Origin of the sequence: Blautia faecicola (genome assembly GCF_004123145.1) — a bacterium.
GTDB lineage: Bacteria > Bacillota > Clostridia > Lachnospirales > Lachnospiraceae > Oliverpabstia > Oliverpabstia faecicola.
This window is the reverse complement of the sequence record NZ_SDKC01000001.1, coordinates 3019558-3134900: the sequence shown is the minus strand read 5'-3', so window position 1 is coordinate 3134900 and position 115343 is coordinate 3019558. Positions and strand designations below refer to the sequence as shown.

Annotated in this window: 92 protein-coding genes, 5 pseudogenes, 2 riboswitches and 1 other annotated feature (1 of these 100 running past the window's edge); of the genes and pseudogenes, 77 read left to right on the top strand and 20 right to left on the bottom strand. The window is 45.0% G+C overall.

The window, feature by feature from the left end:
* Positions 1 to 776 carry the 5' portion of a hypothetical protein gene (locus ETP43_RS14090; RefSeq protein WP_129258787.1) on the bottom strand. 379 nt of this gene lie to the left of the window's left edge, so 776 of the gene's 1155 nt are visible here — the first part of the coding sequence; it begins with the start codon at positions 774 to 776; its stop codon lies off the left edge, out of view.
* Positions 777 to 1017: 241 nt separating this feature from the next.
* Between ETP43_RS14090 and ETP43_RS14085 the strand changes: the two genes are divergently transcribed.
* From ETP43_RS14085 to ETP43_RS14045, 9 genes are all read left to right on the top strand, one after another.
* Complete coding sequence (locus tag ETP43_RS14085; RefSeq protein WP_164979730.1) at positions 1018 to 1941, top strand: PHP domain-containing protein; 924 nt, start codon at positions 1018 to 1020, stop codon at positions 1939 to 1941.
* A gap of 53 nt (positions 1942 to 1994) precedes the next feature.
* Positions 1995 to 2282: a hypothetical protein gene (locus ETP43_RS14080; protein ID WP_129258782.1), complete on the top strand. Its 288-nt coding sequence runs from the start codon at positions 1995 to 1997 to the stop codon at positions 2280 to 2282.
* Positions 2283 to 2337: 55 nt separating this feature from the next.
* The gene (locus ETP43_RS14075; protein WP_164979729.1) at positions 2338 to 4080 is read left to right on the top strand and encodes a C-type lectin domain-containing protein; all 1743 of its coding nucleotides are present in this window, start codon (positions 2338 to 2340) and stop codon (positions 4078 to 4080) included.
* A 111-nt stretch (positions 4081 to 4191) separates the two neighbouring features.
* Entirely contained in the window at positions 4192 to 4296 is a 105-nt protein-coding gene (locus ETP43_RS14070; RefSeq protein WP_129258778.1) for a zinc-ribbon domain-containing protein, read from the top strand.
* The gene (locus ETP43_RS14065) at positions 4293 to 4739 is read left to right on the top strand and encodes a hypothetical protein (RefSeq protein WP_129258776.1); all 447 of its coding nucleotides are present in this window, start codon (positions 4293 to 4295) and stop codon (positions 4737 to 4739) included. Before ETP43_RS14070 ends, ETP43_RS14065 begins: the two co-directional genes overlap by 4 nt.
* 17 nt (positions 4740 to 4756) lie before the next feature.
* The gene (locus tag ETP43_RS14060; RefSeq protein WP_129258774.1) at positions 4757 to 6319 is read left to right on the top strand and encodes a hypothetical protein; all 1563 of its coding nucleotides are present in this window, start codon (positions 4757 to 4759) and stop codon (positions 6317 to 6319) included.
* A gap of 301 nt (positions 6320 to 6620) precedes the next feature.
* Positions 6621 to 7580, top strand: a complete 960-nt coding sequence (locus ETP43_RS14055) for an N-acetylmuramoyl-L-alanine amidase family protein (protein ID WP_129258772.1) — start codon at positions 6621 to 6623, stop codon at positions 7578 to 7580.
* 21 nt (positions 7581 to 7601) lie between these two features.
* Positions 7602 to 8825, top strand: a complete 1224-nt coding sequence (locus tag ETP43_RS14050; protein WP_129258770.1) for an N-acetylmuramoyl-L-alanine amidase family protein — start codon at positions 7602 to 7604, stop codon at positions 8823 to 8825.
* A gap of 227 nt (positions 8826 to 9052) precedes the next feature.
* Entirely contained in the window at positions 9053 to 9454 is a 402-nt protein-coding gene (locus ETP43_RS14045) for a hypothetical protein (RefSeq protein WP_129258768.1), read from the top strand.
* Between the two features lie 146 nt (positions 9455 to 9600).
* On the opposite strand, the gene ETP43_RS14040 is transcribed toward ETP43_RS14045, so the two are convergent.
* Together ETP43_RS14040 and ETP43_RS14035 are read right to left on the bottom strand one after the other, a co-directional pair.
* A complete protein-coding gene (locus ETP43_RS14040; RefSeq protein WP_279222225.1) occupies positions 9601 to 9969 on the bottom strand; it encodes a GyrI-like domain-containing protein in 369 nt (122 codons plus the stop codon).
* 48 nt (positions 9970 to 10017) lie between these two features.
* Complete coding sequence (locus ETP43_RS14035; RefSeq protein WP_279222224.1) at positions 10018 to 10335, bottom strand: MerR family DNA-binding protein; 318 nt, start codon at positions 10333 to 10335, stop codon at positions 10018 to 10020.
* On the opposite strand from ETP43_RS14035, the pseudogene ETP43_RS18810 reads away from it, so the two are divergent.
* Positions 10334 to 10411 (top strand): annotated as a pseudogene (locus ETP43_RS18810) (DUF6783 domain-containing protein); the annotation flags it as partial. The gene ETP43_RS14035 and the pseudogene ETP43_RS18810 overlap by 2 nt on opposite strands.
* Here the strand turns inward: ETP43_RS18810 and ETP43_RS18805 are convergent.
* Positions 10397 to 10474 (bottom strand): annotated as a pseudogene (locus tag ETP43_RS18805) (DUF6783 domain-containing protein); the annotation flags it as partial. The pseudogenes ETP43_RS18810 and ETP43_RS18805 overlap by 15 nt on opposite strands.
* Before the next feature lie 509 nt (positions 10475 to 10983).
* Here ETP43_RS18805 and ETP43_RS14030 point away from each other — a divergent pair.
* The 7 genes from ETP43_RS14030 (at position 10984) to ETP43_RS14000 (ending at position 20348) form a co-directional block, all read left to right on the top strand.
* A complete protein-coding gene (locus tag ETP43_RS14030) occupies positions 10984 to 12033 on the top strand; it encodes an NAD(P)-dependent alcohol dehydrogenase (protein ID WP_129258763.1) in 1050 nt (349 codons plus the stop codon).
* A gap of 250 nt (positions 12034 to 12283) precedes the next feature.
* Complete coding sequence (locus tag ETP43_RS14025; protein ID WP_129258761.1) at positions 12284 to 14701, top strand: glycoside hydrolase family 3 C-terminal domain-containing protein; 2418 nt, start codon at positions 12284 to 12286, stop codon at positions 14699 to 14701.
* Positions 14702 to 14862: 161 nt separating this feature from the next.
* Positions 14863 to 15744 (top strand): aldose 1-epimerase family protein, encoded by an 882-nt coding sequence (locus ETP43_RS14020; RefSeq protein ID WP_129258759.1) that lies wholly within the window; start codon positions 14863 to 14865, stop codon positions 15742 to 15744.
* 162 nt (positions 15745 to 15906) lie between these two features.
* Positions 15907 to 17451 (top strand): polyhydroxyalkanoate depolymerase, encoded by a 1545-nt coding sequence (locus tag ETP43_RS14015; protein ID WP_181951949.1) that lies wholly within the window; start codon positions 15907 to 15909, stop codon positions 17449 to 17451.
* 453 nt (positions 17452 to 17904) lie between these two features.
* Positions 17905 to 18330, top strand: coding sequence for an Hsp20/alpha crystallin family protein (locus ETP43_RS14010; protein WP_129258757.1), 426 nt, complete (start codon positions 17905 to 17907; stop codon positions 18328 to 18330).
* A 256-nt stretch (positions 18331 to 18586) separates the two neighbouring features.
* Complete coding sequence (locus ETP43_RS14005) at positions 18587 to 19618, top strand: DnaJ C-terminal domain-containing protein (protein WP_129258755.1); 1032 nt, start codon at positions 18587 to 18589, stop codon at positions 19616 to 19618.
* A 247-nt stretch (positions 19619 to 19865) separates the two neighbouring features.
* Complete coding sequence (locus tag ETP43_RS14000; protein WP_129258753.1) at positions 19866 to 20348, top strand: deoxycytidylate deaminase; 483 nt, start codon at positions 19866 to 19868, stop codon at positions 20346 to 20348.
* Positions 20349 to 20764: 416 nt separating this feature from the next.
* On the opposite strand, the gene ETP43_RS13995 is transcribed toward ETP43_RS14000, so the two are convergent.
* Positions 20765 to 21637, bottom strand: coding sequence for an AraC family transcriptional regulator (locus tag ETP43_RS13995; protein ID WP_129258750.1), 873 nt, complete (start codon positions 21635 to 21637; stop codon positions 20765 to 20767).
* Between the two features lie 230 nt (positions 21638 to 21867).
* On the opposite strand from ETP43_RS13995, the gene ETP43_RS13990 reads away from it, so the two are divergent.
* From ETP43_RS13990 to tuf, 16 genes are all read left to right on the top strand, one after another.
* Positions 21868 to 23244: an MATE family efflux transporter gene (locus ETP43_RS13990; protein ID WP_243114302.1), complete on the top strand. Its 1377-nt coding sequence runs from the start codon at positions 21868 to 21870 to the stop codon at positions 23242 to 23244.
* Between the two features lie 149 nt (positions 23245 to 23393).
* Positions 23394 to 24332 (top strand): type I phosphomannose isomerase catalytic subunit, encoded by a 939-nt coding sequence (locus ETP43_RS13985; RefSeq protein WP_129258748.1) that lies wholly within the window; start codon positions 23394 to 23396, stop codon positions 24330 to 24332.
* A gap of 128 nt (positions 24333 to 24460) precedes the next feature.
* Positions 24461 to 25339, top strand: coding sequence for an ROK family protein (locus tag ETP43_RS13980; RefSeq protein WP_022398590.1), 879 nt, complete (start codon positions 24461 to 24463; stop codon positions 25337 to 25339).
* A gap of 213 nt (positions 25340 to 25552) precedes the next feature.
* Positions 25553 to 25702: a 50S ribosomal protein L33 gene (gene rpmG, locus ETP43_RS13975; RefSeq protein WP_106493166.1), complete on the top strand. Its 150-nt coding sequence runs from the start codon at positions 25553 to 25555 to the stop codon at positions 25700 to 25702.
* 25 nt (positions 25703 to 25727) lie between these two features.
* Positions 25728 to 25952 (top strand): preprotein translocase subunit SecE, encoded by a 225-nt coding sequence (gene secE, locus ETP43_RS13970; protein WP_129258746.1) that lies wholly within the window; start codon positions 25728 to 25730, stop codon positions 25950 to 25952.
* A 16-nt stretch (positions 25953 to 25968) separates the two neighbouring features.
* Positions 25969 to 26484 (top strand): transcription termination/antitermination protein NusG, encoded by a 516-nt coding sequence (nusG, locus tag ETP43_RS13965; RefSeq protein ID WP_129258744.1) that lies wholly within the window; start codon positions 25969 to 25971, stop codon positions 26482 to 26484.
* 88 nt (positions 26485 to 26572) lie between these two features.
* A complete protein-coding gene (gene rplK / locus ETP43_RS13960) occupies positions 26573 to 26998 on the top strand; it encodes a 50S ribosomal protein L11 (RefSeq protein WP_022172800.1) in 426 nt (141 codons plus the stop codon).
* Between the two features lie 93 nt (positions 26999 to 27091).
* The gene (gene rplA, locus ETP43_RS13955; RefSeq protein ID WP_022398587.1) at positions 27092 to 27784 is read left to right on the top strand and encodes a 50S ribosomal protein L1; all 693 of its coding nucleotides are present in this window, start codon (positions 27092 to 27094) and stop codon (positions 27782 to 27784) included.
* Between the two features lie 138 nt (positions 27785 to 27922).
* Positions 27923 to 28057: a sequence feature (ribosomal protein L10 leader region), on the top strand.
* A gap of 34 nt (positions 28058 to 28091) precedes the next feature.
* Complete coding sequence (rplJ, locus tag ETP43_RS13950; protein ID WP_022398586.1) at positions 28092 to 28580, top strand: 50S ribosomal protein L10; 489 nt, start codon at positions 28092 to 28094, stop codon at positions 28578 to 28580.
* A gap of 149 nt (positions 28581 to 28729) precedes the next feature.
* Positions 28730 to 29101: a 50S ribosomal protein L7/L12 gene (gene rplL, locus ETP43_RS13945; protein ID WP_022398585.1), complete on the top strand. Its 372-nt coding sequence runs from the start codon at positions 28730 to 28732 to the stop codon at positions 29099 to 29101.
* Between the two features lie 294 nt (positions 29102 to 29395).
* Positions 29396 to 33223 (top strand): DNA-directed RNA polymerase subunit beta, encoded by a 3828-nt coding sequence (rpoB, locus tag ETP43_RS13940; RefSeq protein ID WP_129258742.1) that lies wholly within the window; start codon positions 29396 to 29398, stop codon positions 33221 to 33223.
* 88 nt (positions 33224 to 33311) lie between these two features.
* Complete coding sequence (rpoC, locus tag ETP43_RS13935) at positions 33312 to 37028, top strand: DNA-directed RNA polymerase subunit beta' (RefSeq protein ID WP_022398583.1); 3717 nt, start codon at positions 33312 to 33314, stop codon at positions 37026 to 37028.
* A 236-nt stretch (positions 37029 to 37264) separates the two neighbouring features.
* On the top strand, positions 37265 to 37678 hold the full coding sequence (gene rpsL / locus ETP43_RS13930) for a 30S ribosomal protein S12 (RefSeq protein ID WP_022008863.1): 414 nt from the start codon (positions 37265 to 37267) through the stop codon (positions 37676 to 37678).
* A 215-nt stretch (positions 37679 to 37893) separates the two neighbouring features.
* Positions 37894 to 38364 (top strand): 30S ribosomal protein S7, encoded by a 471-nt coding sequence (gene rpsG / locus ETP43_RS13925; RefSeq protein ID WP_022398582.1) that lies wholly within the window; start codon positions 37894 to 37896, stop codon positions 38362 to 38364.
* Positions 38365 to 38378: 14 nt separating this feature from the next.
* Entirely contained in the window at positions 38379 to 40496 is a 2118-nt protein-coding gene (gene fusA / locus ETP43_RS13920; protein WP_022398581.1) for an elongation factor G, read from the top strand.
* Positions 40497 to 40652: 156 nt separating this feature from the next.
* Entirely contained in the window at positions 40653 to 41846 is a 1194-nt protein-coding gene (gene tuf / locus ETP43_RS13915) for an elongation factor Tu (protein ID WP_117525039.1), read from the top strand.
* 207 nt (positions 41847 to 42053) lie between these two features.
* On the opposite strand, the gene tnpC is transcribed toward tuf, so the two are convergent.
* The 4 genes and pseudogenes from tnpC to ETP43_RS18615 all read right to left on the bottom strand — a co-directional run.
* Positions 42054 to 43682, bottom strand: coding sequence for an IS66 family transposase (gene tnpC, locus ETP43_RS13910; RefSeq protein WP_129258740.1), 1629 nt, complete (start codon positions 43680 to 43682; stop codon positions 42054 to 42056).
* Positions 43683 to 43954: 272 nt separating this feature from the next.
* Positions 43955 to 44311 (bottom strand): IS66 family insertion sequence element accessory protein TnpB, encoded by a 357-nt coding sequence (gene tnpB, locus ETP43_RS13905; RefSeq protein WP_117526118.1) that lies wholly within the window; start codon positions 44309 to 44311, stop codon positions 43955 to 43957.
* Complete coding sequence (locus tag ETP43_RS13900) at positions 44304 to 44681, bottom strand: hypothetical protein (RefSeq protein ID WP_118635358.1); 378 nt, start codon at positions 44679 to 44681, stop codon at positions 44304 to 44306. Before ETP43_RS13900 ends, tnpB begins: the two co-directional genes overlap by 8 nt.
* Before the next feature lie 294 nt (positions 44682 to 44975).
* A pseudogene (locus tag ETP43_RS18615) lies at positions 44976 to 45119 on the bottom strand (DUF6783 domain-containing protein); the annotation flags it as partial.
* On the opposite strand from ETP43_RS18615, the gene ETP43_RS18610 reads away from it, so the two are divergent.
* The 8 genes from ETP43_RS18610 to ETP43_RS13865 all read left to right on the top strand — a co-directional run bounded on the left by ETP43_RS18610 (position 45057) and on the right by ETP43_RS13865 (position 53975).
* Positions 45057 to 45197 carry a DUF6783 domain-containing protein gene (locus ETP43_RS18610; RefSeq protein ID WP_334294653.1) on the top strand — a complete coding sequence of 47 codons (141 nt, stop codon included), beginning with the start codon at positions 45057 to 45059 and terminating at the stop codon, positions 45195 to 45197. The pseudogene ETP43_RS18615 and the gene ETP43_RS18610 overlap by 63 nt on opposite strands.
* A gap of 40 nt (positions 45198 to 45237) precedes the next feature.
* Entirely contained in the window at positions 45238 to 45927 is a 690-nt protein-coding gene (locus tag ETP43_RS13895) for a response regulator transcription factor (protein WP_129258738.1), read from the top strand.
* Positions 45903 to 47168, top strand: coding sequence for a sensor histidine kinase (locus tag ETP43_RS13890; RefSeq protein WP_129258735.1), 1266 nt, complete (start codon positions 45903 to 45905; stop codon positions 47166 to 47168). Before ETP43_RS13895 ends, ETP43_RS13890 begins: the two co-directional genes overlap by 25 nt.
* Positions 47169 to 47345: 177 nt before the next feature.
* Positions 47346 to 48020 (top strand): ABC transporter ATP-binding protein, encoded by a 675-nt coding sequence (locus tag ETP43_RS13885; RefSeq protein WP_006426335.1) that lies wholly within the window; start codon positions 47346 to 47348, stop codon positions 48018 to 48020.
* Positions 48017 to 50461, top strand: a complete 2445-nt coding sequence (locus tag ETP43_RS13880; RefSeq protein WP_129258733.1) for an ABC transporter permease — start codon at positions 48017 to 48019, stop codon at positions 50459 to 50461. The genes ETP43_RS13885 and ETP43_RS13880 overlap by 4 nt, the downstream gene beginning before the upstream one ends.
* Before the next feature lie 151 nt (positions 50462 to 50612).
* Entirely contained in the window at positions 50613 to 51470 is an 858-nt protein-coding gene (locus tag ETP43_RS13875) for a YitT family protein (RefSeq protein WP_118567825.1), read from the top strand.
* 225 nt (positions 51471 to 51695) lie between these two features.
* A complete protein-coding gene (locus ETP43_RS13870) occupies positions 51696 to 52439 on the top strand; it encodes a DNA alkylation repair protein (RefSeq protein WP_243114301.1) in 744 nt (247 codons plus the stop codon).
* Positions 52440 to 52622: 183 nt separating this feature from the next.
* Positions 52623 to 53975, top strand: a complete 1353-nt coding sequence (locus ETP43_RS13865; protein ID WP_129258729.1) for an MATE family efflux transporter — start codon at positions 52623 to 52625, stop codon at positions 53973 to 53975.
* Between the two features lie 79 nt (positions 53976 to 54054).
* On the opposite strand, the gene ETP43_RS18605 is transcribed toward ETP43_RS13865, so the two are convergent.
* Positions 54055 to 54330: a DUF6783 domain-containing protein gene (locus ETP43_RS18605; RefSeq protein ID WP_334295492.1), complete on the bottom strand. Its 276-nt coding sequence runs from the start codon at positions 54328 to 54330 to the stop codon at positions 54055 to 54057.
* Between ETP43_RS18605 and ETP43_RS18600 the strand changes: the two genes are divergently transcribed.
* The gene (locus ETP43_RS18600; protein ID WP_334295537.1) at positions 54229 to 54522 is read left to right on the top strand and encodes a DUF6783 domain-containing protein; all 294 of its coding nucleotides are present in this window, start codon (positions 54229 to 54231) and stop codon (positions 54520 to 54522) included. The genes ETP43_RS18605 and ETP43_RS18600 overlap by 102 nt on opposite strands.
* Here the strand turns inward: ETP43_RS18600 and ETP43_RS13855 are convergent.
* Positions 54444 to 55067: a TetR/AcrR family transcriptional regulator gene (locus ETP43_RS13855; protein WP_129258725.1), complete on the bottom strand. Its 624-nt coding sequence runs from the start codon at positions 55065 to 55067 to the stop codon at positions 54444 to 54446. The two genes, ETP43_RS18600 and ETP43_RS13855, sit on opposite strands and share 79 nt — an antisense overlap.
* A 511-nt stretch (positions 55068 to 55578) precedes the next feature.
* Here ETP43_RS13855 and ETP43_RS13850 point away from each other — a divergent pair.
* Positions 55579 to 58812 (top strand): YhgE/Pip domain-containing protein, encoded by a 3234-nt coding sequence (locus ETP43_RS13850; protein ID WP_129258723.1) that lies wholly within the window; start codon positions 55579 to 55581, stop codon positions 58810 to 58812.
* A 111-nt stretch (positions 58813 to 58923) separates the two neighbouring features.
* Here the strand turns inward: ETP43_RS13850 and ETP43_RS17765 are convergent, their stop codons facing one another.
* From ETP43_RS17765 to ETP43_RS13840, 3 genes and pseudogenes are all read right to left on the bottom strand, one after another.
* Positions 58924 to 59400: a hypothetical protein gene (locus tag ETP43_RS17765; protein ID WP_243114300.1), complete on the bottom strand. Its 477-nt coding sequence runs from the start codon at positions 59398 to 59400 to the stop codon at positions 58924 to 58926.
* A 12-nt stretch (positions 59401 to 59412) separates the two neighbouring features.
* Positions 59413 to 60180 (bottom strand): annotated as a pseudogene (locus ETP43_RS18800) (M56 family metallopeptidase); the annotation flags it as partial.
* Positions 60181 to 60199: 19 nt separating this feature from the next.
* Entirely contained in the window at positions 60200 to 60562 is a 363-nt protein-coding gene (locus tag ETP43_RS13840; RefSeq protein WP_164979725.1) for a BlaI/MecI/CopY family transcriptional regulator, read from the bottom strand.
* A 201-nt stretch (positions 60563 to 60763) separates the two neighbouring features.
* Here ETP43_RS13840 and ETP43_RS13835 point away from each other — a divergent pair, with 201 nt between their 5' ends.
* Positions 60764 to 61498 carry a hypothetical protein gene (locus ETP43_RS13835; protein WP_129258717.1) on the top strand — a complete coding sequence of 245 codons (735 nt, stop codon included), beginning with the start codon at positions 60764 to 60766 and terminating at the stop codon, positions 61496 to 61498.
* Positions 61499 to 61663: 165 nt separating this feature from the next.
* Here the strand turns inward: ETP43_RS13835 and ETP43_RS13830 are convergent, their stop codons facing one another.
* The 3 genes from ETP43_RS13830 to ETP43_RS13820 form a co-directional block, all read right to left on the bottom strand.
* Positions 61664 to 62395 carry a histidine phosphatase family protein gene (locus ETP43_RS13830; protein ID WP_129258714.1) on the bottom strand — a complete coding sequence of 244 codons (732 nt, stop codon included), beginning with the start codon at positions 62393 to 62395 and terminating at the stop codon, positions 61664 to 61666.
* 107 nt (positions 62396 to 62502) lie between these two features.
* The gene (locus ETP43_RS13825; protein WP_129258712.1) at positions 62503 to 63240 is read right to left on the bottom strand and encodes a hypothetical protein; all 738 of its coding nucleotides are present in this window, start codon (positions 63238 to 63240) and stop codon (positions 62503 to 62505) included.
* A gap of 183 nt (positions 63241 to 63423) precedes the next feature.
* Entirely contained in the window at positions 63424 to 64797 is a 1374-nt protein-coding gene (locus ETP43_RS13820) for an NAD(P)/FAD-dependent oxidoreductase (protein WP_129258710.1), read from the bottom strand.
* A 466-nt stretch (positions 64798 to 65263) separates the two neighbouring features.
* On the opposite strand from ETP43_RS13820, the gene ETP43_RS13815 reads away from it, so the two are divergent.
* From ETP43_RS13815 to ETP43_RS13785, 7 genes are all read left to right on the top strand, one after another.
* On the top strand, positions 65264 to 66550 hold the full coding sequence (locus ETP43_RS13815; RefSeq protein WP_129258708.1) for an O-acetylhomoserine aminocarboxypropyltransferase/cysteine synthase family protein: 1287 nt from the start codon (positions 65264 to 65266) through the stop codon (positions 66548 to 66550).
* A gap of 255 nt (positions 66551 to 66805) precedes the next feature.
* On the top strand, positions 66806 to 67732 hold the full coding sequence (locus ETP43_RS13810; RefSeq protein ID WP_243114299.1) for a calcium/sodium antiporter: 927 nt from the start codon (positions 66806 to 66808) through the stop codon (positions 67730 to 67732).
* Positions 67733 to 67857: 125 nt separating this feature from the next.
* Entirely contained in the window at positions 67858 to 69588 is a 1731-nt protein-coding gene (locus ETP43_RS13805) for an ABC transporter ATP-binding protein (protein WP_129258706.1), read from the top strand.
* A gap of 180 nt (positions 69589 to 69768) precedes the next feature.
* Positions 69769 to 70824 (top strand): histidinol-phosphate transaminase, encoded by a 1056-nt coding sequence (gene hisC, locus ETP43_RS13800; protein WP_129258704.1) that lies wholly within the window; start codon positions 69769 to 69771, stop codon positions 70822 to 70824.
* 9 nt (positions 70825 to 70833) lie between these two features.
* Complete coding sequence (locus tag ETP43_RS13795) at positions 70834 to 71334, top strand: COG2426 family protein (protein WP_129258702.1); 501 nt, start codon at positions 70834 to 70836, stop codon at positions 71332 to 71334.
* A 180-nt stretch (positions 71335 to 71514) separates the two neighbouring features.
* On the top strand, positions 71515 to 72312 hold the full coding sequence (locus ETP43_RS13790) for a polysaccharide deacetylase family protein (RefSeq protein WP_164979723.1): 798 nt from the start codon (positions 71515 to 71517) through the stop codon (positions 72310 to 72312).
* 123 nt (positions 72313 to 72435) lie between these two features.
* On the top strand, positions 72436 to 74442 hold the full coding sequence (locus ETP43_RS13785) for a glycoside hydrolase family 31 protein (RefSeq protein WP_129258698.1): 2007 nt from the start codon (positions 72436 to 72438) through the stop codon (positions 74440 to 74442).
* A 238-nt stretch (positions 74443 to 74680) separates the two neighbouring features.
* On the opposite strand, the gene ETP43_RS13780 is transcribed toward ETP43_RS13785, so the two are convergent.
* Complete coding sequence (locus tag ETP43_RS13780) at positions 74681 to 76042, bottom strand: NCS2 family permease (RefSeq protein WP_129258696.1); 1362 nt, start codon at positions 76040 to 76042, stop codon at positions 74681 to 74683.
* 266 nt (positions 76043 to 76308) lie between these two features.
* Between ETP43_RS13780 and dapF the strand changes: the two genes are divergently transcribed.
* Positions 76309 to 77145, top strand: a complete 837-nt coding sequence (gene dapF / locus ETP43_RS13775) for a diaminopimelate epimerase (protein ID WP_129258694.1) — start codon at positions 76309 to 76311, stop codon at positions 77143 to 77145.
* A gap of 253 nt (positions 77146 to 77398) precedes the next feature.
* Here the strand turns inward: dapF and asnA are convergent, their stop codons facing one another.
* The gene (asnA, locus tag ETP43_RS13770; RefSeq protein WP_129258692.1) at positions 77399 to 78409 is read right to left on the bottom strand and encodes an aspartate--ammonia ligase; all 1011 of its coding nucleotides are present in this window, start codon (positions 78407 to 78409) and stop codon (positions 77399 to 77401) included.
* A gap of 253 nt (positions 78410 to 78662) precedes the next feature.
* Between asnA and ETP43_RS13765 the strand changes: the two genes are divergently transcribed.
* The 15 genes from ETP43_RS13765 (at position 78663) to ETP43_RS13695 (ending at position 101966) form a co-directional block, all read left to right on the top strand.
* Positions 78663 to 79628 (top strand): D-2-hydroxyacid dehydrogenase, encoded by a 966-nt coding sequence (locus ETP43_RS13765; protein ID WP_129258690.1) that lies wholly within the window; start codon positions 78663 to 78665, stop codon positions 79626 to 79628.
* Positions 79629 to 79791: 163 nt separating this feature from the next.
* Positions 79792 to 81939: an anaerobic ribonucleoside-triphosphate reductase gene (gene nrdD / locus ETP43_RS13760; RefSeq protein WP_129259625.1), complete on the top strand. Its 2148-nt coding sequence runs from the start codon at positions 79792 to 79794 to the stop codon at positions 81937 to 81939.
* Between the two features lie 333 nt (positions 81940 to 82272).
* A complete protein-coding gene (locus tag ETP43_RS13755) occupies positions 82273 to 83205 on the top strand; it encodes a helix-turn-helix domain-containing protein (RefSeq protein ID WP_118619298.1) in 933 nt (310 codons plus the stop codon).
* A 204-nt stretch (positions 83206 to 83409) separates the two neighbouring features.
* Complete coding sequence (locus ETP43_RS13750) at positions 83410 to 84783, top strand: ABC transporter substrate-binding protein (protein WP_129258688.1); 1374 nt, start codon at positions 83410 to 83412, stop codon at positions 84781 to 84783.
* 121 nt (positions 84784 to 84904) lie between these two features.
* Entirely contained in the window at positions 84905 to 85792 is an 888-nt protein-coding gene (locus ETP43_RS13745; protein ID WP_022398438.1) for a carbohydrate ABC transporter permease, read from the top strand.
* Entirely contained in the window at positions 85792 to 86598 is an 807-nt protein-coding gene (locus tag ETP43_RS13740) for a carbohydrate ABC transporter permease (protein WP_243114298.1), read from the top strand. The genes ETP43_RS13745 and ETP43_RS13740 overlap by 1 nt, the downstream gene beginning before the upstream one ends.
* Before the next feature lie 121 nt (positions 86599 to 86719).
* Positions 86720 to 89758, top strand: a complete 3039-nt coding sequence (locus ETP43_RS13735; protein ID WP_129258685.1) for a glycoside hydrolase family 2 TIM barrel-domain containing protein — start codon at positions 86720 to 86722, stop codon at positions 89756 to 89758.
* A 335-nt stretch (positions 89759 to 90093) separates the two neighbouring features.
* Positions 90094 to 92133 carry a beta-galactosidase gene (locus ETP43_RS13730; protein ID WP_129258683.1) on the top strand — a complete coding sequence of 680 codons (2040 nt, stop codon included), beginning with the start codon at positions 90094 to 90096 and terminating at the stop codon, positions 92131 to 92133.
* Positions 92130 to 93650 (top strand): UDP-glucose--hexose-1-phosphate uridylyltransferase, encoded by a 1521-nt coding sequence (galT, locus tag ETP43_RS13725; protein WP_117525015.1) that lies wholly within the window; start codon positions 92130 to 92132, stop codon positions 93648 to 93650. Before ETP43_RS13730 ends, galT begins: the two co-directional genes overlap by 4 nt.
* Positions 93651 to 93855: 205 nt before the next feature.
* Positions 93856 to 93950: riboswitch (glycine riboswitch) on the top strand.
* Between the two features lie 250 nt (positions 93951 to 94200).
* Entirely contained in the window at positions 94201 to 95553 is a 1353-nt protein-coding gene (locus ETP43_RS13720; RefSeq protein ID WP_129258681.1) for an alanine/glycine:cation symporter family protein, read from the top strand.
* A 447-nt stretch (positions 95554 to 96000) separates the two neighbouring features.
* Entirely contained in the window at positions 96001 to 97998 is a 1998-nt protein-coding gene (locus tag ETP43_RS13715) for an ABC transporter substrate-binding protein (RefSeq protein ID WP_129258679.1), read from the top strand.
* Positions 97999 to 98147: 149 nt separating this feature from the next.
* Complete coding sequence (locus tag ETP43_RS13710) at positions 98148 to 99146, top strand: ABC transporter permease (protein ID WP_117525012.1); 999 nt, start codon at positions 98148 to 98150, stop codon at positions 99144 to 99146.
* 18 nt (positions 99147 to 99164) lie between these two features.
* The gene (locus tag ETP43_RS13705) at positions 99165 to 100001 is read left to right on the top strand and encodes an ABC transporter permease (RefSeq protein ID WP_022172706.1); all 837 of its coding nucleotides are present in this window, start codon (positions 99165 to 99167) and stop codon (positions 99999 to 100001) included.
* 5 nt (positions 100002 to 100006) lie between these two features.
* Positions 100007 to 100987 (top strand): ABC transporter ATP-binding protein, encoded by a 981-nt coding sequence (locus ETP43_RS13700; protein WP_022172705.1) that lies wholly within the window; start codon positions 100007 to 100009, stop codon positions 100985 to 100987.
* Positions 100980 to 101966, top strand: coding sequence for an ABC transporter ATP-binding protein (locus ETP43_RS13695; protein ID WP_129258677.1), 987 nt, complete (start codon positions 100980 to 100982; stop codon positions 101964 to 101966). Before ETP43_RS13700 ends, ETP43_RS13695 begins: the two co-directional genes overlap by 8 nt.
* A gap of 302 nt (positions 101967 to 102268) precedes the next feature.
* Here the strand turns inward: ETP43_RS13695 and ETP43_RS13690 are convergent, their stop codons facing one another.
* On the bottom strand, positions 102269 to 103954 hold the full coding sequence (locus ETP43_RS13690; protein ID WP_129258675.1) for a formate--tetrahydrofolate ligase: 1686 nt from the start codon (positions 103952 to 103954) through the stop codon (positions 102269 to 102271).
* A gap of 162 nt (positions 103955 to 104116) precedes the next feature.
* Positions 104117 to 104197, bottom strand: a riboswitch (ZMP/ZTP riboswitch).
* Positions 104198 to 104455: 258 nt separating this feature from the next.
* Here ETP43_RS13690 and ETP43_RS13685 point away from each other — a divergent pair.
* The 10 genes and pseudogenes from ETP43_RS13685 to ETP43_RS13640 all read left to right on the top strand — a co-directional run bounded on the left by ETP43_RS13685 (position 104456) and on the right by ETP43_RS13640 (position 115335).
* The gene (locus ETP43_RS13685; protein WP_330546542.1) at positions 104456 to 104671 is read left to right on the top strand and encodes a hypothetical protein; all 216 of its coding nucleotides are present in this window, start codon (positions 104456 to 104458) and stop codon (positions 104669 to 104671) included.
* A 10-nt stretch (positions 104672 to 104681) separates the two neighbouring features.
* Positions 104682 to 106775: an N-acetylmuramoyl-L-alanine amidase family protein gene (locus ETP43_RS13680; RefSeq protein ID WP_129258673.1), complete on the top strand. Its 2094-nt coding sequence runs from the start codon at positions 104682 to 104684 to the stop codon at positions 106773 to 106775.
* 218 nt (positions 106776 to 106993) lie between these two features.
* Complete coding sequence (locus ETP43_RS13675) at positions 106994 to 108334, top strand: C40 family peptidase (RefSeq protein WP_129258671.1); 1341 nt, start codon at positions 106994 to 106996, stop codon at positions 108332 to 108334.
* A 315-nt stretch (positions 108335 to 108649) separates the two neighbouring features.
* Positions 108650 to 110014 carry an MATE family efflux transporter gene (locus ETP43_RS13670; protein ID WP_243114297.1) on the top strand — a complete coding sequence of 455 codons (1365 nt, stop codon included), beginning with the start codon at positions 108650 to 108652 and terminating at the stop codon, positions 110012 to 110014.
* 146 nt (positions 110015 to 110160) lie between these two features.
* A pseudogene (locus ETP43_RS18595) lies at positions 110161 to 110325 on the top strand (sugar O-acetyltransferase); the annotation flags it as partial.
* Between the two features lie 245 nt (positions 110326 to 110570).
* Positions 110571 to 111707 carry an FAD:protein FMN transferase gene (locus tag ETP43_RS13660; protein ID WP_129258669.1) on the top strand — a complete coding sequence of 379 codons (1137 nt, stop codon included), beginning with the start codon at positions 110571 to 110573 and terminating at the stop codon, positions 111705 to 111707.
* A gap of 34 nt (positions 111708 to 111741) precedes the next feature.
* Positions 111742 to 113559 carry an FMN-binding protein gene (locus ETP43_RS13655; RefSeq protein ID WP_129258667.1) on the top strand — a complete coding sequence of 606 codons (1818 nt, stop codon included), beginning with the start codon at positions 111742 to 111744 and terminating at the stop codon, positions 113557 to 113559.
* A gap of 29 nt (positions 113560 to 113588) precedes the next feature.
* A complete protein-coding gene (locus ETP43_RS13650) occupies positions 113589 to 114029 on the top strand; it encodes an FMN-binding protein (RefSeq protein ID WP_129258665.1) in 441 nt (146 codons plus the stop codon).
* A gap of 10 nt (positions 114030 to 114039) precedes the next feature.
* On the top strand, positions 114040 to 114903 hold the full coding sequence (locus ETP43_RS13645) for a 4Fe-4S binding protein (protein ID WP_129258663.1): 864 nt from the start codon (positions 114040 to 114042) through the stop codon (positions 114901 to 114903).
* Positions 114904 to 114942: 39 nt separating this feature from the next.
* Entirely contained in the window at positions 114943 to 115335 is a 393-nt protein-coding gene (locus ETP43_RS13640) for a NusG domain II-containing protein (RefSeq protein WP_129258661.1), read from the top strand.
* Positions 115336 to 115343 lie beyond the last annotated feature (8 nt).

Sequence of the window (115343 nt, the reverse complement as noted above, 5' to 3'; positions counted from 1 at the left end):
TGATAGTTCTGTTGTACTCTGAAAACGGCCATTTTCTGGAATAAAGGTTCATGAGTCTGGTTTTGGGAGAAAGTCATCATTCCTACTGTCATATAATAGCGGATATCAGCACTTAAGTTTAAAAAAGTGAACATTAGAGCCATGACACGGTTTCCTGTTTTGTCTGCGATGAAACTGTATGCCATGTTTTGATTTTCATATTGATATAAAGGACCTGTTAATAAGAATGATGGCATAGGGTCGCCGTAAAAGGTTGTACCGGATTTCATTTCCTCCAACGTGACCATTGTATGTCCGTCTTTTAGGGAAATGGACATTCTGGCTTCTTCAATAGGCAAATCTTCCACTGGCTTGATACGGTTTTGAAAGTCTTTTGGTTTGAAGTAGTAGCAATAGTAATATTGTCCTTCTTCTGTAAAATAATAGTGGTTACGCAATTCGTGAACAGAACCGTTGCTGTCTTTGGTCTGTTTGGTCAGAGAGTAGGTATTGATTCCTGAATCGGGGTTATTGGGATACTGGCACAGATCCCATAAAGGGATGTCAAAAATCTGAGCAATTGCAACCAATTCCTGAAGCTTGATTTCTCTGGGAGACTGGCTGTTAAACATGGCTGCGACTTTTTGCGTAGATGTTGAGATGTTGAAATGCGTTTGCAACGCATTTGCAATAGCAGTGTAATTTAAAGTAACATGATTGGTTGTTTCAAAAGCGTCACGCCATTTAATTAGATTGTGTTTTACAAACATATTGTAGTTAAAAGTATCGTTACTCATCGGATGTTGTATGCCCTCCTATACAGAAAAATATTATGATATAGTGCTGTTTTGTAAAGTATCTTTAGTATACTTCTAAAGTCTAGAGAAAGCAAGGAAAAATTTCAAAAATAATAAAATTAGATTTAAAAATAAAATTTATAAAAATTGCAAAATCAAAATAAACACGATTTTAATTCTATAACTAAAACGATAAAAAGCATGGTATAATAAATACATCAAAAAAATGAGGAGGGATAAAATGAACACAAATGAAAAGAAGAGAGCCGATCTACATCTTCATTCTACTAAGAGTGATGGTTATAACACTCCGGATGAAGTGATACGACTGGCAGAAAAGGCAGGTTTGGCAGCAATAGCACTGACCGATCATAATTTGTTTTCTTTTACGAAACCCCAAAAGGTAGGAAAAATGATGGTGATTCCAGGATGTGAATTTTCAACGACATATTGGATCGCGGAGCGAAAAGATGCGACGGAAGTTCATGTTGTGGGTCTGTTTCCGGATGGCGTTGATCCGAACGATTTTAAGGAGATTTTCGCAAACATCGAAGAAGGAAAGCAGCAGTATGTTCTCGCGATTTTACAACAACTGGCAGAACGTGGGATTGACGTCAGTCTGGAAGAAGTGGAAGCTTCTCAAAAATTAACGGGACATACGGGCAGACACAAAATCGCTGACGTTCTGATTAAGAAAGGATATGCGAAGGACATGGACGATGCTTTTGATCATCATATCGGAAACTTCAGTCCGTACTATATTCCGGCGACACGATTCATAAAGTATGCCCCGACTGCTGCTGTTGTCCGGCAGATACGTTCTTCGGGTGGCATACCGATCCTGGCACATCCGTATGGATATATGATGAGTGAAGCAGAAATCGAAGATCTGATTATGAAGTTCAAATCTGCGGCTGGTACGGTTGCCGGAATGGAAGTCTATTATGAGCGTTATCTGAAAAATCCAGAGAAACTGTCTTTTTTAAAACATATGGCAGAAGAACACGGGTTATTTGCTTCGGCATCATCAGATCGCCATCGTGAAGACCAGCCTTTTTCTTCTGTGGAGAATGGAATGGAACTGTATCAGAACATGGAGAAGGCGTTACATAAGGCGAACTTAATGAAGAAGGGGGTTCTGATTAAAAAAACAGAGAAAAAATAAGAAAAACAAAAGGAGGTCGATTGAAGAAAATGCAAAGGATAAAAGAGATAGTAATGAAACAAAAGGTGTTGATTGTGATTGGCTTTGGAATCTGTTTTGTTTTGTCTTATGCAGATAACAGGCAGCAGGAACGTTTTCAAAAAGCGGATAGGGCATATACACTTATGGAACAGCAGAATTACGCGGAAGCGGAACCACTTATGGAACAGTATCTGGAGATTTCATGGGAGCCTTATTGGAAAGCGGTTGAGCTGGTGAATGGAAAAATAAACAAATTTTCCCGATCAGAAGCGGAAGCAGCATTACAGAAGTGTAAGAGAATGATGAAAGAGGAATCGTAGATAGATAATGGGGCAAATGAAGAAAAGAAAATGCGGGTCTGGGAGAAGTGGAGATATGATGAACAGGGAAAATCAAAAAAGAAACAAAAACAGAGTGATAAAAGGTGTTTTACTGGCGCTGGTGATAATATTGCTTGGGATTGGAACCGGAGAACTCCTTGTATATATGGGTGTCGTGAAAATCCCTGGTTTGAGCCAATCGGAAACAGACTCGGATACGCCGGCAGACAGTGCAGAAACAACATCTGAAACTTCACAGGAAACAACAGAGCAAACAGGCATTCCGGATGATGCAGCGGAATTCAATGGTCATCACTATTATGTTTACAATCCGGATGATATAACTACCTGGAAAGAAGCCAGACAATACTGTGAATTGAAGGGCGGTTATCTTGCAACGATTACGAGCAAAGAAGAAAACGACTTTGTGTATTCGTATCTTAAGAAAAACGTTGATTATGAGAGTGCCTACTTTGGATTTACAGACAAAGAATCAGAAGAATGGATATGGGATAACGGTGAGATCGGAACGTTTACAAACTGGCATACCGGAGAGCCGAGCAATAAAAATTCAAATAATGATTATGCAAGATATTATGATAAATATTCAGATGGAACGTGGAGTGCCGGAGACTTTGGAGAGCAGACAGGAAACAGTAAAAGCGTTTTTATCTGTGAATGGGGAAAATATCGGACAACGCCATCAACACCGGCAAAGTCCTCAACGGAAATCCCTGCAAAGACGGTGGACGACACGGAAATCTGGAACACTTTCCTGCAGGAAAAACAATATGAATCCAATATTACAGACTGGACCATTACAGAACTTCAATATTGCCTGCTGGACATTGATCAGGATGGCAGAAGAGAACTGATTCTTACTCCGGGAACAAGTTGGGATGATTATGAGATCTATCAGGTATATACAATCGGAGAAGATGGAAAAGTCTATCTGGCGGATGATTTTACAACCTGTTATGGACTCGGTTATTCCTCAAAATATAAGGCGCTTGCATATGACAGCGTCAGACCGTCGGAAATGTCTGCGAGTCTGGAATATCACATAATGGACGGAACGAAAATGACGGAAAGTTTCGCGGTAAATATGGAGGTTGATCTGAATACCTATCTGCCGGTATATAAAGTGCGGGATACATCCAAAGGAACAGACCGTACAATTACGGAAGAGGAGTACGAAGCATACGAAAAGGAATGTACATGGCTGACAGACTGGAAGAAAGTGGAAAGTAAATCGGCGAAAAAGAATACCGAAAAGACACAGACATCCGATCAGGAATGGAAAACTGCATACGCACAGTTCTTGCGGAACGGAGGGTATAAGAGTGATATGCCGGGATGCGACGCACCACGGTTTTTCGTATATGATGTTGACGGAGACGGTTCGATGGAACTTGTGATTATACGGGCTACATATTCTGTGGTAGGAGGAGATGTGTATACTCTTGTGAATGGAAAAGTAGTATATGCCGGAGGAACATCCGGAACTTACGGAAGTTTTGCAAGCTATCCTTCGGATGGGCTAATCCTGTCGAGTTACGGTCACATGGGAGTAGACCTGGAAGAATATTTTACACTGTCGGATGGAAAACTCGTTTCACAGGCAAGATGGATATCCAGTTTTACAGATGGTGAAACCTGGTATCTGAATAATCAGGAAACAACACAGGAGGCGTACGAAAACTGGAAGGAAGAACATGTAAGCGGAGAAATTTTTGCTATAGAGTATAACGATGCGCACCCGATTACAGAGGAAAATATACAGGCGTACGTGAAATAAAAGGTGCGTTTGAGTATATAAACCGACACAAGGCGTGACACATATTGTGGAGATACATAAAATGTAATAAATATATAATATGTAGAAAATAAAAGGAACCGGAGGAGAAAAATGAAGTGTACAAATTGTGGTCTCGAATTGCCACCGGGAAGCAAATTTTGTGAACGATGTGGAAGCAGGTTACAGGAAGATGCAGAATATGTGGGACGGAATTGAAAGCCGGATATGCGTTTTGCGAGAGGTGCGGAGAACCGGTATCTGCATCCTATTCTGACCCATCAAGAACGGCACCTCTTCCTCGAACGGGACAGCCAGGAAAAAAGAAATGGGTTGTTCCGGTGGTTGTAGGACTTTTGACCCTTACCCTTGTTGGGGCAGGAGCTTTTGTAATCCTGCGGAACTCTGCAAAAACAAATGAAACCGAATCGGTAAATGAGGATACCGTTGCTGAAGCAAATGACAATGAAGAGGAAACAAATGAAATTGAAAGTACCGATACAACTGATCCGGTTGAAGAGGAAACACAGACAGAACCGCCGCTGTTTTCAAAACGAATCTGGGATTATGATGGAACGATATACACCAGTTATGCTATGGACAATACAAACTGGACAAGCCTGACCGGAGATTATCACGATACGTTTATTGCATGGAAATAGTAGCGTAAGGAGGGAGCATGTTGACGAAGATAAAATTCTTTCAAAAAGACACAACAAAAAAAGATATTGTATTGGGAATCTTACTTGTATTAGGACTGATCTGGCTGAATACGTTTATTCACCAGAACAGTTTCAGTGATACCTATGGAGATTTCTATTTCCTGAAAAATTTTGCAATCACTGCACTCTGTACAGGCTTCTTTTTCTTTCTTAAAGAGCTGGTATTTGATTTTGAAATATTTGGTGATGACACAAGAGCTTGTGTAGCAGGTACGGCTGTTACCGGAATACTGATGATGCTGGCTCTTTTACTGGAAATGGGAACGGATTATGTTTCGATTTATACACAGAAAGAAATTGTATTGGGGACGTTTATAATTCATAAAAAATATGTATATGGTGTATGGACGATTGTATGGTTTCCACTTCATATAGACAAGATTTTTGCAAGGATGAGACAGGAACGTTTCAGATTCCAGTCGATTCTATATGGCTGTATTTCTATTATTGGACTTACTTTAGAGGGAATCCTGCTGTTCAGACCGATGGCAAATATATGGCTGATAGATCTTGTCGTTTTCAACAGTGCAACGCTGATTCTGGCAGTCTGGAAATATGCAATCAATGATGCACGGCTTCGTAAGGGGGAAATTGTCGCCGCTGTTCTTTCCTATGTGATATTCAGTGTGTATTTGTTACTGTTACAATGCAACAACTGGGGGAAGGAATTTTCTACTTTCATGTGTGGTGAAAACTGGAATGAGATAAAAGCGGTCATCCGTGAAGTCGTTGCTCATGCATCATTTTGGGGTACATCCGGTTATCTGAGAAATTCAGCTTCCGTGCATTCGTGGCTGTTAAACTGGAACAAACCGATTCTGCAGTTGCTATATTACGGGGGATGGATTTCGGTAATTGTAGTGCTGCTGGCAATGGTATGTCTGCTGTGCGTGTTGGTTAAAATGCTTGGAATAAAGAATGGACGAATTCATAAAAACTGGCTGCTCTATGCAACGGCAACCGTGATGTTTTTTAATGATGTGGTGTCAGGTACACTGTATGCTTTTGGATTTCCATGTCCTGTAGGATTGCCTTTCCTTAGGGAAACGGGTTTTACAGATTGGATGGCATTTGCGTTAATCGTATTCTGTGCGCTGGAGAACCTTCAAATACAGAAAAATAAGTGCCCGGACAGTGCATTTGTCTTGGCTGAAACACTACTTGGCAAACAAGATTCATACCAGATTTTTGATGAGTTTGATGAGCCATACAGAGAAGAACTATGGTATGATGAGGTAACGATTATCGGCTCTGGATGCGAAATCTCATGTGATGCATACTGGTGTGAACTGGAAGGCAGAGAGTTCTGTGTATTTAAGCCTCAAGATTTTCGAATTCGTGAAAAACGATTTATTCTTGAATTTGTTGAGGATAGATGGATTCTTCCGGATGATCCGGAAAATAAGATGAAACAAGAGATTTGCCAATGTTATGCAAAAGTTAATGTGCTAAGGTGCATGGATGAGGAGATGGAAGATAGAGATGAAGAATTTGATGACGAAGACAGTGAATTTTTTTAAGGAAAATATATGTTTGGCAGCTATAGTTGTGGGTCTGCTGGTTCTTGTGTGCATTACAGGATGGGAATTCAGCTTACGTGTTGCAAGGAACGCTCAGAGTAATAATGCGATTAACGTGTTATATGAAAGAGATGCAGGGATAGCATCGGAGAGAATAGCGTTTTAGAAGAGAAAAAACCTGACACAAAACAGGATACAGATTGATAAAACACAACTGGAATCTGTAAAATAGAATTAACAATTACCGTGGAAAACAAAAGAAGTGTGAAAATGAAATGTTTAAAACGAAGGAGGAAAACACATGAAAAGAATGAAACAATTTTGCAGTCTGTTACTCGCCGGAACGATTCTGGCAACAAGCCTTACTCCGATGACGGTCAGCGCCGCATCATGGAAAAAGAACAGCGTAGGCTGGTGGTATGAGGAAGATAACGGAAGTTATCCGGCAAACCAGTGGAAACAGATCAATGGGAACTGGTACTGGTTTAATAAGAACGGATATATGGCAACCGGCTGGCAGTATATCGGGGGAGAATGGTACTACTTCCAGTCAAGCGGAGCGATGCTTGGAGAAGGCTGGCATGTCATCAATGGAAACTGGTTCTATATGTATGCGAGTGGGGAAATGGCAGCAGACGCCTGGATCGGCAATTCTTATGTGAACAGCAGTGGAGCGTGGGTACAGGGAAAGACGAAAGTACAGGAAGGCTGGGTACAGAGCGGAAGCCGCTGGTGGTATCGTCATGCAGACGGAGGCTACACAAGAAATGGCTGGGAAATGATCAAAGGTCAGTGGTATTTCTTCGATAAAGATGGCTGGATGGTGACCGGCTGGAGACAGATCGGAGGAGACTGGTATTATTTCCAGACGAGTGGAGTGATGGTTGGAGAAGGTTGGCATGTGATTAATGGAAACTGGTATTACATGTATGCCAATGGTGTCATGGCAACAAACACCTGGATTGGTGGATATTATGTAAATTCATCAGGTGTTTGGACAGATCCGAACAGTAAAAACTACATATCGGAGGCACAGGTGATCAAATATGCGGAAAACTATTTTGGAAGAAAAAATGGAGAGATAGTAAAGGCAGGCAGTGATGTGTATGAATATGTAATCTGGGTGGCCGATGAGCCGACGGAAGATTTCCCATATTATTATGTGTTATTACAGCGATATGTGAATGGAGATCATTTTACACGGGTAGGAATGATCTATGTAAATGCGAGAACGGGTGAATGTACGGAGGCTGACTATTAAAAGAGAGAAGGAGGAATTCGAATGAGAAAAGCAAAACAATTATGCAGTTTACTTCTCGCCGGAACGATTCTGGCGACCAGCCTGACTCCGATGACGGTCAGCGCCGCATCGTGGAGAAAGAACAGCGTAGGCTGGTGGTATGAGGAGGACAATGGAAGTTATCCGGCAAACCAGTGGAAACAGATCAACGGAAACTGGTACTGGTTTAATAAGAATGGATATATGGCAACCGGCTGGCAGGATATCGGGGGAAATTGGTACTACTTTCAGTCAAGCGGAGCCATGCTTGGGCAGGGCTGGCATGTCATCAATGGAAACTGGTTCTATATGTATGCAAGTGGAGCGATGGCAGCAGATGCCTGGATCGGCGATTCTTACGTGAACAGCAGTGGAGCGTGGGTACAGGGAAAGACAAAAGTACAGGAAGGCTGGGTGCAGAGCGGAAGCCGCTGGTGGTATCGCCATGCTGATGGCGGCTATACAAGAAATGGCTGGGAAATGATCAAAGGCCAGTGGTATTTCTTTGATAAAGACGGCTGGATGGTAACCGGCTGGAAACAGATTGGAGGAGACTGGTATTATTTCCAGACGAGCGGAGCGATGATCGGACAGGGCTGGCATGTGATTAATGGAAAGTGGTATTACATGTATGCGAATGGTGTGATGGCTTCCAATACCTGGATTGATTCAGACTATGTGGATTCATCCGGTGCCTGGTTATACAGAGCGGATAAGAAATGTAGAACTGTGTATGCACAGTTTTTGCGGAACAAAGGCTATTTGAATCAGGAAAAAGGTAACAAGGATCCAAGATTTATAATGTTCGATATGAATGGTGATAAGGTTCCGGAACTTGTTATTATACACAATATAAATCATTTGTCTGGTGGATATATCTACACCTATTCAACGGACGGAAATGTTTCCTATGCTGGCTGGGTATATGGGTTATATGGAAGTGTTGCAGCGTATCCGTCTGCTGGTCTGATTGAGTCCGCATATGCACATCAGGGAACAGATCTGGAAGAATATTTTTCTTTGGAGAATGGTACGTTGGTTTCTAAGGGGAGATGGATCAGCAGTTACCTGAATGGTACACAATGGTATCTGAATGATGTGCAGACATCACAGAGCCGCTATGAAAAATGGAAAGCAGAACATGTAACGGGAGATAGTGTATGTCTTACATATGATACCATGTATTCAATTACAGAAAAAAATATACGTACTTATCTGGATTGGTAAGAGAAGACTCGGATTCTCCATGACAATCATGTTGTGAAGGTAAAAATAGTATTTAGAAAATAAAAAGGTTTTTCTATGATGAAATAAAAATCATGGAAGAACCTTTTATTTTCACCTGTCCTTGACATACGAATTCATAATTGCTATATATAAAACAATGGCAAAAAGCCCCGGCGATTCGCTTAATCGCGTAAATAATAAACTGAACCAGAAAGGTGCGAGATAAGATGATCTGTAAATACGAAGACTACCTGAAGGAACCATACGTTCTAACCATCGAACAAATGCAGCAAATACACAACGATCTGTTAGCCAATCTCGACAACGATCCTGAAGCATTGAAATTATACGAAGAACTGATTGCTGCCGCCACAAAATACGCTGCAATGCGTGCCAAATGGCTGCAGCTGCCCCGACAGGAAAAAATGGATACGGATTCCCTGAGGACTTCTCATCATGATTCTGTTATCACCCATTTCAATATGCTCGCAAGATATCTGCGCATGCAGGGCAAGAAAGCTGCGTGGAGGGATGCACTTGGGGATGAGAAAGAAAATAAATACGGCAGAAAAACGATTGGTGATTTCGCGTGCTACCTGGTGTTTATGAATAGCATTTGCGCGCGGTAGTGAAAAAAGAGCTGTTTTACGAGATAAATTTCATATGAACCACAAGCCCCCGGTAAGTTGTAGGTAACGAATACAAACAATTTACCGGGGGTGTTGTATAAGGGATTGACTGTGAGAGAATATAAAAAATAGGTTAAGGGGATTCATTATCCTTCACACACCGGAATCTGAATCTCCGTCACAAACTGTTTCGGATCGTTCGCCAACACATAATCGATCATCGTCACCTCTCTGGAAAATCCATCAATTTTCAACCGGTGTTCCCGGATATAAGTCAGAAGTTTCTGATAATAAGCCGGCGCTTCGTTATGACTTCCGCAGAATCGAATAGAAACACAGGTCTGTCCGGGGAGTTCCTCAGTGATGCCCTGGTAGCGGTCTTCCGGTTCGAGGAGCAGAAAAACGGTGTCGTAGACCTGGTAAGCGTCGGCTTCCAAATGTTCTTTGGAGATGCCGAGCCCGACTTTTCCGAGAAAAACCAGAGTCTCTTCCTGATCTTTCTGGAGTGTCCGGATCGAAGTCTCCAGATCCAGATAGGTTTTCGGGGAGAGATGGTTGCGGATCTAGGTGATCCGTCTCGGCGGAGTCTGAACCAGTGTAATCGTATCCAGCCGGGAGGAGAGTGCATCTGTCAGTCCTTCGAGCCGGGTGTTGATCTTTTGCTCGATAATCTGAAGTTCCTGCTGTTTCTGGCGGACGGTTTCCCGTTGCTGGATCAGCATTTCCTGAATTTTCCCCACATCTTTATTCTGAAGAAAATCCGCGATGTCTTCGAGCGGCATATCCAGGGCGCGAAGATAACGGATCGTATTTAAACGTTCAAACTGTTGGACGCCGTAGTAGCGGTAACCGGAATCCGGATCCGTATATTCCGGGCGGATCAGCCCTAGAGCGTGTCTGAAAAATCATTTCCGCAATCTGCAAGCCCCACTTTGCGGTATATTTTACCCTCATTCGGTTGCCGTAGCCCGCTACGCCGCCCTCATTCGGATAAAATCTCCCACAAACTGAGACTCGCAGCTCACGAAAAGCCTTTTTCAGACACGCTCTAGTTTTTCATAATGACGCAGAGAACCGACGCTGATAGAAAACATGCGTGCGACCTCTCCGATGCGAAAGAGTTCCTGTTTTTCCATGAAGTGTAATCTCCTGTAGTGGTAAATATATTCTGTATTGAACATTGTAACTCTATTTATATTGTATCAAGTTGGTAAGAGAAATGCCAGTTTTGAGTATAAGGAATATAATATTTTTTAAATACATAATACATGAAGCGAAATGTGTATATTAGAGGATAAGACAGAATGAGGTGCATTTTAAAAAGGTATGAAAATACAATCACTAAAGAGATATGAAATATAGTTTACCAAAGCTGCTATGAACGGAGAAAACAGTCACATTCATAGATGAAAACGAGTAAAAATATGGAATCAGGATTGACATTTTTTCGCAAAAGAGTTATCTTTGAGGAAAGATAATAAAACTATTTTATTAAGTTTATAAAAGCGTATGTATGGAGGGTATTTCACATGGAAGGTAAGATGAAAGTAGCAGTGATGAACGGTATCGGCAAGATGGGATTTACGGAGCGTGACATCCCGACGCCGAAGGACGATGAAGTTCTGGTAAAGCTGGATTATGTGGGAATCTGCGGATCGGATCTGCATTATTATGAGAGTGGAGCCATCGGCGATTATGTCGTAGAACCGCCGTTTGTTCTCGGTCATGAGCCGGGTGGCGTTGTTGTGGAAGTGGGAAAAGATGTCAAACACCTGAAAGTCGGTGATAAAGTAGCTTTGGAGCCGGGAAAAACTTGCGGACACTGCGAATTCTGCAAACAGGGCAAATACAATCTCTGTCCGGACGTCGTATTTTTCGCAACTCCACCGGTAGATGGTGTATTTCAGGAGTATGTTGCTCATGAGGCAGATCTCTGTTTCAAACTCCCGGAGAATGTAAGCACACTGGAGGGTGCGCTGATCGAACCTCTGGCTGTCGGTTTCCACGCAGCGATCCAGGGAGATGCTCATCTGGGACAGAAAGCAGTGGTGATGGGTGCCGGATGTATCGGTCTGGTTTCCATGATGGCACTGAAAGCCCGTGGAGTATCTGAGGTTTATGTGGTAGATATCATGGAAAAACGTCTGGAAAAAGCCCTGGAACTGGGCGCAACCGGAGTGCTCAACGGCGAAAAAGAGGATGTGATCGCCAAAGCACAGGAACTGACCGGCGGGGCCGGTATGGACCTGATCATCGAGACCGCCGGTACAGAGATCACCACCAGACAGGCGATCCATATGGCGAAGAAGGGTTCCACGATCGTTCTGGTCGGCTACAGCAAGAGCGGTGAGATGACCCTGCCGATGAGCCTGGTTCTCGACAAAGAACTGACTTTCAAAACGGTCTTCCGTTACCGCCATATCTATCCAATCGCAATCGATGCGGTAGCTTCCGGTAAAGTGAATGTAAAAGGAATCGTTACGAATATTTACGATCTGGATGATGTACAGAGAGCGATGGATGAGAGTGTGCATAATAAGGCAGACATTGTAAAAGGTGTGATTAAGATTCATCCGTAAGAGTTGAAAGGCTCGTAAAAAGAAAAAAGTATACAGGTGTCAGGCATTTCTTCGTAAAAATTTTGTAAGAGTGCCTGACACTTTTAAATTAAAAAGTCGGAATTGACCTATAAATCAGCCGGAATCCTATCTGGAAAATCTCTTGTTTTTTGAGTAAAATAAAAGTAATGGGCGGTGATTGCGCCGCAGAAAATAACAGGCAGGGCTGTCCGCGGCGGGTGCGGCGGGACGGCCGGAAAAGAGGTTTGAGATGAAAAAATGGACAAGAGTCATGTATCAGCCAAATCTTCCCCTGGAAGCAGGCAGATATGTAACAGCAAGCAAAGAACATATTGCATTATCCCTGGAGGCAGCGACAGAGGGTATGGTGCTTTTGAAAAATGAGAACAATATCCTGCCGTTAAAGAACGGTTCCCGGATCACACTGTTCGGACGCGGAAGTTTTGACTATGTCAAAGGTGGCGGCGGAAGCGGAGATGTAACCGTATCTTATATACATAATCTGTATGATGGTTTCAAAACCCTGGAAGATAAAGTACAGGTATACGAACCGGTAGCAGATTTTTATAAGAAAAATGTAGAAGAACAGTATGCAATCGGAAGAGCACCGGGTATGACCGAAGAGCCGGAACTGCCGCAGGAACTTTTGGACGGCGCGCGGGCATTTGGCGATACCGCACTTATCGTACTGAGTCGTTTCTCCGGAGAGGGATGGGATCGTTCCAGCGTGGAATACAACGGCGAATTCAATCCATGGCCGGATGAGACAAGCATGCCGAAACTGTCCGCAGAAGTGTATCCGGACGGCGATTTTTATCTGACTGCAGGCGAGAAAAAACTGCTGGCACAGGTAGAAGAAGCTTACGATAAGATCGTGGTTGTATTAAACATCGGCGGTGTGATCGATCTGTCCTGGATCAAAAAAGATGACAAGATCGGAGCAGCTTTATACGGCGGTCAGGGCGGCATGGAAGGTGGAACTGCGATGGCACAGGTACTGTGCGGTCTGGTCAACCCATCCGGTAAACTGGCAGATACCTTTGCAGCGAGACTGGAAGATTATCCATCTACCGAGAACTTCCATGAGTCTGTAGAATATGTAGATTATACCGAAGATATTTACGTTGGATACCGTTATTTTGAGACGATTCCGGGCGCAGCTGAGAAAGTAGTTTATCCGTTCGGTTACGGTCTGTCCTACACAACCTTCGAGGTGGAGACACAGAAAGCATGGGAAGAGGCAGACTCTATCAACGTACAGGTGCAAGTAACCAACACCGGAGATATGGCCGGTAAAGAGGTCGTACAGTTGTATTACAGTGCACCACAGGGACTGTTAAAGAAACCGGCGAAAGAATTGGGTGCATTTAAGAAAACCCGCCTTCTGCAGCCAGGAGAGAGTCATACGATGGTACTGACCGTCACAAAAGAAGCAATGGCATCCTACGATGATCTTGGAAAAGTAGCAAAATCTGCTTATGTTCTGGAAAAAGGCGCATATGCTTTTTATATTGGAACCTCCGTAAGAAATAATGAAAAAACAGCTTATGAATATCTGGTAGCAGAAGATACCGTGGTAAAACAGCTGGAAGCAAAACTGACACCATCCGGTCTGGCAAAGAGAATGCTTTCCGATGGAACCTACGAGGAACTGCCTCAGACTGAAGGAAATGATCCGAACGCCTGCGCATTTGAAAAAATGGTTCCGGGAACCGATGAAGGCATCCTGCCGGAAGTACGTTTCCGCGAGCAGCGTCTGGCACTCTATGTAGTGAAAAAAGGTGCAAAACCATTTATCGAGGTAGCAGAAGGAAAGATCACCCTGGACGAGTTCATGAGTCAGCTTTCCGATGACGATCTGATCGAACTGCTTGGCGGACAGCCAAATACCGGTGTGGCCAATACCTTTGGTTTCGGTAACCTGCCGGACTATGGTGTACCGAACATTATGACAGCTGACGGACCTGCAGGTCTTCGTATCGCACCGGAATGTGGCGTGTGTACAACTGCATGGCCATGTGCAACTCTTCTTGCCTACACCTGGAACCCGGATCTGGTAGAACAGGTCGGTGCAGCCGGAGCAGAAGAAGTGAAAGAAAATAATATCGCCGTATGGCTGACACCCGCTGTCAACATTCACAGAAATCCTTTGTGCGGAAGAAACTTCGAGTATTATTCCGAAGATCCGCTGCTTGCAGGTAAGATGGCAGCAGGTATGGTACGTGGTATCCAGTCTCAGCATATCGGCGCTTCCGTAAAACATTTTGCCGCCAATAACAAAGAGACAAACAGAAAGCACAGCGATTCCCGTGTATCCGAACGTGCCCTTCGTGAGATTTATCTGAAACAGTTTGAAATTATCGTAAAAGAATCCGATCCGTGGACGATCATGAGCTCCTACAACGTGATCAACGGTCACAGAGCTTCGGAAAATAAAGAACTTCTGGAAGACATCCTTCGCGGAGAATGGGGATTCCGGGGCATGGTGACCACAGACTGGTGGACCCGTGGCGAACACTACAAAGAGATTAAAGCCGGAAATGATGTCAAGATGGCAACCGGTTATCCGGAACGTGTGAAAAAAGCCATGGAACTTGGTGAGATCACCCGTGCGGATCTGGAACACTGCGCAAGACGCGTGCTGGAACTGATCCTGAAGATCGATTAATCGAAAAAATATAGACAAAAAGGAAAAGAAAAGGCGAACAGAAAAAGAATCTACTTTCTGTTTGCCTTTTTTTGCAAAAATATAAAAAGCCGGACTGGATTACCGGGGAAAAACAGGGTATAGTAGTAAGAAAACAGTGCGTGTAAGAGGAGTAACAAGAGATGAACAGAAAAATGGAAAATCATTTCCTCTGTGTAGAAGTCAGCGACCGCGGTGCGGAACTGATGCGAATCGTGAGAAAGGATACCGGTGCGGAGATTCTCTGGAACGGCGATCCGACCTTCTGGGACTACCGTTCCCCGATTCTTTTTCCAAATGTAGGAAGTACCTGGCAGAAAAAAATGAAGATCAACGGGAAAGAATACCAGACCCGCCAGCATGGATTTGCCAGAGAAAAAGAATTTACCTGCGTAGAAGAGTGTGTCGAAAAGCTGCGCTATCAGCTGGTATCTGACGAAGAGACAGGAAAGTACTATCCATTTGAATTTGTATTATGGATCACGTATGAATTACAGGAAAAACAGATTATTGTCACCTGGGAAGTGGAAAACCGGTCCGGGAAAGTCATGAGTTTTACGATCGGCGGACATCCGGGCTTCCGGTTTGAAAAAGAAGGAGAACAGAAAGAAGACTATGAACTGTATTTTCCGGAAAATACAGAGCTTACCGCTACCGCGGTCGATCTGGTCAACGGTACCGGAAAACCGGATCAGAAATACCCGGTGAAACTGACGGATCATACGCTGGCATTAAGTGACCAGCTGTTTGATGTGGACACGCTGGTATTTGATGATGCGCAGATTAAAGAAGCTTGGCTCAGAAAAAAAGCCACCGGACAGCTTTATACGGGAGTCCGCTGTATCGACGAGTTTTACAGTTTCGGCATCTGGTCCCTTCCCAAAGGACCGTACGTCTGTCTGGAGCCTTGGGCGGGCAGATGCGATGATGAAGGATTTTGCGAAGACATTTCAAAAAAACCGGGCATCAATCAGGCAAAGCCGGGGGAATACTGGAAAAAGCAGTATGCGATTCTGATCGGGTAGAGCGAGGAAGCTGAGAAAAATGTATTTGCAACAGAAAAAAGAGTGTCAGATGTAAGAATCCGACACTTTTCTGTTATTTTCAGAAAAAATATACAGAATATGGTTGTTACATTACTTATTAATGATTGAAGTTTAATTACAGAAATTACAAGGAGGTTTTTCATGGGAAGAATATTTTATGTGAGCAGCATGCATGGAGATGATACAAACAGCGGACAGACACCGGAGGACGCGTTCCGCAGTCTGCGAAAGATTAATCAACTGGAGATCCAGCCGGGAGATCAGATCTTTTTGGAACGGGGATCTGTATTTATCGGGGAGTATCTGCACTTGTATGCAGGGGGAACCAAGGAGGCACCGGTTGTCGTAGATGCATACGGCGAGGGTGCGCTGCCGCGGATCGAGGCAGACGGAAACGGGATCTGGTATCAGAACTACGGTGGACATCTGGACAATGTGGTACATACCTGGAAAGGCTATCTGTCTTCCGCGGTTCTCTTATACGATGCAGAGTACATTTCCATCCGGAATCTGGAAATCACCAACAATCCCTGCATCAAAAATGAACGCCTGAACCAGGCAGATCGCATGAACCGCACCGGTGTATCCGTGATCGCACAGAATCACGGAACCCTGCATCAGATCGAACTCGATCACCTGTACATCCATGATGTAGAGGGAAATATCTACGACAAACATCTGAATAACGGCGGCATCTACATGTCCGTCTCCCGCCCGGACGACGAAGAAAAGACCGGAATCGCCCGCTATGACGGTATCCACATCCATCACTGCAAAGTCGAGAACTGCCGCAGATGGGGAATCGCCGCGGGATATACCTACCAGCATGATAAATTCACGACCCTGGAACTGCCAGATGAAGTGGTGAAAACCTACGGCTCCACCAATGTCGTGATCGAACACAACTTTGTCAAAGATATCGGCGGAGACGGCATCACACCGATGTACTGCTTTGAACCGTTGATCCAGTATAATATATCCGAAAATATCGCCGTAGACATCCACCCGGATCTGTACAACGAAGAGGGAAACCGTGGCGGCATGACCGCAGCCGCCATCTGGCCATGGAAATGCAAAACCGCCCTGTTCCAGTACAACGAAGCCTACAACACCGTCTACAACCAGGACGGACAGGCATGGGACGCTGACTCCGGCGACGGAACCATTTACCAGTACAACTACAGCTGCAACAATGGTGGTGGCTGTGTGATGTTCTGTGAGGGCGAGAGCGTCAACAACACCTTCCGCTACAACATCAGCCAAAACGACGGAACCGGCATCCTGACCCCGGTACGAAACGTGGACGCGAAAATCTACGGCAACATCTTCTATATAAAAGAAGGCGTAGACTTCATCCGTCACCGGATCTGGGGCGATACGATGATCGAAGGCGGCGGAATCGAAGTCACCGACAACACCATCATCTACGCCGGAAACGAACCAAAAGAAGAGTCCTGGAACTACAACAGCCCAGACGCCCACTACCAGAACAACACTTATGTAAACTACAAAAACACCCCGGAAGGCGACCCAACCCCAACCCGCCTCTCCGATGCCACCACAATCCACCCAACCCCCGGCACCGCCCCGGAAACCACCGACGGCCACAGCCGCATGTACAAAGGAAACAAAGCCTTTGACGGCTACTGCCTGAAAAAAGACGGCACAGACATCCTGAAACGGTAATTCCTTCAAGCCTGTAAGATATGACAGATACTTTCCGTCATACCTTGCAGGCTTATTTAAATTACGCGAGCAACGAGCCAAAGTTTATGCTTTGATTCATTTTCTCCATGAAAAACCACAGTCACAGCCAATACCCAGCGAAAGAGGCGGAGCAGGTCAGAGGGCAGCAACACTTTGTTGCCCTGCCCACGTTGCAGCCCCTGACCTGCTCCGCCTCTTTCGCGTCCGTCTGGAAAAGTCCCCCTTTTCATCTTGGTAGCGACACAAAATCTTCACAAAAAAATTAGCACTCCCTCTTGACGAGTGCTAACACATGTGTTATAGTACAACTAGAACAAAGGAAGAGAGAAATAAATAAGAAAACCCCATATATCCAATGTTCAAACCAACAAAACAAAAACAGTAATCAATTCACCTGACACAGGTGGAATTCATAGAAGGGAGAAATGACTTATGTTAATGCCTAGTATTTTTGGAGAAAACTTTATGGATGATTTCTTTGGAGTTCCGGAGAGAACCTATACAAAGAGTGCACAGAACACCCTGATGAAAACCGATGTAGTAGAAAACAAAGACGGATTTGACGTATCCATTGACCTGCCGGGATTCAAGAAAGAAGATGTAAAAGGAGAAGTGAAAGACGGCTACCTGATCATCACCGCATCCACAAACCAGAATAAAGATGAGAAAAACAAAGATGGCAAATACATCCGCAAAGAAAGATACAGCGGAACCTGCCAGAGAAGCTTCTATGTAGGAGACGATATCACGCAGAACGACATCAAAGCAAAATTTGAAGACGGTGTCCTGAAACTCGAGATTCCGAAAAAAGAAGCAAAACCAGAAGTAAAAGAAGCAAAATACATCTCCATCGCATAAACATGCAGGAAGATGAACATAAAACTAACGGCGGGCGCGAACCGGGCGTCCGCCGGAACTTAAACTGTGCGCTCAAGACTGTGAAATCGAGTGAACAGAACCAAAGGAAAATAAGAGGGTCACAAGACCCGTTCACTATAGAGATTACCACAGAGGGACAGGACAAAATACATATCCGGAGTCTCTCTTTTTTAATATACAGGAAATCAGCACTTAGAAACACAGAGTGTACCAGGTTCCAAAGGAGGTGGAACAAGTGGAAAAGAAAAGAGATTACTACGAAGTGCTTGGCGTAAGCAAAGATGCAGAAAGTTCGGCAATCAAAAAAGCCTACCGAAAACTGGCGAAAAAATACCACCCGGACACCAATGCCGGTAATGCAGAGGCAGAAAAACGATTCAAAGAAATCTCAGAAGCTTATGCAGTATTAGGCGATGAAGAAAAGAAAAAATTATACGATGAATTCGGACATATCGCTTTCGAGCCGGGATTCAATGCGGATGCTGCGAGAGCACAGAAACAATATGGATATGGAAACTTCGGCGGTGGAAACGGCCAGAATGGTTATCGGGAGTACCATTTTACCGGATCCGATGGAGATGATATCTTCGGAGATCTGTTTGGAAATATGTTTCGTCAGGGAACAAAAGGCGGAAACTTCCACAGCGGAGGATTTCATAACGGCAGCGGATTCTATCAGCAGTTCCATCAGGGCGGAAACGATGGATTCTATGGTAACCATGGATTTCACGGAACCTATTCCGAAAAAGGGGAGAATCTGGAAGCGGAAATTTCGCTTACCTTTGATGAAGCGGCATTTGGCTGCGACAAGATGATCACACTGCAGGAAGCCGACGGCAACCGCACCCTGAAAGTGCACATTCCTGCGGGAATCGATACCGGACAGAGCGTGCGGCTGCGTGGAAAAGGTCATCCGGGAATCGGAGGCGGTGAACCGGGTGATCTGCTCCTGAGAGCAAAAGTCGGAACAAAACCGGGATACGAACGGAAAGGTGCCGATGTCTATACCACCGTCAATATCCCATACACAACTGCCGCTCTCGGCGGAGAAGCCAGAGTATCCACATTATACGGGGATGTCAGTTGTAAAATCAAAGAAGGGACCCAGTCGGGCAGCAAGATTCGGCTGCGTGGAAAAGGAATTGTATCCATGAAAAATCCGAACGTCCACGGCGACCAGTACGTCACCGTCCAGATCCAGGTACCCCGCCACCTGAACCAGCAGGCACGCCGGAAACTGATGGAATACAAACAGGCTTGCGGATAAAGAAAGCAGACAGGAATAACTTTGAACAGTTGTTACTGTCTGCTTTTTGCATGTGTTGTGCCGCATTTCGGGTGCGTTCCGGTTTGAAAGCAGAAAACAGACAACGAGAGTCTACGAGATGCAGTTTACAAAACATCATTTCTGAGCTATCCTATAGAAAGAAAAATAATAAAAAGTAACTATCCAGTAGATAGCATAACGATGAAGATACTGAACAGTTGCGAAAAGACAATCAGGAGGAAGCAACATGGTAGGTCCGGAAGGAACAAAACGAATATCCAAAATAGATACATACCTGAACGTAGCCGAAGCATTTGCCTATCGAAGCACCTGCATCAAACGAAAATACGGTGCCGTGATCGTAAAAGACGATGTGGTAATCTCCACCGGCTACAACGGCTCCCCGCGGGGTTATGACAACTGCTGTGACCTCGGCGTATGCCCAAGAATCCAACTCGGCATGCACCAGGGCGAAGGCTACGGTCTCTGCCGCGCCATCCACGCCGAACAGAACGCCCTGTTAAACTGTTCCCGCGAACAGACCATTGGCGCTGACCTCTACCTAGCCGGCATCAACCCCGGTGACAACTCCATCCACCGCGCCAAACCCTGCCCTCTATGCTCCCGCCTCATCATCCAGGCCGGAATCCAAAATGTCTACCTCCGCGTAGGCGCCAAAGCCGGCGAGTACGAAGTAGTCCCAGCCCAAAATCTGGTGTGGCATCTGTAAGACAAAACTACCGCAGGGAAATATAGGTATAGAAAAAGATAAAAATAAAGAAAAATAGAAGCTGGTAATTATCCAGAAAAGATATGCTACAAAGATGGATAGAACGATCCAACACTGTACAAAAAAATGTCAAAAAGGATATGAATCCGCTCTGTTTTGCTACTATCCAAACAAAGACAGGCACGCAGAAGCAACTATAAAGTGTCCATTCAATCTTTTATGCATTATGAGTTTACATAAAACACCCCTACAGGAAATAGTCTGTGCCAGTAACGTCCAATGCCCAGGAAGCCCGCGATCTCTCCTCGGTAAGCGCGAACTTGTCGAGTACGAGTTTGAGACTACAGGCTCAAACCGAACGCAGACCTGAGCGCGCACCGAGGAGGGATCCACCCCCTCTCCAACAAACTCATCCTTTACTGCGGAATCCGAGCCTTATAATAAAGCGGCGACAACCCAAAATACTTTTTAAACAACTTACTAAAATGATAAGCATCCTCATACCCCACAGTCATCGCCACCGCCTGAATCGACTGCTCCGGGTTTTCATCCAGCAATTCCCGGGCCTTTTGCATCCGCAGGCTGATCAGATAATTGATCGGCGTATCCCCCGTCTCACTCTTGAAAATCTTCGAAATATAAAAAGAACTCAGATACATATTTGCCGCGATCTGATCCAGCGAAATCTTCTCTTTATAATGTGTCTCCATATAATGCATAATCTGCTGAGCCACATACTTCTTATTTACCGACTTGAACTCATACCGTGGCGCATACTGATGTTTTGCATCTTCCTCAAGTTCCTGTTTCTGATATCTGCAAAGCAGACAGATTACCTGAATCAGATAGGACTTCAGCATAAAATACCGCCCCGGCCGGCAGGTCTTCGACTCCTGTTCCATCAGGTTACATAGCCGAAACAACGGTTTTTTATAACTGTCCGGCAATGTTGTCAGCAACTGATAATTTTTAAAAAGAGGAAAATGTCCTCTGGTACATCCGGCAAATTCCACATTTGAAAAAGCCAGATAAAATTTCCGGGCAGAAGTTTCGGCTGCCGGAAGGCTCTGGTGATATGTTCCGGGATTCAGCAAAATCACGGACCCTTCTTCCACATCATACAGCTTCTCGTCTATACGAAATGTTGTTTTCCCTTTCAGTATAAACACAAATTCAATAAAATCATGACAATGATAATTCATCTCAGGCTCTGTTCGAAGCAGATTACAGCAGAACAGAAAGCGGGGATTGAGATCATTGTAAGTAAGATCATACACCGATGGTTCCATAAAAAATCCCCCTGTCATAAATATAATTTTCACACATATTTGATAAGTTAAGTATACAACATAAACCATCCGATGCACAAGAAAGTACATTCCACTTTTTCGCCTGTTCTTTATAATAAAACTATCGTAGCTATTCGGTAGCCACTGTAACTGTGAAAGTACTGAACAGTTATATAAAAATTGGCAGCCAGCGGTAAAAGATGCCACATGGTATGCAAAAAAAAGAAAGGATGAAAAAGAAAATGACAAAAAGTATGACATCAGGAAAACCGGTAAAATTAATCCTTTTATTTGCGCTTCCGCTGATCGTGGGAAACATTTTTCAGCAGTTTTACAGCATGGCGGACACCGTAATCGTAGGACGTACCATAGGAGTCAATGCCCTGGCGGCTGTCGGATGTACGGGAAGTGTATCCTTCTTTATCCTCGGATTTGTTATGGGATTTACCTCGGGATTATCGATCCTTATCGCGCAGCGGTTCGGCGCAGGAGATGAGGAAGGGATCCGCTGCAGTTTCGCAGCAGGTATCATGTTAAGTGTTGCCCTTACAATCGTGATGACATTCCTTGCAGTAGCACTGATTCGCCCCGCGATGGAGCTGTTACAGACGCCGGAAGAAATTTTAGACGATGCCGTTTCTTATATCCGGATCATCTTCTGGGGAATCGGCGCGAGTGTATTATTTAACCTTGGTTCCAACACCATGCGGGCATTGGGAGACAGCCGGACACCGCTGTATTTTCTGATCTTCGCCTGTTGTGTCAATATCGTACTGGATATCGTGCTGATTGCTGTTGTCGGCATGGGAGTAGCAGGGGCAGGTGTGGCAACCATCTTTTCCCAGCTGTTATCCGGAATCTGTTGCTTCGTATATATATGGAAGAAAATGCCGGTGCTTCGGATCAACCGTCACCATTTTCACCTTGCAAAAAAACAGCTTGGCGATCATCTGAGAGTTGCATTTCCAATGGCATTCCAGATGTCCATCATTGCGATCGGTGCGCTGATCCTGCAATTTGCCCTGAACGGACTGGGTGCGGTATCCGTAGCAGCATACACGGCAGCACAGAAGATCGATTCCATCGCCACGATGCCGTTAAATTCTCTCGGACAGGCGATGACGACCTACACCGCACAGAATTACGGCGCCGGTAAGTATGAGAGAATCAAAAAAGGAGTATTTCAGTGCATCCTGATTTCTCTGACCGTCAGCATCCTGATGGGACTGATGAACATCTTTGCCGGAAGCAATCTTTCCGCTATCTTTGTGGGAAGCGGCGAGCAGGATGTGATCGCATTATCCAAAACATACCTGGTGATCAACGGCTCCTGTTACTGGGTACTGGGACTGTTATTTATCTACCGTTTTACGCTGCAGGGACTTGGAAACGGCTGGGTACCGACGGTGGCAGGAATCATGGAACTGATCATGCGTGCCACCGCAGCGATCATCTTGGTAGAACGCCTGGGATTTGCCGGTGCAAGTTCCGCAAGCCCGCTGGCATGGATCGGTGCGTGCATCCCGTTGGGACTGGCATATCACATCACTATCCGGAAAATGGTTCCGAAACAGACCGAGACTGCCCCGGTTACTGTTCAAAGGTAATGGCGTCTCGCTATGAATATGGCAAAATCCCGGGACATCCTTCGGCTTTTTCTTTACTTCCCGGACGGCGGGAAGTATAATGTAGAAAATAGTAACTGTGAAGGTACTGAACAGTTACGAAAACTGAGGAAACATGGAGGGTATTACATATGGAACTGTTATTTCTGGAGCCGGTATTCAAGGAGGCTATCTGGGGTGGAACAAAATTAAGAGACTCCTTCGGATACGATATTCCAAGTGACACAACAGGAGAGTGCTGGGCGATCAGCGCACACAAAAACGGTGATTGTAAGATCGCAGGCGGCAGATATGACGGAAAATATCTGAGCCAGCTGTGGGAAGAAGAGCCGGAACTGTTCGGAAACTATCCGGGCGACCAGTTCCCGCTACTGATCAAGATCATCGATGCAAAAAATGACCTGAGCATCCAGGTACATCCGGACGATGCTTACGCAGCAGAACATGAAAATGGTTCTCTCGGAAAAACCGAGTGCTGGTACGTGCTGGACTGTGAGCCGGACACCAAGATTGTCATCGGCCACAATGCAAAGGATAAAAAAGAACTGGAAGAGATGATCCGTCAGGGACGCTGGTCTGAATTTATCCGTGTGGTAGATGTGAAAAAAGGAGATTTCTTCCAGATCAATCCGGGATGCCTGCACGCGATCAAAGGCGGTACCGTGATCCTGGAGACACAGCAGAGTAGCGATATCACATACCGTGTCTACGATTACGACAGACTGTCCAACGGAAAACCGAGACAGCTGCACGTAGAACAGAGCATTGATACGATCGTGGCACCGTTTGAACCGGCAAAATGCGACACGTACACCGAAAACCTGCAGGGAGCAGAACATAAACACCTGATCACCTGCCCATTCTATTCGGTAGACAAATACGATGTAGACGGTGTATTTACCATTGAATTCGATAAATATTTTACCGATGTCAGTGTAGTGGAAGGTTCCGGTACCGTAAACGGAATCCCGGTAGAAAAAGGACAGCATTTTATCGTGCCTGCCGGCTATGGCAAATGTCGCTTTGAAGGAGTGATGAGCCTGATCTGCTCAACCCCGGAAAAACATTAAAAGAAAATCCGGACTTAATAAGAGGAAATTAAAAAGTCGGGCGGAATATATAAAACAGAGAAAATCTGAGAACGGTACAAAGAGAAAGAAAAACCGTTCAAAATACAGATAAAAAGGAGAATACAGATATGAGACTGGGAGCACTGGAAGCAGGCGGAACCAAGATGGTCTGCGCAATCGGAAATGAAAACGGAGAAATTTTTGAACGGGTATCTATCCCTACCGAGACTCCGGAGATCACACTTCCGAAACTGATTGATTATTTTAAAGATAAAGAAATCGAAGCACTGGGAATCGGCTGCTTCGGACCGATCGATGTAAACCGTGACTCTGAAACCTATGGTTATATCACAACCACACCGAAACTGGCATGGGTAAACTGTGATATCGTAGGCGCTTTCAAAAAAGCACTGAACATCCCGGTAGGATTTGACACCGATGTAAACGGTTCCGCACTGGGCGAGTCCACATGGGGAATCACCAAAGGATTAAAAAACAGTGTATACATCACTATCGGAACCGGTGTTGGTATGGGTATCATGAGCAACGGAAAACTGATTCATGGTATGCTGCATCCGGAAGCGGGACATATTCTGATGAGAAAACATCCGGAAGATCATTACGAAGGCAAATGCCCGTATCACAAAACATGTCTGGAAGGTCTGGCAGCAGGACCGGCGATCGAAGCACGCTGGGGTAAAAAAGGTGTGGAACTGGCAGATCGGAAAGAAGTATGGGAAATGGAAGCTTACTACATCGGACAGGCACTGGTAGACCTGATCCTGGTACTGTCCCCGGAAAGAATCATCCTGGGCGGCGGTGTTATGCATCAGGAACATATGATGCCGTTAGTAAGAGAAGAAGTCAGAAAACAGCTTGGCGGCTATATCAAGACAAAAGAGATGGAAGATCTGGAACATTATATCGTACTGCCAAGCTTAAATGATAACCAGGGAATCATGGGTGCTCTGAAACTGGCAGTGGATGAGCTGGAACTGGAGAAATAAAAATCTGAAAATCAAATGTACAAAAGCTGTCGCGTAAAAATATTCGACAGCTTTTGTATTTTGCTTGACTTTTCCCTTGACGCGTGATATAGTAAGTAGGCGACATGGAAGTAGGTCTTTTTTTTATGCCTAAAATCGAAAGACGTGAAGTTCGATGGCAAAAGAAAAAAGTCCGTTGCAACAACGCAAATCAACACAGTGGAGGTGGAAGTCGTGCGCGTAAAAATCACATTGGCATGTACAGAATGTAAACAGCGAAATTACAACATGACAAAAGAGAAAAAGAATCATCCGGAAAGACTGGAGACCAAAAAGTATTGTAAATTCTGTAGAACACACACAATGCACAAAGAGACGAAATAAGATTGTCGTGTAAGAGGTGAGGACTATGGCAGAATCTGCAAAGAAAGAAAAGGCTCCGAAGAAGGAGAAAGCTCCAAAGAAGAGCTGGACCAAAGGTCTGAAGTCCGAATTTGACAAGATTATCTGGACTGACAGGAAAACAGTGGGCAAACAGACAGTCGCTGTTGTGGGTATCACAGTTGTTCTGGGCGTGATCATTTCCGTTCTGGACAGTGCGGTTCTGGAGTTCGTTAATTTACTGATTAAATAAGGACAAGGGTGATGAAATGGCAGAAGCAAACTGGTATGTAGCCCATACATATTCGGGCTATGAAAACAAAGTGAAAGCCAACATTGAGAAAACAATCGAAAACCGACATCTGGAAGATCAGATTCTGGAAGTACGGGTACCGATGCAGGATGTGACAGAGTTGAAAAACGGAGCACAGAAGCTCGTATCCAAGAAGATGTTTCCGGGATATGTACTGATCAACATGGTAATGAATGACGATACCTGGTACGTTGTTCGTAACACCCGTGGTGTGACCGGATTTGTCGGACCGGGATCCAAACCGGTGCCTTTGAGCGAAGAGGAGATCGGCATGCTGGGTATCCAGCCTGAGACCATCGAAATCGATTTTGCAGAAGGCGACAGCGTAGTTGTTACCGGAGGAGCCTGGAAAGATACTACTGGTATTATCCAGACGATCAACAGTCAGAAACAGACTGTGACAATCAATGTTGAGTTATTTGGTCGCGAAACACCGGTTGAGATCAGTTTCGCAGAAATTAAGAAGTTGTAAACAGAATCATCGAAGTACGAGGTTTCGCACAGAAATGATTCGTGGGAGGGAAATCCCCGCAATTACCACATTATAGGAGGTCATTACAATGGCAAAGAAAGTAACAGGATATATCAAATTACAGATTCCTGCTGGTAAGGCAACACCAGCACCACCAGTTGGACCGGCTCTGGGTCAGCATGGTGTAAACATCGTACAGTTTACAAAAGAATTCAATGCTAGAACAGCTGACAAGGGAGATCTGATCATCCCTGTAGTTATCACTGTATACGCAGACAGAAGTTTCAGCTTTATAACCAAAACTCCACCAGCTGCAGTTTTGCTGAAGAAAGCTTGTAACATCAAATCAGGTTCAGGTGTTCCGAACAAAACAAAAGTAGCTACTATTTCCAAAGACAAAGTAAAAGAGATCGCTGAAATGAAAATGCCAGATCTGAATGCAGCAAGCATCGAAGCAGCTATGAGCATGATCGCTGGTACTGCAAGAAGTATGGGTATCGTAGTTGAGGACTAATCTTTACTAATGTAACTTTGAGACCGGAAGGTCACAAACAGACAAATATCGTGGGAGGGCAATCCCCGCAATTACCACAGGAGGTTATAGGAAATGAAACACGGTAAAAAATATATGGAAACTGCAAAAGCAGTTGATCGTGCAAAACTGTATGATCCGGATGAAGCAATCGCTTTAGCTAAAAAATCTGCAGTTGCAAAATTTGATGAAACAATCGAAGCTCATATCAGAACAGGTTGTGACGGACGTCACGCTGACCAGCAGATTCGTGGTGCAGTAGTTCTGCCTCACGGAACCGGTAAAACTGTTCGCGTCCTGGTATTCGCAAAAGGTGTAAAAGCTGATGAAGCTCAGGCAGCTGGCGCAGAATTCGTTGGAGCAGAAGAACTGATCCCGAAGATCCAGAACGAAGGATGGTTTGACTTTGACGTAGTTGTTGCTACACCGGACATGATGGGTGTTGTTGGTCGTCTGGGTCGTGTACTTGGACCGAAAGGCTTAATGCCAAACCCGAAAGCTGGTACAGTAACTATGGACGTTACCAAAGCTGTTCAGGATATCAAAGCTGGTAAGATTGAATATCGTCTTGACAAAACAAACATTATTCACGTGCCAATCGGAAAAGCTTCTTTCACAGAAGAACAGTTAGCGGACAACTTCCAGACGCTGATGGGTGCAATCAACAAAGCAAAACCTGCTACACTGAAAGGACAGTTCCTGAAGAGCGTAACAGTAGCTCCTACTATGGGACCTGGCGTTAAGATTAACCCATTAAAACTTGTGTAATCATATAAGTTAAAGTGAAAAAAGAGCGGAATCTTCGGATGACGCTCTTTTTTCTATCGTAGATCGGAAAAGAGTTGTGGTGAAAATAAAAAACAAAAAAATACAAAAACCGCTTGACAGAAAAACGTTCCGATGCTATAATACACCAGTATCACGCCGAAGACAGCAGGTGCCGTAAGGCATAAGGCAAGTACGCCTGCCGAGGAAAATACATTCTTAATGAAGAATTGATCTCCTCTTTGCTGCGTGCAGAGAGGCTTTTTTCATATTTGGCGGTACACAAAATCTATAAGGAGGTGCACCAATCATGGCAAAAGTTGAACTGAAAAAACCGATCGTAGAAGAGATTTCCGCAAATATCGCTGATGCTCAGGGCGTTGTTCTGGTAAACTACAGTGGTCTGACAGTAGCTCAGGATACTCAGCTGCGTAAGGAATTAAGAGAAGCTGGCGTTGTATACAAAGTATACAAAAACACAATGATGAACTTTGCATTCCAGGGAACTCCGTGTGAAGAACTGTGCAAACATCTGGATGGAACAAACGCTCTGGCTATCTCTAAAGAAGATGCAACTGCTCCTGCAAGAATCCTTGCGAAATTCGCAAAAACAGCTCCGCAGCTGGAACTGGTAGCAGGTGTTGTTGAAGGTGGTTACTATGACCAGGCTGGAATCAAAGCACTGTCCGAAGTACCTTCCAGAGAGGAACTTCTTGGAAAACTGCTTGGAAGCATCCAGTCCCCAATCACAAACTTTGCTCGCGTCATCAGCCAGATCGCAGAAGCAAAAGAAGCATAAGTTTCTTAGCGAAGGCAAGCTGAAAGCGCAGCCTGAGGTTAGAAACTTAGCTGTTCGACAGCGCAAAACGATGTCGAACTTCCTCGCAGCATAAGCTGCTTCAAAAAAATTAAAAAAGAAAACAAACTTATAATTGGAGGTAAATAAAAATGGCAAAACTTACAACAGCTGAATTTATTGAAGCTATCAAAGAACTGTCCGTTCTGGAACTGAACGAACTGGTAAAAGCATGTGAAGAAGAATTTGGTGTATCCGCAGCAGCAGGTGTTGTTGTAGCAGCAGCAGGTGCAGCAGAAGCAGCAGAAGAAAAAGATGAATTTGACGTAGAACTGACAGAAGTTGGTCCTAACAAAGTTAAAGTTATCAAAGTTGTTCGTGAAGCAACAGGTCTGGGACTGAAAGAAGCTAAAGCAGTAGTAGACGGTGCTCCGAAAGTAATCAAAGAAGCAGCTGCAAAAGCAGAAGCTGAAGAAATCAAAACAAAACTGGAAGCTGAAGGCGCTAAAGTAACTCTGAAATAATTAGGTTACAGCATTTAGTCGAAAGATGGAGAACCCGGAAGAGCTACGGTGCTCTTCCGGGTTTTTATAATGAAGAAGGTGTCATGGGTAAAGGACCAAAGCAGATTTGATCTTTTCCCCATGACATCTTGAAAAAATAAAAAAAGATTAGAAAAATAGGTTGACACTCTTGACAAACTGTGATATTGTAAAAAATGCACTATTATGGCAAGATATGCCTACTAGTCTAATCTTAAGAAGCACGAAACAGGCATGAGCAGTAATAAATCAAATACACAAGGGGTGAAACGGTCAATGGAAAAAAACAGAATACGTCCTATTACAAACGGTAAAAGTATGCGGATGAGCTACCAGAGACAAAAAGAAGTTTTGGAAATGCCCAACTTGATTGAGGTTCAGAAAGATTCCTATAACTGGTTCCTTGAGGAAGGTTTAAAGGAAGTATTTGCTGATATCTCTCCGATCACAGATTACAGTGGCAAGTTGAGCTTGGAATTTGTGGACTTTACTTTGTGCGAGGATGATGTGAAATATTCTATCGAAGAGTGCAAAGAAAGAGACGCAACTTACGCAGCACCTTTAAAAGTAAAGGTGAGATTGTACAATAAGGAAAACGACGAAATTAAAGAGCATGAGATTTTCATGGGAGATTTGCCGTTGATGACAGCAACCGGTACCTTCGTAATTAATGGTGCAGAACGAGTTATTGTCAGTCAGTTAGTACGTTCCCCTGGTATTTACTATGCGATTGCTCATGACAAATTTGGTAAGAGACTGTTTTCTTCTACCGTAATTCCGAACAGAGGAGCATGGCTGGAATATGAAACAGATGCCAACGATGTTTTCTGGGTACGTGTAGACAGAACAAGAAAGGTTCCGATTTCTGTTCTGATTCGTGCTTTGGGAAAAGGAACCAATGCAGAGATCACAGAACTGTTCGGTGAGGAGCCAAAGATTCTGGCAAGCTTTACCAAAGATACAGCAACCTGCTATGAAGAAGGTCTGTTAGAGCTGTATAAGAAGATCCGTCCGGGCGAACCGCTGGCAGTGGACAGCGCAAGAAGTCTGATCACAAGCATGTTCTTTGATCCGAAGCGTTACGATCTGGCTAAAGTAGGTAGATATAAATTCAATAAAAAACTGCATCTGAAGAACCGTATCAGCGGTCACGTACTGGCTGAGGACGTAGTGGATACCACCACAGGTGAGATCCTGGCAGAAGCAGGTACAGAAGTAACAAAAGAACTGGCAACTTCTATCCAGAATGCGGCAGTTCCGTTTGTATGGATTCAGACAGAAGAGAGAAACGTAAAAGTTCTGTCCAATATGATGGTAGATCTGACCACATATGTAGACTGCAATCCGGAAGAACTGGGCGTTACAGAGCTGGTATACTATCCGGCACTGGCACAGCTGATGGAAGAATATGAAGACGAAGATGAGCTGAAAGAAGCCATCAAACATCATATTCATGATCTGATTCCGAAACACATTACAGAAGAAGATATTTTTGCTTCTATTAACTATAACTTACATCTGGAATATGGTCTGGGAACCGACGACGATATCGACCACTTAGGAAACCGTCGTATCCGTGCAGTCGGAGAACTGTTACAGAACCAGTACCGTATCGGTATGTCAAGACTGGAACGTGTTGTTCGTGAAAGAATGACAACACAGGATCCGGAGGGTATTTCTCCACAGTCTCTGATCAACATCAAACCGGTAACAGCTGCTGTAAAAGAATTCTTCGGTTCTTCTCAGCTGTCTCAGTTCATGGATCAGAACAACCCGCTGGGTGAGCTGACTCATAAGAGACGTCTGTCCGCACTGGGACCTGGTGGTCTGTCCAGAGACCGTGCCGGATTCGAGGTTCGAGATGTACACTACTCCCATTACGGAAGAATGTGTCCGGTAGAGACTCCTGAGGGACCGAACATCGGTCTGATCAACTCTCTGGCATCTTATGCAAGAATCAACGAATACGGATTTGTAGAAGCTCCGTATCGTAAGATTGACAAAACAGATCCGAAGAATCCTCGCGTCACAGACGAAGTTGTTTATATGACAGCTGACGAGGAAGATAATTACCATGTAGCACAGGCGAACGAACCGCTGGATGAAGAAGGACATTTCCTTCATAAGAATGTATCCGGTCGTTACCGCGAAGAGACACAGGAATACGAAAGAAGAATGTTCGATTACATGGACGTATCTCCTAAGATGGTATTCTCTGTAGCTACAGCCCTGATCCCGTTCCTGCAGAACGATGATGCGAACCGTGCGCTGATGGGATCCAACATGCAGCGTCAGGCCGTACCGCTGATGATTACAGAAGCTCCTGTAGTCGGAACAGGCATCGAAGCAAAAGCTGCCGTAGACTCCGGTGTTTGTGTGGTTGCCAAGAAGGCAGGTACCATTACCAAGTCTACATCTAAAGAAATTACAATGAAAAATGATGACGGTACCACAGATGTATACCGTCTGACTAAATTCCTGAGAAGTAACCAGTCTAACTGTTACAACCAGAAACCAATCGTGTTCAAGAACGAGCACGTAGAGGCAGGTCAGGTAATTGCTGACGGTCCTTCTACTTACAATGGTGAACTTGCTCTTGGTAAGAACCCGCTGATCGGATTCATGACCTGGGAAGGTTATAACTACGAGGATGCCGTTCTGCTGAGCGAGAGACTGGTACAGGAAGATGTATATACTTCTATTCATATCGAAGAATACGAAGCAGAGTCCAGAGATACCAAGCTGGGACCGGAAGAGATCACAAAAGACGTTCCGGGTGTCGGTGATGATGCTCTGAAAGATCTGGATGAGCGTGGTATCATCCGTATCGGTGCTGAGGTTCGTGCGGGAGATATCCTGGTTGGTAAAGTAACTCCGAAGGGAGAGACCGAACTGACAGCTGAGGAACGTCTGCTGCGAGCAATCTTCGGTGAGAAAGCAAGAGAAGTGCGTGATACTTCCCTGAAAGTACCGCACGGTGAATATGGTATTGTTGTGGATGCGAAAGTATTTACAAGAGAAAACGGCGATGAACTGTCACCGGGTGTAAACCAAGCTGTTCGTATCTACATTGCACAGAAGAGAAAGATCTCCATCGGTGATAAGATGGCCGGTCGTCATGGTAACAAGGGTGTCGTTTCCCGAGTTCTGCCTGTAGAAGACATGCCATTCCTGCCGAACGGACGTCCGCTGGATATCGTGCTGAACCCTCTGGGTGTACCTTCCCGTATGAATATCGGACAGGTCCTGGAGATTCATCTGAGTCTGGCTGCGAAAGCTCTTGGATTTAACATTGCTACTCCGGTATTCGATGGCGCGAGCGAGAACGACATCATGGATACTCTGGAATTGGCAAATGATTATGTAAACCTGTCCTGGGAAGAGTTCTCTGACAAACACAAAGAAGAACTGCTTCCGGAAGTAATGGATTATCTGTATGAAAACAGAGATCACAGAAAACTGTGGAAAGGTGTTCCGATCTCACGCGACGGTAAAGTAAGACTTCGTGACGGTCGTACCGGTGAATATTTCGACAGCCCGGTAACTATCGGTCACATGCATTATCTGAAACTGCATCACCTGGTTGATGATAAGATCCATGCACGTTCTACCGGACCATACTCCCTGGTAACACAGCAGCCTCTGGGTGGTAAAGCTCAGTTCGGTGGTCAGCGTTTCGGAGAGATGGAGGTATGGGCACTGGAAGCATACGGTGCATCTTATACTCTGCAGGAGATCCTGACAGTCAAATCCGATGATGTGATCGGTCGTGTGAAGACATACGAAGCGATCATCAAAGGTGACAATATCCCTGAACCGGGTATTCCGGAATCCTTCAAGGTACTGCTCAAAGAGCTGCAGTCCCTGGGTCTGGATGTAAGAGTCCTGAAAGACGATAATACAGAAGTGGAAATCATGGAAAATATCGACTATGGCGATACTGATCTGCGCTCCATCATCGAGGGTGACAAACGTTACAACCGCGATGAAGAAGAGTCCTACGGAAACTATGGTTTCAGCAAACAGGAATTCGAAGGCGAAGAACTGGTGGATGTAGAAGAAGACGCAGCTGATGAGTCTGCTGACGAAGAATTAGATTTCTAAGAGAGAAGACATTCTCTGATGCGATAGAAAAAGTCCTGCGACCGTGTAACAGCGGTCGTGGGAGTGAATCCTAGAAAGGAGCAACCAAATGGCTGAAACAACCAATAAAGAAGTATATCAACCAATGACGTTCGATGCGATTAAAATTGGTCTGGCATCTCCGGAAAAGATCCGTGAATGGTCTCATGGTGAAGTAAAAAAACCAGAAACCATCAACTACCGTACATTAAAACCGGAAAAAGATGGTCTGTTTTGTGAGAGAATCTTTGGACCAAGCAAAGACTGGGAGTGTCATTGTGGTAAATATAAAAAGATCCGTTATAAAGGTGTTGTCTGCGATCGCTGTGGTGTAGAAGTTACAAAATCAAGCGTTCGTAGAGAGCGTATGGGACATATTGAACTGGCAGCACCGGTATCTCATATCTGGTACTTCAAGGGAATCCCGTCCCGTATGGGGCTGATCCTGGATCTGTCTCCGAGAACACTGGAGAGAGTCCTGTATTTTGCAAATTATATTGTTCTTGATCCGGGTAACACCAATCTGCAGCTGAAACAGGTGCTGACAGAGAGAGAATACCAGGAAGCAAGAGAACAGTTTGGTGATACCTTCCGTGTAGGTATGGGTGCAGAATCTATCAAAGAGCTGCTGCAGTCCATCGACCTGGAAGCAGAATCCGTAGAACTGAAAGCCGGACTGAAAGATGCAACCGGACAGAAACGTGCCCGTATCATCAAACGTCTGGAAGTTGTAGAAGCATTCCGTGAATCCGGTAACAGACCGGAATGGATGATTATGGATGTTGTGCCGGTTATCCCGCCGGATCTGCGTCCTATGGTACAGCTGGATGGTGGACGTTTTGCTACCTCTGACCTGAATGATCTGTATCGTCGTATCATCAACCGTAACAACCGTCTGAAAAGACTGCTGGAGCTGGGTGCTCCGGATATCATCGTAAGAAACGAGAAACGTATGCTGCAGGAAGCTGTAGATGCGCTGATCGATAATGGTCGTCGTGGTCGTCCGGTAACCGGACCTGGTAACAGAGCTCTGAAATCGCTGTCCGATATGCTGAAAGGTAAATCCGGACGTTTCCGTCAGAACCTGTTGGGTAAACGAGTTGACTACTCCGGACGTTCCGTAATCGTCGTTGGACCGGAACTGAAGATTTATCAGTGTGGTCTGCCGAAAGAGATGGCGATCGAGCTGTTCAAACCGTTCGTTATGAAAGAACTGGTTGCAAACGGAACCGCTCATAATATTAAAAATGCAAAGAAAATGGTCGAGAAAGTACAGCCGGAAGTATGGGATGTACTGGAAGACGTTATCAAAGAGCATCCGGTTATGCTGAACCGTGCTCCTACACTGCACCGTCTGGGTATTCAGGCATTCGAACCGATCCTGGTAGAAGGTAAAGCAATCAAGCTGCATCCTCTGGTTTGTACCGCGTTCAACGCCGATTTCGATGGTGACCAGATGGCTGTCCATCTTCCGCTGTCCGTAGAAGCACAGGCAGAATGCCGTTTCCTGCTTCTGTCTCCGAACAACCTGCTGAAACCGTCCGATGGTGGTCCGGTAGCCGTTCCTTCACAGGATATGGTCCTGGGTATCTACTATCTGACACAGGAAAGACCGGGAAGCAAAGGAGAAGGCGGATATTACAAGAGCTTAAACGAAGCCATTCTGGCTTATGAAAACGGATACCTGACACTGCAGTCAAGAATTCATGTTCGTCGTAAGAAAACAATGCCGAACGGTGAAGTGGTTACAGGAACTGTAGAATCTACACTGGGTAGATTCCTGTTCAATGAGATCCTGCCGCAGGATCTGGGATTTGTAGATCGTTCCGTTCCGGGCAATGAACTGATTCTGGAAGTTGATTTCCACGTAGGAAAGAAACAGCTGAAACAGATTCTTGAGAAAGTCATCAACACACACGGACAGACAAAGACTGCCGAAGTACTGGATGACATCAAAGCAACCGGATATAAATATTCTACAAGAGCAGCCATGACCGTATCGATTTCCGATATGACCGTGCCGCCGCAGAAACCGCAGATGATCGAACAGGCACAGGAAACTGTAGATAAGATCACAAGAAACTTCAAACGTGGTCTGATCACAGAAGAAGAGCGTTACAAAGAGGTTGTAGAAACCTGGAAACAGACCGATGATGAGCTGACAAAAGCCCTGCTGAATGGTCTGGATAAATACAACAACATCTTCATGATGGCCGATTCCGGAGCCCGTGGATCTGATAAACAGATCAAACAGCTGGCAGGTATGCGAGGACTGATGGCCGATACAACCGGTCACACCATCGAGCTGCCTATCAAGTCAAACTTCCGTGAAGGTCTTGATGTACTGGAATATTTCATGTCCGCCCATGGAGCTCGAAAAGGTATGTCCGATACCGCCCTTCGTACCGCCGATTCCGGTTACCTGACCAGACGTCTGGTAGATGTATCTCAGGAGCTGGTTGTTCGTGAGATGGATTGTGCGGAAGGCAGAGATGAGATTCCGGGTATGTATGTGAAGGAATTCACAGACGGAAAAGAAGAAATCGAAAGTCTGCAGGAACGTATCACAGGACGTTTCTCCTGCGAGACAATCAAAGATAAAGATGGTAATGTGCTTGTAAAAGCAAACCACATGATCACGCCGAAACGTGCAGCTAAGATCATGAGCGAAGGTGTCAATGCAGAAGGCAAACCTTACGACAAGATCAAGATCCGTACGATTCTGAGCTGTAAATGTAAAGTTGGTATCTGTGCAAAATGTTACGGTGCCAACATGGCAACCGGTGAAGCTGTTCAGGTTGGTGAGTCTGTCGGTATTATCGCCGCACAGTCCATCGGTGAGCCTGGTACACAGCTGACCATGCGTACCTTCCATAGTGGTGGTGTTGCCGGTGGCGATATTACACAGGGTCTTCCTCGTGTCGAGGAGCTGTTTGAGGCAAGAAAACCGAAAGGACTTGCCATCATCACAGAGATTCCTGGTGAAGTTGCAATCAAAGATACCAAGAAGAAACGTGAGATCGTAATTACCGATAAAGAAAGCGGAGAATCCAAGACTTATCTGATCCCTTACGGATCCAGAATCAAAGTTACGGATGGACAGATGCTCGAAGCCGGTGATGAACTGACAGAAGGTTCTGTTAACCCGCATGATATCCTGAAGATCAAAGGTGTACGTGCCGTACAGGATTATATGATCCGTGAGGTACAGAGAGTATACCGTCTGCAGGGTGTAGAAATCAACGATAAGCATATCGAGGTTATCGTTCGTCAGATGCTGAAGAAGATCCGTATCGAAGACAACGGAGACACAGAACTTCTTCCGGGAACCATGGTTGATTTCCTTGAATATGAAGACATCAACGAACAGATGGAAGCAGAAGGAAAAACTCCTGCAGAAGGAAAACAGGTTCTGCTGGGTATTACCAAAGCTTCTCTGGCAACCGATTCCTTCATGTCAGCAGCATCCTTCCAGGAGACAACAAAAGTCCTGACAGAAGCTGCTATCAAAGGAAAAGTTGACCACCTGGTAGGTCTGAAAGAAAACGTTATCATCGGTAAACTGATTCCGGCCGGTACCGGTCTGAAACGTTACAGCAATATCAAACTTTCCACAGACGACATGCTGAAGGAAGAAGAGGAAGATATCGTGATGGACGATGAAGATCTGGAAGTTACACCGGAAGAGGATATCACAGTAGAAGAAACTTCCGAAGCTGCTGGTACCGACGAAGAAACAGATGAAATCGCTGAAGAACTGGTAACTCTGGAGGATACCGAAGAGTAAATCAGCAAATAGCGAATAAATAAGTAAAAAGTCAAGGGAAACTGATAAAAAATCAGAAATACTCCCTTGACTTTTTATTTTTTGGATGCTATGATACTACAGGTGCGCATGGAAATGCAGTTATTTTAATGCGCACAAAATTACCTTATAACAGGTAAGACGGCTGCATAGTCGTATGATTTTAGAAATAGCAACCGCAGAACCAGAAAAGGAATAATTACAGGAGGTGAAATGGAATGCCAACATTTAACCAGTTAGTAAGAAAAGGACGTCAGACTTCTGTTAAGAAATCTACCGCTCCTGCTCTGCAGAAAAGCTTTAACTCTTTAAGAAAAAAATCCAGCGATCTGTCTTCTCCACAGAAGAGAGGTGTGTGTACAGCTGTTAAAACTGCTACACCTAAAAAACCTAACTCAGCTCTTCGTAAGATTGCCAGAGTACGTCTGTCAAACGGAATCGAAGTAACAAGCTACATTCCAGGAGAAGGTCATAACCTTCAGGAGCATAGCGTTGTTCTGATCCGTGGAGGCCGTGTTAAAGACTTACCTGGTACAAGATACCATATCATCAGAGGTACTCTTGATACCGCAGGTGTTGCTAACAGAAAACAGGCCCGTTCCAAATACGGAGCTAAAAGACCTAAAAAATAAGACAAAAAGCTGCGTTATCGCTGCCTAGCAGCATAACAAAACGAATTTGACAATATCACAATACTATGTACGGTCATTCCATTTATACCCTGATGGTTGCGGGTCAAATAGAGGAATTTACCAGTGCGAACACATAGTCGACAGTACCTGTTTAACTGCTCAGGCTGTCATGTGAGTACCTAAGAGATAATCTATTGATTAAGGAGGGAAGTAACGTGCCACGTAAAGGACATACTCAGAAAAGAGACGTGTTAGCAGATCCGATGTACAATAATAAAGTGGTTACCAAACTTATCAATAACATCATGTTAGACGGTAAGAAAGGTGTAGCACAGAAGATTGTATACGGCGCTTTCGCTAAAATTGAAGAAAAAGCTGGAAAACCAGCAATCGAAGTTTTTGAAGAAGCTATGAACAACATCATGCCTGTACTGGAAGTAAAGGCTAGACGTATCGGTGGAGCTACCTATCAGGTACCTATCGAGGTTCGTCCGGAAAGACGTCAGGCCCTGGCTCTTCGTTGGTTAACTCTGTATTCTCGTAAAAGAGGAGAGAAGACCATGGAAGACAGACTGGCAAATGAGCTTCTGGATGCTATGAACAACACCGGTGCATCTGTTAAGAAGAAAGAAGACATGCATAAAATGGCAGAAGCTAATAAGGCATTTGCTCATTACAGATTCTAAAGGAGGAAATCCAATTGGCTGGAAGAGAATATCCATTAGAGAGAACCAGAAATATTGGTATTATGGCGCATATCGATGCTGGTAAGACCACTCTGACAGAGCGTATCTTATACTACACCGGTGTAAACTATAAAATCGGAGATACACATGAAGGTACTGCTACCATGGACTGGATGGAACAGGAGCAGGAAAGAGGTATCACCATTACTTCCGCAGCTACCACATGTCACTGGACTCTGGAAGAACAGACAAAACCGAAAAAAGGTGCTCTGGAACATCGTATCAACATCATTGATACCCCAGGTCACGTAGACTTTACTGTAGAGGTAGAGCGTTCCCTGCGTGTACTGGATGGTGCTGTTGGTGTGTTCTGTGCAAAAGGTGGTGTAGAACCACAGTCTGAAAACGTATGGCGTCAGGCTGACACATACAATGTACCTCGTATGGCATTCATCAACAAGATGGATATCCTGGGTGCAGATTTCTACAACGCTGTAGATCAGATTAAAACAAGATTAGGAAAAAATGCAATTTGTCTTCAGCTGCCAATCGGTAAAGAAGATGAATTCCAGGGAATCATTGACCTGTTCGAGATGAAAGCTTACATCTACAACGATGATAAGGGTGATGATATCTCTGTAGTAGATATTCCGGAAGATATGCAGGACGAAGCAGAACTGTATCATACAGAACTGGTAGAGAAAATCTGCGAGCTGGATGATGATCTGATGATGGAATATCTGGAAGGTGAAGAACCTTCTGTAGAAGCAATGAAAGCAGCACTGAGAAAAGGTACATGCGAGTGTACAGCTGTTCCGGTTTGCTGTGGATCTGCTTACAAAAACAAAGGAGTTCAGAAACTTCTGGATGCTATCCTGGAGTTCATGCCGGCTCCTACAGATATTCCGCCTATCAACGGAACTGATCTGGACGGAAACGAAGTTGTTCGTCATTCTTCTGATGATGAACCGTTCTCCGCACTGGTATTTAAGATCATGACTGACCCGTTCGTTGGTAAACTGGCATACTTCCGTGTATACTCAGGAACCATGAACTCCGGTTCTTATGTATTAAATGCTACAAAAGATAAAAAAGAACGTGTAGGACGTATCTTGCAGATGCATGCGAACAAACGTCAGGAGCTGGACAAAGTTTACTCCGGAGATATCGCAGCAGCGATCGGATTCAAGTTCAGTACTACCGGTGATACCATCTGTGATGATCAGCATCCGGTAATCCTGGAATCCATGGAATTCCCGGAACCAGTTATCGAGCTGGCTATCGAGCCTAAGACAAAAGCTGGACAGGGTAAACTGGGTGAAGCTCTGGCAAAACTGGCAGAGGAAGATCCTACTTTCCGTGCTCATACCGATCAGGAAACTGGTCAGACAATCATCGCAGGTATGGGTGAGCTGCATCTGGATATCATCGTTGACCGTCTGCTGAGAGAATTCAAAGTAGAAGCTAATGTTGGTGCTCCTCAGGTTGCATATAAAGAGACCATCACAAAACCGGTTGACGTTGAGCACAAATATGCAAAACAGTCCGGTGGACGTGGACAGTATGGTCACTGTAAAGTTAAATTTGAGCCAATGGATGCAAACGCAGAAGAAACTTACAAATTTGAATCTACCGTAGTTGGTGGTGCTATTCCGAAGGAATACATCCCGGCTGTAGGTGAAGGTATCGAAGACGCTATGAAGTCTGGTATCCTGGGTGGATTCCCTGTAGTAGGTGTTCATGCAAACGTATACGATGGTTCTTACCATGAAGTCGATTCTTCTGAAATGGCATTCCACATTGCCGGATCTATGGCATTCAAGGAAGCAATGCAGAAAGCATCTCCTGTACTGCTGGAGCCTATCATGAAAGTCGAAGTTACTACTCCGGAAGATTACATGGGTGATGTTATCGGTGATATCAACTCCCGTCGTGGTCGTATCGAAGGTATGGAAGATATCGGTGGTGGAAAAATGATCCGTGGATATGTTCCGCTGGCTGAAATGTTCGGTTACGCAACAGACCTTCGTTCCAGAACTCAGGGACGTGGTAACTACTCCATGTTCTTTGAAAAATACGAACCAGTTCCGAAGTCCGTTCAGGAAAAGGTTTTGTCTGCAAAGGCTAAATAATAACGCCTTACTATCAGGCGCCCGTAATTGCTGAAATTATGGAAATATGACTTGCAAATATCCTTGATTTGCAATATAATCAAGGATAGCAGGTCTAATAATATAGTAAATTAAAATTTTGCCGTAAGGCGCAAGTTTTAAGGAGGAAAATTAATAATGGCTAAAGCTAAATTTGAAAGAAGCAAACCACATTGTAACATTGGTACCATTGGACACGTTGACCATGGTAAAACTACTCTGACTGCAGCTATTACAAAAACTCTGCACGAAAGACTGGGTACAGGTGAAGCTGTAGCATTCGAAAATATCGATAAAGCTCCAGAAGAAAGAGAACGTGGAATCACAATCTCTACTGCTCACGTTGAGTACGAAACAAACAAACGTCACTATGCACACGTTGACTGCCCAGGCCATGCTGACTACGTTAAAAACATGATCACTGGTGCTGCACAGATGGATGGTGCTATCCTGGTTGTAGCTGCTACCGATGGTGTTATGGCTCAGACAAAAGAGCACATCCTGCTGTCTCGTCAGGTAGGTGTTCCTTACATCGTTGTATTCATGAACAAATGTGATATGGTAGACGATGAAGAACTTCTGGAACTGGTAGACATGGAAATCCGTGAGCTGCTGAACGAGTACGAATTCCCGGGAGATGACACTCCGATTATCCAGGGATCTGCTCTGAAAGCTCTGGAAGATCCGAACAGCGAATGGGGAGACAAAATCCTGGAACTGATGGATGCTGTAGATAGCTACATTCCGGATCCTCAGCGTGACACTGACAAACCGTTCCTGATGCCTGTAGAGGACGTATTCACAATCACTGGTCGTGGTACTGTTGCTACTGGTAGAGTAGAGCGTGGTGTTCTGCATCTGAACGACGAAGTTGAAATCCTGGGTGTTAAAGAAGACGTTAAGAAAACAGTTGTAACTGGTATCGAAATGTTCCGTAAACTGCTGGATGAAGCACAGGCTGGTGATAACATCGGTGCTCTGCTGCGTGGTGTTCAGAGAACAGAAATCGTTCGTGGACAGGTTCTGGCTAAACCAGGTTCTGTAACATGCCACAAAAAATTCACAGCTCAGGTTTACGTTCTGACAAAAGATGAAGGTGGACGTCATACTCCGTTCTTCAACAACTATCGTCCGCAGTTCTACTTCAGAACAACTGACGTAACAGGTGTTATCAGCCTGCCAGAAGGTACAGAAATGTGCATGCCTGGTGATAACGTAGAAATGACAATCGAACTGATCCATCCGATCGCTATGGAACAGGGTCTGACTTTCGCTATCCGTGAAGGTGGACGTACTGTAGGATCAGGCCGTGTTGCTTCTATCATCGAGTAATCACTGATTAGCAGATAAAATTATATATATCGTTATCGTAAGATAACATTGTGTCCAAACGTAAGATACCCCGGAACCGCAAGGTTTCCGGGGTTTTTCTGTACTCTAAGAAAAGAATTATTCGTAAATTCATCAGATTAGAAACAGTGAAATGTTTATCAGTAAACGTCAAACCATGCGCCTGACATTAAATGAAACGCCGCTTTTTTATGAGCGGCGTGGTTTCCTGCATTCGTCTGGAAGTTCTGATGACCAAGGCATCAGATCATCTAATTCCGCAGGATCTATATTTCCTTGTTTATCGCAGCGTTTCGGCAGCTCTGTGAGGATATATTTAAAGTAGTAATACGGCCGCAGGTTGTTCAGCTTCGCAGTTTCTGAAATGCTGTACACCAGTGCACTGGCATTCGCCCCGTTTGCGGTGTTGTGGAACATCCAGTTTTTCTTTCCGATGCAGAAGGTCCGGATTGCCCGTTCCGAAGCCGAGTTGTCAATGGGAACATCGCCGTCTTCCAGGAAAACTTTAAGATATTTTTCCTGGTTGATCAGGAAGTTCAGTCCCTGGGCCGTTTTTGATTTTGGCGGTACAGCACATTCCGCAGCCTGTTGTTTTACCCACGCAAAGAATTCCTCAACCATCGGCCGGATCACCTCCTGCCGCTTTTGAAGACGTTCTTCCGACGAGAGCCCTTTTAGCTCCGTATCGATATTATAGAATCCTGCGATCTTTTGCAGTGCCTGATATGCAACCGACTGTTTGACCGCCTGTGGGTCTTTTTTATCGGCTGCTTTTACTGCATCTGCAAAATCGCGCCTTGCATGTGCCCAGCAGTTCGCGTTTGTTACCTCTGGGAGTTTCCTTTCAAGTACGTGGTACTGCTGGAGGCTGTCCGTTACAAGGATCCCTTTATAGTCCCGGTAAAAATCCAGAGGTTTGTGGTGGTCGCGCCCTTTCTGGTATTCATAGATCACGATGGGGCGCTCCTTATACAGTTCACCGGAACGGTGCACCCACATGTAACACTTGCTGTTGGGATGATCGCTGTCTGCGATCACCTGCGTCGGCGTTTCATCAGACTGTGTGACATGCAGCGACAGCAGTTCTGATTTCATCCGCTCAACAAAAGGTGCAAAGTATCTGTCAGCACATTTGATGATCCAGTTGGACATGGTCTGCCGGGATATCTTTACACCATTGCGCTCGAATTCCTGCTCGATCCGGTGAAGTGCGGATGAGTTTACATACTTTACGTTCAGGATAGCTGCCAGCAGGGACGGGGTCACAATGCTGTTCCGGAGCAGATCCTTTGGCCTTTCTCCGCGGATGAATTCGTCCTGATGGTCGCCGTCAGTCCCAACATATACTTCGACCGTATGAACCTCAACGGTCCATGATGCCGGCTCGTAGCGAAGCCTCTTATAGGTCTCACTTGGAATCTGACGCCAGTTGCCATCGCCATAGAAGGCATCCAGTTCTTCTTTGGAAACATGATACGGCGGAAGGATCTCTACAGGGAAATCTTTCAGATCCAGATCCCGTTTTCCTTTTTTCTTCTGACTCCGCTTGGTGGGCAGGATCTCATCTGCAGGAGGTTCTGGAACTGATGCATCATATGCAGCTTCTGCTTCATCAAAAAAGGAGAGCTGTCCGTCGATCGATTTTAAAGTTTCCGTATGTTTGCCAAAACGATAGCTGTTGGCGAGGCGTACCTGTTCGATCAGTTTTTCTATGTTCTGGTTCAGCATATCCAGCTGTCCCTGCATGGAAAGAACCATGGTAATCAGTTCCTCGCGGCTGCAGTTATTCAGTTCAGTAAGTGTATGTTTATGATCCATTGTCCCGCTCCTTTTCACTGTATCCATTATAACAGAAACAACGGAAAATGGCGAATTTCCAAGAATGACGTCTTCGTCATTATGCCTATGTGCCAAAAAGCCGTATAACGTCCATAAACATAAGAAAATATAGTATTTTCAAGGTTCAAAAAATTTATTTTCAATCATTCTCAGATGCACTGAGTGCGTCTGGAAAGAGTGAAAACCTATGTTACAACGACTGATTTTTGACCTGATGAAAACGCTGAAAAAATCTCTGTTTTGCACAAAAGTCAGAGTGCTCTTTTCGGATGGACCTCTTTGATCTTTGGGTCCAGTGGGTTCAGTCCGAGCATCAGATACTGGAACTGTTCCTCTGTAAGTTCTGCAGCTTCCTGTTCTGTCCTGGGCCAGGTCAGGGATCCGTCTTCTAAGCGTTTGTACAGAAGCAGGAATCCATCTCCCATCCAAAGCAGACCTTTGATCCGGTCGGATCTTCTTCCGCAGAAAAGAAAAAGAGTTCCTTTTTCAAAAGGATTCTGATGGTATCTGTCACCGATGATCATGGACAGTCCGTCAATGCCTTTCCGCAGATCAACATATCCGCAGGCGAGTACAACCCTGCGGATTCCTGCTGCATCGTTAAGCATGACGGATCACCTGGAAGATCCTGTCAAGCAGGGCTTCCGAAATATCGTTAGATATCGCAATGGATAAAGCACCATTTTTGATGATGGCAACCGGAGGTTGTTCCTGAAAGGAGTGTATCGGTTCTTCCTGCCTGCTTAACGGAACAGAGATCTCAGCAAACGTGATTTCCGAAGATGAAGTGGCTGGTGGCATCTGCATTTGCTCATACGCTTCTTTGCGGAATTTTCGGAGCCAGTAATAATAAGATTTTTCTTTGATACCATTATCGGCAAGCCATTGCTTCACGGTCATATTTTCCGGCCTTTGCTGACATTGTTCTATAATGTTCAGCCAGTTGGTGCGTCTTACATCATGAGTTGATTGGTCCATACTTTAGTCCTCCTCTAAAAAACTAGTTAGTTTTTTCGTACTTTTTAGAGTATCTCATAAATGTGCTGATCCGGCTAGGCGAGTGGTTTGACGTTTACGTTTATCAGCAAGATGAAATACGGATAAATTTAAAATTGAAAAAGAAGGCTTGCGGTGCCAAAACGGTGCCAAAAAGAAACTCCTGCGAATGTTTGCTATTATGGCAAGTTACAATTATATAATGAGTACTGATGAAGTGGCACAGGATCGTTCATTTACACTTTTGTATATATTGGAATAGCACTTTAGAAAACACTATGGTAAAATAAAGTGAAGAAAAATCAGAATTGACAGAGGTAATGAACTAGAGCGTGTCTGAAAAATCATTTCCGCAATCTGCAAGCCCCACTTTGCGGTATATTTTACCCTCATTCGGTTGCCGTAGCCCGCTACGCCGCCCTTATTCGGATAAAATCTCCCACAAACTGGGACTCGCAGCTCACGAAAAGCCTTTTTCAGACACGCTCTAGGTCTTAACGAAGAGGAGAAATAGTTAACAAAGAGAGGTGCATATGCTATGCCAGGTATACTCGTGGTTGAAGATGATGAAAATTTAAATCGTGGAATTACATTTTCACTGAAAAAATGCGAATATGAGGTTTTTTCAGCAGAATCAGTGAAAAAAGCGAAAAGAATTGCAAGTGATCATAATGTGGATGTTACCATTTGTGATGTGAATCTTCCGGATGGGAATGGACTGGAATTTGTAAGGTGGATGAGATGCAATTATAATACATACATTATTTGTCTTACAGCACTAGATCAGGAGATGGATCAGGTCATGGGATATGAAGCAGGGGCAGATGATTATATTACAAAGCCGTTTAGTCTTTCGGTACTTCTTTTGAAAATAGAAGCACATTTCCGCCGCAGACAGGAGAAAACGGAAGCCGGAAAGATGATTTCGGGAGATATCGTATTTATCGCAGGAGAAATGAAAGTCCTGATAAAGAGTCGTGAAATCAGTCTGACAAAAACGGAGTTGAAAATGCTGACTTTTTTTCTTCAGAATCCGAAACAGATTCTTTCAAAAACACAAATATTGGAAAATGTGTTTGATCTGGAAGGGGATTTTGTGGATGAAAATACAATCGCTGTCAATATCAGAAGACTCCGTGAGAAAATCGAAGACAATCCGGCTGCACCGGTCTATATAAAGAATATCAGAGGTCTTGGGTATATATGGAATCAGGAGGTAAGGCAGTGAAAAAGAGATATCGCAAGAAGATCACAGTAGTGCTCTCCTTGGTATTGCCTGTCATAGTATTGTTTGCAATATTAAATTGCTTTACCACGTATGTGTTTTATGAAGATTATAAATATAAAATGAATCTTATGACAGAGATTGCTGCAAAGGAAGAATTTTCCGGGCTGGATGCTGTTTCGGAATTGCTTAAGGATAAGGATATTGAAACTAACGAACAGGGAAGGCGATTATTGGAGCAATATGGATACTGGGGGAATAAAGGGAATGCATTTTATTCGCAATTCCGGCATCAGGTTATGGTGACCGGTGCTGTAAGCACTGTGATATGCGTGCTTCTTTTGACTTTTTTACTTTATTGGAAGAAAAAAGAAGATGCGTGTCATCAGAAAATTTTAGACCAGTTGGAAGAAATTCTGATCAGATTCCGTGAAAATAAATTTGATGATTTACTGAAAACGGAAAATCATGCAGAACTGGAAAAATTGAATGACCAGCTTGAAGCAATCGGACATCATATTCAGTTGATAAAGGAAGAAGCAAGAGCAGAAAAGGAGAACACGAAAGAAATGGTTTCTGATATTTCTCACCAGTTAAAGACACCGGTTGCAGCTTTGGATACATGTTTTAGTGTGCTGATGCAGAATGACTTAAGTGCCACAGAACAGGAGGAGTTTCGTATCCGTTGTCGGAGTGCTCTGGATGGACTGGAGACATTATTGCAGTCGCTTCTTGAAATATCCAAGATGGAAACCGGACTGATTCAGATTAATAAGAAAAAACTTCCGCTTATGGATACTGTCATATCTGCTGTGAACCGCACTTATCCTAAAGCGGATGAGAAAGAAATTGAATTCGTTTTTGACTATGAAAAAGAGCTTGAAACATGCACGGTTATGCAGGATAAAAGGTGGCTTGGTGAAGCTGTGATCAACGTTCTGGATAATGCGGTCAAGTACAGTCCGTGTGGTTCAAAAATATTTATCCGGTTACAAAAAAGAAACGATCTTGTAAGAATGGAAATTGAGGATCAGGGAATTGGTATTCCGCAGAATGAGTATCACAAAATTTTTCAACGATTTTACAGAGGAAGTTCCAAGGAGGTCATGGAAAAGAGTGGTACAGGAATCGGACTTTTTCTATCGAGAGAAATTATCGAAAAACACGAAGGTACGATTACGGTAACCTCCGGCAAAAAGAAAAAAGGAAGCACGTTTGTGATTCAATTACCATATGTTGGTTAAATTTTAAGTGAGCAGAAATCTTACAATTCTGTAAGATTTCTGCTCGTTTTTTGAAAGTGAAATGAAAGATTGTCCTGATACAATTTGGATGTAGGTTGAAAAATGACCAAATATATAAACAGGCAAAGAAAGCGTGCTGAAAAGGTACGCTTTACAGAATTGAAAAGGAGGCAACACATGAGTGTGATATTAGAAACCAAGCAGCTTTGTAAGTTTTATGGCGCAGGTGAGAATCAGGTCAAAGCGGTCAATCAGGTGGACATTCAGATTGAGCAGGGAGAATTTGTCGCAATTGTTGGAAAGTCAGGTTCCGGTAAAAGTACATTACTTCATATGCTTGGAGGGCTAGACACCCCGACAAAAGGCAGTGTTACTTTAGCAGGGAAAGATTTATACAGGATGAAGGAAGATGCCCTTGCTGTTTTCCGCAGAAGAAAAATCGGATTTGTTTTTCAGGCATTTAATCTGGTTTCATCTGTTAATGTCTGGGAAAATATTGTACTGCCACTGGGGCTGGATGGAAGAAAAGTGGATGAAGCGTATGTAAATGATATTATTGCAACTCTGGGGATTGAAAACCGGATTTATAATCTGCCAAATCAGTTATCCGGAGGACAGCAGCAGAGAGTAGCAATTGCAAGAGCACTGGTGAATCGTCCGGAAATTATATTTGCAGATGAGCCGACAGGAAATCTTGATTCTAAGACCAGTGATGAGGTAATCGCCCTGCTTAAGATGACAGCAAAAAAATATGGACAGACAATTGTAATGATTACCCATGATGACGAAATTGCACAGGTCGCTGACCGTATTCTGGTGATTGAGGACGGACAGGTGGTGGATTTCAGATGAAGACAATAAGCAGGATTGCATATAGCAATGACAAAAGGAACAGGACAAGAAGTATACTGATCATGATGGCAATCTGTCTGACCACGATGCTGCTTGTTATCATCAGTACTGTGGGAAATGGGGTAATTCATTTACAGAAAAGTCAGGCGGCAGGATCATATGGAAGCAATTATGGTCTGTTTGTTTCCGCAGACGGATCGCAGTTAAAAGAAGTAAACCGCCGTGCGGAAATAGATGCTACAGGCACTATGTGCACCGAAGGTATCATAAAAGGCAATGAAAAAGGCGGGTTTGTCTGCATGGATGAGACTGCAAGAAAAATGCTTCCTTATAATAAAGAATATGAGTTGAAGGAAGGAAAGTATCCGGAAAAAATGCAGGAAATTGCCGCAGGAAGAGCATTTTTTAGTGAAATGGGATATGATGATGTAAAGGTCGGAGATACGGTTACACTGGATTACCGCGCAGGGATGCAGTCAGAATATAAGCCGGAAGAATTTGTTGTCAGCGGAATCCTATATGATCGGGATGAGTATACCATCGAGGCATCTTATGTTGCTTTCGGGTCACAGGAGTTTTATGATGAGCACGTCGCAGAGAATGACAGACAGTATAATATTTATTTTACTTTAAATGATTCTGCAAATGTATCTATGAATAATATTGATTCGGTTATAAAGCAGATTGCAGCAGCTTGTGGGATCGAAGAAAAAAACGTTATAGTCAATGATCTCTATTTGCAATGGGTCTTGCAGCCGAGTTATGAAACGATTGCGGTATGCGGAGTTTTGATTCTTGCAATTGTACTTTTCTCTGTTGTGGTCATTTATAATATTTTTCAGGTCGGTATTGCCAACAAGATACAGGAGTATGGAAAAATCAAGGCTCTGGGAGCGACAAAAAAGCAGATGAAACAACTGATCTTCAGAGAGGGCATTTTTTTGACATTTTTTTCAATACCAGTTGGATTGCTTTTTGGCTTTCTGATTGCAAAATGCGGTTTTAACTGGCTGGTAGAACAGGGGAACCTTGTATCAACCGGAACTGGCTCTATGGGAGTTCAAAATCAGCAGGTGCCTCTGTTTTCCCTGCCTGTTATGCTTCTCTGTATTTTCGTATCATTTCTTACCGTTGCTTTGGCACTGCGTAAACCAATGAAAATTGTTTCACGGATTTCACCTATCGAAGCAACACGGTATTTAGAAAATGTAGAAACACAAAAAAAAGGAAAACGAAATGGCAGAAAAAATGTCACCGTGTTTTCTATGGCAATGGCAAATGTAACGGGTAATCCCAAAAGAACCATTGGTACTATCCTCACAATGGGTTTTTCTTGCGTATTGTTTGTGATTATCTCTAATTATGTGGGAAATATTGACACGGAGCATGAAGCACGCCTTTCCGTTAATCATGGACAATTTGAACTGCAGCTTGACTATTCTGCTGAGTATGATGAAAGATATCCGGAGAATAATCTGGATACGATTTTGACGGATGATCCATTGAATGATTCGCTGATTGAAGAAATCAAAAGCATTCCGGGAGTAACAGATGTCATGACGAGAGAGATTGTCTCTGTAAATTTGAACGGAACAAGATTTCCGGCTACTATTGTGAGTAAAAAGGATTTTGATTTTATGCGCCAAGAAGGGGATATTGGCTCTATGGACTATGATCAGGCGGTAAAGAATGGTGATATTTTCTTTGGCTGGTCAACGTGGATGGAACAAGATGGATATGCTCCGGGTGAATCCATTGCATTTGACTTTGAGAATGGAAGTGGAACCTATACCTATCAGGGAAAGATTGCAGGATCTTTTGTAAGTGCGGACACTTATCTTGTCATTCCGGAAGGTGTATACCGTTCCATGAATCCGAGAGGAACAGCCTATGGCTATCTGTGGGTGGACTGTGATAAAAAAGATGTGGTATCTGTAGAACAAAGTCTGAATACTTTGATTTCTAATACTTCGCATATAAAAATGGATACTTATCATGCGCAGTTACAATCTGCCGAATTTGCAAGCAGCATGATGAAGCTTGGCTGTTATCTGTTTATGGCTATCGTAGGACTCATCGGGTTTATGAATATGGCGAATACCATGATCATGAATATTACGACAAAAAAGCCGGAATATGGTATATTACAGGCTGTGGGTATGACAAATAAACAATTAAATTTATGCCTGCAGTTACAGGGACTGATGTTTACGGTTGGTACCATATGCGTAGCTTTGATCATTGGTCTGCCGCTCGGCTATGCACTTTTTTCCTATGCAAAACATAATGGAATATTTGGAATGAATATCTATCATGTTCCAATCGTACCAATTTTTATTATGATTTTTTTGGTCGGTCTGTTGCAGATTGTACTTTCCTGCGTTTTAAGCAGTAATCTGAAAAAGGAAACGCTGGTAGAAAGAATAAGGTATCAGGGATAGCAAGATAACATTGTGTCCAAACGTAAGATACCCCGGAATCGTAAGGTTTCCGGGGTTTTTCTGTATGGGGAAAAGTTCTGGAATTTTCTGTTTCTTATCGTGAAGATCTGTACTATAATAGACTGGAAAAAATAAGCAGGAGAACTTAAAAATGACGAATCTAAAAACAGATTATAAAAGTATCATCAAAGAGACAAGTATATTAACGGTTGCGGTAGCCATTATTGCCGCGGCGGTTTATTTCTTTCTTGTACCGAGCCATGCTTCCGTAAGCAGCATATCAGGTCTTGGTATTGTGCTTTCGAATTTTATTCCCTTACCATTGTCGGCGATTACAATGATTTTGAATGTGGTCTTGCTGATTATCGGATTTTTCACCTGTGGGAGAGAGTTTGGGGTGAAAACAGTATATACCAGTGTGATGCTTCCACTGTTTCTGGGTGTGTTTGAGGGGATTTTTCCGGATTTTGGCTCGATGACGAACAGCCAGGAGTTGGATGTGCTGTGTTATATTCTGGTAGTCAGTGTGGGACTGAGTATATTATTTAATCGCAATGCATCTTCGGGCGGGTTGGATATTGTGGCCAAGATTATGAACAAATATCTGCACATGGATCTGGGAAAAGCGATGTCGTTGTCCGGGATGTGTGTGGCACTGTCTGCGGCGCTTGTGTACGATAAAAAGACGGTGGTACTGAGCGTACTTGGAACATATTTTAACGGATTGGTGCTGGATCACTTTATTTTTAATCATAACGTCAAACGGAGAGTTTGCATCATCACGAAGAAAGAAGAGGAACTGCGCCAGTTTATCATTCATGATCTGCACAGTGGTGCGACGATCTATGAGTCGATCGGAGCCTATAATATGGAAAAAAGAAACGAGATTATTACGATTGTAGATAAAGGCGAGTACCAGAAACTGATGAACTACATGAACCGTGAAGATCCGAAGGCATTTATTACGGTATATACGGTGTCGGATATGAGGTATCAACCGAAACGGTGATGAAAGAAAAGAATCATCAAAAGTTTACAAAGGAAAACGGATGGTCTAATATGGAACTATACGAAAATCTATAAAAAATAAGCCGGAAAGGAAGCAACGGACAACGTAAAGAGAAAAGGGAAAGAAATTGTAAAAAAAGGTTTTGCAGAAATTGGTGAGGAAACTAGAGCGTTTCATGCAAACCGTGGAGTGTCATCATGTATGCCTGGGAATAAACAAAGCGGAATGAAGGAAGAACCGGCAGAAAATACGAAGAAGAGAGGAAATATGAAAATGAAAACAGAACTGCAAAAACAGTTATTTGCATTGCAGGATCCTGGATATCGGGAATTTCATGCCAGACTGATTCCGGGAATTCCGAAAGAAGATATTATTGGAATCCGCACGCCGGTGTTGCGGAAGTTCGCCGGGGAATTTGCCAGAGATCACAGTCAGGAAGCCGAGGCGTTTTTAAAAGAACTGCCACATCGCTATTATGAAGAAAACAATCTGCATATGCTGCTGGTAACAAAGATTAAAGATTACCCGGAATGTCTGCGGAAAGTGAAGGAGTTTCTTCCATATATAAATAACTGGGCAACGTGCGATCTGCCGGCACCGAAATGCTTCGAAAAACACCTGGAGGAATTACTTCCGGTGATTCGGGAGTGGGTGACTTCCACAGACACCTACACGATCCGGTATGGAATCGGGATACTGATGCGACTGTATCTGGATGACGCGTACAGACCGGAATATGCCGATCTGGTTGCAAGGGTACGGTCGGAAGAATATTATGTAAACATGATGATTGCCTGGTATTTTGCGACAGCGCTTGCGAAGCAGTGGGATACGGTGATTCCATATCTGGAAGAACGGAAACTGGATCGCTGGGTGCATCAGAAGACGATTCAGAAAGCGGTGGAGAGCTTTCGAATCACACCGGAGCAGAAAGTATATTTGAAGAGTTTACGTTATCCAAGGAAATAAAAACAGGAAGAATATCGAAAAGTATCAAAACACATAGAAAGTTACAGGAACAAAGAGGGAAATATAACTGGAAGATGCGGAAGCGGTACATAGAGATAACTGTAGAATAGCAAAACAGTGATGTAAAATAACAGAATCCGCTAAATAATAACAGAGCAGATTCATATGAAAGGAAGCGAAACAATGTCAACATCTATGACAAAGGGGAACCCGTTAAAACTGATGCTTCAGTTTGCACTTCCCCTTTTAATCGGAAATTTATTGCAACAGACGTATAATATTATCGATGCGGCGATCGTAGGACAGATTCTTGGGGCGAAAGCACTGGCAAGTGTGGGGGCAAGCAGCAGTGTACAGTTTCTGGTTCTGGGATTCTGTATGGGATGCTGTACCGGATTCGGTGTACCGGTTGCCAAGTACTTTGGGGCAGAAAAGATGGATACGATGAGAAATTATGTATTTAACGGTGCGGTACTGACTGGGGGAATCGGTGTGACAGTGACGATTCTTTGTTCTGTATGCTGTCCACAGATCCTGCATCTGCTGTCAGTTCCGGAGGACATCTTCCGCGGAGCCTATCACTATCTGCTGATTATTTTTCTGGGAATTCCATTTACCTTATTATACAATTATTTATCCAGTATTCTCCGTTCGCTGGGAGACAGCCGGACACCCTTTCTCTTTCTGGCATTTTCAGCGATATTGAATATCTTTCTTGATCTGTTCTGTATCGTGGTACTGAAATGGGGATGTGCGGGAGCTGCTGCTGCGACAATTACAGCACAGGCGATCAGTGGCATACTGTGTCTTGTTTTTATTGGAAGAAAGATGAATGTACTGCATCTGACAAAAGAAAACAGAACGGTAAATATAACTGCGGTAAAAGAACTTCTGGCGATGGGGCTTCCTACTGGACTGCAGTTTTCCATCACTGCAATTGGCAGTATGGTAATGCAGTCGGCAAATAACGGACTGGGAAGTGTGTGTGTTTCCGGATTTACCGCGGGCATGAGAATCAAACAGTTTGCGATGTGCCCGTTTGATGCAATTGCTACTTCGGCATCTGTATTTTGCAGCCAGAATATGGGCGCAAGGCAGCCGGAACGAATCAAGAAGGGACTGCGGCAGGGAGTTGCGATTGCAACGATATATGGTCTGCTGATCGGGCTGGTGCTGATCTTCGGAGGACGCACGCTGTCGATGATCTTTGTGAAAAAATCAGCAGCGGATGTCTTGGATGCATCAGGAAAATATCTGCGGTGTCTTGGATATTTCTTCTGGAGTCTCGGTATCCTGAATGTAAGCCGAATGGTGACACAGGGACTTGGATATTCAGGAAGAGCAGTACTTTCCGGGGTGACGGAGATGCTGGCAAGAACGATTGTCAGTCTGGGATTTGTCGGAGCCCTGGGGTATACGGCAATCTGCTTTGCTGATCAGGCAGCATGGATCGCAGCATGCTGTTACATAGCACCGACCTGTCTGCACTGCGTCAAAAAGGTGACAGGGATACTGGAAGGTAACGGCAACCGATAAAAAGAGTGAGAAGATAAAAGCAATATTTAGTTATAGAAATAGCCTATAGCTGGATATTGCTTTTTTCTATTAGACAAAGTCAGGAAAATTGTGTATGATAATAAAAACATAAAAACATAGAAAAATAATAGGAAAATAAAAACGATAAATATATGTAACAGTTCAGCAGATATGAACAGAAAGTTCCAGAGTTGAAATTGGTGTAAAAGCAGATTTCGACCCTAGAGCGTGCTTGAAAAATCATTCCTGCAATCTGCACGCCCCACTTTGCGGCATATTTTACCTTCATTCGGTTGACGTAGCCCGCTACGCCGCCCTCATTCAGGCAAAATCTCCCACAAACTGTGACGCACATCTTGCAGAAAGCCTTTTTCAAACACGCTCTAGAACTTTCTGTTTATATCTGTATTTGTTTCAGTGGAATATTCTGTCAGCGGACAAAAATATTTTTGCAGATCGTCGTATTTCTCAGACCGTTGTCCTTTCCTGCGCAGAATTTAAAACTTTTGTTGCAAAATTACGAGGCGCTTCGGAAATAATATTGTGAGTCAGATATGCCATGTGCTCCGGAGTATCGTCGGAATCACCGGTGAGCCAGCATTTGATCATTCCCACGCAGCCGTTGATGCAGAAAGCGTAGGCGTATTTGATGTCGTTGACATTCTGTGGGAACATCGTAAAAAGTTCCGGCAAAACAGCGTCCTCGACCAGTTTTTCAATCTTTTCCACAAAAGCCATATCGCCGTTCGGCCCCATCAGTGCCGCACAGATATCCTTGTTGGCAGCCAGAATCCGAAACAGCTGGATGGCAAAAGAATAACCTTCTTCTTTCATTCCCGGATCCAGCGGATGCTCTTTGATGGCTTCCAGAATATCTTCCATCAGTTCGCCCTCTATGCTCTGAAGCATCTGGTAAATGTCTGTGTAATGCAGATAAAAAGTGGAACGGTTGATATCAATCTCATCCACCAGTTCTTTTACCGTGATTTCTTTAATATTTTTCTGCTGCATCAGTCTGGCAAGACCGGCGCGAAGCTGTGCACGGGTTTTTCGCACCCGGCGATCCATTTTTTCTCCTTTTTTCGTTTCCATAAAAATCCCCCTTTTATTGCATCTCCCGTATTTTCTCAAAGAGTTTTTTTAGGTCGAGAAAACTTCCCGGGAAGATTTAAAATCATATCTGAAGAAAATATAACCAAAAATTCCTGAAATTCAAATTTTGTAACTATTCAGCAGCCACTGTACCGCGAGGTGTTTTGGCATGAATATGCCAAAATCCCGAGACATACAAGCCAAAATGCCATCACCGAAGGTGATTTTAAATGCATTTTGGCTCGTAACTGTGAAGGTACTGAATAGTTACGAAATTTTTAAGAATTTCAAATAGACATATGCAATACAAAACGTCCAGTAATAAACGATTGAAAAGAAATGTGATGCTTGTATCTCTTATCTTTCTTTAGTATAATACATTCCGAAAATAAAATCAACATATTGTCGACTAATAGCTTTTTAATCTACTAATAGAATAAAAAGCGAATAATAGAATATACATCTATTAATAGAAAAGAGTCGGCAAATACATCAAAAAGGAAGGGATACAATGCTAAAACAAGAGTGGAAAAGTTTATTTCACAACAAGATTTTGCTTTTAGTAGTCATCGTAATTGCGCTGATCCCTGCGATTTACGCGGGGCTTTTCCTGGCATCCATGTGGGATCCCTACGGAAATGTGGATAAACTTCCAGTAGCCATCGTCAATGAAGATGAGCCAGCCGAGTACGGAGATACTACACTGACAGTTGGAGATCAACTGGTGGATAATCTGAAAGAAAATGATTCACTGGCATTCAACTTTGTAGACGCAGATGTGGCAAACGAAGGTCTGAAAAATGGTACGTATTATATGGTAATTACCATTCCGAAAGATTTCTCAGCCAATGCGGCAACCGTGATGGATGAGCAGCCACAGAAAATGGTTCTGAACTACGAGACGAACCCGGGAACCAACTACATCGCCTCCAAATTAAGCGAGACGGCGCTCGGTAAGATCAAAACCAGCATCCGCGAGGAAGTAACCAAGACATATGCGGAAGCAATTTTTGATCAGATCGGAACCGCCGGAGACGGTATGCAGGAAGCAGCCGACGGCGCACAGCAGATCAAGGATGGTATGGATGATGCCTCCGATGGAAATAAGAAAATCACGGATAACCTGAAAGTTCTGGCAGACAGTACGCTGACTTTTAAAGAGGGATCCGAGGAACTGACCGAAGGTCTGAAATCTTACACCGACGGTGTCGCTCAGGTCAATGACGGAGCGAAACAGCTGGATGACGGTGTCAGCACACTGACCGCAAGTCTTCCGACACTGACTAACGGTGTGGATCGGCTGAACTCCGGTGTGAAAGAATACACCGATGGCGTAGCAACCCTGAACAGCAACTCCGAGGCACTGAATTCCGGAAGTAAACAGCTGGCAGAGGGAAGTGAGCAGCTGAAAGAAGGAGCCGCAACCCTGAACAGTGGAACACAGACCTATGTAGCCGGTGTGAATCAGTTGTCCGGCGGTCTGCTTGGTGTCAATGGCGCCAACGGATATATTACCGGTGTGAATTCTCTGACCACAGGACTTCTGGGAAGTGACCAGAGTGCAGGTTATATCGACGGTGTGGAACAGCTGGCGACAGGAGCAAAACAACTGTCCGGTCTGACCGGTATCGGTCAGGTATATGCCGGAATCGTGAACCTGAACACCGCAATATCCGGAGCTACTACAGAAGGAACACTGCAGAATGGAACCGCCGCTTTGAAAGCAGGTATCAAACAGATTCAGGATCAGGTATCTACCTTACAGAATACCACCAGTGCAGAAGGCTTAAAGAAGCTGAGCACAGGACTTTCCAGTGCAAAAACAGGTATGGAAAATGCAAGTGCAGCATCCACAAAAGCGGCTGAGATTTCCGGTCAGGTGGAAAGTAGCATCGAAGCATTGCCTGGACAGTTATCTACTGCATTGGGAAGTTACATGGATGTGGTAAATGCAGCTGTTGCAGATGGAAACAGTAAAATCGCAAAAGCGAACGAACAGATTACAGCTGCAAATGATAAACTGAAAAATGTACAGTCTGTAGCGGATCAGCTGACAGCACTCAGTGCAAAAGCAGCAGAAGACGGAACCGTACAGGTATCCGCAGAGATATTAAAGAGTCTGGCAAATACATTAAGCAGTGTACAGGGCGGTGCAAGTACAGTGGATTCTGTAAGCGCAGATACCTACACTGCAAAAGCAGCAGCAGTCACAAAAGGAATTAACGATCAGCTGAGTGCAAGCCAGACATCACTGAACACTGCAAAAGCCGGACTGGAAAAAATTGCTTCCGGACTGAATGACGGAGCAAAACAGCTTGCAGACGGAGCTTCTGCAATCCCATCTGATATCCCGTCGGAGCCGGTGCAGGCACTTTCCGACGGACTGGCTCAGGTATATGCAGGAGCCACAAAGGTAGATACCGGTGTCGGTCAGGTGGCAGCAGGTCTGACACAGCTGCAAACTTCTACAGCATCTTTCCCGGCAGCAGCCAAGGGTGTTGAGGCACTGAATGCAGGATTTGAAACACTGACAGCAAACGATGCGACACTGAAAGCCGGAGCAACACAGCTGCAGCAGGCAGGAACTACCGTAGCAGCCGGAGCAACACAGCTTCTTGCAAATGGTTCAGCCCTGACAGCCGGAACTGCACAGGCAGCAGCCGGAACAGAAACTCTGGCAGCCGGTGCACAGACATTAACTGCCGGTCTTGCAACGTATACCGCTGGTGTATCTACTCTGAACAGTAACAGCGCAGCCCTGACAGGCGGAACACAGCAGCTTGCCGATGGTGCAAAGACGCTGGGAAGCGGAGCAACCACACTGGCAAATGGTACTTCTACCTTATATAATGGAACAAAAACTTTAGTAGCAAATAATAACACCTTAAACAGCGGTGCTGCACAGCTTACCGATGGCGCCGGTCAGATCCGGGATGGATCCAGTCAGTTATATGACGGTTCCAAAGAGCTGGGTGATGGATTAAAGAAACTGGACGATGGTTCCGATACCCTCCAGAGCAGTCTGGCAGACGGAGCCGAAACCGTAAAAGAAAATAAAGCAGAAGATGTGAACTATGAGATGATCGCAGCTCCTGTAGATGATGATGAAGCAAAAATGACAGAAGTACCGAACAACGGTCATGCGATGGCACCGTATATGATGTCCGTAGGTCTGTGGGTTGGAGCACTTGCCTTCTGTCTGATGTATCCGCTGACAAAATACAACGGAAAATTAAAATCCGGATTCGCATGGTGGGGAAGCAAAGCTTCTGTATTATATCCACTGGCAATCCTGCAGGGTATCCTGGTGATCTTCCTGCTTCATGTATTTGACGGATTTACCCCGGCCCAGATGGGTAAAGCAGTGGCATTTGCCTGCCTGACTTCCGTGGCATTTACCTCGATCATGTACTTCTTCAATATCAGCCTTGGTAAAGTAGGAAGCTTCCTGATGCTGGTATTCATGGTTATCCAGCTGGCAGGTTCTGCCGGAACCTATCCGGTACAGCTTTCACCGGAATTCGTAGCGAAGATCCATGCATGGGTACCGTTCACTTATTCCGTAGATGCTTTCCGAAGTGTCATCTGCGCAGGAGAAAGCATCCAGACACCAGTCATCGTTATGTGTGTGATCACAATCGTATTTACGATCCTGACCATCATCGAATTCCAGTTCCGTACCAGACGCATCAAAGCAGGAAAACCAATTTTCCATGATTTCCTGGAAGCAAAAGGACTGGCATAAGAGAACAGTTACATAAAGACAAATAAAAAACAGTTGTTACCGAAATCTTTCTATGAGATTCGGCAGCAACTGTTTTTTGGTTGAGTAAAACTTACGGAATATTAAGTGTCATTATTTCTTGTGTGTACATTTTGGAAAGGTATAATAACCGGCTTTGACTCTGTCCTTGACCAATCCACACTTGCTACAACGTTTCAGGGTATACATGGTAATTGTACATCCATCGCTGGAATTGCCCACATGCAGTTGGTGTTGTCCGTTTACAAAAGTATGCTGACAGGTCTGACGCTGCGGGGATCGTGTGGTATCGGATTCATCATAGTCGACCTGGGTGCCGTCTTCAAGGACAATGACAGAGGAAGAGGAAGAAAAATCAGCAAAACCATAAGGAAAGATTTCGGAAAAAATTGCCTCCGGATCATCTGTCAGGCGGACATAAGTAACATTTTCATCTTCTGGAGGAAGAAATGAAGAATCCATTTTTTCCATCGGTGTATACGCAAACGTTGTTGTAGTACTGCACAGGAGCAGACAGAGAACCAGCAACAGGGTTGTTTTTAATCTTGAATTTGTATGTGAGTTTTTCATAATGATAAGAATTCTCCTTTTTAAAATCTGACTGGAAGAAGCAAAATTATTTTTCCAGATGAAGGGAAGCGGCGGTTGCGCAGAGGAATGTTCGATAAGCAGCTGTGCGTATGCCCGTTTCTGTTCCTGCGACATATCTTTTATCACGGCGGCATCAGAAGAACATTCGGAACAATACTGATACAGTGGTAATAACAGCCAGCTGATTGGATTATACCAGTGCAGACAAAGACAAACCGTACAGAGCAACTTAAAAAATGAATCTTTGCGGGAAATATGCTTCTTTTCATGCGTAAGCAGCCAGTTTTCTTCTGAATCGGAAAGTGACACAGACGGCAGGAAGATCCTGCAATGAAAAAAACCGACGGTACATGGGGTGGTAAGTGTCGGATTCAGATAAACGGAAGTCTTTTCGGATGCATTACCCTCTGGCAGAGGAATGGATGCCTTTAAAAGGACAGTTAAAGCACGGCGATATTGGACGGTTTCGAATATACAGAAAATAAAAAGAACACATATAATTATCACACCCAGAAGAACCAGATAAGAAGGAAGCAAAAAAAGTCCGTCCTTGGTATAAAAACGAAACTTGCCATCCAGATACCAGGTAATGGTATTTGGAACAACAGGATGTATGAGCCGAACCAGCTGCACGGGAATCAGAAAAAAGAAAATGCTTAATTTCAGTAAGCCGTTTACCAAAAGAAAATTTACAGATTCTTTTTTAAATAAAATAATCAAAATACATAATAAAAGCGGTAACGAACCGGCGAAAGACATAGAAAACAGTAAGGGCATATTATAAACCTTTCAGAAAATCGATGAGTTCTTCTTTTTCAGAAGCGCTGATGGTTTGGTTTCCAGTGAATGCACTGATAAAATTCGTTAAAGAACCATGAAAAGATTCATTTAGAATCTGATGTGTATAAGCATGATAATATTCATCAGCAGAAATCAGTACCTTATAATGTGTTTTTGCCTGACTGTGATCGGATTCCAGATATCCCTTTTGAATCAGACGGATCAAAAAAGTATTGATTGTCTGTTTTTTCCATCCAGTTTCGGCAAAATGTTCTTTTATCTGAGAAAAAGTCTGAGGAACATTTTGCTGCCAGAGATATTGCATGATTAATAGTTCGGAATTACTTAAAGCGGAAAACATGATGTCACCTCCTGTATTACAGAATATAATACCATGCGTGGAAGAAGCGTGCAAGATGTGAAAATCCATAAATATTGGACGGATTTTTTGGCGAAAAATAATCTGAAAATTGATTGCTGAAACTGAAAATGTGTGATTAAATAGGTAATACAAGATGTAATACTTTGGGTAAAAGAACTTATCAGGAAAAGGGGGATGATTATGGGGTACAAGAAAATATTAGCAGTTCTGTGTTGCACGGCATTGATGGCAGGCTGTGGGAATGTTTCGAAGGAGAGTGAAAACGGCGATATCAGTAACATAAAAAAGGAAGATATTGTTTCCATCTCACGTGGTATGGATGAATATGCAGAGAGTTTTTCGGGTATAACTGACCTGTCGGAAAACAGTGAGGCTGTTATTTACGGAGAGGTTTTAAGTGTAAAGTATATTGTTGGAGAGAATGGGCTTTGTCGGACGAATCTGGAGGTTAAGGTTTTACAGTCCCTGAAAGGGGATTTTCATACCGGAGACACTGTAAAAGTGGCGAAAGATCAAGGAATCACTTCTATAAAGGATTACATAGATTCTTTTGCGGATGAGGAGATGAAGGAGGTAAATCGAGAAGATTTCAGTGAGTATTCGGATGATGAACTGGAAAAACTCTATATAGAGCAAATAGGGGAAAATGATATCATGTCTGAGGTAGGACAAAAGAGTATTCTTTTTCTCAGAAAATCAGCATTTTATGAGGAAGAACAGACCTATAGCAGACTGAACGGTCCGGAAGGGGAATACACGGAAGTATCGGAGGATCAGTTTGTTAACACACAGACACTCGGAGGTGAGCTGAAACCGCCTTATACTTTAGATGATTATGAGGATGAAAAAGCAGATGAGCCAGATGATACGTATACGCTTGAAAAAATGATGGAAGAGGTAGATGCGGCTGATTAAGTCGAATGGTATCAGGTGAAAATGGGTAGAACAGACAGATAGCAGAAGGTAAACAGAATGCCAGGGAAGTTTCAGAATAGAAATTTCTCTGGCATTAAAAATAAAATGCATTTGTATAATTTTTTGTAAGATCAGGAACAACAAGATTTTGTAATCAGATAGCAACTAATCGTGTCTCTCATCCTCATTGTCATAGCACTCACAAAACCGCGCTGCGAATGCCGGTGGCTCGTCTTTGACATACAGATGGGAAATATCTCCGAAAGAACTCATACGGAAACATGCGATTCCCGGGCGGCGTTCTTCGGTGACGAGGGTTGTGACGGAACTTGGAGCGGCGCAGGTGCCGTGCCATAAAACCATCGGGGAAACGTGCAGCAGGTGGCTTAACAGGACACATTCCAGACCGAAATGGCAGAAAAATACAATCGTATCGTTGTTTGCATGCTCAGCGCGGTAGGTAAGACCGTCACGGACATACCCGTGACTGGCGAGCAGGGCATCGAAGTTGGTGGTTACCCAGTCATATTCTTCTTTGACATGTCCCTCCATCATCACAGGAACCTTCCACCATTCATCCGGCAGGTAAAAGCGGGGTTCTGCGGTCCAGTCCTGTGGCAGCCAGTCCCAGGAGATCATTTCCTTTTCCGGGACATCCGGGCGGTGGATCCGTGCATCAAATTCGCGAAGCCAAGGTTCTTCGGTGGCAGTGCGGTTCATTTTCTTCAAGGTCAGAGAGGCGGTGTCTTTGGCTCTTCCGAGAGGAGAGACATAAAAGGCCTTCACATCCAGTTTTGCAAGTTTTTCGGAAAGGTAATCTACTTCTTTCCATCCTTTTGGCGTCAGGGAGTCGATGGTATAATCGGGATCTCCGTGACGGACGATCAATAATTTCATATGATATCCTCCTGTGCGTAAAATGTATATCATGAATCGTTGGTATCTGACAGGAAATTTTCCGGGAGAATCAGATACAGAATAGATTCAGGTGTCTATGAAAACAATCATTGCTTTCTGGTGATATAGCAGATATTGGAAAATAGCGGGCAGCTTTTTCTCCATGCGAAATTCCGATATTCTCTCCAGTTAATATACCATTCCTGTCCCCAGCTGCTGATCCGCAGCCATCCGTGTTCGATGCCGGTAACAGTGACATAGTGTGCACGGGTGGAAGAAGATTTTATGTAAACTCCATCGCCGGTCTTTTTGTACAGGGGAAGCCGGTCTTTTTTCCAGATCAGCGGGAAATTACCGCCGATGGATAAGATGACCGGGATATTCTGACGGAGCAGATGGCTGATTTCTTTTCCGGTATTCCGATACCCGATATGCCAGCAGGCGCGGTAAGGAAGACGGCGGAGGAAAAAAGCGAGATTCAGTCCTGTAGAAAGCATCAGCCCGTTGATTCCGAGACGGGGAAGAATCGGAAAGAGGTGATGCAGTTTTTTTACGGATCGCTCATAGTCTTCCCAGGAGCAGGAATCACTAGTGAATCGTTTTTCGGAACGAGGGTGGTTTGACTGCTCGGTCAGAGATTCTTTCCGCTCCAGATACCACAGCAGATCATGCGCCGCGATCAGACCGCAGCCATATCCGCGGATGGAAGGCGAGGAAAACCAGGATTGACTGCCGCCGTAGGAAGCGCCTTCCGGTCGCTGAACGGAAAGTTCCGAAGTAAGACTTCGTGAGCCGGTTTCGGATAACGAAGTTTTATGTGGAGTATGAATTATGTTATGTGTCATAAAAACCTCCGTATAGAATAAAAAAGTGTGCCGGGATTTTGTAACTGTTTCGTGAGCAGTTACAAAAGATTACAGAAAAGCCATGCCCCGGAGAAGTGCACCGGAACATGACTCTCTTTCATTGCATTACATAGCAATCATTGGGTTGCTAAATCCATTTTCATGATGCGGGTAAACAACAGTTTATAAAGTTTCCGCGATTTTTCTTGCCACATACACGCCGCTGGCAGATGCATGGGACAGGGAGTGGGTAACACCGCTTCCGTCGCCGATGATATAGAGTCCTTTGTACGGACTTTCCAGATTCTCGTCGATATCCACTTCCATATTATAGAACTTGACTTCGACACCGTACAGCAGGGTATCGTCGTTTGCCGTACCCGGTGCGATCTTATCCAGGGCATAGATCATCTCGATGATACCGTCCAGGATACGTTTTGGCAGAACAAGGCTCAGATCTCCTGGAGTAGCGGACAGCGTCGGGCGAACCAGACCTTCTTCAATACGGCTGACTGTACTGCGTCGACCACGCACCAGATCACCGAAACGCTGTACGATAACACCGCCGCCCAGCATGTTGGAGAGACGGGCGATACTCTCGCCGTATCCGTTACTGTCCTTGAATGGCTCGGAGAAGTGTTTGGATACCAGCAGGGCAAAGTTCGTATTTTCCGTGTATTTTGCCGGATCTTCATAGCTGTGGCCGTTTGCGGTTATGATACCGTTTGTATTTTCATTTACCACGATACCGTTCGGGTTCATACAGAAGGTACGGACATTATCCTCGAACTTCTCGGTGCGGTATACGATCTTGCTCTCATACAACTCATCCGTCAGATGGGAGAAGACAACAGCAGGAAGTTCGACGCGGACACCCAGGTCGACACGGTTGGATTTGGTAGGAATCTGCAGATCCTGACAGACCGTTTCCATCCATTTACTGCCGCTTCGTCCGACAGAGATGATACACTGTTTACAGGTGGCAGTATCATCCTTGCCGTAGTGCAGGGTGTAAATGGAATCGTTATATTCGACAGAAGTTACCGGAGTCAGGAAGAAGAAATCCACCTGTTCTTTCAGCTCGTTATACAGATTTTCCAGAACGACATAGTTGATATCGGTTCCCAGATGACGAACGGAAGCATCCAGCAGTTTCAGCTTGTTCTGGATACACAGCTTTTTGAATTTGGTTCCGGCTGTGGAGAACATACGGGTATTTTCGCCGCCGTGGGAGACATTGATCTCATCCACGTATTTCATCAGATCCAGGGCGGTCTTTTTGCCGATATGCTCGTAAAGAGTTCCGCCGAAGTCGTTGGTGATATTGTATTTTCCATCGGAAAATGCACCGGCGCCGCCGAAACCGCTCATGATCGCGCAGGTCTTACAGCCGATACAGGTTTTCACTTTCTCACCGTCGATCGGACAGTGGCGTTTGCTCAACGGATTACCCGCCTCAAATACAGCAATCTTCAGTCCCGGTTTTTTCTGAACCAGTTCATAGGCAGAGAAGATTCCGCCGGGACCGGCTCCGACAATAATTACATCATACATCATAGTTGTCACCTCTGTTTTCCTAAGGCTGAACGCATAAAAAAAACCCGTATCCATTGAAAGAATACGAGTTCAGCACATTTTTTATACGAAAGCCATGTGTTCGTTTGATTTCTCTTCTTTATTATATCGAAAAGACGAAGTGCTTGTCAAGGAATAACGCTGTGGTATAATAAAAAAGAAAAATGGAAAAATTGGAAAAACCTATTGACGGTAGGGGATTTCGGTGGTAATATATGTTCATAAACATACCAGAGAGGTAGGGAATAGGGAAATGAAAGAAAGATTACCCTTTTTAGTCCGCCACAATTATAGATTTGGACGAATGTGAAGCCAAAAAAGAGTGAATATCTGAGATTCCGCGGAGGATTCGCCAAAGGAAAGTCCGAAGAGCGGAAGAAAAAGTAAAAAGTACATAATTCCCCAATAGGGATCCAACCATACAGAAAGAATAAGAGGAGAAAAAACCATGAGCAAGAATTACAAATTTGAAACCTTACAGGTACATGCAGGACAGGAACATCCAGACCCGGCTACAGATGCGAGAGCAGTGCCGATTTACGCAACAACATCTTATGTATTCAAAGATTCCGCACAGGCAGCAGGACGTTTCGGACTGACAGAAGGCGGTAACATCTATTCCCGTCTGATGAACCCGACAAGTTCTGTTTTCGAAGAGAGAGTAGCAGCACTGGAAGGCGGCGCAGCAGCTCTGGCTACAGCAACCGGTTCCGCAGCTATCACATACGCAGTACAGAACATTGCAACAGCAGGTGATCACATCGTATCTTCCGCACATGTATATGGTGGAACTTACAACCTGTTTGCAAATACTTTAAAAGAGCAGGGAATCTCCGTAACATTCGTAGATCCTTCTGATCCGGAAAACTTCCGTAAAGCCATCCAGCCGAACACCAAACTTTTGTATGGTGAGACACTGGGTAACCCGAACTCTGATGTTCTGGATCTGGAAGCAGTATCCGCAATCGCTCATGAAAACGGTATTCCGCTGATCGTAGACAGCACATTTGCTACACCGTTCCTGATTCGTCCACTGGAGCATGGCGCAGATATCGTAGTACATTCCGCAACCAAGTTCATGGGTGGACACGGAAGCGTAATGGGTGGTATCATCGTTGACGGTGGTAAATTCGACTGGACACAGAACGACAAGTTCCCGGGAATCACAAAACCGAACCCATCTTACCATGGTGTTGTATTTAGCGAAGCATGCGGAAACATCGCTTATGTAATGAAAATCCGTACTACTCTGATGAGAGATCAGGGAGCTACGATTTCTCCATTTAACTCTTTCCTGCTTCTGCAGGGACTGGAGACACTGTCTCTTCGTGTAGAACGTCATGTGGAAAATGCTCTGAAGGTTGTTGAATTCCTGAAGAACCATCCACAGGTAGAAAAAGTAAATCATCCATCTCTGGCAGAAGGCCATCAGCTGGATCTGTATAACAAATATTTCCCGAACGGTGCAGCTTCCATCTTTACTTTCGAAGTAAAAGGCGGACAGGAGAAAGCACAGAAATTCACAGAATCTCTGGAACTGTTCTCGTTGCTGGCTAACGTAGCAGATGTAAAATCTCTGGTTATCCATCCGGCATCCACCACTCATTCTCAGATGAATGAAGAGGAACTGCGCGAAGGCGGTATCACACCAAGCACCGTACGTCTGTCCATCGGTACAGAAAACATCGATGATATCATCGCTGATCTGGAGCATGGTTTCGAAGCAATTAAATAACAAAAATTCTGATTGACATGTGAAGTTGTCCTTTGGTATTCTAATAGTAGATAACAGGGAGTAGTTCACACCGATCAGGTGTTGGATACCTCGTCATCACGTCGAAAGACCGGGGTATCCACTGAAAGAAGAACGAGACTTTTATCGCATCATTTGTGTGCGGTGAAAGTCTCGTTCTTTTTCTGTATATAAAAAAGAAACGCCGACAAAGAACCGGATCTTTCCAGCGCACACGGAAAGCAGGAGGGAAAGAGAATGGAAATGATTTTACAGATGGTGTTGCTGGCGTTGGGCTTTCTGATGCTGGTGAAAGGGGCTGATTGGTTTGTAGACGGAGCGTCCGGGATCGCAGAGCGGTTCGGGATCCCGCAGCTGGTGGTCGGGCTGACGATTGTGGCGATGGGAACGAGTATGCCGGAGGCGGCGGTAAGTATCAACTCGGCGTTAAAAGGGAACGCGGGAATTACGATCGGAAACATTGTGGGAAGCAATATTTTGAATATTCTGATCATTCTTGGTATTACTGCGGTAATCACAACGGTGGCGGTACAGAAATCTACGATATGGATCGAGATTCCTTATATGATGGTAATTACAGTTCTGTTACTGGTACTGGGAAAAAGCGGAAATCAGATTACATTCAGCGAAGGTGTTATCCTCTGGGTGGTATTCTTACTTTATCTGGGATATCTGTTTTATTGTGCAAAAAAGAACAAAGAAGAAGTGGTCGCGGAGGAAGCAAAACCGATGTGGAAATTGCTCCTTGCAACGGTACTGGGACTGCTGCTGGTGGTCTGGGGCAGTGATGTTACCGTGGATGCGGCAACGGCAATTGCAAGGGCGCTGGGAATCAGTGAGCGTGTGATCGGTCTTACGGTGGTGGCACTTGGAACATCCCTTCCGGAGCTGTTCACCTCGGTGTCTGCAGCACGGAAGGGAAAAGCAGATATTGCGATCGGAAATATCGTGGGAAGCAATATTTTCAATATTTTGTTCGTGGTAGGTACGGCAGCACTGATTGTTCCGGTGGAGTTTCTCCCGGGATTTGGCATCGATACGGTGATCGCGCTGGGAGCCGGGCTTCTGTTATGGATCTGTACCTGGAGAAAACGGGCGCTGACCAGGCCGGCGGGTATTGTGATGCTGATATCTTATCTGGCTTATTTTATATATCTGATGTAGTTTTTTGAAAATTTCGGAATAAAAGAAAAAATATACAAGATTCTACATTGCACTTTCCGGAAGGTACTACTATACTAAATGGCATGGAATGAAAAAGTATGGCAGAAACTATGGGAGGAAAAAATATGGAGAACGAAAAGAAAAAACTGTCGGCGTATTACAAACCGTATAAGGGGCTGTTCCTGGCGGATATGATGTTTGCGATGATCGGAGCAGCCATTACCCTTGTGATTCCGTTGATGGTGCGGTATATTACGGGAACTGTTGTGCTGCTTCCCATTGAGGAAGCATCCTCGACCATCATCCGGCTGGGGATTTTTATGGTGCTGCTGGTGATTGTAGAAGGATACTGTAACTATTTTATCGGGTATTATGGTCATGTGATGGGTGCGAAGATCGAACACGATATGCGAAATGAGATCTTCGGACATTACCAGAAGCTGTCCTTTGCATTTTTCGATAATCAGAAAGTGGGACATCTGCTCTCAAGAATCACCAGTGACCTGTTTGATATCACGGAACTGTTACACCACGGACCGGAAGATGTGGTGATTTCTGCAATCAAACTGCTGGGTGCATTTATCATTCTTCTGGTGATCAATGCGAAACTGGCTTTCGTTGCAATCGGCTTTGTTGTGATTATGCTTCTGTATGCCGTGGCAATGAATGGCCGGATGCGCGGAGCGTTCAGGGAGAACCGGGCGAGAATCGCGGATATCAACAGTCAGATCGAGGACAGTCTTTCCGGCATCCGTGTGGTCAAATCTTTCAGCAACGAAAAGACGGAGATGGACAAGTTCGAGGAGGGAAACAGCCGGTTTGTGGATTCCAAGAAAAAGTCTTATCGGTATATGGGAACGTATAACTCCGGGATGGGCGTATTTTCCACGCTGATCACGGTGGGATCTCTTCTGATGGGCGCGTGGCTGATGATGAAAGGGGAACTTTCCGCGGCGGATCTGGTGACCTTCCTTCTTTATATCAATAACTTTACGGAACCGGTCAAAAAACTGGTAAACTTCACAGAACAGTTCCAGAACGGCTACAGCGGTTACGAGCGTTTCGTGGAGATCATGAATATCGCACCGGATATCAAGGACAAAGAGGATGCAAAATCGCTGGATCGGGTGCAGGGAGAGATTCAGTTTGAGGATGTATCCTTCCATTACAGTGAAAATAAAGAAAATGTGCTGTCCCATGTGAATCTGGATGTGAAACCGGGAGAATACGTGGCGTTAGTAGGAAGCAGCGGTGCGGGAAAGACAACGCTCTGTTCACTGATCCCGCGGTTCTACGATGTGACCGGAGGGGCTGTCCGGCTGGACGGCATCGATATCCGGGATGTGAAGTTGAAAGATCTGCGAAGACAGATCGGTATCGTGCAGCAGGATGTTTACCTGTTTGCGGGAACGATCCTCGAAAATATCCGCTACGGAAAACCGGAAGCCACCGACGAGGAAGTGGTAAATGCAGCGATGGCGGCAAATGCCCATGAATTTATCATGAGCCTGCCGGAAGGATACAACACGGACATCGGACAGCGCGGTGTCAAGCTTTCCGGTGGACAAAAACAGCGTCTCTCGATCGCCCGAGTATTCTTAAAGAACCCGCCGGTGCTGATCTTCGACGAGGCGACCTCGGCATTGGATAATGAGAGCGAGAAGATCGTGCAGCATTCTCTGGAACTGCTGGCAAAAGACAGAACCACATTTGTGATCGCCCATCGATTATCGACGATCAGAAATGCTGAGCGGATCCTGGTGCTGACGGAAGACGGCATCGCGGAAGAGGGAACGCATGAGAGTTTGCTGGCACAGGGTGGTATCTATGCGGGATTATATAATATGCAATTCTAATATGTGATTAAAACAGGAAAATGACCGGTACGCGAAAGTCTGCCGGTCATTTTCTGTGTATATCTCCCGTTGACTTGAACGGGGAATATCCTTATAATACACAGTAGTGTGTAAAAATTGTGTAAAGGACAAAAAACAGGCAGTCCCACACAGACAGCAGAAAAGAATGAGGAGATACCGATGAAAAAATGGGAAGAGAATGTCCGGAAAGTAGTTCCCTACGTGCCGGGCGAACAGCCAAAAGTACAGAACCTGATCAAACTGAACACCAACGAGAACCCATATCCGCCGTCACCGAAAGTGGCAGAAGCACTGAAAGCGATCGATGTGGACTGTATGCGTCTGTATCCGGATCCGGCAGCTTCCGTGCTGGTCAAAGGAATCGCTGATTTCTATCAGCTGCAGGAAGACCAGGTATTTGTGGGCGTAGGTTCCGACGATGTGCTGGCAATGATTTTTATGACCTTTTTCAATTCTAAAAAACCGATTCTGTTCCCGGATATCACTTATTCTTTTTATGATGTGTGGGCAGATATGCTTCGGATCCCGTATGAGACGGTTCCGCTGACCGATGATTTTACGATCCGTAAAGAGGACTATTTCCGGGAAAACGGAGGAATTATTTTTCCGAACCCGAACGCTCCGACCGGTGTGGAACTTGGCATGCAGGATGTGGAAGCAATCATCAAAGCCAACCCGGATGTGATCGTGGTTGTGGATGAAGCCTATGTGGATTTCGGTGCGGCTTCTGCGCTGCCATTGATTGAAAAATACGACAACCTTCTGGTGGTACAGACCTTCTCGAAGTCGAGAGGAATGGCAGGTATGCGTATCGGCTATGCGATGGGCAATCCGGTGCTGATCAAATACCTGAACGATGTCAAATATTCCTTCAATTCATACACAATGGATCAGACAACCCTGGCGCTTGGCGCAGCTGCGATCTCTGACCGGGCATATTTTGAGGAAACGGTGCATAAAGTGGTGGAGACCAGAGAATGGACCAAGAAGGAACTGGCGAAGCTTGGATTTGTCTTCGGAGACTCCAAAGCGAACTTTATTTTTGCTTCGCATCCGGAGATCCCGGCAGCAGAACTGTTTGCAGCACTTCGGGAAGCCAACATTATCGTGCGTTACTTTAACAAACCGAGAATCGACAATTATCTGCGTATCACGATTGGAACACAGGAAGATATGGAGATGTTAATTAAATTCTTGAAAAATTATAAAAAATAGGAGAAATATATGGAATCACTTGTTACATGGTTTGCCGCAACTTTAGGACCTTATATATCGGAGAAAGCAGTTGTTTTTTTGATTTCGATGATGCCGCTTCTGGAGCTTCGAGGAGGACTGCTTGCCAGCTCCCTTCTGAAAGTATCCGCCGTGCAGGCAATCCCGATCTGTATCATCGGAAATATTTTACCGATTCCGTTCATCCTGCTGTTTATCAAAAAGATCTTCCAGTGGATGAAGAAAGTAAAATGCTTCCGCGGACTGATCATCAAACTGGAAAATCGGGCGATGGGAAGAAGCGACAAGATCCAGCAGTATGAGTTCTGGGGGCTGGTGCTTTTTGTGGGAATCCCGCTTCCGGGAACAGGCGCGTGGACCGGTGCGCTGATCGCGTCTCTGCTCGGCATCGATATCAAAAAATCCTCACTGGCCATCCTGTGCGGAATCGCCATGGCAACCGTGATCATGTATGTGGTATCTTATGTTCTGGTTGGAAATGTTGTGAGTTAAATAAGAAAATGCAATGCAGGCTGTCGCCGGATGTATAGATCCGGCGGCAGCTTTTTCTACGCGAGCAACGAGTCAAATTCGCAAAGCGTATTTTATCTCGTTCATGCGAACACCGAGTCATACAACACCTTCCACATCCATATAGTAAAGAGAGAACACCGGGGGAACGGGTGCGAAAATATGAAGAAAGGAATGTGGGGCGTGGTGATCCTTGCGCTTGTGCTGATCACCGGGCTGTCCGTTTTTTACTGGGTAGATGTAGGAGAAAAGGTAGTCACGGCAAGTACCAGCGTCAACGGGCAGGAATTCCCCATCTGTTCTGTGGAAACCGGGAAAAAGCAGATTGCCTATACTTTTGAACTGAGTGGAACGAACCAAAAGCAGGAACAGGTAGAGCAGCTGTTGCAGATTTTGAGACAGCAGGAGATTCCGGCGACCTTTTTTGCTACTGCATCCTGGATCGAAAATAACAGAAGTCTGGCGATACAGATCTGCCAGCAGGGGCATGAGATCCAGGGACTGAGCGAACAGGAAGTATGCGTGGAGCAGATGACGGCGAGAGCGTGCCGGAAAGAACTTCAGACGCTCCGGGAGACGATCGGAACTGTCACAGAGGAACCGTGCGTATTTTTCCGGATCCCGGGCGGGGAGTATAATAATGAAGTTCTCCGCACGGTCTACGCCTGTGGAAGCTACCCGGTGGCGTGGAGTATCGACAGTCTGGACTGGAAAGACTACGGGGCAGAGAATCAGGTAAAACAGATGTTACAGACCCATACGCTCCGGGACGGTGAGATTCTCCGCTTCCACGCAGAAGGAGAAAATGCCGGAGAAATGATATCGCTGCTGCATCCACAGCTGAAAGAAGAGGGATATGAGGCGGTAACTGTGTCGCAGATGATTGTAAAAGAGAACTATTCTATGGAAACAGATGGCCGACAGATCCCGGAAAGTCAAAATAAGGCAATTTTCAGTTAAAATAGAGCATGTTTTTTTCTGCATTATCCAGTATACTAAAGAAAAAGAGAGATAACTGTTCAAATGTAAAGAAATTGGACCGTTATGGAGAATGTACTAACGAGTTATGGAGGTAAGAAAACTATGATTCGCAGATACGTGTATGGAAACGTAATCGAAACAGAAGCTGTATTAAACAAACCGGAACAGGAAAACGGCGTACTGCCTTATTTTACCGTGGATGAGCAGGCAATGACCCTGTCTTACACCATGGAAGACAAAGATCAGGTCTATGGTCTGGGTGAAAATGTTCGTGGTATCAACAAAAGAGGCTGGTATTATGAAAGCAAATGCAGCGACGATCCGGAACACAAAGAAGACCGTCACTCCCTGTACGGCGCACACAACTTCCTGGTAGTAGACGGCAAAGAAACTTTTGGTATCTTTGTAGATTACCCGGGAATCATCCGTTTTGATGTGGGATATACCCGTTCCGAAGAACTGGTGATCACAGCATCCGACTGGAACCTGGATGTTTATGTCATTACCGGCGAGAATGTCAAAGATATCGTAAAACAGTTCCGCCATCTGGTAGGACGCAGTTACATTGCACCGAAGTGGGCATTTGGTTTCGGACAGAGCCGCTGGAGCTACATGGACGAAGACGAAGTCCGTGAAGTTGTTAGAAAACACAGAGAACTGGGTATTCCGTTAGACAGCGTATATCTGGATATCGATTATATGGAAAGATACAAAGACTTTACCCTGAACAACGAAACTTTCCCTGATTTCGCAGTATTTAACGAAGAAATGAAAAAAGAACATATCCACCTGGTTCCGATCATCGATGCCGGTGTAAAACAAGAAGAAGGATATGATGTTTACGAAGAAGGTCTGGAAAAAGGATACTTCTGTAAGAAAGAAGACGGATCTCCATTTGTTGCAGCTGTATGGCCTGGAAAAGCACTGTTCCCGGATATGCTGAACAAAGAAGCAAGAGAATGGTTCGGAAATAAATACCAGTTCCTGTTAGACCAGGGCGTGGAAGGTTTCTGGAACGATATGAACGAGCCGGCAATCTTCTATACCGAAGACCGTCTGAAAAACGTTCTGGAAGAACTGGACAAATTCAAAGGACAGAACCTGGATCTGGACAAATACAACGAGTTCAACGGTCTGGTACGTAGCTTGTCCAACAATACGGAAGATTATAAAGTATTCTATCACAACATGAACGGTGAAAAGATCCGTCACGACAGAGTACATAACCTGTTTGGATATAACATGACACGAGCAGCAGGAGAAGCGTTCGAACGCCTGGAGCCGGACAAACGAATCCTGATGTACTCCCGTTCCTCCTATATCGGCATGCACCGTTACGGTGGAATCTGGCAGGGTGATAACAAATCCTGGTGGTCACATATCCTGCTGAATCTGAAGATGATGCCATCCCTGAACATGTGCGGTTTCCTGTATACAGGAGCTGACCTTGGCGGATTTGGCGCTGACACCACCGAAGATCTGGTACTGAGATGGTTGGAACTGGGAATCTTCACTCCACTGATGAGAAACCATTCCGCTATGGGAACCCGTGTACAGGAAGCATACCGCTTTGAGAAAATCGATGGATTCCGCCATATCATCAGCATGCGTTACAAATTACTGCCGTATCTGTACAGCGAATACATGAAAGCTGTTTTAAGAGACGAGATGATGTTCCGTCCGCTGGCTTTCGATTATCCGGAAGACAGGCGTGCTGTCAAAGTAGAAGATCAGCTGTTACTGGGTGACGGTATGATGATTGCACCGGTATACGAGCAGAACGCAGAAGGCCGTTATGTATACCTGCCGGAGCGCATGAAACTGGTTCGTTTCAAAGAAGATGGAACAAAAGAAGAAGAGATCCTGGAGAAGGGCGATCACTATGTAGAAGTAGCTCTGACCGATGTCATCTTCTTCATCCGCCCGGATCACCTGATTCCGATGGCAAAAGGTGGTCAGTGCGTAGACGAAGTAGACTTCGATCATCCGGAGTGCATCGGCTTCGTAGAAAATGCTGCTGAGTATGAATACTACAACGATAACGGATATGAGAAAGATTACGAAAATCCGGCTCACATCACCGTTCTTCGTATGGAAGCAGAGAAATAAAACACATATTACTGTGAAAGAAAAATGATTCAGACATATTAAAAAAGCCAGCAGGGGAAATTGCTTACGATTCCTCTGCTGGTCTTTTTTAGAAGTTTACCTGTTCTTATAGAAGTTGTCAGGAACTCGAGCGAGTACGGATTTGACTCGTTGACGGCGTAAAAAAATATGCCCCGGAGGGATCCAAATCTGGTCCTTCAGGGCATATTTTTTATGTCGTTTATTTTACTTTCCGAGATTAGATAATAATTGTAATTACACGGATAATAAACAATGCACATACGATATACATAACCGGATGAATCTTTTTCAGCTGACCGGTGCATACTTTAATGATGAACCATGCCAGAACACCGAACATGATACCGTTTGCGATAGAATACGTAAGAGGCATCATCAGGAATGCCAGATATCCGCCGACAGCATCTGCCAGATCACCGTCGAATTCCATTTTCTTGATGGAAGAAGCCATGAAGAAACCAACGATTACCAGAGCCGGAGCTGTGGCAAAGCTTGGAATAGCCAGGAAGATCGGTGACAGGAACAGTGCAACCAAAAACAGGATACCGGTTGTCATAGCGGTCAGACCGGTTTTTCCACCTTCCGCAACACCTGAACTGGACTCTACGAAACTGGTAACTGTGGAAGTACCCAGCATAGAACCTGCTACAGTACCGATAGCATCTGCCATCAGGACACGGCCTACGCGAGGGAGATTACCGTCCTCATCCAGCAGATCAGCTTTTTCAGCAACACCGATAACAGTACCGATGGTATCGAACATATCTACAAACAGGAATGAGAATACGATAACAACGAACTCAGATACATGAGAACCGATCCATGCGAAATCAAATTTGCAGAAAGTTGATGAGATGGACGGCGGGATGAAGGAAGAAGCACTCAGAGACGGAATCAGAGAGGTTGCCCCAGCATCCGGATCTACTACATACCAGCCTGTCAGCTGAGCAATGATTCCCAGAACCCAGGTGATCAGGATACCCCAGAGAATAGATCCTTTTACATTATAGTGATTCATCACAGCAATCACCAGGATACCAATCAGGCACAGAGCAACTTCCGGTCTTCCGAAGTTACCGAGTGCAACCAGTGTGGAGTCGTCAGATACGACAACACCGGCACCCTTAAGACCAACAAATGCGATAAACAGACCGATACCGGATGTAATACCGTATTTCAGGTTCTCAGGGATTGCGTTGACGATCGTTTCACGCAATTTGAAAAATGAAAGAATAATGAAAATGATACCCTCTACCAGTACAGCAGCCAGTGCGATCTTCCAGGGATCATCGATTCCCTGCAGCTGTCCGAGACATACTGTATAAGCAAAGTAAGCATTCAGTCCCATACCTGCTGACAGTGCGATCGGATAATTTGCCCAGAACGCCATAATAAAAGTCGCCAGTGCGGATGCCAGTGCGGTAGCTGTGAAAACTGCGCCGCTGTCCATTCCGGAAGCACTCAACATGTTAGGGTTAACTGCGAGAATATACGCCATGGTAAGAAATGTGGTAATACCTGCCATCACTTCTGTTTTTACCGTGGTGTTATGCTCTTTCAGTTTAAAGAGTTTTTCCATGGTTTTTCCCTCCCTTAAAGATTAAATGGTAAAACGAGCCAAAACACGCTTTGCGAGTTTTGCTCGTTATCGCGGCAGTCGTCAAGGTCTCGTGCAAGCACGGACTTTGACTCGTTGCTCGCGTAAATAAAAACTCCATTACGATTGTAATGGATTTCTTCCTGGTTTGTCAACGCGGACTTCCCAAAAAGACGGCAATACGCTATAATAAAATAACTGTAAATAAAATAGGTAATGTAAGCGGCTAAAGAAAGTGAGGAAATTCTATGAAATTTACGAAAATGCAGGGTATCGGAAATGATTATGTATATGTAAACTGTTTCAAAGAAACCGTGGAGGATCCGAAGACAACAGCAATCAAAGTCAGCGACCGTCATTTCGGAATCGGCTCCGACGGACTGATCCTGATCAAACCATCCGAGGTAGCAGACTTTCAGATGGATATGTACAACGCTGACGGTTCCCGCGGAGCGATGTGTGGAAACGGCATCCGTTGTGTGGCAAAATACGTGTATGATTACGGTCTGACAGATAAAACATTCATCTCTGTGGAGACAGCAAGCGGTATCAAATATCTGGATCTGACCGTGGAAAATGGAAAAGTGGCACTGGTAAAAGTAAATATGGGCGCACCAATCCTCGAAGCCAAAAAAATCCCGGTAGTTTCCGAAAAAGAGCAGGTGATCAATGAGCCTCTCCTGGTAGACGGAAAAGAATACCGCATCACCGGCGTATCGATGGGAAATCCGCATGCGATCACCTACATTGACGATGTAAAAGGATTAGACATCGAAAAAATCGGCCCGAAATTCGAATCTCACCCGGCTTTCCCTGACAGGGTAAATACAGAGTTCGTGAAAGTGTTGGATGATCATACCGTAGAAATGCGCGTATGGGAACGCGGTTCCGGCGAGACACTGGCATGTGGAACAGGTGCCTGTGCGGTAGCTGTGGCTTCGATTCTGAACGGATATGTGAAAGAAGAGGAAGTGACAGTGAAACTGCTCGGCGGGGATCTGAAGATTTACTGGGATCGTGAAGAAAACCTGGTATACATGACTGGGCCGGCTGCGGTTGTGTTTGACGGGGAGATTGCACTGTAAAAGAGAATAGATGGTGCTAAAGCGGACAAGAAACTCCAGCCGCTCCCTGAGCGTTAGCAAAGGGGGAAGTGAGGATGTGTGGGGAAGAGTGTTGACAGAAAATACAGAGGGCTAAAAGATTAAACTGAAAGTCGAGGAATAATAGTTGATTTTTGAAGAATATTTAGATAAAGAGATTCAGTCCCAGCCAACACACAGCGAGAGGGATCCCCGATCCCTCTCGCGTCCCTATAGGAAAACTGATTTTCAAGATTTACAGTAAAGGAATATTATGCTCTTCCGCCAGTTTCACCGTCTCCTCCGGCCATAACGAACAATGAACCTCTCCGATATGAGCCTTCCGCAGATAAAACATACAGATACGAGACTGTCCGATACCGCCACCAATCGTAAATGGCAGCTCATCATTCAAAATAGCCTTCTGGAAATCCAGTTCTGCGCGTTCCTCGCAGCCACAAACCTCCAGCTGATGCTTCAGGGCAGCTGCATCCACACGGATACCCATGGAAGAAAGCTCCAGGGCGATATCCAGAACCGGATAATAAACGATGATATCACCGTTTAACTCCCAGTCATCATAGTCCGGTGCACGGCCGTCGTGTGGTTCGCCGGATGCCAGCATTTTACCGATCTGCATGATAAACACAGCACCCTTTTCCTTTACGATCTTATACTCCCGATCCTTAGGAGACAGACCCGGATACATATCCTCAAGTTCCTGAGAAGTGATAAAGAAAATATCTTTCGGAAGAATCTCTTCGATATAATCATACTGAATCGCCATGTATTTTTCTGTCTTCTTCAGAGCAGAATAAACCGTGCGGACAACATCCTTTAACGTATCCACATTACGCTCTTCGCGTGTGATAATCTTTTCCCAGTCCCACTGATCCACATAGATCGAGTGAATATTATCGGTATCCTCATCACGACGGATCGCAACCATATCGGTATACAGACCTTCGCCGTGTGCAAAACCATATTTTTTCAGCGCATAACGTTTCCATTTTGCAAGAGAATGTACGATCTCAGCATCCTGCTCCGGCGACTCCTTGATGTCGAAGGTAACCGGGCGTTCTACGCCGTTCAGATTATCATTCAGACCGGATGACGGATCTACAAAAAGCGGTGCGGACACACGCAGCAGATTCAGTCGGTCAGAAAGGGTTTTCTGAAAAAAATCTTTCACTGTTTTGATACCAACCTGAGTATCGTGAAGCGATAATGCAGGCTGATAATTTTCTGGAATAATAAAATGTTCCATAACAATCCTCCTCAAATTTTGAAAGGCATCCAGCTAAGAATCCCGGCAGACACCAACAACTCTTTACCCGTTTACCCTGGTATTATGGTAATATTATAGCAGAAAACCACCCGAATACAACAACTAATTGTTGCCGGGCACGAGGTGCACGGCAACATGCTTCGCGATGCACAGAATCAATTCTGCCTTGTAACTTACCCGCAATTGTGCTAGTGTAATATGCAGAGTATGTTGGGAAAGGTCGAAAAACGGGATGGAACAGGAAAAAATATTAGTGGTTCTTCCGGTGAGAGAAGAACAGAAAGATCGAATCAGAAACACCGCACCGGATGCGAAAGTAACCTACTGCCTGGAAGCAGAGGTGACGAAAGAGCAGGTGCAGGATGCAAATATTATTATCGGCAACGTAAAACCGGAATTCTTAAAAGATTCCCCGAATCTGCGCTGGATACAGTTAAATAATGCCGGAACCGAAGGATTCTGCGAGCCGGGTGTTCTGCCAAAACAGGCACAGCTGACCAATGCAACCGGAGCCTACGGAATGGCGATTTCTGAGCATCTGATCGCGATGCTGTTTGCTCTGCAGAAACGCCTGGACATTTACCATGACCAGCAAACAGACCACCGCTGGGAAAAACAGACCCATATGATGGTCACAGAGGGAAGCCATGTTCTGGTGATCGGCCTTGGAGATATCGGAACGACATTTGCAAGAAAAATGAAAGTACTGGGTGCACATGTGACCGGCATTAGAAGGAGCCAGAAACCAAAACCGGAGTACGTGGATGCACAATACACAATGGAAGCCCTGCCGGAACTGTTGCCGCAGGCAGATATCGTGGTAATGAGCCTTCCGGGATACAGCGATACCAAAGGTGTGATTGGAGAAAAAGAATTACAGTTGATGAAATCGAACGCAATTTTGTTAAATGTAGGTCGCGGAACCGCCATCGACAGTCTGGCACTTGCGAAAGCACTGCAGGGGCGAAGCATTTACGGCGCAGGTCTGGACGTCACCGATCCGGAACCACTTCCGGAAGATCACCCGCTGTGGAATGCTCCGCACTGTATCATTACCCCACATGTGTCCGGTGGATATGCACTGCCGGAGACACTCGAGAAGATTCTGAATCTTTCGATTGAGAACCTGGAACGTTACGAAAAAGGCGAAGCCCTTCACAATATCATTGACTTTTCCACTGGATATGTGAAACGGTAAGACAGGCGTTCGGAAAATTGCATAAAAAATAAAACAAAAAAAGAGAAGAATTTTCAGGGTTCTTCTCTTTCCTTTTGCAGATAACCGTGCTATACTGTTGTCTACAAAATGTTGTTTTGAAAAACAGAAAAAACACTATATATAGTAGTAAGGAGTGGAAACAATGGTATATATTATCAAGAAGGACGGCACAAAAGAAGAGTTCGATGCCAATAAGATCAAGCGTGCGGTCAATAAATCGGCAGGTCGTGTCATGTATCGTTTTACCGATGACGAGATCAATTTTATCTGTAAATATGCGACCGACCGTGCAGAAGCCATGTCCAGAGAACGCAAGGGCGGAAAGATCATGATCCAGGATATGCACAACATCGTGGAGGGCGCTCTGGAACAGGTGAACCCGGCAGTAGCAAAAAGCTATCGTGATTACCGGAATTATAAAGTAGACTTTATTCATATGATGGACGAAGTCTACACGAAAAGCCAGTCCATCCGTTATATCGGAGATAAGAGCAACGCCAACACCGACAGTGCACTGGTAGCAACAAAACGAAGTCTGATCTTTAACGAGCTGAACAAAGAATTATACAGAAAATTCTTTATGAACCGGAACGAACTGCAGGCATGCAAAGATGGTTATATTTACATCCACGATCAGTCTGCGCGTCTGGATACAATGAACTGCTGTCTGTTTGATGTGGGATCTGTTCTGCGTGGTGGATTTGAGATGGGAAATGTCTGGTACAACGAGCCGAAGACCCTGGACACCGCATTTGACGTTATGGGTGATATCATCCTCAGTACCGCAGCACAGCAGTACGGCGGATTTACCGTACCGGAAGTAGACAAGATCCTGTCTCCGTATGCACAGAAAAGCTATAACAAATATTATGAAGAATTCCTGAAATATTCCGATCCGTCCTGGGAAGGAAGAGAAGAAAAGGGTCGTGTATATGCCTGGGAAAAAGTCTGCCGTGACTGTGATCAGGGATGGCAGGGAATTGAATATAAATTAAATACCGTTGGTTCCTCCCGTGGCGACTATCCGTTTGTTACTGTGACACTGGGACTGGGAACGGGAAGATTTGAAAAAATGATCTCAAAATCTCTGCTGAAAGTCCATATGGGCGGACAGGGAAAAGCCGGACATAAAAAACCGGTACTGTTCCCGAAGATTGTGTTCCTGTATGATGAAGAGATCCATGGAGATGGAAAAGAATGTGAAGATGTCTTTGAGGCAGGTGTTGCCTGCTCTGCAAAAACCATGTATCCGGACTGGCTGTCCATGAGTGGCCAGGGATATATTTCCAGCATGTACAAAAAATATAAAAAAGTAATCAGCCCGATGGGGTGTCGTGCCTTCTTAAGTCCGTGGTATGAGCGTGGCGGTATGGAACCGGCAGATGAAAACGATGTGCCTGTCTTTGTCGGTCGTTTCAACATCGGTGCGGTCAGCCTGCATCTTCCGATGATCCTGGCAAAAGCCCGTGCAGAGAACACAGATTTTTATGAAGTTCTGGATTTCTATCTGGAGATGATCCGCGGACTGCATAAGAGAACATACGATTACCTTGGTGAGATGCGTGCTTCCACGAATCCGCTGGCATACTGTGAGGGCGGTTTCTACGGAGGCCATCTGAAACCATCCGATAAGATCCGTCCGTTACTCCGTCCGATGACAGCCTCCTTCGGTATCACAGCACTGAACGAACTGCAGGAACTTTACAATGGTAAATCCATTGCCGAAGACGGAGAATTTGCACTGGAAGTGCTTCGTTATATCAATGATAAGATTAATGTATACAAAAAAGAGGATCAGATCCTGTATGCAATTTACGGAACACCGGCTGAGAGCCTTTGCGGTCTGCAGGTAGAGCAGTTCCGCAAGATGTACGGTATCGTGCGCGGGGTATCCGACCGTCCGTATGTGAGCAACAGTTTCCACTGCCACGTAACTGAGGATATTACTCCTATCCAAAAACAGGATCTGGAAGGAAGATTCTGGGAACTGTGCAACGGTGGTAAGATCCAATATGTCAGATATCCGATTTCCTACAATGTACATGCTATAAAAGCACTGATCCGTCGGGCGATGAATCTGGGTTATTATGAGGGTGTGAATCTGTCGCTGGCCTACTGCGACGATTGCGGACATCAGGAGCTCGAGATGGATGTCTGCCCGGTCTGCGGTTCCAGAAACCTGACCAAGATCGACCGTATGAACGGATACCTGTCCTACAGCCGTGTTCACGGAGATACCCGTCTGAACGATGCCAAGATGGCGGAGATCGCGGACAGAAAGTCAATGTAAAAACATCAGAAATAATATAGAAATAATATGATAAGAAGAAATCCGTAAAATTCTGATCAGAAATCAGTTGTTTTACGGATTTTTCTTTGTATTTGCAACCTGGTGCCTGACAGTATCCAAAGAAGGGCAGGGAGGAATAAATTCTGCGCATCACGAAGCGCGTTACAGGAAACGGAGTGCACAATAACAACAAATATACAGAAAACAAAAGGTGTATCTGTGAAGTATATAGACAAAATCCACAGGATTCTTTATACTTGATATAGATGTGTAGACAGGAGGATATCAGTATGGGGGAAAAGAAGATACAGCTTCAGAGAGGAGAAAGTATACATGGGTAGAAAAAGAAAACCAAAGATGGAATACCGTTATTATGAAATTCCGGCAGGAAGTCCGGTGCTTGCTCTTTTGGGGGATAAATGGGTGCAGAATTACGGAAGGGAGGTTGATTACCTGCATTTTCACAATCATCTGGAAGTTGGATTTTGCTATTATGGGGAAGGTACCGTTACTTTTAAAGAAGAAGACATTCCCTTTGACAGCAATATGTTTACAGTGGTACCGAAGAACTTTCCTCATACTACAAACTCTACGGGAGACAGTCTCAGTTACTGGGAGTGGCTGTTTATTGATGCGGACAAATTTCTGAGGGAAGTTTATAAAGACAATCCCAGGATGGCACAGAAAGTGATCGATCGGGTGAATAAAAGAGCACATTTTGTGCGTGTTCAGGATAAACCCCAGATCGGAGCACTGGTGCAGCAGATCATTGTATGCATGCGGGAACGAAAGGAATTCTATCTGGAAGAAGTGAAAGGACTGACCCTGGCTTTTCTTTTGCAGGTGGCAAGGTGGAATCGGGAGGAAGCGGAAAAGACAGAATTCGAGGCAGGAATCACCAGTCTGATCACACCGGCGATTAGCTATATCAGCGAATATTGTGACCGTCCGATCAAGGTGGAGGAACTGGCTGCGATGTGCCATATCAGTGAAACACATCTGCGGAGGGTATTTCATGACTGTATGCAGATGTCACCTGTTGAGTATATTAATTCGGTTCGAATTCGCACAGCATGTAGGGAACTGAAGCGTACAAACGATACGGTGGGAGATATTGCCGTACGATGTGGATTCACCACGTTGTCCACGTTTAACAGGAATTTTCACAGGATTATGGGCATTTCACCACAACAGTGGAGAAAAGATCCGGAGCATTATGAACGTGAATTGTTGAATTACAATATAAAAGCCGAAAAAGGATGGTGAAAATCGTCAAAAACACCTTAAATGGTTGAAAATGCATAAAATGCTGTTGAATATGAGTACACATGCAGGAAAAGTATGGTATAATGTGTACATAATGATTCACAGAAAGTTCAAAAACTGTACACATTCACTAATGGGAAAAGCGAGTGAGAGATGCCGGTTTTTGGCAGAGTGAACAAATACATATCAGGAGGATATACATTTATGAAAAGAAAAATTGTAGCAGTTGTATTAGCTTCCACAATGGTATTCGGAATGACAGCTTGTGGCTCTTCAGGAGCAAGCGATTCCTCAAGCACAGGAAGCGACGCAGCAACAGACGACACAGCAACAGATGACGGTTCAGAAGATGCAAACGTTACAGAAGGAAGTTCTGATGATGAAAACACACTGACTGTTTGGACATGGGATCCGAACTTCAACATCTATGCAATTGAAAAAGCAGCAGAGATTTATGCAAAAGATCATCCTGGATTCAAAGTAGACGTAAGCGAGATCAAATCCGACGATATCGAAACAAGACTGACAACAGCTGTTTCTGCCGGAGATCTGAGCACACTGCCTGACATTTTCCTGATGCAGGATAACTCCTTCCAGAAATATGCTACCAACTATCCGGACATCTTCACAGACCTGACAGATTCCGGAATCGACTTCAGCCAGTTCTCACAGGCGAAAGTTGCTTACTCCACACTGGATGGTAAGAACTATGGTGTCCCGTTTGATAACGGTGCTGTTATCGAGTGCCTGCGTACCGATATGCTGGAACAGGCAGGATACACAATTGATGATTTCACAGACATTACATGGTCTGATTTCATGGAAAAAGCAAAAGTTGTAAAAGAGAAAACCGGACAGCCGATCCTGACATCTCAGGCTGGCTCACCTGACCTGGTAATGGAGATGCTGCAGTCCTGTGGACAGTCTCTGTTCAACGAAGACGGATCCGTTAACATCAAAGACAACAAAGCTCTGAAACCAATCCTGGAGATCTATCAGCAGATGGTTGCAGACGGAACAATAGTAGAAGTTACTGACTGGGATCAGTACATTGCATCTATCAACAACGGCACAGTAGCTGGTGTTATCAACGGATGCTGGATCATGGCTTCTATCGTAGCTAACGATGAGCAGTCCGGACAGTGGGCAATCACAAATATGCCGAAACTGGATGGCGTTGACGGAGCTACTAACTACTCCAATAACGGTGGTTCTTCATGGGTAATCAGCTCTAACTGCCAGAAACAGGATCTTGCAATTGACTTTATGAAATCCACATTTGCTGGAAGCACAGATCTGTACGATGACATCATCTCCAAAGGAGCTCTGGCAACATGGGCACCAGCTGGCGATACAGATGTATATGCTCAGCCTGTAGAATTCTTCAGCAATGAAGCGGTTTATGCTAAGATCGTAGATTTTGCTACAAAGACTCCTTCCAATATCACTGGTCCATTCTACTATGATGCTCGTGATGCTGTAGGTGTTGCACTGTCCAATATCATCCAGAGTGGTGCAGATATGGACGATGAAATCGCAACCGCACAGGATACTGTAGAATTTAATATGGGTGGCTGATTCAGCTGAACAGTTAAAAACCAAGAAGTGAAAAATAAATAAGAAGAGGGTCTGCTTCGAAAAAAGCGGAGCAGACCCTCTCTTTCTAAGAAATCTCCAAAAGAAAGGAAGGATGGATTTCATGAGCAATCAGAAGAAAAAAGGATTGACACTGGCAAAGAAACACAACCTGACCGGTTGGGCATTCTTACTTCCTGCAACCCTGTTGATTGGCTGGATGAGTTTTTATCCGATGATTCGGGCGTTCATCCTGTCATTACAGACGGGCATGGGTGTAAACCTGAGCTTTAATGGCTTTGCAAACTATGCACGTATTTTAAAAGACCCAACGTTTAAACAGACATTATTTAACACATTCTTATACCTGATCGTTCAGGTGCCGATTATGCTGGTGCTGGCGCTGATGTTTGCATCTATGCTGAACAACAAGGATCTGAGGTTTAAGGGCCTGTTCCGTACATGTATTTTCTTACCATGTGCGACATCTCTGGTTTCTTACGCTATGATCTTCCGTTCTCTGTTTGCAAATGATGGTTTCATTAACATGGTTCTGCGTAATTTGGGTATGTCACCGATCATGTGGTTTGGTAATGCATGGACAGCCCGTGCCGTTATCATCATCGCTCTGGTGTGGAGATGGACAGGATACAACATGGTATTCTATTTGTCCGGTCTGCAGAATATCGAATATTCTGTATACGAAGCAGCGAAGATCGATGGCGCAAGTCCGATGCAGTCATTCTTCAAGATTACTGTACCACTTCTGAAACCGACCATCCTGCTGACAGCCATTACATCTACGAATGGTACCCTGCAGCTGTTTGATGAGTCCCTGAACCTGACAAATGGTGGTCCTGGTAAATCTACTATGACAATGTCTCATTATATTTACAACATCTCCTTTAAGCAGAGCCCGAACTTCGGTTATGCTGCGGCGATGTCTATCCTGATCCTGATCATGGTTGCTATTCTGGCAATACTTCAGATGAAAGTAGGTGACGAACGATAATGGGTAAAGGTAAAAAATTCTTCATGTATCTTATACTGTCAATCGCGTCAATTGTTTCTGTGTTTCCACTGTACTATATGTTCTGTGCATCTACAAACAAGAGCGTTGACGTTATTGCAGGTAAACTGATTCCGGGAACGTATCTGATTGAAAACTACAAAGCACTGATCGCGAACCAGAATTTGGGACTGGCCCTGTGGAATTCCTTCCGAAATGCAACGGTTCTGACTGTCCTGTGTCTGCTGATTTGTTCCATCGCCGGTTATGGCTTTGAGATCTATCACGATAAAGGAAAAGACGTTGTATTTACCATCCTGCTGACTGCTATGATGATTCCTTTTGCAGCCATCATGATTCCGATGTTCCGTATGTTCTCTACTTTGAAAATGGTAAATACCATGGGTGCATTCATGCTTCCATCCATTGCAACTCCGTTTATGATCATGATGTTCCGTCAGGCATCCAGATCTTTCCCTCATGATATCATTGAGGCAGCAAGAATCGATGGTCTGAGTGAAGTTGGTATCTTCTTCCGTATGTTCATTCCTACTATGAAATCTACATACGCTGCAGCTATCATCATCACATTCATGGGTGCATGGAATAACTATCTGTGGCCAAAGGTAATTCTGCAGAATAAAGATGCGATCACCATGCCGATGCTGGTTTCTAACCTGTTAAGTGGCTACACCGTAGATTATGGTATGCTGATGTTAGGTGTATTTATCTGTACAATCCCGACAGCAATTATCTTCTTTGCTTTCCAGAAGAGCTTTACAGAAGGTATCACAGGTGCTGTTAAATAATAAAAAAGTAGCTGTGCATATGTTGAATGGTTATGTATAAGTAAATTAAGGCGGATATTTATAGTATATGAATATCCGCCTGTTTTTTAGCAAGAATTGAAAAATAGGAGGAAAAAACAGAATGGGTACTTTCAATTACGATTTAGTAAAAGATCCTACGTATTTTAACGACAACCGTGTGGCTGCTCATTCAGACCACAAATATTACGCTTCTGTGGAAGCGATGGAACAGGATGTGGATAACTTCCGTCACAGCCTGAATGGACTGTGGAAATTCCATTACGCAAAAAATTACAACTCTACGATCCCGGGATTTGAGAAAACAGAATATTGTTGCAAATCATGGGATGATATCCGTGTACCGGCTCATATTCAGATGGAGGGATATGATGTACCGCAGTATGCAAATGTACAGTACCCGTGGGAAGGAAGAGAAGAAGTAGAACCGGGTCAGATTCCGGAGAGATTCAATCCGGTTGCTTCTTATGTGAAATATTTTGAAGTTCCGGAAGAGATGGAAGGCAAAAAAGTATTTATCTCTTTCCAGGGTGCAGAAAGTGGTATCGCTGTATGGCTGAACGGTAACTTTGTAGGATACAGTGAAGATACCTTTACACCGTCCGAATTCGAACTGACTCCTTATCTGAAAGAAGGAGAAAACAAACTGGCGGCTCAGGTCTTCAAATGGACCAGCAGCAGCTGGTGTGAGGACCAGGATTTCTTCCGTTTCTCAGGTATCTACCGTGATGTCTATCTGTATGCGATCCCGGAAGTCCATGTATCTGATGTGAAGATCCAGACACTTCTGGACGATACCTTCACCAAAGCGGATCTGGTGATCGATACCAAAGCTACCAAGGCCGGAAAAGTAAAAATCACCTTATCCAAAGATGGAAAAAAACTGCAGAGTGTAGAAGAGACACTGGCAGAGGAGTCTCAGTATGTGATGAAAGTGGAGAATCCTGAACTGTGGTCTGCAGAATCTCCTGTATTATATGATCTGTTACTGGAAATGATGGATGAGAACGGACAGGTGACAGAAGTGATCCCTCAGAGAGTGGGCTTCCGTCGTTTTGAGATGAAAGATTCTATCATGATGCTGAATGGTAAGAGAATCGTCTTCAAAGGTGTTAACCGTCACGAATTCAGTTCTGTATCCGGTCGTGTGGTATCCAGAGAAGAATTGATCAAAGATCTGGTGACCATGAAACAGAACAATATCAATGCGATCCGTACCTGCCATTATCCGGATGCGGTCGGCATCTATGAACTGTGTGACGAATATGGTATCTACATGATCGCAGAGTGTAATCTGGAGAGCCACGGAAGCTGGGACATCAGTGCAGAACAGACCGGTGACTTCAGCAAAGTCGTACCATGTGACCGTCCGGAATGGATGGATATGATGCTGGATCGTGTCAATTCCATGTATCAGAGAGATAAGAACCATCCGGCGATACTGATCTGGTCCTGCGGTAATGAGGCATTTGGCGGAAAAGTAATCTACGAGATGTCACAGCTGTACCGCAAGATGGATCCGAACCGCCTGGTACATTATGAAGGTGTCTACCACGATAGAAGATACAACGATACCAGTGATATGGAAAGCCAGATGTATCCGTCTGTAGAAGCCATCAAAGAATTCCTGGAAAAAGACAGAAGCAAACCATTTATCTGCTGCGAATACACTCATGCAATGGGTAACTCCTGCGGAGGCATGCACAAATATACAGATCTGACGGATACCGAGCCGTCCTACCAGGGTGGATTTATCTGGGATTACATCGATCAGTCCATCTACAAAAAAGACCGTTACGGAAAAGAATTTCAGGCATACGGCGGTGACTTCAATGATCGGCCATGTGACTACAACTTCAGCGGAAACGGTATCGCATACGGCGGAGAAAGAGACGCATCTCCGAAGATGCAGGATGTGAAATTTAATTATCAGAACATTTCTGCCAAAGTGGAAAAAGACCAGGTAACCATCGTCAACAAGAACCTGTTTATCAACACAGATAGCTTTGACTGCTTCGTAGTACTTGCAAAAGACGGAAAAGAAGTAAAAGAAGTTCCGATGGAAACTCATGTAGCTCCTTTGAGTGAAGAGACCGTAAGTCTGCCGATCCCGGTACAGACTCTGCCGGGTGAATACGCAGTTACTGTATCCTTCCGTCTGAAAGAAGATACGGTATGGGCAAAACGTGGTCATGAAGTGGCTTTCGGACAGGGTGTCTATAAAGTAGAAGCACCTGCGAAAGCTGTGAAACCTGCAAGATTTGAAGTGATCAGATCCGGTCATGACTTTGGCGTTCGCGGGGAGAATTTCGATGTGCTCTTCTCTTATCTGAACGGTGGTCTTGCATCTTACCGTTACGGTGGAGTGGAGATGATCCAGATGATCCCAAGACCAAACTTCTGGCGTGCACCGGTTGACAACGATAACGGAAGCCTGATGCAGATGCGCTGCGGACAGTGGAAACTGGCATCCATGTATCTGTCTCACAAATATCCAACCGGAGGACATTATCCGGGAATGCATATCCCTGAGATCGAAGTTCTGGATGACAGTGCAAAGATTACATTTACTTATGCAATGCCAACGACTCCGGCAACCGAGTGCAAACTGAGCTATCAGGTATATGGAGACGGAAGCATCCGCACCACACTGACTTATGATCCGGTAGAGGGTCTGGGCGATATGCCGGAATTCGGTGTTATGTTCAAGTTCGATGCAGATTACGACAATGTAACCTGGTACGGCATGGGACCGGAAGAAACCTATGTGGACAGATGCGAAGGCGCAAAACTGGGTATCTACAGGAACAAAGTGGAAGATAATATGGCAAAATACATGGTTCCGCAGGAATGCGGAAACAAGGTTGGCGTACGTTGGGCATCTGTAACAGACCGTAAGGGCAGAGGAATGCTGTTTACCGGTGATGCTATGGAATTCTCCGCACTGCCATATACACCACACGAGATGGAAAATGCGATGCATCCATTTGAGCTGCCGCAGGTACACTACACGGTAGTACGTGTATCCAAACAGCAGATGGGTATTGCCGGAGATGACAGCTGGGGTGCAAAACCACTTCCGGAATATCTGATCAAAACCGATGAAAAGATGGAATTTACATTCACATTCAAAGGAATCTGATGAAAATTACAAATAAATAATTAAATGAAAGGAAGTAACTTTTCAGTAGCCACTATCCCGCGAGATGTTTTGACATGAATATGTCAAAATCTCGAGACACACAAGCAAAAATGTCATCACCGAAGGTGATTTACGCGAGCAACGAGTCAAAGTCCGTGCTTGCACGGAACCTTGAGGAGTGCCGCGATAACGATAAAAACTCGCAAAGCGTGTTTTTATCGTTCAAATGCATTTTTGCTCGTAACTGTGAAGGCACTGAACAGTTACGAAAGGAAAAGCCTTTCTCCTTGAAGTGAAGGGAGAAAGGCTTTTCCGGTAATGCAGGAGAAGAACATATGGCAAGAGAAGTAAATTTTGGAAAAATGCTCCACGGTGGAGATTACAATCCGGAACAGTGGCTTCACAGCCCGGAGATTCTGGAAAAAGACATCGAATATTTTAAAAAAGCGAAAATCAATGAAGTGTCCCTGGGTATATTTTCCTGGGCAGTACTGGAACCGGTAGAGGGAGAGTTCCATTTTGAATGGATGGAAAAGATCATTGACCGTCTGTATGAAAATGGTATTTCTACAATTCTTGCCACCCCGACCGGAGCAAGACCAAGATGGATGGCACAGAAGTATCCTGAGGTACTTCGTGTAGATGCCAGCCGTCACAGAAATCTGTACGGAGAAAGACATAACCACTGTTATACATCTCCGGTATACAGAGAAAAGACAAGAATTATGAATACAAAACTGGCAGAAAAATTCAAAGATCATCCGGGTGTGATCGCCTGGCATATTTCCAATGAATATGGAGGAGAGTGTCATTGTCCGTTGTGTCAGGCGGCCTTTAAAAACTGGCTGAAAGACAAATATCAGACAGTAGATAAGATGAACCGGGCATGGGCAACCACATTCTGGAGTCACCGGTATCATGATTTTGATCAGGTAGACAGTCCTTCCCCGAGGGGAGACAGCTCTCTTCACGGTCTGAACCTGGACTGGAAACGGTTTGTGACCGATCAGACGGTAGATTTTGTAAAATGGGAGATCCGGGCGATTCGGGATGCAGGATCCGACAAACCGACGACTATCAATATGATGTACAATTTCCAGGGATTAAACTACCACAAATTTGCAGATGTGGTGGATTTTGTATCCTGGGATAATTATCCACAGTGGCATAAGAAAGAAGAATACCTGACAGCTATGGATAATGGTATGCAGCATGATATTATGCGAAGCATTCAGAAAAAACCATTTTTGCTGATGGAGAACTGCCCATCGGCGACCAACTGGCAGTCCGTAAGCAAATTAAAGAAACCGGGAATGCTCCATGCAGCTTCCATGCAGGCTGTTGCCCACGGATCCGACAGCATTCTGTATTTCCAGCTTCGCCAGAGCCAGGGTTCCTCTGAAAAATTCCATGGTGCAGTGATCGATCATTATGGCAAAGATGACACCAGAGTATTCAGAGAAGTTACAGAAGTGGGTGAAAGCCTGGAGAAACTTCAGGAAGTTACCGGAGCGAAGAATCCCGCACAGGTGGCTGTGGTATATGACTGGGAGAACCGCTGGGCGATGGAAGATGCCCAGGGTCCGAGAAATAAAGGACTGTTCTACAAGGAAACCGTAGAAAAATCCTATTATGCATTCCGCAAACAGGGGCTGAACGTGGATATGATCGATATGGAACAGGACCTGGATGGTTATAAAGTGGTAGCAGCACCTATGCTTTATATGCTCCGGGCAGGATTCGAAGAGAAGATTCGTAAGTATGTGGAAAATGGCGGAACATTTATCCTGACCTACTGGTCGGGTATCGTGGACAGTACCGATCTGTGTTTCCTGGAGGGAACTCCCCATGGACTGATGGATGTGATGGGACTTCGCAGTACTGAGATTGACGGCTTGTACGATGGGGAATATAATAGAGGAGTACCGGTGAAAGGAAATGAGCTGTGTCTGACAAAAACCTATACCTGTAACCATCTTTGCGAACTGGTTAAGGTCTCTGCTGCACAGCCTCTGATGACCTATGAAACCGACTTTTATGCTGGTATGCCTGCACTTACCGTGAACCGTTTCGGAAAAGGAAAAGCATACCATGTCTGCGCAGACTTTGAACAGGGATTTTATGATGAAGTTTATCGTAAAATTGCAAAAGAAGCAGGTGTAAAACGTGTAGTTGCCCACATCCCGGAAGGCGTGGAAGTGAGCGTGCGCCGAAATCAGGATACAGATTATGTATTTGTACAGAACTTTAACCGTCAGCCGGTAGAAGTCAAGCTGCCTACAGAACGGTATCCGGTATGGCTGGGAGAGTATGATGGCACTATAGGTCGGTTCGGCACCGTGGTATTAAAAGGAAAGGCAGGAGAAAAGGAATGATTCAAGAGAGTATTGTAAAACTGGTACAGTATGGACTGGCAACCGGTCTGGTAGAAAAGGAAGACAAGCGTTATACTACGAATAAAATTCTGGAATTACTGCAGATGGATGCGATCGACGAAGAATATGTAAAACAGATTCTGGAGTCTGACGGAGCAGATCAGAGTGTGGTAGGTGAACTGGAAAGCATTCTGGGAGATATCTGTGACTATGCATATGAACATGGTCTGATGGAAGAAAACAGTGTAGGTTATCGCGACCTGTTTGACACAAAAGTTATGAGTCTTTTGGTAGACCGTCCAAGCAATGTGATCCGTCGCTTCTGGGAATTGTATAAAGAAGATCCGGTAAAGGCTACCGATGCACATTACAAATTCAGTCAGGATACCGATTATATCCGTCGTTACCGTATCGCAAAAGACATGAAATGGGTAGCACCGACCGAGTACGGTGATCTGGATATTACCATCAATCTGTCCAAACCGGAAAAAGATCCGAAAGCCATCGCAGCAGCAAAGCTGGCAAAACAGACATCATATCCAAAATGTCTGCTTTGCATGGAAAACGAAGGCTACGCAGGACGACTGAACCATCCGGCAAGACAGAACCACAGAATCATACCGGTAACCATCAACAACAGTGAGTGGGGATTCCAGTATTCTCCTTATGTATATTATAACGAGCATTGTATCGTATTCAATTCTCAGCATGTACCGATGAAGATCGAACGTGCAACCTTCGCAAAATTGTTTGACTTTGTAAAACAGTTCCCGCACTACTTTGTAGGATCCAATGCGGATCTGCCGATCGTAGGAGGATCGATCCTGAGTCACGATCATTTCCAGGGTGGACATTATGAATTTGCCATGGCGAAAGCACCGGTGGAAAAAGAAGTAGTGATCCCGGGATTCGAAGATGTCAAAGCAGGCATCGTAAAATGGCCGATGTCCGTCATCCGTATAAGCGGTCCGGACACGGAGCGTCTGATCGAACTGGCAGACAAGATCCTGTTAAAGTGGAGAGGATACACTGACGAGGCAGCATTTATCTTCGCGGAAACCGACGGAGAACCACACAATACCATCACCCCGATCGCAAGAAAACGTGGTGATATGTATGAGATGGATCTGGTTTTGAGGAATAATATTACGACCGAAGAACATCCGCTGGGTGTTTATCATCCGCATGCGGAACTGCACCATATCAAGAAAGAAAACATCGGTCTGATCGAAGTTATGGGTCTGGCAGTGCTTCCGGCACGTCTGAAAGGTGAACTTGAAGGTCTGTGCAAAGCCATTGTGGCAGGCGAAGATCTGAGAAAAGATGAAGTTCTGGAAAAACATGCCGACTGGGTAGATGAACTGAAAGAAAAATATACTTTCACAGCAGAAAATGTGGAAGAGATTCTGAAAAAAGAGATCGGCATTGTATTCAAGAAGGTGCTGGAGCATGCAGGAGTGTACAAATGCACAGAAGAAGGCAGAACTGCATTCATGAGATTTATTGACAGTCTGTAAAAGAAAATAACGATTTTTATATAATACTTTGGTAAAGTGTTATAAAAATAAAGAGCCGGGTTGACAACAGCAATTCGGCTCTTTATAATAAAAGCATTAACGAAACTACATATCGAGCCAATAGAAGGTTGCAGGAAAGCAGGCGAAAGCCCGCCGAAGGAATAATACTCTCAGGTGTCCGTGAAAAACGGACGGGACTGTAACCGGATGGCCCTCTGGAGAATCCCAAAGATGGGTGCCGAAGGTGAAAGCAGATCTGTGATCTGTGAATCTCTCAGGCAAAAGGACAGTGTGAAAGATACAAAAGAGAAAAGCGACATGTTGCAGTAGTTTTTTGTATTTCGAGTGGATAATGAATAACAATTCTGAACAGAACCTGCAAAGGCGCAGAACAGTTATGGAAGTATCAGGTCCCGGGGATTCCCCGGGACCTTTTTGCTTTAGCGGAAATTGCTTTCCGGCAGAGTAAAAAACGCTCCGCGTGGATGTGCCCGACACATTCTCCGGTATTGGCTTGAAATGTAAGAAAAAGTGAGGGAGAAGAAAAAACATGGAATTTGTTGCAAAAGTAGTTGAGTGTGTCAATACGTTTCTGTGGGATTATGCATTGCTGATCCTGCTTCTGGGAGCCGGTATCATTTACTCGTTCAGCCTGAAATTTATTCAGGTACGAAAGTTTGGTGCCGGAATGAAAGCATTGTTTGGTAATTTTTCGCTGCATGGAGGAAAAGGAGAAAATGGTCTCAGTTCTTTTCAGGCTCTGACAACAGCGATTGCCGCCCAGGTAGGAACCGGTAATATCGCCGGAGCAGCAACAGCGATTGCATCCGGAGGGCCGGGTTCCATCTTCTGGATGTGGGTCAGTGCATTCTTCGGAATGGCTACCATCTATGCGGAAGCTGTTATGGCACAGCATACAAGAAAACTGGAAAACGGACACTATGTAGGAGGCCCGGTATATTATATAAAATACGTATTCAAGGGCAGATTTGGAAAATTCCTGGCAGGTTTCTTTTCTGTAGCTATCATTCTGGCCCTGGGATTTATGGGAAATATGGTACAGTCCAACTCTATCGGTGCAGCATTTAACAATGCATTCCATGTACCGAAACTGGCAGTGGGAATCTGTGTGGCAGTGATTGCCGGCATCATCTTCATTGGCGGTATCAAGAGAATCGCAAGCTTCACAGAAAAAATCGTTCCGATCATGGCGCTGTTATACATCATCGGATGCCTTGTGATCCTGGTGATGCATCTTCCGGGGGTTGGAACTGCATTCAAAGATATTTTTGTGGGTGCTTTTGCACCACAGGCAATCGCAGGCGGTGCACTTGGTGTAACGGTTCAGAAAGCGATGCGTTTCGGTGTTGCGAGAGGACTTTTCTCCAACGAAGCAGGTATGGGTTCCACACCACATGCACATGCAACAGCGGAGGTTAAGGATCCGTGTGATCAGGGAATCATCGCAATGATGGGTGTATTTATCGATACATTTATTATTCTGACACTGACAGCTCTGGTTATCCTGTCCACCGGAGTACTTGGTAACGGACAGACAGGTTCTGAACTGGCACAGAGTGCATTCAACGTAGGATTCGGTAACTTTGGAAATATCTTTATTGCATTGTGTATGCTGTTCTTTGCCTTTACTACAATTGTTGGATGGTATTATTTCGGTGAAGTGAATGTTCGGCATTTGTTCGGAAATGGTGCAGTAAAAGTTTATGCAGTGATCGTTGTGATCTGCGTAATCATCGGATCCACATTGAAAGTAGATCTGGTATGGGATATGGCAGATATGTTCAATGGTTTAATGGTACTTCCAAACCTGATTGCACTTCTTGGATGCCTGGCGATTGTTCGCAAATTGACGAAAAAGAGCGAAAAAAGCAAAGAAAAATAATGGAATATAGACAAAAACAGAAAAAGCCGCTTTGGGGAAAGAAACCAAAGCGGATTTTTTTGAAATTGGTTAAATTGCACTTGATTTTTATAAAACAATGGTATAATATATAAACATGACGAAACAACATTTAAACAATATGTCAAAATCACCAGAAACAACAAGGAAAAGTGAAGAGTATTGTGCGAAATGTTCACGATAGTGGGGTGACAAACTATATAATGTCGTGAGCGAAACAAAAGATTCCGTAGTTATTATGACGAAACACAATATTAAGAAAAATTGTGAAGGAATGTAGATTTTCGTTCGTGTTCATACGGTAGGCGCCAGCAGAGTTTTTCTGAAAAAAGTAGTATGGGCAGAAGGAAAATTTATATAGAGACAACGGAAGATTGACGAATATGATGTTGTCTGAGTTATTTTCAAGACCTAAAGGGAGGGAAAGAGATGAAAAGAAAAATAGTTGCAGTTTTAACAGCAGCTACGCTTGCAGTTGGTATGTTAGCCGGCTGTGGCGGTGGCGGAAGTGATTCCAGTTCCGGCGGATCTAAGGATTCCAGTGGAACAACTTCTACAGATGACGGTTCAGGCGGAAGCGGAACAGCAGCATCTGAAGGTATTACTACAGAAGTAGGAACTCCTCGTTCCGAGACACTGATCGTTGAGTGTCAGTCCCCAACAGATGTACCTGGTCAGTTCAACAGCTACATGAAAGGTACCCAGATGGGATTCGGTATTCATCAGCTGATGAGTGCTCATCTGTGGGAAATGGATACCGCAAAGGGTGAACAGTGGGGCGAGATTGCTGATGGCATGCCTGAGTCCAATGATGATTTTACCGAGTGGACAGTAAAAGTTCGTCAGGGTATCAAATGGTCCGATGGTGAAGATGTAACAGCGGATGACGTTGTCTTCACTTTCAATATGATTAAAGAAAATGACGAAATCGGTGCCAGTGCAGCAACAAACCTGTACATTGATTCCGTAGAAAAAGTAGATGATTACACAGTTCTGTTTAAGATGAAAGAACCATTCCCGCGTTTCGTACAGAGATATGGTATCACTGTATGGGGAACTGATTACCGTATCGTTCCGGAACATATTTATTCAAAACAGTCCGACGTTACTACATTCAAGGATGAAGATCCTGTAGTAGCAGGCCCGTATACCGTAAAAGATTACGATTCACTGGGTGACTGGGTACTGTATGAACTGCGTGATGACTGGCAGGACAGCACACTTGGTGTTGCAGGATCCACTCAGTATGACTACGCAGAAGGAGCTACACCTCCGAAATACGTATGGTTCCGTACATTCGCAGACTCTACCACAAAACAGATGGCTATGATCAACAACGAAGTTGACCTGCTGTGTGAAGTAACACTGGAAGAGTTTGAAACCATGAAAGCTTCTAACGACAATATCAACTGCTGGTACAACGATTTCCCATATGCAAACCCAGACGATCCGGGTGCAAAAGGACTTACATTCTCACACGGTCAGGGCGCACCGTTTGACAATCCAGACTTCCGCTGGGGTATCTGTTTAGCACTTAATATTGATGAGATTTCCATGAACACGTTCTCTGGAGCAGGACGTGCGGCTCCGATCCCGTTAATGAACAATACACAGTTCCTGCAGGAAACCTACACAATCCCAATGCAGGATTGGCTGGAAAACTTCGAACTGGATCTTGGCGATGGAACAACCTTCAAACCTTATGATACCGGTTATGCAAAACGTATGGCTGATTCTCTGGGCATCGAAGGAACAGATGAAGAACTGATTACCATGTTTGGTGCAGGCTGGTGGAAACATGATGAAGAAGCAGCTACAAAACTGCTTGAAAAAGCCGGTCTGGAAAAAGTAAACGGTGTATGGAATTATGAAGGCAAACCTTTCACCTTTGAGATGAGCTATCTGGCAGATACTGAGTTCCAGGAAGCACGTGGTGTACAGGCAGCTTACAACCAGCTGACAAAATTCGGTTTCCAGTGTACAATTGCTTCTAAATCTTCTGCAACATGGGATGTAGATGGCGGACAGGGTAACTTCCAGATTGCTGGTTACTGGCCATCCGGCGGTATCCTGAAAGACTTCTACTCTGCAATCAGCGGATTTGACGGTGATCTGATCAAACCTGTAGGCGAAACCGGTTCAGGTCAGGGACTTCGTTGGAATAACGAAAAAGTTACAGAGATACTTCATGAACTTGCTAATACTGATCCGGAAAGTGATAGATCTTACGAACTGCATACTGAATTCCTTAAGGAATGTGTAACAGATATGCCGGAAATCAACTTCCTCTCTGGTACAAAATTCGTTCCGACCAACTCAACTTACTGGGAAGGTTATCCGAATGCGGACAACCCGTACAATGGTCCATGGTGGTGGTGGAGCTGCTTCAAATACATGCTTCCAAACATCACTCCTACACAGGCTTAATCCTTTAAGTCTTTAGGAACAGTAATAAAATGATGAAAACAGCAAAAACTGACAGAGTTATTTGCTGAAATATCAGAAGGGACGGAGTTGTAAGAAAAACTTACGAGCCGTCCCTTTTGTGTAGAAATAGTAGTAAAGGAGTGCTGTGTATGAAATTTAAAAAATTCTTTCTGCAGCGAGTGCTTGCCTGGGCGCTGACTATCCTGATCGGTGTTACCTTTATCTTCTTCATTCCACGTATGTTTCCGTCAGATCCTGTTGAAAACATGATCGCACAGATTCAGTCACGTTCCGGTAACATGGATCCAGCTGAGATGGATGCCCTCCGTAGCAGCCTGCGTGTGCAGTTTGGACTTGATGGCTCGCTGCTGCAACAGTATGGATATTTCCTGTGGCATGGTCTGCTGCATTTTGACTTTGGTCCGTCACTGATGAGTTATCCGGAACCGGTAGGAAAGATCATTGGACGATATCTGCCATATACGTTGATGCTCTGTCTGACATCCACGTTTATTGCGTGGATCGTAGGTAACCTGATCGGTCTTCTGGCAGGATTTCGGAAAAATAAAACTTCATCCAAGATTCTGGAAGCAATTGCAATTTTTATCTACCCGATTCCTTACTTCCTGGTAGCGTTGATCTTACAGATTGTATTTGCATTTATATTAAAATGGTTCCCGTTGCAGGCAGTTATCAATACTAAAGGTGGATTTGGTCCTTGGATCGCTTCTGTGGTCAAGGCTTCTATCCTTCCGGGAATCTCACTGCTGTTACTTGGTACCGGATGGTGGATCATCTCCATGAAATCTCTGGCGAGTACCACAGCAGAAGAAGATTATGTACGTTATGCCCGTTTCCGTGGACTTTCCGAGTTCACCATTGGCAAGAACTATGTAATGCGTAACTCCATTCTGACCCAGATCACAGCACTGGCAATGAGCCTTGGTGGTGTCTTCGGTGGTTCCATCATGACCGAGATTATTTTCGGATACCCTGGAGTTGGTTCTCTGATTCAGGCCGCGATCCTGCAGTCGGATTATAATATGATCCTTGGTTGTATTACAATTTCCATCGTAGCGATTGCTTCAGCAACTTTAATTGTGGACCTGATCTATCCGTTCATCGATCCGCGAATCCGGTACGGCTGATAAGAGGGAGGGACAGACATGAAGAAATTTTGGAAAACAGCCAATTTTCGTTTAAAAGCAGGCTTGATTTCTACTTGCTTTTTCCTGATTATTGGATTCGTAGTATATTTTATCCCACATACAAATCCGTTTACCTATAATACATACCCGAATAATCTGGGAGTTTCTGCTGAACATTGGCTTGGAACCACCAGTATGGGACAGGATATTGTATGGCTGCTGATTGAAGCCATTCACAATTCTCTGATGATTGGTCTGATCGTAGCTACTATTGGTACTGTTGTGGGTGTTCTGGTTGGTCTGCTTGCAGGTTTTGCAGGCGGCGCATTGGACAGAGTGCTGATGATTATCACGGATACTTTCGTAGTAATCCCGTCTCTGCCGATTCTGATCATGATGACTTCCCTGATGAAAGGAAGCTCTACTGTAATTGTTATGGCACTTGTTCTTGCGATGTTCGCCTGGGCATGGCCAAGCCGTCAGATCCGTTCCATGGCTCTGACAATCAAGGAGCGTGACTTTATTCACACAGCACGTTTCTCCGGTGAAAGTACCTTACAGATCGTTGTAACGGAGATTCTCCCGTTCGCACTGTCCTGGTCACTTTCCAACTTTATGAATGCAACACTGAGTGCAATTGGTTCAGAATCCAGTTTGGCCGTTCTGGGTCTGTCACCGGGAAACCTGGTTTCTCTTGGTAACATGATTCAGTGGGCAAGAGGATACAATGCAGTCCTTGCTAAGAGATGGCTCTGGATCGGTTCTCCGATTGTTGCAACCGTTATCTTATTTGTTGGCCTGTTCATGTTGATTACAGGTTACAACGATTATCAGGCTAAGAAGAGAGGCAGGTGATAGGTATGCTGAAAATCGAGAATTTGTCAACGTCTTATAAGACAATAGACGGTGATGTACACGTACTCAAGGACATTAACTTTGAGATTAAAGACAATGAGATCTTCGGCATCGCAGGCGAGTCCGGATGTGGTAAAACCACCCTGCTGAACACTCTTTATGATATTGTTGACTATCCGTTGGTGATCGATCAGGGGCGTGTTGTTCTGGAAGGTGAAAAAGACGGAAAGAAATATTCATTCGAATCTGGAAAGATTCGTGACACCTGGTGGAACAATATCGCATATGTGCCACAGGCTGCACAGAGTGTTCTGAACCCGATCGTTCGTCTGAAAACACAGTTTCTGGATTCTATTCCAAAGGACCAGAAAAAGAATGAAAAACCGGAGGAAACTCTGGCAAGAGTTGCTGATTATCTGAAAGAACTGAATCTTTCCCCGGATGTTCTGGAGTCATTTCCATTCCAGCTGTCCGGTGGTATGAGACAGCGTGCGATCATTGCACTGGCAACCTTTATGTCTCCGGGTGTTGTTCTGGCCGATGAGCCGACAACCGCTCTGGACGTAGTTGTACAGAAGGGTATTCTTATGATGCTGATGCGTCTGCAGAAACAGTTAAAGAATACAATGATCATTGTAAGTCATGATATGGGTGTTCATTATCAGATCACAGACCGTATGGCGATCATGTATTCCGGTAGTATTGCAGAGCTCGGTAAGACAGAAGATATCTTCAATGATCCGATCCATCCATATACAAAGATGTTGGTAGATGCTCTTCCGCGTGTAGGTGAGGATGTACAGCGAGTTGGTATCGCAGGACGTCCGCCGGCACTGAAGAATCCGCCGCCAGGATGTCGTTTTGCACCTCGTTGTCCGCATGCTACGGATCGGTGCCGCAGTGAAGTCCCGAAATTCCGGGAAATAAGACCGGGTCGTTTCGCTGCGTGTCACTTATTAGAAGAGGAGGTGAAGACGAATGGCTGATAAATTATTGGAAGTAAAAGGCGTCAGCAAGATTTTCCGTGTAGGTGGTATGCTGCGTGGTAAAAAGCTGGTGGCTGTAGATAATGTTTCTTTATCTATCGATGATGATAAACCGGTAATCCTGTCTATCGTAGGAGAGTCCGGTTGCGGTAAATCTACTTTATGTAAGATGATTCTTCGTCTTCATAACCCGGATATGGGTGACATCGTTCTGGATGGAAAATCTTATGCAGATAAAAAAAGCTATGATCCAAAACAGTTCAAACTGGATGTACAGCCGATCTTTCAGAATCCATACGAATCTTTCTCCGCAAGAAAGACCGTAGATACTTACCTGTATAACACTGCTCTTCGTCTTGGCATCGCAAAGAACAGAGCAGAAGCAGATAAAGTTGTTGATGAAGCATTAAAGAGTGTTGGTATGTCTCTGGCAGTCGTAAAAGGAAAATATGCGACTCAGTTCTCAGGTGGAGAGCTGCAGCGTGTATCCATCGCGAGAGCCCTGATTACCCGTCCGAAACTGATCATCGCAGATGAGCCTGTTGCGGCAATCGATGCATCTATGAAGATGAACATCGTAAACCTCTTTAAAGAGCTGCGTGACAAATATAAAATCTCATTTATTTATATTACTCATGACCTGTCGACTGCATATTATGTATCCGATTATATCGCAACCCTGTATCGTGGCTGCCTGATCGAATACGGACCGGCAAAACAGATCATGGACAATCCGGCACATCCTTACACCGAACTTCTGATGAGTTCCGTACCTCGTGTCGGAGACAAATGGGAGAAAGAGATTGCCATGCCGGATATGGAAGGAAAAGAATATGCAGTGGAATACTGTAAGTTCGCTCCTCGTTGTCCGTACGCAACCGATGAATGTCGTCAGAAACGCCCGGATGCAACAGATATGGGCAATGGCCGTATGGTACTTTGCTGTCACCCTCTGTGCCAGCAGACAAAGGAAGCATAAGATAAGCTTGTAAAACATAAAAAGGCTGCCGCCTTCGGAACTTGTGAGAGTTCCGGGGGCGGCAGCCTTTTGCTTTGTGGGAAATCTTTCCTGTAAAGTAAAAAACGCTCCGCGAGGATGCACCAAGGCACATTCTTTGTTTAGGGCTGTTTTAGTTTTAGCAACAATTAATCATGGAAAAGCCTTTTTCAGACACGTTCTAGGAAATTGATAATAAAAACTCCCGAGGATTCCGATGTTTGGGGAATCCCCGGGAGTTTTGTGCTTTCAGATTATTTCAAAGAGTTCGAATATTCCGAAGATTAGAACAGACCTGTGATCTTTCCGGTCTCGTCTACATCGATCTTCTCAGCAGCCGGTACTTTCGGCAGTCCAGGCATGGTCATGATCTCGCCGGTCAGAGCTACGATGAAGCCGGCACCTGCGGAAACTTTCAGGTTTCTTACAGTTACTTCAAAGTCTGTCGGTGCGCCCAGTTTTGTCTGATCATCGGTCAGGCTGTACTGTGTCTTGGCTACACAGATCGGGCAGTTGCCGAAGCCAAGTGCCTCTAACTGTTTTGCCTGTTTCTGAGCGTTGGCTGTCAGAACGACACGTTTTCCACCGTATACTTTCTGTACAATCTGGTTCAGTTTGTCTTCGATGGAACCTTCCAGTTCGTAGGAGTATGTGAAGTCGTTTGGTTCTTCTACCAGACGGATCACTTCTTCTGCCAGTTTCAGGCCGCCTTCGCCACCTTTTGCCCATACTTCAGACAGAGCAACGTTAACGCCCAGCTCTTTACATTTTTCTTCAACCAGATCCAGCTCTGCTTTGGTATCGGTCGGGAATGCATTGATGGCAACTACGCATGGCAGTTTGTATACATTCTTGATGTTGCTTACATGTTTTAACAGGTTTGGCATACCTTTTTCCAGAGCTTCCAGGTTTTCTGCGTTCAGCTCGGCTTTCGGAACACCGCCGTTGTATTTCAGGGCACGTACAGTTGCTACGATAACTACTGCATCCGGTTTCAGTCCTGCCATACGGCACTTGATATCCAGGAACTTCTCAGCGCCCAGGTCTGCACCGAATCCGGCTTCTGTGATTGCATAGTCAGCCAGTTTCAGAGCCATCTTGGTTGCGGTTACGGAGTTACATCCGTGTGCGATGTTGGCGAATGGTCCGCCGTGTACGATAGCCGGTACACCTTCCAGTGTCTGTACCAAGTTTGGTTTCAGGGCATCTTTCAACAGAGCGGTCATGGCACCTTCTGCATGCAGGTCGTGTGCGGTTACCGGCTTCTGTTCTGCCACTTTACCGTATGTATATCCAATGATGATACGTCCCAGACGTTCCTTCAGGTCGTTGATATCGCTTGCCAGACACAGAACTGCCATGATCTCAGATGCTACTGTGATATCGTAGCCGTCTTCTCTCGGCATACCGTTGGTTTTTCCGCCAAGTCCGTCTACTACATTACGCAGCTGACGGTCGTTCATGTCAACACAGCGTTTCCATGTGATCTTTCTCGGGTCGATGTTCAGAGCATTGCCCTGGAAGATATGGTTATCGATCATAGCGGCCAGCAGGTTGTTGGCTGCACCGATGGCATGGAAGTCACCGGTAAAGTGCAGGTTGATATCTTCCATCGGAACTACCTGTGCATATCCGCCGCCGGCTGCTCCACCTTTTACACCGAAAACCGGTCCTAAGGATGGCTCTCTTAAAGCAACCATAACGTTCTTACCCATTCTCTGCATACCGTCTGCCAGGCCTACAGTTGTTGTAGTCTTTCCTTCACCGGCCGGTGTCGGGTTGATAGCGGTAACCAGAATCAGTTTACCATCTTTTTTGTCAGATTCTTTCAGCAGATTGTAGTCGATCTTTGCTTTGTACTTTCCGTACTGTTCCAGATATTTGTCATCAATACCTGCTTTTGCTGCGATCTCGGTGATCGGTTTCATTTCGCATTCCTGTGCGATTTCAATGTCTGTTTTGTATCCCATAGTGATTTCTCCTTTCTTCTGACCGGACGTCGTCCCCCGCGAAACAGGACAAATTCAGCGAACGTATCTCATGTGCTTTTCGAAAGCTTCCGGAATCACCCAGTGTGTACTTCGGTGAATGATCCTGAAAAATAAAAAACGCAGCAAATGTATTTCGTTCTACATTGCTGCCCAGACGGTCGGCCAATATGGATTCTGGTTTCCAGTGGTTCCTCCACATATCCGTCAGTCGCCAGAATCTTCTTTTTCAGACTTCTTTTAAAGAATAGCATAAATTAGCAAAAAAGTCAAGAATTACAAAGAAAAAATCCCATTCTTTTGGCGGATTTCACGAGAAGCTTCGCGCTACAGTGGAGCATGTGCTGATTTGCTGCGTAAGAAAGATTTTTACTTGATATTTACGGGAGAGAAAGTTATACTGGAAAGGCAGAATTCATTATCATGGAATGAGTCTGCAAAAAGAAAAGGGAACAGAAAACCAATAAAATAGGAAGAAAGCCGGTGAGAAAGATGGAACAGATGATCAGGGAGGAGATCTTTTCCGGATTTTGCAGAACCTGTAATCAGGCGCAGATGGTGACCTGTGAATTTGAACAGAAGGGTGACCGTCTGGAACTGACCGAGGTGGATTGCAGATACCGAAAATGTATTCACAAAGCAAGCTGCGAGATTGCAAAGCAGATCCGGCAGATGGAACAGGAGTATAGGGAGGAGTAGAAGGGAAAACATGTTGGTAAGAAACAGAAAAACACAAACATACCTTGCATTGTTGCTTTTCTTTTTTGCATTGCTGATGCCTCTGCAAAGTTATGCGGCGCAGAACAGTCAGCAGCAGATCAGTACACGGGCAGTCAAAACAGGGTGGGTCCAGACTGGAGAAAAATGGAAGTATGTGAATACGGATGGAAGCTATCCGAAAAACACATGGAAATACCTCTACAGCACCTGGTACTATTTTGGTGAAGACGGCTGGATGGTGACCGGCTGGAAAGAAATTAATGAGGAAACATATTATCTGAGACCGAGCGGAGCCATGGTAGTCGGCTGGGTGAAACTGGAAGGAAAATACTATTATTTCAATCCGTCCGGTGTATTACAGAAAAACGGCTGGGTGGATAACGACAAATATTATGTAGATGAGAATGGTGTCTGGATTGAGGATAAGACAAAAGATGAGGATACTGAGTCGGACAAGGCGGAATGGTTACAGTTTGGCAAACGCTGGAAGTTCCGGGAGGCGGATGGCAGCTATGCGAAAGGTGGCTGGAAAAACTTCGGCGGCAGCTGGTATTACTTTGATGCGAACGGCTGGATGGCAGTTGGCTGGTTGGAGACTTCCGGCAACTGGTACTATCTGGATCCGAAAGTGGGAAATATGCAGCGTGGCTGGAAAAAGATCAATGACAGCTGGTATTATCTGAACCCGGGAAGCGGTGAACTGGTAACCGGATGGAACGTGATCGGCGGTTTCTGGTATTATCTGGATCCGGGAAGCGGCGAGATGGCAGAAGGCTGGACGCAGATTAAGAATGAATGGTACTATCTGAAACCGGACAGCGGCGTCATGCTGGAAAACTGGCAGAAGATTGACGGTGCGTGGTACTACCTGAATCCGGGAAGCGGCACCCGTGCACAGGGCTGGAAGAAGATCGGAAGCACCTGGTACTATCTGGATGTAACCAACGGACAGCGTCAGAAAGGCTGGACAAAGGTCAATAATGCCTGGTATTATCTGAATGATAACGGTATCATGGCGGAAGGCTGGATGCAGCAGGATACGCACTGGTATTATCTGAAACCGGGTAACGGATCCATGGCAATTGGCTGGCAGAACATCGGAGGTACCTGGTACTATCTGGACGGTGCAGGAGTTATGGTAACCGGTTGGCATTATATCGGAAATCACTGGTATTATATGACCGGAAGCGGAGCCATGGCAACGAACTGGCTGAAGCTGAACAACAACTGGTACTACGTTGGCAGTAACGGAGCGATGGTAACCGGCTGGCAGGATATCGCAGATAAGCGGTATTATTTTTATGACAGCGGAGTCATGGCTGCAAGTACAAAGATCGATGGCATTGAGATTGATGCGGACGGTGTGGCACAGATCGTAAGCGGACCGCTCGGAAGTCTGACAAGACTGCTGAGGACAGCGATGCTGCCGGTTGGTAACACCTTATATGTATGGGGCGGTGGTCATGACCTGTATATTGGCGGTGATTCCCTGCGAATCGGTGTGAACCCGCAGTGGAAGAAATTCTATGATCGGCATGGAAGTAACTATGATTTTTCAAAATACAGATATTCCTATGGAAACGGACTGGATTGCTCCGGATTTATCGGATGGACAATCTACAATACATATAATACAAAGGCAAATCAGTCTGCATATGTGACGACATCTACCAAATTCCCAAGTCACCTGGCAGAAAAAGGATTGGGAACTTATAAAACAGTGTCTGGTGGAACCTTTACACCAGGCGATGTGGTAGCTATCGATGGTCATGTATGGATGGTTATCGGTATGTGCTCAGATGGAAGCGTGGTGATTGTGCATGCGACACCTCCGGTGATTCAGATCAGCGGTACAGTAACGCCATCAGGAAGTAACAACAGTGAGGCGGTACAGCTGGCACAGGCGTATATGAAAAAATATTTTTCAGATGCGGCGAACAAATTCAACCTGTGTATCGCATCAAGTGCATATCTCAACAATGTGAAGCGGTTCCAGTGGTATTCCAACAAACTGACGGATCCGGACGGACTGCGGAACCTGTCGGCAGAACAGGTACTGGCAAAGATCATTGGACCAAAATAGAAAAACGAAAGAAAAAAAACATCATCTTTGACAGGATGGTGTTTTTTTCTAATTTACGCGAAAAAACGGGTCAGGATCCACGTTTTGGGAGCACTTTCGAATAGGTACTTGCGTCAGAAACCATTTTGTGGTAGTATATTAAGGAATGTAAAGAGAATGTTTCGGAAATATTACAGATTTGTATACACATAATACAAAACAGTAAAAAGGAGAATTGTATGAAGAAAAGATTCCTTTGTTTAACATTAGGATTACTGCTGACAGTTTCACAGGTTGCTCCTGTTGGAGCTGCAACCAGAAAAGAGCAGCTGAAACAGGATAAGGCAGCAGCACAGAGTCAGCTTGCGGCACAGGAGTCAAAGATTGACAGTCTGGAAAACCAGAAACAGACACTTTCCGCTGAAATCAATCAGCTGGATTCTGATCTGGTTAATATTATGGTAGAGATTGAGATTCTGGATGGAGAATTATCCGATAAAGAAGCACAGATCGAACAGACAAAAGCGGATCTGGAAGTGGCAGAGGCAAATAAACAGAAACAGTATGAAGCCATGAAAAAGAGAATCCAGTATCTGTACGAAAAAGGCGGAGACGATGCGTGGGCACAGATGCTGTCCCAGGCAACAGATTTTACCAGCCTTCTGAATCAGGCAGAGTATGTACAGCAGATGTACGACAGTGACAGAAACAGCCTGGAGGAATACAAAGAGACGGTACAGCAGGTAACAGATCTTGGAAATCAGTTAGACAGCGAAAAAGCAGAACTGGAAGAGATGAATCAGGAGTACCAGAACCGCCAGGCAAGCATGCAGGAACAGCTGGAACAGAAAAAAGCAACTTCCAGTGATTATGATGCACAGATTGCACAGGCGCAGGATCAGGCAGCTCAGTATACCGAACTGATCCGTCAGCAGAATGCAGAGATCCAGAAGATCGAGGAAGAAGAGAAGAAAGCCGCTGAAGAGGCAGCAAGAAAAGCAGCTGAGGAAGCAGCTAAGAAGGCAGCCGCTGAAGAAGCTGCCAAGAAAGCGCAGGAAGAGGCAAACAAAAAGGCAGCAGAAGCAGCAAGCAAGAAACCTTCTACAACGAGTACAACAACAAGTTCCAATAAAACAACAGGAAACAGTTCCAGCTCAACATCCAAGGGAAATGGAAGCTCATCCGGTAGCAGTTCAGGGAGTTCCAGCAGCTCAAGTTCCAACGTATCCTACAACCCGACCGGACAGTCTGTTGTCAATTACGCATGCCAGTTCGTTGGTAACCCGTATGTATGGGGTGGTACAAGCCTGACAAACGGAGCTGACTGTTCCGGATTTATTATGAGTGTATACGCAAAATTTGGTGTATCCCTTCCACATTCTTCCGCTGCAATGGCAGGTTGTGGTCGTGGCGTTTCCTACTCTGAGGCAATGCCTGGTGACATCATCTGCTACGCAGGACATGTGGCAATCTACATGGGCGGTGGACAGATCGTACATGCAAGTAACGCAAGAGACGGTATCAAGATCAGCGGAAACGCAGCATACAGACCGATTGTTGCAGTTCGTCGTGTACTGTAATTTACATCGGCAGCTGCAAAAGTTAAGCTTGCGTTAGAATTACATAGTAAAGTTACGGAGCCATATCTGAAAAGGTATGGCTCTTTTTTACGCGAACAATGAGCCAAAGTCCGTGCTTGCACGAGACCTTGGCGACTGCCGCGATCATGAGCAGTGAGCAAAAGTATTTAAAGGTACGGGATTTGGATGAATGCCGTGATAACGAATGAAGATATAAATGAAGATACATCTAAAAAAACAGTAGAAAAATCGAAGAAAAAGGAGCATAATTAAAAACTGTCGGAAAGAACAGAACTATGCTACAGGAGGAAAGACGTGAGCGAAACAATACATATAAATAACGATATTTTCCGCAGGAAACTGATACGTCTGGTATTGCCGATCGCCTTTCAGCAGTTTATGCTGGCGATTGTCAGTGCATCAGATGCGTTGATGCTTGGAAAAGTAGAACAGGAATCACTGGCTGCGGTATCACTGGCAGGGCAGGTCACTTTTGTACAGAATCTGTTTCTCGGTGCGATGACGATTGGAACCAGCATGTTTGCGGCACAGTACTGGGGAAAAGGAGACAGGCGGTCGGTAGAAAAAGTATTTGCCTATGTACTGAAAGTTACAGCAATCGTCTCCGCACTGTTTTTTGTGGCGGGGCTGACGATCCCGGAACTGCTGATGAAAATATTTACCAATGAGCCGGTACTGATAGAGAGAGGTGCACAGTATCTACGAGTGGTTGCGCTGTCTTACCTGCTGTCCGGTATTTCCCAGATTTACCTGTGTGTGTTGAAGAACAGTGAGAAAGCGGTGAAAGCCACAACGATAAGTTCCGTAGTTGTGGTTTTGAATGTGCTGCTGAATGCACTTCTGATCTTCGGTCTGTGCGGGCTGCCGCGGATGGAGATCGCGGGAGCGGCGCTAGCGACCGTGCTGGCAAAAGTGGTGGAACTGGCATGGTGCATCGCGGAGTCTCTGCGAAAAGACGGTATCCGGTTCCGGCTGTCCCTTGCGTTGAAAGGAGATCCGCTGCTTCGGAAGGATTTCTGGAAGTACACCGCACCGGCGATGGGCAATCAGATCATCTGGGGATGCGGCTATACGATGTATTCCGTGATCATGGGACATATGGGAACGGATGCGGTAGCGGCGAACTCGATTGCCAATGTCGTCAAGAGTCTGATGGCGTGCTTCTGCGGCGGACTGGGAAGCGGCGGAGGTATCCTGATCGGAAACGAATTGGGTGCAGGGAAGCTGGAGCGGGCGAAAGCCTACGGGGACCGTCTGTGCAGATGTGCCGTCTGGATCGGCGTGATCTCGGGAGGCGTGCTTCTGGCGCTTATTCCGTTGATTTTAAAGGTTACGGATCTGACCCCGCAGGCACATCACTATCTGAAATGGATGCTTCTGATGTGCACCTACTATCTGGTAGGAAAAGCGATCACAGCAACGAATATTGGCGGTATCTTTTGTGCAGGAGGGGATTCCAGATTCGGACTGATCTGTGATACAATAACGATGTGGTGTGTAACGGTTCCGATCGGTCTGGTCAGTGCGTTTGTGCTGAAACTGCCGGTACTGGCGGTGTTTATGCTGATCAACATTGACGAGATCATCAAGCTGCCGGCTGTATTTGCCAATTATAAAAAATACAGATGGGTGAAGGACCTGACGCGGAAGGAAGCGTAAACACGGAAGGATGTACGGATGCGAAATCAACGGAAAGGTACATCGTGGGGAAAAGGAGAAGGTACAATGGAAAACAAAGAGCAAAAGTAGAAGAAATCAAGAAAAAGATGCACAGCGAGCAGATCTTAAAAGAACTGTTTGCGGAGATCGGGGATAACACGGTAGTCGGTGCGGGCAGCGTAGTGACGAAAGATCTGCCGGCAAATGTGGTAGCCGTCAGCAATCCGTGCCGGGTTCTGCGTGAGATCAACGAGCACGACCGGGAGTATTATTTTAAAGATCATAAGATCCCGGAAGAACTGTTAAAATAAGCGGGTGACACAGGAAGAGACTGGAAAAACCTTCGAATGGATGGAAAAGAAAGAGGTCCGATTCGGAGGTTTTTCTGTTATTTGCACTGCGTTTGTCCACGCAGAAGGCAGATGAAAAATGAGAAAGTTTCTCAACAGAGCAAAAATACTGAGAAAATATCTGTAATAAAAAATTAAGAATTGACACAGAAAAGGAAAAAGTATATACTATCGAAAGTTAGAAAGAACTAATACGAGGTTAATAGATGAAACTGAAAAAAGCACTATTGGTCTGCCTGCTTCCGGCGTTTGTTATCGGTGGATGCGGGAAGACAACAACAGATGAGACGGAAAATACAACAAAACAGGAATCCGCAGTAGAGGAAACGGTGCAGGATGAGCAAGAAACCGGGGATACAGGGACGGAATCGGAAGCATCCGGCGAAGATGCGGACAAGGAAACAGAAGCGTCCAAAGATCTTTTTGCCATGGATACCTACATGACGCTGACGGCGTATGGGGAACATGCACAGGAGGCGGTTGACAAGGCAGCAGAGCGGGTGGAAGCACTCGATGCACTTCTTTCTACCGGAAATGAGAACAGCGAGATCTATCAGCTGAACCAGAATGGTGAGGCGACGCTTTCCGAAGAAGGCGGATACCTGGTGGAGCGGGCACTGGAGCTGTACAAAAAGACAGAGGGTGCTTTTGATATTGCGATTTATCCGGTGATGCAGGCGTGGGGATTTCCAACGCAGGACTATCATGTGCCGGATGACGATACACTGAAGGAGAAGCTGGCACTTGCCGATGCATCCAAAGTGAATTACGACAAAGATACAAGAAAAATTTTTTTTGATCAGGATGGCATGGAGATCGATCTCGGCGGGATTGCGAAAGGATATACTTCTTCCCAGATCATGCAGATTTACCAGGACTGCGGTGTGACGAGCGGTCTGGTAAACCTCGGTGGAAATGTACAGGCGCTTGGATGTAAGACCGACGGCAGCAAATGGAGAGTAGCGATCCAGAGTCCGGACGATACCGAAGAGTATCTGGGTATTCTGGAGATTGAAGATCAGGCGGTGATCACTTCCGGCGGATACGAGCGTTATTTTGAGGAAGACGGTGTAACCTATCATCACATCATTGATCCGGCAACCGGATATCCGGCAGACAGCGGTCTGATCTCCGTAACGATCGTCAGCGATGACGGAACCCTTGCGGACGGGCTTTCCACTTCCCTGTTTATCATGGGAGAGGAAAAAGCGGCGCAGTTCTGGAGAGAAAACAGTGATGAATTTGAGGCGATTATGGAGACATCGGATGGCGAACTGTATGTGACCGAAGGAATCGCAGACAGCCTGACGACGGATATGGATGTGACTGTGATCGAAAAATAAGAGGAAACAGAAGCAAAAGAAGGAGAGAAAACAGATGGACATCAGGGAAGTCATAGAAAAATGCAAACCGTTTGCCCCGGTTCTTTCCGCTGCGGTTGTGGCGGCATGTGTGGCAGGATCTTTATATGGATATAAGGTGCCGGTTTATGAGATGAATGCGTCTGTGGAGGAGACACAGGAGCAGCAGGATGAAGTACCGGTGGTAAAGACCAGCACAGAAGATGCGGAGGATGAGACGGCAGAAGACGAGGAACAGGCAAAAGGTTCCTTTGATCTGGAAGATGGTGTCTATCAGGGAACCGGAACCGGATATCGTGGAGATATCACGGTAGCGGTTAAGATCAAAGACAAACAGATCGCGTCCATCGAGATTTTAAGTGCTTCTGATGATGAACCGTTTTTCGGACGGGCGAAAGGTCTGATCGATCAGATTATCAAAAAACAGAGCACGAAGGTAGATACCGTGTCCGGTGCGACCTACAGCTCCAAAGGAATCATCAGTGCGGTGAAAAATGCACTGACCGGAGAAAAAGACAGCGGTACGACAGGCTCTTCACAGGAAGGAACTTCCGGAAACCAGAATACGACACCGGAAGTAGTGGGAAGTGTGCAGGAACCGTCATCCTATAAAGACGGAACCTATTACGGAACCGGAAGCGGATTCGCAGGGAACCTGAAAGTAGAAGTTGTGATCAGCGGTGGAAAGATCAGCAGCATCCAGATCGTGGAGACGAATGATGGAAGCGAATATATCCAGAAAGCTTCCGGTGTGATCAGCCAGATTCTGAATGCACAGAGTACGAACAACATTGACACGGTATCCGGAGCAACGTTCAGTTCCAACGGAATCATCAAGGCGGTGCGGAATGCACTGAGCCAGGCAGCAGCGACGGAGAGCACAGCTGCGGAAAACGGTGGAACCTCTGACGGAAGCGACACGGAAAAGAAAGACGATACTACAACAACGGTTACAGGGACACTCCCGTATAATGAGGGCGTCTATTATGGAACCGCGGAAGGATACAACGGGGATATCACGGTTGCTATCGTGATCCAGGAGAACACGCTCAAGGCAGTTCTTGTCATCGGAGAAGAAGACGATGATACCTTCTTCAACCGTGCGATGGATGTGGTAACACAGATGATGAAGAAACAGAGCACGGAAGTGGATACGGTATCGGGTGCTACCTACAGTTCGAAAGGTCTGATCCAGGCGGTAAAAAATGCGCTGGAAGAGGCAAGACGTGTCACCAACGGAGAAACGGATGATGATAACAATGTAGTACAGCTGAATACCGAAGAAGTGGAAAAGGCAATTGATGCGGTCAACGAAATGAATGGCAGCGATTACACTTCTGCAAGCTGGGCGGTGGTAAAGGTTCGTCTGAAAGATGCCAGAAAGGCACTGAAGAATGCAACCGAGCAGACGCAGCTGGATGAAGCGGCAGCAGAGCTGAATCAGGCAGTGAAAGAACTGCGAATCTCGGATGGCAGCAATGAGGCTCCGGAACCGGATGTGCCGGAAAGTACATATATCGATGGTGAGTATCCGGTAACCGTGCTTTGTTTGCCGGATGAAGATATGGATTTTGTAGCCTATAACCTGTTCGCTACGGTGGCGATCCGGGATGATGAGATTGTGGGAATTACAAATATATATGGAGACGGAGGATCCGATAACGACAGTTACATCCGAAGAGCAATCAACGGAACATCCAGCAAGGCGGGTGTGGTAGATCAGATTATCAAAAAAGGCAATCTGGATGGCATCGATACAGTATCCAGAGCGACTTGTACGTCCCAGGCGATTATCGATGCATGCCAGCAGGCGTTAAATAATGCAAAACGGTAATAAGAAACAAAAAGGAAAGAGAACAGACGATGGGAGAATTTTGGACCAGAGCGATCAGTTTAGTGGCAGTCATTGTCTGCCTGACCGGATATAATACGGTACTTGACAAACGGGAACAGGCAGAGGAAAAACTCAAAGAGCAGCAGGCAGAGCTGGAACAGGAACAGTCCGGCAATGCGGCAGAGGAAGCCACAGAGGTCGCTTATAAAGACGGAACCTATACCGGAGAAGCGCAGGGATTTGGCGGACCGGTGGATGTGGAAGTTATCATTGAAAACGGAAAAATTTCTGAGATTAACATAACATCGGCGGAAAAAGAAGATGGTGCATATCTTTCCATGGCGGAAGATATCATTCCGAAGATCATAGAAGCGCAGAGTGCAGATGTGGATACGATCAGTGGTGCGACATTCAGTTCGACCGGTATCAAAGAGGCGGTAACACAGGCACTTGAAGAAGCAGCAAACTAGGGAGGCAATCATGGATATACATAATCTTACAGCAAAAGACAGGAAAAAACTGCATACCTGGCTGCGGGCGCTGATCCAGCTTCTTTATTTTCTGTTTATCCCATCGGTTTATACTGCGGCATTTGCAGGGGTAAAATACATTTTCACGCAGATCGGTGCAGGGGAAAAGATTGCCATGACGTCGTTTGTGACGGTGCTTCTGGTAATCTGTCTCTATACAATGGTATTTGGCAGATTCTTCTGCGGATTTGCCTGTGCCTTCGGCGCGTTTGGAGATGCACTGCATGCCCTGTATACAAAGGCGTGCAAAAAAATGAAAAAGAAACCGGTGAAGATCCCGGAAAAGGCAGTCGGGATTTTAAGTTATATGAAATATTTGGTACTGTTGCTGATTGTTCTTTTGTGCTATGCTGGTGTATATGGAAAAGCGCAGGGAACCAGCCCGTGGGATGTATTTTCCATGATCCATGCAGGCAATTTCCGTCTGGGAGGCTATGTGATCGGTCTTGTGATCCTGCTTCTTCTGATGGTGGGCATGTGTGTACAGGAAAGATTTTTCTGCCGGTTCTTCTGCCCGATGGGAGCAGTATTTTCCCTGCTTCCGGTACTGCCGTTTTTCTCCCTTCACAGAACGAGAGAAAATTGTAGAAAAGGATGTAAAGCATGTACGAAGATCTGCCCGTCTCAGATCGGACTTCCGTCGGATGGTTCCTGGGCGGTCAGCGGTGACTGCTTCCAGTGTCAGAAGTGTATCGACATCTGTCCACAGAAGCACATTCACTGTGGAATCAGAAAACTCAAAGGAAATGAGTTCTGGTTTACGATTCTGCGTGCACTGATCCTGCTTGGCATCTGCCTGTGGCTGGGGCTGTAACATCTGCGCTTTTTCAAAAATGACAGATAAGGAGCAGATATGAAAAAAAGAGATATCCTGCTGGCAGGAGGAATCGTGCTGGTGGCTCTGGTGATGCTTCTGGTGATGCATGTGACCGGAGAGACGAAAGGGGATCAGGTACAGGTTACCGTGAACGGGGAAATCTATGGAACCTATCCGCTGGAGAAAGACCAGACGATTGAAGTTACCGAAGGAGAATTTCACAACGTGATCCGCATCGAGGACGGACAGGCGTATATGGAAGAAGCGGACTGCCCGGACGGCTACTGCAAAGAGCAGGGCAGAATCAGCGGTCAGAAACAGACGATCGTATGTCTGCCCCATAAACTGGTGGTGGAAGTGATCCGTCAGAAAGATACGGACAGCAAGGCAGTGGATGACGATCTGGTGCCGGATACGATTGCAAAGTGAGACAGTGA

What these genes read in the sequence shown, in the direction of transcription:
- rplK (WP_022172800.1), top strand. Translation starts at nt 26,573, where the DNA reads ATGGCAAAGAAAGTAACAGGATATATCAAATTACAGATTCCTGCTGGT.
- ETP43_RS13720 (WP_129258681.1), top strand. Translation starts at nt 94,201, where the DNA reads ATGGAATTTGTTGCAAAAGTAGTTGAGTGTGTCAATACGTTTCTGTGG.
- ETP43_RS13825 (WP_129258712.1), bottom strand. Translation starts at nt 63,240, where the DNA reads ATGACACATAACATAATTCATACTCCACATAAAACTTCGTTATCCGAA.
- rpoC (WP_022398583.1), top strand. Translation starts at nt 33,312, where the DNA reads ATGGCTGAAACAACCAATAAAGAAGTATATCAACCAATGACGTTCGAT.
- ETP43_RS13830 (WP_129258714.1), bottom strand. Translation starts at nt 62,395, where the DNA reads ATGAAATTATTGATCGTCCGTCACGGAGATCCCGATTATACCATCGAC.
- rplJ (WP_022398586.1), top strand. Translation starts at nt 28,092, where the DNA reads ATGGCAAAAGTTGAACTGAAAAAACCGATCGTAGAAGAGATTTCCGCA.
- ETP43_RS13890 (WP_129258735.1), top strand. Translation starts at nt 45,903, where the DNA reads ATGGAATCAGGAGGTAAGGCAGTGAAAAAGAGATATCGCAAGAAGATC.
- nrdD (WP_129259625.1), top strand. Translation starts at nt 79,792, where the DNA reads ATGGTATATATTATCAAGAAGGACGGCACAAAAGAAGAGTTCGATGCC.
- ETP43_RS13790 (WP_164979723.1), top strand. Translation starts at nt 71,515, where the DNA reads ATGAAGAAAGGAATGTGGGGCGTGGTGATCCTTGCGCTTGTGCTGATC.
- ETP43_RS13805 (WP_129258706.1), top strand. Translation starts at nt 67,858, where the DNA reads ATGGAGAACGAAAAGAAAAAACTGTCGGCGTATTACAAACCGTATAAG.
- ETP43_RS13750 (WP_129258688.1), top strand. Translation starts at nt 83,410, where the DNA reads ATGAAAAGAAAAATTGTAGCAGTTGTATTAGCTTCCACAATGGTATTC.
- ETP43_RS14010 (WP_129258757.1), top strand. Translation starts at nt 17,905, where the DNA reads ATGTTAATGCCTAGTATTTTTGGAGAAAACTTTATGGATGATTTCTTT.
- ETP43_RS13735 (WP_129258685.1), top strand. Translation starts at nt 86,720, where the DNA reads ATGGGTACTTTCAATTACGATTTAGTAAAAGATCCTACGTATTTTAAC.
- ETP43_RS13675 (WP_129258671.1), top strand. Translation starts at nt 106,994, where the DNA reads ATGAAGAAAAGATTCCTTTGTTTAACATTAGGATTACTGCTGACAGTT.
- ETP43_RS13690 (WP_129258675.1), bottom strand. Translation starts at nt 103,954, where the DNA reads ATGGGATACAAAACAGACATTGAAATCGCACAGGAATGCGAAATGAAA.
- ETP43_RS13740 (WP_243114298.1), top strand. Translation starts at nt 85,792, where the DNA reads ATGGGTAAAGGTAAAAAATTCTTCATGTATCTTATACTGTCAATCGCG.
- ETP43_RS13820 (WP_129258710.1), bottom strand. Translation starts at nt 64,797, where the DNA reads ATGATGTATGATGTAATTATTGTCGGAGCCGGTCCCGGCGGAATCTTC.
- ETP43_RS13880 (WP_129258733.1), top strand. Translation starts at nt 48,017, where the DNA reads ATGAAGACAATAAGCAGGATTGCATATAGCAATGACAAAAGGAACAGG.
- rplA (WP_022398587.1), top strand. Translation starts at nt 27,092, where the DNA reads ATGAAACACGGTAAAAAATATATGGAAACTGCAAAAGCAGTTGATCGT.
- ETP43_RS13895 (WP_129258738.1), top strand. Translation starts at nt 45,238, where the DNA reads ATGCCAGGTATACTCGTGGTTGAAGATGATGAAAATTTAAATCGTGGA.
- ETP43_RS13765 (WP_129258690.1), top strand. Translation starts at nt 78,663, where the DNA reads ATGGAACAGGAAAAAATATTAGTGGTTCTTCCGGTGAGAGAAGAACAG.
- ETP43_RS14030 (WP_129258763.1), top strand. Translation starts at nt 10,984, where the DNA reads ATGGAAGGTAAGATGAAAGTAGCAGTGATGAACGGTATCGGCAAGATG.
- ETP43_RS14025 (WP_129258761.1), top strand. Translation starts at nt 12,284, where the DNA reads ATGAAAAAATGGACAAGAGTCATGTATCAGCCAAATCTTCCCCTGGAA.
- ETP43_RS14020 (WP_129258759.1), top strand. Translation starts at nt 14,863, where the DNA reads ATGAACAGAAAAATGGAAAATCATTTCCTCTGTGTAGAAGTCAGCGAC.
- ETP43_RS13730 (WP_129258683.1), top strand. Translation starts at nt 90,094, where the DNA reads ATGGCAAGAGAAGTAAATTTTGGAAAAATGCTCCACGGTGGAGATTAC.
- ETP43_RS14070 (WP_129258778.1), top strand. Translation starts at nt 4,192, where the DNA reads ATGAAGTGTACAAATTGTGGTCTCGAATTGCCACCGGGAAGCAAATTT.
- ETP43_RS13705 (WP_022172706.1), top strand. Translation starts at nt 99,165, where the DNA reads ATGAAGAAATTTTGGAAAACAGCCAATTTTCGTTTAAAAGCAGGCTTG.
- rplL (WP_022398585.1), top strand. Translation starts at nt 28,730, where the DNA reads ATGGCAAAACTTACAACAGCTGAATTTATTGAAGCTATCAAAGAACTG.
- ETP43_RS13680 (WP_129258673.1), top strand. Translation starts at nt 104,682, where the DNA reads ATGTTGGTAAGAAACAGAAAAACACAAACATACCTTGCATTGTTGCTT.
- ETP43_RS13650 (WP_129258665.1), top strand. Translation starts at nt 113,589, where the DNA reads ATGGGAGAATTTTGGACCAGAGCGATCAGTTTAGTGGCAGTCATTGTC.
- tuf (WP_117525039.1), top strand. Translation starts at nt 40,653, where the DNA reads ATGGCTAAAGCTAAATTTGAAAGAAGCAAACCACATTGTAACATTGGT.
- rpoB (WP_129258742.1), top strand. Translation starts at nt 29,396, where the DNA reads ATGGAAAAAAACAGAATACGTCCTATTACAAACGGTAAAAGTATGCGG.
- ETP43_RS14060 (WP_129258774.1), top strand. Translation starts at nt 4,757, where the DNA reads ATGTTGACGAAGATAAAATTCTTTCAAAAAGACACAACAAAAAAAGAT.
- ETP43_RS13870 (WP_243114301.1), top strand. Translation starts at nt 51,696, where the DNA reads ATGAAGGAAGAACCGGCAGAAAATACGAAGAAGAGAGGAAATATGAAA.
- ETP43_RS13785 (WP_129258698.1), top strand. Translation starts at nt 72,436, where the DNA reads ATGATTCGCAGATACGTGTATGGAAACGTAATCGAAACAGAAGCTGTA.
- ETP43_RS14050 (WP_129258770.1), top strand. Translation starts at nt 7,602, where the DNA reads ATGAGAAAAGCAAAACAATTATGCAGTTTACTTCTCGCCGGAACGATT.
- ETP43_RS13840 (WP_164979725.1), bottom strand. Translation starts at nt 60,562, where the DNA reads ATGTTTTCCGCTTTAAGTAATTCCGAACTATTAATCATGCAATATCTC.
- rpsL (WP_022008863.1), top strand. Translation starts at nt 37,265, where the DNA reads ATGCCAACATTTAACCAGTTAGTAAGAAAAGGACGTCAGACTTCTGTT.
- dapF (WP_129258694.1), top strand. Translation starts at nt 76,309, where the DNA reads ATGAAATTTACGAAAATGCAGGGTATCGGAAATGATTATGTATATGTA.
- ETP43_RS13810 (WP_243114299.1), top strand. Translation starts at nt 66,806, where the DNA reads ATGGAAATGATTTTACAGATGGTGTTGCTGGCGTTGGGCTTTCTGATG.
- ETP43_RS14075 (WP_164979729.1), top strand. Translation starts at nt 2,338, where the DNA reads ATGATGAACAGGGAAAATCAAAAAAGAAACAAAAACAGAGTGATAAAA.
- ETP43_RS13980 (WP_022398590.1), top strand. Translation starts at nt 24,461, where the DNA reads ATGAGACTGGGAGCACTGGAAGCAGGCGGAACCAAGATGGTCTGCGCA.
- ETP43_RS13865 (WP_129258729.1), top strand. Translation starts at nt 52,623, where the DNA reads ATGTCAACATCTATGACAAAGGGGAACCCGTTAAAACTGATGCTTCAG.
- tnpC (WP_129258740.1), bottom strand. Translation starts at nt 43,682, where the DNA reads ATGGATCATAAACATACACTTACTGAACTGAATAACTGCAGCCGCGAG.
- ETP43_RS14000 (WP_129258753.1), top strand. Translation starts at nt 19,866, where the DNA reads ATGGTAGGTCCGGAAGGAACAAAACGAATATCCAAAATAGATACATAC.
- ETP43_RS14085 (WP_164979730.1), top strand. Translation starts at nt 1,018, where the DNA reads ATGAACACAAATGAAAAGAAGAGAGCCGATCTACATCTTCATTCTACT.
- ETP43_RS18605 (WP_334295492.1), bottom strand. Translation starts at nt 54,330, where the DNA reads ATGTGCGTCACAGTTTGTGGGAGATTTTGCCTGAATGAGGGCGGCGTA.
- ETP43_RS13985 (WP_129258748.1), top strand. Translation starts at nt 23,394, where the DNA reads ATGGAACTGTTATTTCTGGAGCCGGTATTCAAGGAGGCTATCTGGGGT.
- ETP43_RS13900 (WP_118635358.1), bottom strand. Translation starts at nt 44,681, where the DNA reads ATGGACCAATCAACTCATGATGTAAGACGCACCAACTGGCTGAACATT.
- ETP43_RS14045 (WP_129258768.1), top strand. Translation starts at nt 9,053, where the DNA reads ATGATCTGTAAATACGAAGACTACCTGAAGGAACCATACGTTCTAACC.
- ETP43_RS14055 (WP_129258772.1), top strand. Translation starts at nt 6,621, where the DNA reads ATGAAAAGAATGAAACAATTTTGCAGTCTGTTACTCGCCGGAACGATT.
- ETP43_RS13780 (WP_129258696.1), bottom strand. Translation starts at nt 76,042, where the DNA reads ATGGAAAAACTCTTTAAACTGAAAGAGCATAACACCACGGTAAAAACA.
- galT (WP_117525015.1), top strand. Translation starts at nt 92,130, where the DNA reads ATGATTCAAGAGAGTATTGTAAAACTGGTACAGTATGGACTGGCAACC.
- ETP43_RS14015 (WP_181951949.1), top strand. Translation starts at nt 15,907, where the DNA reads ATGGGAAGAATATTTTATGTGAGCAGCATGCATGGAGATGATACAAAC.
- ETP43_RS13715 (WP_129258679.1), top strand. Translation starts at nt 96,001, where the DNA reads ATGAAAAGAAAAATAGTTGCAGTTTTAACAGCAGCTACGCTTGCAGTT.
- ETP43_RS13850 (WP_129258723.1), top strand. Translation starts at nt 55,579, where the DNA reads ATGCTAAAACAAGAGTGGAAAAGTTTATTTCACAACAAGATTTTGCTT.
- ETP43_RS13885 (WP_006426335.1), top strand. Translation starts at nt 47,346, where the DNA reads ATGAGTGTGATATTAGAAACCAAGCAGCTTTGTAAGTTTTATGGCGCA.
- asnA (WP_129258692.1), bottom strand. Translation starts at nt 78,409, where the DNA reads ATGGAACATTTTATTATTCCAGAAAATTATCAGCCTGCATTATCGCTT.
- secE (WP_129258746.1), top strand. Translation starts at nt 25,728, where the DNA reads ATGGCAGAATCTGCAAAGAAAGAAAAGGCTCCGAAGAAGGAGAAAGCT.
- ETP43_RS13745 (WP_022398438.1), top strand. Translation starts at nt 84,905, where the DNA reads ATGAGCAATCAGAAGAAAAAAGGATTGACACTGGCAAAGAAACACAAC.
- ETP43_RS13660 (WP_129258669.1), top strand. Translation starts at nt 110,571, where the DNA reads ATGAAACTGAAAAAAGCACTATTGGTCTGCCTGCTTCCGGCGTTTGTT.
- ETP43_RS13990 (WP_243114302.1), top strand. Translation starts at nt 21,868, where the DNA reads ATGAAAAAGAAAATGACAAAAAGTATGACATCAGGAAAACCGGTAAAA.
- ETP43_RS13855 (WP_129258725.1), bottom strand. Translation starts at nt 55,067, where the DNA reads ATGGAAACGAAAAAAGGAGAAAAAATGGATCGCCGGGTGCGAAAAACC.
- ETP43_RS17765 (WP_243114300.1), bottom strand. Translation starts at nt 59,400, where the DNA reads ATGAAAAACTCACATACAAATTCAAGATTAAAAACAACCCTGTTGCTG.
- ETP43_RS13655 (WP_129258667.1), top strand. Translation starts at nt 111,742, where the DNA reads ATGGACATCAGGGAAGTCATAGAAAAATGCAAACCGTTTGCCCCGGTT.
- ETP43_RS13710 (WP_117525012.1), top strand. Translation starts at nt 98,148, where the DNA reads ATGAAATTTAAAAAATTCTTTCTGCAGCGAGTGCTTGCCTGGGCGCTG.
- ETP43_RS13640 (WP_129258661.1), top strand. Translation starts at nt 114,943, where the DNA reads ATGAAAAAAAGAGATATCCTGCTGGCAGGAGGAATCGTGCTGGTGGCT.
- ETP43_RS13835 (WP_129258717.1), top strand. Translation starts at nt 60,764, where the DNA reads ATGGGGTACAAGAAAATATTAGCAGTTCTGTGTTGCACGGCATTGATG.
- ETP43_RS13755 (WP_118619298.1), top strand. Translation starts at nt 82,273, where the DNA reads ATGGGTAGAAAAAGAAAACCAAAGATGGAATACCGTTATTATGAAATT.
- ETP43_RS13700 (WP_022172705.1), top strand. Translation starts at nt 100,007, where the DNA reads ATGCTGAAAATCGAGAATTTGTCAACGTCTTATAAGACAATAGACGGT.
- ETP43_RS14080 (WP_129258782.1), top strand. Translation starts at nt 1,995, where the DNA reads ATGAAACAAAAGGTGTTGATTGTGATTGGCTTTGGAATCTGTTTTGTT.
- ETP43_RS13815 (WP_129258708.1), top strand. Translation starts at nt 65,264, where the DNA reads ATGAGCAAGAATTACAAATTTGAAACCTTACAGGTACATGCAGGACAG.
- ETP43_RS13695 (WP_129258677.1), top strand. Translation starts at nt 100,980, where the DNA reads ATGGCTGATAAATTATTGGAAGTAAAAGGCGTCAGCAAGATTTTCCGT.
- ETP43_RS13795 (WP_129258702.1), top strand. Translation starts at nt 70,834, where the DNA reads ATGGAATCACTTGTTACATGGTTTGCCGCAACTTTAGGACCTTATATA.
- ETP43_RS13875 (WP_118567825.1), top strand. Translation starts at nt 50,613, where the DNA reads ATGACGAATCTAAAAACAGATTATAAAAGTATCATCAAAGAGACAAGT.
- ETP43_RS13995 (WP_129258750.1), bottom strand. Translation starts at nt 21,637, where the DNA reads ATGGAACCATCGGTGTATGATCTTACTTACAATGATCTCAATCCCCGC.
- tnpB (WP_117526118.1), bottom strand. Translation starts at nt 44,311, where the DNA reads ATGCTTAACGATGCAGCAGGAATCCGCAGGGTTGTACTCGCCTGCGGA.
- nusG (WP_129258744.1), top strand. Translation starts at nt 25,969, where the DNA reads ATGGCAGAAGCAAACTGGTATGTAGCCCATACATATTCGGGCTATGAA.
- hisC (WP_129258704.1), top strand. Translation starts at nt 69,769, where the DNA reads ATGAAAAAATGGGAAGAGAATGTCCGGAAAGTAGTTCCCTACGTGCCG.
- ETP43_RS13645 (WP_129258663.1), top strand. Translation starts at nt 114,040, where the DNA reads ATGGATATACATAATCTTACAGCAAAAGACAGGAAAAAACTGCATACC.